The following is a 113,734-nucleotide window of genomic DNA, read 5'->3' as shown; positions in this document are numbered from 1 at the left end:
AGCGCGGCCACGTACATCGCGAACTGGCTGAGGAGCTGGGCGTCGGTCAGCTCGGTCGCCTCGTCGGTGCCGGTGTGGAACGCCAGGCCCGCGGCGTCCAGCCAGGCGCGGACGCCGGCCGCCTCCTCCTCGGTCACCCGGCTCATCTCCGCGACGAGCGCGCTCTGCGACAGCCGCTCCTTGTAGATGCCCATCGGGTTGAGCAGTTCGTCGTCGAAGATCGCGTTGTACATGCCCGTGCAGCCCTCGTCGAAGACGCCGATGACGGCCTTCTCCGTGACCAGTTGCCGGGCCAGCGCCGTGCCGAGCTCGGTCTCGGGGCTCGCGGGCAGTGAGGTCAGCGCGGGCAGGTCCCGCACATGGCTGGTGTCGTGGGTCAGCCGGCCGGTGTCGAGCCAGGTCTTGAGGCCCTGCAGCGCCCAGTCGTCGGTGAAGTCCTCGCTCCACAGGACGGAGTAGGGCGTGCCGGCCTTGGTCATGCTGCCGGCCAGGTTGAGCAGGCCCACCAGGCCGGGGAACTCCCCGCTCCAGTTGGCCACCACCAGGATCGGGCCGCGGTGGCTGCGCAGGCCGGCGAGCACGTGGTGGCTGTACTGCCAGACCGCTTCGACGACGATCAGCGGCGCGTCCGGCGGCAGCCGCCTTGAAGACCTCGATGCCGGCCCGCTGGCTGTCGATGAAGCCGTGCCGCTTGACCGGATCGGGCTCGTGGCCGCGGACGACCTTCCAGCCGAGCGAGCCGACCGCGGCGGCGACCGCCGCCTCCAGCCGCTGCTGCACCGGCCAGCAGGTCACGTTGGCGCTCGGCCGCAGGTCGCCGCTGGCGATGGTGTGGACGACGCCGGGCTCGGCGGCCGGCGGCTGTATGGGCGTCGGCAGGGAATAGGTCATGCCGTGGGGCTCCTTCGCGGAGGCTGGGGGCGGGGGTTCCGAAGGTCAGCGGTGCTGCCGGGCCGCGAGCGCGTGGACGACGCCTGCCGACGCCGGGTACAGCTCGCGGTAGAGCGCGTACAGCTCGTCGTAGCGGGCGGTGGCGGCCGGGTCAGGTTCGACCGTCTCGGCGACCGGGTTCCAGTCGTCGATCCGGGCGTCGCCGACCAGTTGTGCGGCGAGCAGCGCGCCCCCGTAGCTCGCGCCGATCGTGGTGGCCCGCAGTTCCTGCGGGCGGCCGGTGACGTCGGAGACGATCCGCGTCCACAGCGCGCCCTGGGTCCCGCCGCCGACCGCCACGACCCGGCGGATGTCGCCGCCGGCCGCCTCGATCGCCTCGATGTTGTGCCGTACGCCGTGGGCCGTGCCTTCGAGGGCCGCCCGGTACAGGTCGCCGCGGGTGTGGGACAGGGAGAGCCCGGCGACCACCCCGCGGGCCAGCGGGTCCATCAGCGGGGTCCGCTCCCCGGCGAAGTACGGGAGCATCAGCAGGCCGTTCGCTCCGGGCCCCGACTCCTCGGCAAGCCGCAGCAGTTCGCCGTAGCCGGCCGAGCCGAACAGCTCGCGCAGCCAGGACGTGACCGCGCCGGACGTGGCCATGCCGCCGGCCAGGTTGCGGGTCCCGGGCAGCGCGCCGACGGTGCTCCACAGCGCGGGGCTGGTCAGGAGCGCGGCGTCGGGCACGGTGTGGACGAGGAACATCGTGGTGCCGTACATCAGCATCAGGTCGCCCGGGCCCTGCGCGCCCACGCTCACCGCCTCGGCCCAGGCGTCGATGGTGCCGGTCGTCACGGGGATGCCCGCGGGCAGTCCGGTCGCGGCCGCGGCGGCCGGGGTCAGCGTGCCGGCCGCCTCACCGGACCAGCGCAGCGGTGGCAGTTCGAGCCCCGGCGCGATGCGTCCGGCCCACGGGCCGTACCAGTTCAGGGCGTTGGTGTCGTAGAGCGGGGTGCACTGGCTGGCCGAGTGGTGGTCCAGGACGTACGCCCCGGTGAGTTGGCGCACCAGCCACGAACTCGGCATGTACAGCCGGCGGGCGCGGGCGAAGACTGCCGGCTCCTCGTCGGCCACCCACGCGATCTTCGCGCCGGCCGCCTGGGAGGACAGCGCCGAGCCGCACCGGCGCACGATCTCGTCCGCGCCCAACTCGTCGTTCAGCCGGTCGATCTGGGCGGTCGCCCGGGTGTCGACGCCGTAGAGGACGGCGGGGCGCAGCGGTGTGTCGCCGTCGTCGGTGAGCAGCACGCACGGTCCCATGCCGCTGATGCCCACGGCGGCGACGGCGCGGTCGGGGCCGAGGCCGGCGGTCAGTTCACGGGCGAGCCCGGTGAACTCCTCCCACCACACCCCGGCCTCCATCTCGAAGCGGCCGGGGCCGGGCCGGTCGACCGCGTGCTCGCGCACCGCCGAACGGAGCACGGCACCGCTGCCGGCGTCGACCAGGACGCCTTTGCTGCTCGACGTGCCGATGTCCACGCCGACGACTGCGTTACGGGGCATGCACGGCATGGTGCCTGAAATCGATTTCACACACAAGGGCATCCGGCGTCCTGCCATCCGGACGGAGGCATTGACCGGCCTGCCCGTGTCTTCGTAGGGTCGCTGGGGGGTCGGCTGAAATCGATTGCCCCGGGCTGGGTCGCGGGCAGTCTCCCTGTCCGCTCGCCCGGCCGCCTGCCTGTCCACCGGGCTGCCTCACCGTCCGCTCCCCGTTCGCCGTTCGCCGTTCGCTCACCGACCGCCGCCCGTCCCGCCGTTCATCGCCTCCGCTCCGGCCGAAGGGATCACCCATGACCCGCATCGTGCGTTTCGCCGCACCCGACGGATCCGTGCGCACCGGTGTCGCCGACGGGACAGGGGCCGTCCACGCCCTCGGCGAGCACCGGATCGCGGAGCTGCTCCGGCTGACGGCGGCGGAACTGCGGGGCAGGGTCGAGGCCGCGCTGGCCGGGCCCGCCTCCCACGACGAGGCGGAGCTGATCCTGCTGCCGCCGCTGGACGGGCGGATGGAACTGTGGGCGGCGGGCGTCACCTACGAGCGGTCCCGCGAGGCGCGGGTGGCCGAGAGCACCGAACAGACCGTCTACGAACGGGTCTACGACGCGGAACGCCCGGAGCTGTTCTTCAAGGCCGTGCCCTGGCGCGTGGTCACCGACGGCGAGCCCGTCGCCGTCCGCCCCGACTCGGAACTCGACGTTCCCGAACCGGAGTTGGGCCTGATGGTCAACCGCCATGGCGAGACGGTGGGTTACCTGGTCGTCGACGACGTGAGCTCCCGCTCGATCGAGGGCGACAACCCGCTGTACCTCCCGCAGGCCAAGGTCTACGCGGGCAGTTGCGCGGTGTCGGCCGGCTTCGTACCCGCCTGGGAGGTCGGCGCGCCCGACGCCCTCGCGATCCGGATGACGGTGTGGCGGGACGGCACGGCCGCCTTCGAGGGCACGACCTCCACGGCGGCGTTCCGGCGGGCGCCGCGGGAGCTGGTCGGCCACCTGCTGGCCGGCCAGCCGTTCCCGGACGGCGTGGCCCTCTCCACCGGCACCGGCATCGTGCCGGGCCTGGACTTCACGCTCGGCGAGGGCGACGTGGTGGAGATCGCGATCGACGGCGTCGGCACGCTCACCAACCACGTCGTGGGGGATCCCGCTCGCCTCGGCTGGCTGGCCGAGGCCGAGGACCGGCCGGAGATCCGCCCGCGCCACCGGAGGGGCACGGCGGCCCGGGCGCGGTGATGGACCGGGAATACGGCCGGGGGCGGCGGTTCGGGGGCGGCGGTCGGGGCAGCGGTCGGGGCAGCGGCGTTCGGCGGTCGGTCGGGCGAAGGGGTTCTGCGCCGCCGCCGGTTAGCGGGCTTCAGGGCGCCCCCGAGGGCGCGGAGTCGGGCAGCACGGGGGCGCTCTCGCGAGCCTGGAGGGCGAGCCAGAGGTCCACGCGGTCCTCGATGCGGTCCATGCGGCGGCCGGTGAGCTGGGCGATCCGCTCGATCCGGCTCTGCACGGTGTGCCGGTGCACACCGAGCAGCTTCGACGTCTCGGCCCAGGAGCCGTTGGTCTCCAGCCACACCCGCAGGGTCTCGCCGAGCGCGGCCGCGGGATCCTGGGCGTCCAGAGGCGCGAGGACGGTGTCGGCGAACGCCGACAGCAGTGCGGGACTGCCCAGTCGGAGCAGCAGCCGGACCGAACCGGCCTCGGCGGTCGTCACCGGACGGCCGAGTTCCGTGCTGGTGGGCAGCAGCGCGTGGGCCTGGCGCAGCGAGAGCGCGGCGTGCTGCGGGGCCACCGCGGGGCCGATGCCCGCCGGGCGGCCCGGCGCGAACCGCCGCAGGATCTCCTCGACGTCCACCCCGTCGCCGACGACCAGTTCGACGCATCCGCCGGCCACCCGGGCGAGTCCGCCGGGCGCGGCCATCGCGAGATCGGCGGCGAGTTCGTCGGGCTGTTCACCGGGCCGCTCACCGGTTCCCACCGCCACCGCGCGGATCGCGGTGCTGCGCACTCCGGCCGCGGTGAGCAGCGAGCGCGCCCGGGCGGGCGGCAGTTCGGGGGTGAAGAGCTGGGCGAGCAGCTGGGCCCGGCGCCGGCGCTGCGGTTCGTCGGCGAGATGGCGGCGTTCCAGTTCCACCGACAGCAGGGACACCAGCACGCTGCCCAGCAGCCGGGACTCGGCGTTGCCCGCGCCGAGCAGCAGCACGAACCCGCGGAGCCGGGACGCTCCGAGCGGCTGCACCTGGACCCGGCCCGAGGGGAGGTCGCCGTCGGCGCTGCCGCGCAGTCCGCGCAGGGCCACCGCGTCGAGGATTCCCGCGGCCTCGGCGAGCGCGGCCGTTCCCTCGGCGCCGGCGGCGCCGAGCAGCCGGCCGAGCACGTCGCAGACGACGACCGCGGTGCCGGTGGCCTGCTGCCAGGCCCGCAGCAGGGCGTCGAGTCCGTCGCCGGAGGCGGTCGCGGCGGTCAGCCGGCGCTGGGTGCGCAACGTCCGCTCCAGCAGCCGCCGTTCCTCGGCCGCCCGGGCGCCGAACACCGCTTTGGTGACGGCCACGAAAGGCGTGCGCTCGGGCGCGGTGAGCAGCGGCAGTCCCAACGTCTCGGCCGCCTCGGCGAGCGCGGACGGCACGTCCTGGAGGGGCAGCAGCCGGCCGAGCCCCAGGACGAGGGCCGCCGCTCCCCCGTGCGCGACGTCCGCCGCGTACTGCGCCCACGCGTCGCGGTCGTCCTGGGCGGCCAGGAGCAGGCCCGTCGTCATGACGACCTCGGCGCCCTCCAGCCACGCCGCGGGCCGCAGCATCTCCGAGGCGTGCGCCGCCTCGACCACGTTGCCCAGCCCGGCACGCCCCGCCGCCAGCTCCAGCCGCAGCGACGGGATCGCCAGCAGATCGCGCACGGTGAGAGGCATGCGCGCATGCTCCACCAATTTCCCGGCGGTGTCGACGCGATGACATCACGGCGAACGCCGCCACTCGCCGCAAACCGCCCCGCCTCACCTTCCTCACCAGCATCCGCCGTGCGGCCCGCGGGAGCAGGAGACGGCCGGCGCGGAGGCCGGGGTCAGCCTGCGCGAAGGCCAGGGTCAGCCGCTGCGCGGGACGCCGTCAGCCGGTGCGCGGGACGCCGTCAGCCGGTGCGGAGGAACCCGTCAGCCGGTGCGGAGAACGCGGAAGCGGTCGGGCTCGGCCGGGTCGCGGTCGGCGATCTGGACCGGCGTCCCGTCCCACTGCCACACGCTGACGCCCGGCGTGCGTGCGAACCGGATCCGCCCGCGGGTGCCCTCGACGTCGACGTCCGGCCAGGACGCGGCGATGCGTGCCCGGTCCACGCCGTGGGACCGCAGCACCTCGGCGAGGACGGTGACGGCGTCGTACCCCTCCAGCGCGACGAACGACGGCGGCGCCCCCAACTGCTCGCGGAGATCGGCCTCGACGCGTGCGCCGAGCGGGCCCAGGCGTGCGGGCAGGTAGCGCAGGAACGGGATCGCGGCGCCGTCCTCGCCCAGCAGTGTGGCCCAGGAGGGGAACTCCGGCTGTCCGGCCGGGGCGCCGAGCAGGACGCCGGCGAGGCGCCGGTCGCGGCGGACAGCCTGCACGATCGGGACGGCGGGGTCCGGGTGGCCGGTGAGGAGCAGCAGGACCGTCGCGCCGTCGGCGGCGAGGGCGTCGCACAGCGCCCCGGGATCGAGTGCGCGGGCGTCGAACTCGGTGACCGTGCCGCCGTGTGCGGCGAGGTGGTCCCGCAGGATGCCGGTCCCCGCGGCCCAGTAGACGCTGGGCTCGGCTGCCACGGCGACGCGGCGGTGTCCGGCGCCGAGCAGGAAGTCGGCGTAGAGCCGCCAGCCGCGGGACTGCGGCGGGGCGAGGCGCGCGACCTGGTCCGTGGGCTGCTCGGTGAGTGCGTCGAGCACCGCGGACGAGCAGAGGAACGGCAGGCCGAGGGCGTCGGCCCGGGCCGCGGCCGCACGGGCGACGACGCTGTGGTACTCCCCCACGACGGCGGCCACGCCCAGCCCGGCCAGTTCGCCGACGGCCGCCGCGGCCCGTTGCGGGTCGGCCGCGGTGTCCCGCACCACCAGCTCCAGCACTCCGGCTCCGTCGCCCTCGCCGACGCCGCCCGCGTCGTTGACGTCCCGAACGGCCGACGCGAGCCCGGCCAGGAGGTGCCGGCCCGCCTCGGTCCAGCCGGGCCGGCTGAGCGGGACGAGCGCGCCGACGAGGACGGGCGCGTGGCCGGCCGGCCGGGCCACCGTCTCAGCCCGCGATCGCGGCCGGGGTCCACACCCCGAACCACTGCTCGCTGCCCCACTCCTCGAACCGGTCCACCTCGGTGAACCCGAGCCGCGCCGCGAGGCGCATCGAGCGGGCGTTGGCCGTCTGGGTGGTGAGCACGACCGGCTCGCCGGGGAGCGCCTCGGCGAACCACGCGAGTGCGGCGGCGCACGCCTCGGCGGCGTAGCCCTGACCCCATGCCCGCGGCAGGAACATGTAGCCGAGCTCGGCCTCCCCGCCCTCCGGACGGACATGGCCCAAACGCTCCGCGTCGCGCCGGTCGAGCAGCTGGACGTAGCCGATCATCGCCCCGTCGAGCTCCGCCACGAAGAACCCGGGGCGCTGCCCGGGTACGTCGGGCACCGAGCGCTCGAGTTCGTCGCGCGGCCGCGCGCCGCCGACATACGTGCCGACCTCCGGCGAGGCGGACAGCTCGATGCACGCCGCGCGGTCCCGGGCCTCCGACGCACGCAGCACGAGCCGCTCGGTCGTGATGGGGGCGGGCGGCCAGGCGACGTGTCCGGGTTCGGTCATGCCGCCCAACCTATGCGGCGCTCCCGCCGACGATCAAGACTCTCCTCGGCGCCCGCCGCCCCGGCCCGTCCGCCACCGCCGCACCCTGGACAACGCCGCCCCGGGGGCACCCGCCCGTCAGTGGGGTGGGCCGCATGTCGTCCACCTCGCTGGTCCGGGTCAGCCTCGTCGACGCGGGCAGCGGGCGGGAGTTCGCCCGTGCGCGGCTGCTCGGCACCTCCGAGGTCGCGCAGGGCGTCGGGTTGGGGTGAGGCTCAGCCCTTGACGGCTCCGGCGGTCAGGCCGGCCGCGAGGTGGCGCTGGACGATCATGAAGAAGACCACGACGGGCGCGGAGACGATGACCGAACCGGCCATCAGCGCGCCGTAGTCCGTGCCCTCGCTGGTGACGAAGTGGGTCAGCCACAGCGGGACGGTGTACTTGTCGGGGCTTGCCAGGATGAAGTACGCGAACAGGTACTCGTTCCAGGCCAGGATCATCGCGTAGACCGAGGTGGCGATGAGCCCGGGCAGCGTCAGCGGCAGGATGATCCGCCGGAAGGCGCCCATCCTGGTGCAGCCGTCGGTCATCGCGGCCTCCTCCAGGTCCTTGGGGATCGAGGCGACGAAGCCGCGCAGCGTCCAGACCGCGAACGGCAGGATGAACGCCAGGTAGGTGACGACGAGTCCGGGCACGGAGTCGGACAGGCCCACGTCGCTGAGGGTGAGGAAGACCGGGACGACGAGCGCGACGTGCGGCACCATCTGGACGAGCATCACCGCGGCCAGGTACGTCCCGCGGCCGCGGAACCGGAACCGGGCGATCGCCAGTGCCGACGCGAAGGCGACCAGCACCGCCACCGGCACCGTGATCCCGGTGACGAGCGCGCTGTTGCGCACCGCGTCCCAGAACAGCGGGTCGTGCACCACCTTGCGGAAGTGCACCAGCGTGGGCGCGTGCGGCCACAGTTGGGGGGGATCGGCGGCCATCGCCGGCCCCGACTTGAAGGCCGTGGTGGCCATCCAGTAGACGGGGAAGACCCAGACGGCGATGACCAGCACGCCGAGCGCCGTCCAGAGCACGCGGAGGCCCGACGGGGCGGTGCCGGTCGCGCGGCGTTCCGGGCGGCGCTCCCGGCGGCCCTCCTGACGGCGGGACCTGGCGAGGGCGGGCATCACGACAGTTCTCCGATCTTCGCGATCTGCCGCAGGTAGACGACCATCACGCCGAGCAGCGCGACGACGGTGAGCACCGCGGTCGCCGAGGCGAGGCCGTAGTCGTGCCCGGCGTAGGCCTTGACGTAGGCGTAGATGCCCAGGGTGTAGTAGTCCGACGAGGGCGCGCCGTTGCGCAGGATCCAGATCTGGTTGAAGACCTGGAAGTCCCAGATCACCGAGAGGGTGGTGAGCATGGCCAGCAGCGAGCGCAGCACCGGCACGGTGATGTGGCGGAACACCCCCCACGTGCCGGCGCCGTCCATCCGCGCGGCCTCGACGAGTTCGGCGGGTATCTGCATCAGTCCGGCATAGAGGGTGATCGCGATCAGCGGCACCGCACCCCACACCACGACCGCGGTGGCCACCGCCAGGCCCTGGGTGGCGTCGGTGTACCAGTTGTGCGGCTGCATGCCCAGCGCCCAGTTGGCGACGCCGGAGTTGTACTCGGTGATCCAGTGGAACACCTCGGTGGAGATGAACGTCGGCACCGACCAGGCCATGACCAGCGCGAAGGTCATCCCGCGGCGGCACCAGGCGGGCACCTGCCGCATGAGCAGCGCGATCCCGAACCCGAGGCCCATGGACAGGCCGACCATCGCGACGGTGAGCACGACCGTGCGGACCAGCACCGTCCAGAAGTCCGGATCGCTCAGCAGCGTCTTGTAGTTGTCGAATCCGACGAAGGACGGGGCGGCCGACGCGCTGAAGATCTGCGCCACGCCCCACTTCTGGGTGGAGAGGATCACCACCTTCACCAGCGGGTACGCCAGCACGCCGAGCAGGACGACGAGCGACGGCGCGATCAGCACATAGGGGGTGCGGTCGGTGCGCCGGCGGGACGGCGCCGGGTCGTCCGCGGGGGCCGCGGATCTCCGGAGTGGGGCCAGGGAGGTCATGAGGGCGGGTCCGTCCGTGCGGGGGCCGCGGGTGCGGCGCCGGCACGGCCGGCGCCGGACCTGCGGCCGATCGGTCAGGAGGCGTTGAGGATGTCCTCCATCTTCTTCCCGTACGTGGCGGTGGCGTCCTCGACGCTCATCTTCCCGGTGGCGATGTCGGCCAGCATCTGCTTGATCGTCAGGTCCTTCTCCACCTGCGCCCAGTTCTTGGCCGCGGGGACGTTCCAGCTCTGCTCCAGGCCGACGAAGTAGCCCGCCCGCCCGGGGTCGCTGGAGGTCAGGTCGAGGGTGTTGGCGAGGAAGCCGCCGGCCAGGAACTCCTTCTCGCGCGCCGTGGAGGTGAAGTCCCGCACCCACTCCTCGGCCCAGGTCTGCTGCTTGCTCTTGGCGGTCACCGCGAGCACCGAACCGCCCATGTACGGGGGCGCGTACTGGCCCTCCTTGGTGGGGCTGGGCATCGGGAACGAGCCGACCTTGCCCTTGAGCTTGGGGTCGCCCTTGTCGGTGCTGTAGACCTGCACGAGCTGGCCGTTGGTGGAGAAGCTCATGGCGGCCTTGCCCGCCACCAGGGCGGGTACCGCGCCGAGGTCGTCACCGGTGCGGTCGCCGCGCATGCCGGCGTCGATGAGCGACTTCCACGTCTTCAGGCCCTGGACGGCGGCCGGCGTGGCGAGTTCGGACTTCCACTTGCCGTCGGAGCCCTGGGAGGCGATCTCGCCGCCGTTGTCGTAGACGAACGGCAGCGCGCCGTACGGGTGCTGGCCGGGCATGAAGAAGGCGGAGAAGCCCTTGTCGCCCTTGTGCTTGTTCATCAGCGTCTGCACGTCGGCCATCAGCTGCTTCCAGGTGGTCGGCGGCTGGGTGATGCCGGCGGCCTGGAAGAGGTCCTTGCGGTACACCACGGCACGCGTGCCGCCGTAGTAGGGCACGCAGTACAGCTTGCCGCCATTGGTGCAGGCGTCGACCAGGCCCTTCTGCCACTTGTCGCTGCCGTCGAAGGTGGTCCGCTTCGACGTCAGGTCGACGAAGGCGCCGGCCTGGACGTACTGCGCGGTCTCGGAGTTGCCGAGCTCGATGACGTCGGGGACCTTGTTGGCCTGGGCGGAGGCGTCGAACTTGGTGAGGTGGTCGGCCCACGCCTGGTACTGCACCGAGACCTTCACCTTCGGGTACTTCTGGTTGAACGCGGCCGTCGCGGCGGCCACCGACTTCGGCCACAGGCTCTGGGCGTCCACCTGGAGCCAGACGGTCAGGGTGCCGGAGGCCGACGTGCCCTGGTCCTTCTGCCCGGAGTCGCCGCCGCCGGAGTCGCAGGCGGCGGCCCCGGCGAGGAGCAGCGCGGCCAGGGCGGCGGTGGTACGGAGTTGGCGTCGCATGGGCGGGTACCTGCTCTCTGTACTGGGCGTGGCCGTGAGCCGTGCCGTAGGGGTGCGATGACGATCCGCGGCGGTTCTCCCCCGGGAGCGGTCGCAGGCTGACAGCCGTCCGGTGGTGGCGGCAATCACGCAGGTCAAAATTCACTGACGCTGAACACGCCGCGCCGCGAGGCCCGTTGCCCGGGATGGCGTCCACTGCCGGTGAACTCCGGCCGCCCCGATCGCTTTCGCCGCCGGGCCGCTCCTACTGTCGGCGCACGGCGACGAGTTCGGAGGGCGACGGTGACGGTGCCGAGGGTGATCAGCGGGAGGTCGCGGCACCCTGTCGGCGGGGCTGCCGGCGGGGCGTTCCGCGTACCCTCCTTCACCACCCGTCACCCGGGTCCCGCGCACGCCGCCACCCCGCGTGGCCTGGCCGTTCGCGCCGCGGGGCGCGGCGGTGACGTGCCGCACGGCCGTGCCGCCGGGACCCTGCTCATCCCGGGCGCGGCGGTGCACAATCCCCTCGTGATCGAGGAGTGGACGGGTGCCCGGCAAGGGGCGCGGGCCGTGCCGGCGGCGTCGCGGGCGCGGCGAACACCCGCAGCGCGGCATGGGCGACGGGCGCGGCGAGTGCGGCGGGTCCCGCGATGAGCGCTGTCCCGGACCCGGTCGCGGCCGACGGCGCGCCGCGCGCCCCCCGTGCCGGGCTGCGGGCCGCACTGCACCGCTGGGCGGACGAACACGCCTTCACCGCCGGGGTGTTCGACGGCACACGGTGGCAGGAAGGCGCGCTGCGGCTCGCGTCGCCGCGGGACCGGGCGCCGTACGACGACCCGTTCGGGCACGGCTGCCTGGACTGGGAGTTCGGCCGCTGGACCTCGCCGTGGGTGCGGCTGCCCTTCCCGGCGACCGACATCATCCCGTCGTGGACGGCCGACGCCCCGGACGGCGCACGGCTGGACGTGCGACTGCAGGTCCGCGACGGCTCCGGCGGCACGGGGGGCTGGTACGTGCTGGCCCACTGGTGCTCGGGCGACGCGGTCGTGCACCGGGCGACGGTGCCGGGACAGAGCGACGGCGGCGGGCGCGTGGAGGCGGACACCTTCCTCGCCGGCCCGCCGGGTGTGTCGGCCTACCGGATCTCGGTGGTCCTGGCCCGGCGGCCCGGCGGCCCGGCGGAACCGGCGCTGTCCCGCCTCCAGGCCGCGGCGTCCCTGGCCACGCACGCCGGGCCGGTCCCGGTCAGCGGGCCGGGCGGCGCCTGGGGGACCGTCCTCGACGTGCCGGGCCGCTCCCAGGGCGTGCACACCGGGCACTGCCCGCAGTGGGACGGCGGGGGCGAGGCGTGGGCGGGTCCGGCGTGCACGGCCATGCTGACGGAGTTCTTCGGCCTGGGCCCGGCCGCGGACGACCTCGCGTGGCTGGACCCCGACGACCCCGCGCCGCAGGTCGACTTCGCGGCCCGCCAGGTCTACGACTACGGCTACCGGGGCTGCGGCAACTGGGCGTTCAACGTGGCCTACGCGGCGCGGTTCGGCCTGGAGGGCGCGGTGCTGCGGCTGACCTCGCTCACCGACGTGGAGCGCCTCGTGGCCGCCGGGCTGCCCGTCGCCACACCGCTCGGCGTACGCAGCGGCGAACTGTCGGGCACCGGCCCGGACGGCCCGGGCGCGTACTCCTACGACACCGCGGGCAACATCCTGGTCGTCCGCGGGTTCACGGTCGCCGGGGACGTCGTCGTCAACGACCCCCTCTCGGCGTCCGACGACGCCACGCACCGCGTCTATCCGCGGGCCGCGTTCGAGCGGGTCTGGCTGACGGGGGGCGCCGCGGGCGCGGCCTATGTCCTCCATCCGCCGGGCCACCGGCTGCCGCCGGCCGTGCCGGGCGAGGCCCCGCGCTGGTGAACCGCCGCCCGGCGGCGGGTGCCGCCGGGCGCCGCCGGGCACAGGACGAAACGTCCACCGGGCGGCGCGAGGTGTCGACAGCGCGTCCATCGTCCGACCGCGACCGGCTGACTACCGTGGGCACCCATGACATGCTCCCGCCACGGCCGGCGGGGCGCCTGCCCGCGGCGGATCGGGTCAGGCGACCGGCGGGCCCGCCACCTGCAGCAGGAAGCGTGTGCCGGGAGCCAGCGCGGTGAGCCGGTGCGGGAGCGCGCTGTCGTAGTGCAGCGAGGCGCCCTGGACCAGATCGAAGGGCTCGCCGTCGACCTCCGCGAGCAGCCGCCCGACCAGGACGTGGCACAGTTCCTCGCCGGGATGTCCGGTGACGAAGGCGTGGTGGGCGGGCGTGCCCTCGGCCAGCACCGTCTCGAACCGGCGGGCGCCGGGCGCGGTCAGCGGGTAGGTGCGGCCCTCGCCGTCGGCCCACTCGCGGCCGTCCCGCGCGGGCCGGTACGTGGTGCTGAGCGCGAGCGCCGGCTGCGGCCGGCCGCCGGGCGCGCCCGGACCGCCGAGCAGCACCGACAGCGGGGTCTCGACGGCCTCGGCGATTCGGTGCAGCGAGTCGAGGGTCGGGTTCGCCAGCCCCGCCTCCAACTGGCTGAGGAAGCTCTTCGACAGGCCCGTCCGGTCGCTGACCGCTTCCTGGGTCAGCCCGAGTCGCCGGCGGGACGTCCGCAGGCGGGCGCCGAGCCGCGCGGCCGCCGCGTCACTGTCCCGCCTCGGGCGGCGCCCCTGCCCCGGGAGTTCCCTCGTCCCCAGCCGATCCCCCATGTTTCACGACCCCCTGACGCCTCATCGGCTCCGCCTCTACGCGATTGGCCCACTGCTTATCACGGTGAACACCGCTATGGGAGGGTAAGGCGGACATAGAGAGGACATCGTTGGACATCGCCGAAGACCCCGGCCGTCACCCGCTGGAGGACTGACCGTGTGCCCGCACGCATCGACCTGGTCCGACCCGCTCGCGATGCTGTCCGACGCCGCCCGAGAGCTCGGCGCGGGCGAACAGGCCCTGTACGAGGTCCTGTCGGCGGGCTACCCGCACGCCGTCCTGCAGCGCCACGAGGTCCTGCTGGAACGCAGCGGCGCGACCCGGCGCGATCTGCACCGCCTGCTGACCACGGCCGGGTTCCGCGACCTGGCCGAGCTGCAGGCCCGGGTGACCGACAAGCTCAACGGTGAACTGCGCACGCCCGCAGCCCGGTTCGAGATGCGGCTCGGTCCGGCCGCGCGCGCCGGACTGCTGCCCCGCATGACGCTGCTGGAGTCGGACAACGTGGCCACCACGCTCAGCGAGCTCGACGACAACGGCGCGCTGAGCCTGGCCGTGGACGCCCTGCTCGGCGCCCGGCGCCGCTGGGTCACCGGCGCGTGCCGCAGCCATGCCTTCGCCCATCTACTGGCCACCGATCTGTCCGCGGTCCTCGGGCAGGTGGCTCTGACCGGCGGCCCCGCCGGGCGGGAGATCGAGGCGCTCACCGACGCCGGACCGCAGGACGTCCTCGTCGCGTTCGCCCTGCGCCGCTACGACGCCTCGACCCTGCGGCTGGCCGCCGCGTTCGCCGACACCGGCGCGACGGTGGTCGCGGTCACCGACGACCCGGCCGGCCCGCTGGCCGCGCACGCCGGGATCTGCCTGACCGCCGCCACCGCCAGCGCCTCGTTCTCCGACTCGCCCACGGCGGTGGCCGCCGTCGCGCACGCGCTCGCCACCCTCACCGCGGCCCGCTCCAAGGCCGCGGGCCGGCGTCTGGCCCGCCGCGAGGAGGCCGTGCGACGGCTGGGCGTCTACGCCGAGGACTGACCCGGGCGGGGAAGCGGGTGACCGTACGGAGCCGGCGCCGGCCGGCAAGGGTGGCGGGAGGCGGCTCAGGCCCCGGGACCCGACGTGGAGTCCCGCACCTGCAGCGCGGTGCGCAGCACGACCGTCTGCAGCGGCCGGTCCTTGCCGGACATCCGGTCCTGCAGCAGTGAGGCGGCCGTCCAGCCGAGGTCGTAGGAGGGCAGCTGGACCGTGGTCAGGCTCGGGCTGACCATCGGCGCCCAGGGCACCTCGCCGAACGAGAGGATCCCGAACTCCGGTGCGTTCAGTCCGGCTTCGCGCAGGGCCCGCAGGGCACCCACCGCCATCAGGTTGTTGGCGACGAAGACCGCGTCGGGCCGCTCCGGACGCGCGAGCAGGTCGGCCATCGCCTTGTGGCCCCCCTCGACCTTGAAGTCCGCGAAGCGCGTCCACTCGGTGACCGGGTCGACCGGGTACTCCCCGGCCCGGTCCGGGTGTGCACGCAGGAAGTCCCCGATCGCGGTGCGGTAACCGGCCAGCCGCTCCTCGGAGGTCGAGGCGCCCTGCGGTCCGGTGATGCAGGCGATCCGCCGGTAGCCGCGGGCGAGCATATGGGCGGTGGCGTCCTCGCTGCCGTGGGCGTTGTCGACCAGCACCACGTCCACGTTGCTGCCGCGCGGCCGGCGGTCGACGGCCACCACGGGCATGCCGCGCGCCTCCAGCAGCGACAGGTCGGTGCGCTCCCGGGACGCGGCGGCCACGATGACGCCCGCCATCTGCTCGGCGAGGGCCACCTCGAGGTAGCGGCGCTCCTTGTCCACGTCCTCGTCGGTGTTGCAGAGCACCACCGACAGGTTGGTCTGCTGGGCCGCGTCCTCGACGCCGCGGGCCATGGCGGTGAAGAACGGGTTCTCGATGTCGGGGATGAGCAGGCCGATCACGCTGGCGCGCTGGGTGCGCAGAGAGCGGGCCACCCGGTTGGGCGCGAAGCCGAGTTCGGCCGCGGCCCGGCGCACCCGCTCGGCCCGCTCGGCGGTCACGCGCCCGCCGTTGAAGACGCGCGACACGGTGGCGGCCGACACCCCGGCCGCCTTGGCCACGTCCTGGATCGTGCTCGCCATCGGCCGTCCCGCCCCTTTCCGGCATCCGCCCGCCGAGCGCCCGCGCCGCGGTCCGCTCCCACCGGCGGTCTCGTCCCAACCCTTGACAGCCCCGTACCTGAACCCTAATTTCGCGTGAAATGGATTTCAAGACGACTGAGATCCAGGTCCTTCTTCCTGGGGCGCCATCCAGCCCATTTCCCCGGTTGTACGTAGCCGAACTCCGGGCACCCTGGCATGAAATCGATTTCACTGCGGAAGGTGCATCGTGATCTATTCCGGCTTGGACGGCCTGGCCCGCAGGACCGGTGGGGTGAGCCGTTCCGTCAGTGCGGAGAACCCTACCGGCGCCAAGGGCCAGGGCGGGACGGCCACCGAGGGGACCGGTGCGGTGGCGGCCGGGCAGCGCGGCCGCGGCTGGAAGATCTCCCCCAGCATCGAGATCGCCCCCGGCGAGACGGCCGTCCTCGCCGACATCGCGGGGCCGGGCACGATCCGCCATGCGCTTTCCGGGGCGGGACGTGCTGTTCGGCGCGATCTTCGCCACGCTGCTGGTCACGGCGCCGGTCGCGCTCATCCCGCTGTTCCTGGCGGCCCGTCAGCTGCACCTGCTGGACAGCTACGCGGGACTGATCGTCCCGGCGATCTTCAACGCCTTCGGGATCTTCCTGCTGCGGCGGTTCTACCTGGGCCTGCCGCGTGAGCTGGAGGAGGCGGCGATCGTCGACGGCTGCGGCTACTGGCGGGTGTACTGGCATGTGGTGCTGCCGCTGTCCCGGCCGATCCTCTCGGCGCTGGCGGTGTTCTTCTTCCTGGCCAACTGGAACGCCTTCGTGTGGCCGCTGGTCGCCACCAACAACCCGGATCTGACCGTGGCGCACCTGGGCATCGCGGCGTTCCAGAGCCAGTACACGTCGAACTGGAACTACATCCTGGCCGCGGCGACGGTCGCCGCGCTCCCGATGCTGCTGCTGTTCTTCACCTTCCAGCGGCAGATCGTGGAGTCCATCAAGACCTCGGGCCTGAAGTAGCCGCGGCGGCCCCCGTGACCGGGCCGGTGCCCGGTCCGGACACGGGGGCCGACCGAGCCCGGCCGCGCGTCAGCAGAAGGGCACGACGCCGACATTGCGCACGTAGCGGGCGGCGACCCAGCCGGAACGGCTGTACAGGTCGTACCAGACGTCGTTCCCGCCGACGTTCTGCCCGTGCACCTTGCAGGAGAGCTTCACGACGGTGTTGGGGGCGAGGCTGCCGAGGTCGGCCGCGTTCGTGGCGGCGCGACTGCGGATGCGCAGCGCCACCGCGGAGACCACCTTGCCGTTGACGTACGAGGCCGCCTTGGCGGTGGTCGGGGCGGTGGCGGGCGCGGCGGCCGCCGGGGCCGTCGTGACCGTCGTCGCCCTGGTGGCCGTGTTTCCGTTGTCGTGCCCGGGCGCCAGGGCGCCGGCGGTGGCCGGCGTCAGCAGACCGACGGCCAGCGTTCCGGTGACGAGTGCGGCGATGGTGGTCTTCCTCGATGCGAGCCCGGTCATGGCAACCTTTTCGTCTCAGGTCCTCCCCGTCTCCGAGGGCGGACGCGGGTGTTCTCCGCGATCTTGCGCGTCCCGCGACCGGCGCCGGCCCAGCCGCTCCGGCGGCCTCCCCCTATCGGCCCACGCCGCCCACCGGCCCGGAGGACCGCCGCTCCCCCGCCCGCAGCAGCGCCCTCAGCAGGCCGGACAGGGTGAGGAGCCAGACGGACGCGGCCACCCGCAGCAGCGCCGATCCGGGGGTGTGCAGTCCCGCGAGTTGGGCGGCGGTGGCGGTGGACAGGGCCGCGACGGCGGTCATGCCGAGGGGGAAGACGGTCGACCAGCGGCGGATGTCGTAGTGCGGGCGGGGGCGGGCGATCTCACAGACGGCCAGGACCGCGTACCCGGCGAAGTCCAGGCACAGCAGGACCAGGGTCAGCGTCCGCAGCGTCGTGTGGCCGCCGCCGGAGAAGACCGGGGAGGCCGTCAGCTTGGAACCGGCGAGCGCAGAGATGGCCAGCGCGCCCGCCGCGATCCACTGGTCCCCGGCCTCGTGCACCGCAGCCGCGACCCCCGCGAGCTGCCCGGTCCGCCGCCGCGCCGCGGCTGGGAGGGCATCGAGTCCTGACCGGCGTCAGCCGGGGGTGCCGTATCCGCCGCCGCCCGGCGTCTCGACCACCAGGACGTCCCCGGCGCCGAGGTCGGCGCTGTCGCTGGCCCGGAGCGGCCGCACCGTGCCGTCCGCGCGCTCCACCCGCGCCGAGCCGAGCGCGCCCGGGGAACCGCCGGCCATGCCGTACGGCGGCACCCGCCGGTGACCGGCGAGCGTGCTGACCGTCATCGGCTCCAGGAAGCGGATGCGGCGCACCGCGCCGTCGCCGCCGCGCCGGCGGCCCGCACCGCCGCTGCCGTGCCGCACCGCGAACTCCTCGACGCGCACCGGGTGCCGCCACTCCAGGACCTCGGGGTCGGTCAGCCGGGAGTTCGTCATGTGGGTCTGCACCACCGGGGCCCCGTCGAAGTCCGGTCCGGCCCCCGAGCCGGACGCCACCGTCTCGTAGTACTGGTGGCGATCGTTGCCGAACGACACGTTGTTCATCGTCCCGGAGCCCTCCGCCTGCACGCCCATCGCCCCGTACAGCGCGCCGACCACCGCCTGCGAGGTCTCGACGTTGCCCGCGACGACGGCGGCCGGCGGGCGCGGGTTGAGCATCGAGCCCTCGGGCACCACGATGCGCAGCGGCCGCAGGCTGCCGTCGTTGAGCGGGATGTCGTCGTCCACCAGCGTCCGGAAGACGTACAGCACGGCGGCCGTCGTCACCGAGGCGGGGGCGTTGTAGTTGGTGCCGAGCTGCGGGGAGCTGCCGGTGAAGTCGAGGGTGGCGCTGCGGCGCGCGCGGTCCACGGTGACGGCGACCGCGATCGTCGCGCCGGAGTCCGTCTCGTAGCGGTACGCGCCGTCGTGGAGCGCGTCGATCACCCGGCGCACGGCCTCCTCGGCGTTGTCCTGCACGTGCCGCATGTACGCCTGGACCACGTCGAGGCCGAAGTGCCCGATCATCCGGCCGACTTCGTCGACGCCCTTGCGGTTGGCGGCGATCTGGGCCCGCAGGTCGGCGAGGTTGGTCTCCGGGTTCCGGGAGGGGTGGGGACCGGAGGTGAGCAGCCGCCGGGTCTCCTCCTCGCGGAACCGGCCGTGTTCGACCAGCGGCCAGTTGTCGAAGAGCACGCCCTCCTCCTCGATGCGGCGGCTGGCGGCCGGCATCGAGCCGGGGCTGAGGCCGCCGATCTCCGCGTGGTGGCCGCGGGAGGCGACGAAGAACAGGATCGCCGGGTCCGGGTCGCCGCCTCCGGTGCCGCCGGGTCCTGGCGATCCGAACACCGGGGTGATGACGGTGATGTCGGGCAGATGGGTGCCGCCGTGGTAGGGGTCGTTGACCGCGTAGCTGTCGCCGGGCGCCATCGTCCCCGCCCGCCGGCGGATCACCTCCTTCACCGCCGTGCCCATCGACCCCAGATGGACCGGGATGTGCGGGGCGTTGGCGACGAGGTTCCCTTCGGGGTCGAAGAGGGCGCAGGAGAAGTCCAGCCGCTCCTTGATGTTGACGGACTGGGCGGTCGACTCCAGCCGGGCGCCCATCTGTTCGGCGATCGACATGAAGAGGTTGTTGAAGATCTCCAGCATCACCGGGTCGGCCTCGGTGCCGACCGCGCTGTCCTCCGGCGCCGCCACCCGCCGCATCAGCAGATGCCCGCCGGGTTCCGCGCCGGCCTGCCAGCCGGGGTCGACCACGGTGGTCGCGTTGGCCTCGGTGATGACGGCGGGACCGGTCACGGAGGTGCCGGGCCGCAGCGCCTCGCGCCGCCACAGCGGCACCTGACGCCGGCGGCCGCCGGTGAACATCGTGCCCGTCCCGTCCGGGGACACCTGCGCGGCGCCTCCGGACCCGGCAGCCCGCACGCCGGGGCCGCCGGTACCGCCGGCCCCGGCGTCGGCGAACTCCCCCCCGGCTTCCGTGAGTTCGGGCTGCTCGGTGACGCCGACCGCCTCGGCCGACAGCGCCTCGACGACGATCGGGCGGTCCATCACGAACGAGTAGCGGGCCCGGTGCGCCGACGCGAAGGCGTCCCTCATCGCCTCGGCCCCGTCCAGCGCGACGGAGACCGTGGTGTCCGTGCCCTCGTACCGCAGGTGGGCGCTGGTGGTGCAGCGGACGGTCCCGGGCGGCACACCCTCGTCCAGCAGTTCGGCGCGCGCCGCGGACTCCACCTGCCCGGCGACCTCGCGGATCCGCGGCATCGCCGCCGGCTCCAGCACGGCCTCCACGGACTGCTCCCGCATCGCGGTGGTGTCGGCGAGCCCCATGCCCAGGGCGGACAGCACCCCGGCCATCGGCGGCACCAGGACGGTACGGACGCCCAGCGAGTCGGCGACCGCGCACGCGTGCTGGCCGCCGGCGCCGCCGAAGGTGGTCAGCGCGTACCGGGTGATGTCGTGGCCCTTCTGCACGGAGATGCGCTTGACGGCGTTCGCGATGCCGACCACGGCGATCCGCAGGAAGCCCTCGGCGACCTCCTCGGGCGACCGCTCGTCCCCGGTGGCCTCGCGGATGCGCTCCGCGAGCCGGGCGAACTGCTCGCGTACCGTCCCGGCGTCCAGCGGCCGGTCCCCGTCCGGGCCGAACACCGCGGGGAACCGGGAGGGTTGGATGCGGCCGAGCATCACGTTCGCGTCGGTGACGGTGAGCGGGCCGCCGGCGCCGTAGCAGGCGGGGCCCGGATCGGCGCCGGCGGAGCCGGGTCCGACCCGGTAACGGCTGCCGTCGAAGTGCAGGACCGAGCCGCCGCCGGCGGCGACCGTGTGGATCTCCAGCATCGGCGCCCGCAGCCGCACCCCGGCGACCTGGGTGTCGAAGACCCGCTCGTAGGCCCCGGCGTAGTGCGAGACGTCGGTGGACGTGCCGCCCATGTCGAAGCCGATCACCCGCTCGAAGCCTGCCGCCCGCGAGACGCGGGCCATGCCGACGATGCCGCCGGCCGGCCCGGACAGCACGGCGTCCTTGCCACGGAAGTGTCCGGCCTCGGCCAGGCCGCCGTTGGACTGCATGAACATCAGCCGGACGCCGCGCACCTGGTCGGCGACCTGGCGCACATAGCGGCGCAGCACCGGCGAGAGGTACGCGTCGACGACGGCGGTGTCGCCCCGCGGCACGACCTTCATCAGCGGGCTGACCTCGCTGGACAGCGACACCTGGGTGAACCCGAGGCGTTCGGCCAGTTCGCCGGCGGCCCGCTCGTGCGCGGGGTGCAGATGGCTGTGCAGCAGCACCACCGCGAGCGCGCGCAGACCGTCGTCGTACGCGGCCCGCAGCTCGGCCTCCAGGCGGTGCAGATCGGGCGCCCGCAGCACCGTCCCGTCGGCCGCCGTCCGCTCGTCGACCTCGATCACCCGCTCGTAGAGCTGCTCGGGCAGCACGATCTCGCGGTCGAAGATCCGCGGCCGGTTCTGGTAGCCGATGCGCAGGGCGTCACGGAAGCCGCGGGTGACGAGCAGGGCGACGGGTTCGCCCGTGCGTTCCAGCAGCGCGTTGGTGGCCACGGTGGTGCCCATGCGCACGGCCTCGACACGATCGGCGGGCACCGGCTCGTCCTCGCTCAGGCCGAGCAGCTGCCGGATGCCCGCCACCGCGGCGTCGCGGTAGCGGGCGGGGTTGTCGGAGAGCAGCTTGTGCGTCACCAGGCGCCCGTCGGGCCGGCGGGCGACCACGTCGGTGAAGGTGCCGCCGCGATCGACCCAGAACTGCCACCGCCGGCCCGTCATGGGCTCAGTATCCGGCCGCCCCGGGACCGGGGCAAACCCTCACATCCGTCACCGGCTGGTGCTGGGCTGTGCCGCGTCGCCGGTGGGCTCGGCGGGCACCGCCGCCGGGGTGTGCGCCCGGCGGCCCGGGATGGCCAGGGTGGTCAGCGCGGCCAGCAGGGCGCCGCCGCCGGCGATGACGAAGCCGGTGCGGAAGGCGTTCTGGGTGGGGATGGCGACCGGGCCCATCCGGGTCGTCATGTGGGCCAGCACCACCCCGGTCACCGCGCTCGACGTGGAGGTGCCGATGGAGCGCATCAGGGTGTTCAGCCCGTTGGCCGCGGCCGTGTCGGCCACCGGGACGGCGCCCATGATGAGCGCGGGCATGGCGGCGTAGGCGAGGCCGATCCCGGCGCTGATGACGGCGGCGAAGGCCAGGACGCCCCAGGTGCTGCCCATCAGCGCGAGCGCCAGAGCGTAGCCGGCGCTGATCACCAGGGCGCCGGCGAACAGCGAGGTCCTCGGTCCGCGGGCGGCCGACAGCCGGGCGCCGAGCGGCGACACCGCCATCATCGCCAGGCCGGAGGGCACCAGCAGCAGACCGGTCTGGGTCATGGACTGGCCCAGACCGTAGCCGGTGGCCTTCGGCAGCTCCAGCAGCTGCGGAGCGATCAGCGACATGGCGTACATCGAGAACCCGATGACGACGGAGGCCAGGTTGGTCATGAGCACCTGCCGGCGCGCGGTGGTCCGCAGGTCCACCAGCGGCGAGGCGATGCGCAGCTCCCACCGTCCCCAGACGGCGAGCACCACCGCGGCGGCGGCGAAGAGCAGCAGCGTGCGGGAGTCCGCCCAGCCCCAGTCGCCGCCCTTGGAGATCGGCAGCAGCAGGCAGACCAGACCCGCGCCGAGACCGACGGCGCCGACGGAGTCGAACCGCCCGGTCGCGGTGGGCGCCGGGGCGGGGACGAAGAGGAGCAGCAGCACGGTGACGAGCGCGCCGACGCCGGCCGAGCACCAGAACAGCACGTGCCAGTCGGCGTGCTGGGCGATGACCGCGGCCAGCGGCAGGCCGAAGGCACCGCCGACGCCGAGCGAGGAACTCATCAGCGCCACCGCCGAGCCGAGCTTCTGCGGGGGCAGCACGTCGCGCATGATGCTGATGCCGAGCGGGATCACCCCGGCCCCGACGCCCTGCAGCGTGCGGCCGATCACCATCGGCGCGAGCGAGCTGGTCAGTGCGCACACCAGCGAGCCCACGACCAGCAGCAGCGTGCTGGCGACCAGCACATGGCGCTTGCCGTAGAGGTCGCCGAGGCGCCCGGCGACCGGGGTGGCCACGGCCGCGGCGAGCAGGGTCGCCGTGATGACCCAGGAGGCGTTGGCGGCGTCGGTGTGCAGCAGGTGGGGGAGGTCCGGGATCAGCGGGATGACGAGCGTCTGCATCAGGGAGACGGTGATGCCGGCGCCGGCCAGCACGCCGACCACGGCCCCGCTGTGCGCCGGGGCTGCCGCAGTGGTCACAAGGTGCTCCAGTCAGGCGTGGGTTCGGTTGACGGCCCGCGAAGAAATATGGGCCATACATATGATGTGCAGGATACACATCACCAGGGCCGGCGGTACGGTGGTGGCTGATGAGCGACACGCACGAACACCAGGCGGCACGGCCGGAGATCGCCGGGCTGGAGCAGGAACTGATGCTGGTGGGACGGCACAGCGCGCTGCGGAGCCCGCACGGCGCGGCACCCGGGCCCGAGGCCCGTCTCGACCGCTCCGCGTACATCCTGCTCAGCCGGATCGAGATCGACGGCCCGCTGTCCATCGGGCAACTCGCGGACGCCTTCGGCCTGGACACCTCGACCGTCAACCGGCAGACGGCCGCCATGCTCCGCGGCGGCCTCGCCGAGCGCATCGCCGACCCGGACGGCGGCATGGCCCGCAAGCTGCGGATCACCCCGGAGGGTGAACGCCGGATGCACGCCTACCGGGCGTGGGTCGTCACCGGGCTCGCGGACCTGCTCGACGACTGGACCGAGCAGGACGTGACGGCGTTCGGCGGCTACCTCGCCCGGTTCAACGAGGCCATCGAGCGCAAGGAGGGCCGTCCCTGGCCCCGGACGGGCGGCTGACGCCGCCCGCGAGCTCTTCCCGGCGGCCCGGCGGGGCGGCGCGCCCGGAGCCCGCCCGGATCCGCCGGGTGGCGGGCTCCGGCGCGGGCACCGGATACTGACGGCACGGCCGGCCCGCCCGCACGCACCGCCCCGACGTGGAGGCACGCACTCATGTCCGTCCAGCTCAACGACCCCGCCGTCGCCGCCTTCGTCGCCGCCGTCAACGCCGGTGACAAGGACGCCTTCTTCGCCACGCTGACCGACGACGCCACGATGTCGGACGACGGTTCCGAGCGCGACCTGGCCGCGTGGACCGAGAAGGAGATCTTCTCCGCGGCCGGCCGCATGGAGGTCGACCGCGTGAGCCCCGACGGCCACACCCTGGAGGTCACCTACACCAACTCCACCTGGGGTGCCATGCACACCAGGTGGACCTTCACCGTCCGCGACGGCAAGGTGAGCCGGTTCGAGACCGGCCAGGCCTGACCGTCCGGACCGGCGGAGCGGCGTCGCCGCTGTTGTCGGGCCCTCCGGGTAGCTTGGCGGCACAGGATGGCGGCGCCGGCGCCCGTACCGGCGGACGAGGAGGTTCCGGTCGTGTCCCGAGTGCGAGTCCACAACTTCGCCGTCTCCCTGGACGGTTACGGCACCGGTGAGGGCCAGACCCTGGAGGCGCCGTTCGGGCACGCGGGCCAGCGGCTGCACGGCTGGTTCTTCGGGACGGGGGCGTTCCGCGAGATGCAGGGCAAGTCCGGGGGCGAGGCGGGCGCCGACGACGCGTTCGCCCGCCGGTGGGAGCCGGGCATCGGCGCGGAGATCATGGGCCGCAACAAGTTCGGCCCCCAGCGCGGCCCGTGGCAGGACGAGGAGTGGAAGGGCTGGTGGGGCGACAACCCGCCGTTCCACACCCCGGTGTTCGTGCTCACCCACCACCCGCGCCCGTCCCTGGAGATGGAGGGCGGCACCACCTTCCACTTCATCGACGCGACGCCGCAGGAGGCGCTGCGCCAGGCCCGGGAGGCGGCCGGCGGCCTCGACGTGCGGATCGGCGGCGGCCCGGAGACGGTCCGCCAGTTCCTGGCCGCGGACCTGGTCGACCATCTGCACGTCGTCCTCGTGCCCATCGTGCTCGGCCGCGGCGAGCGGCTGTGGGACGGCCTGGAGGAGCTCGAGAGCCGCTTCCCGACGGTCGAGTCGGTGACGACGCCGAGCGGCGTCACCCACCTCACGTTCACCCGGCCCTGAGCCGGACCGGACCAAGGATCCCGTCCGCCGCACCGCTCCCCGGGTCTCCCTCCGCTGCCGGAAATCGCGTTGAGCACGCGGCGGGCACCACCGACACTGGCCCGATGCTCTCGGACGCCGACGCCGCCGCCCTGTACGACACCTTCAACCCCTGGGACCCGGAGGCGAATCCGGGCGACCGCTTCTGCCACGAACGCGTCATGGCCGCGGACAGCGTGCTGGACGTCGGCTGCGGCACCGGCGCGATGCTGCACCGGGCCCGCGCCGACGGCCACCGCGGACGGCTGGTCGGGCTGGACCCGGACACCGCCGCCCTGGACCGCGCCCGGCGGCGCGCCGACATCACGTGGATCGAGGCAAGGGCGGCCGGGGCGGCCGCCGCCGGCGGGGACTTCGCACTGGCGACGATGACGGGCCACGCCTTCCAGTTCCTCGTGGACGACGACGAGTTGCGGGCGTCGCTGGCGGCCGTCCGGGACGTGCCGCGGGACGGCGGCAGGTTCGTCTTCGAGACCCGCCACCCGCAGGCCCGCGCCTGGGAGGACTGGAATCCGTCCCACGCGTCCGACGCCCTCGACGGCGCGGGCCGGCCCGTGAGGGTGTGGCACGAGGTCGACTCGGTGCGGGACGGCGTCGTCGCCTTCCACGGCACGACGGCCGCGGCCGACGGCTCGGTGCTGCGCGTCGAACACACCCGGCTGCGCTTCCTGGAGACCGGGCAGCTCGACACCTTCCTCGCCGAGGCCGGCCTGACCGTCGAGGCCCGCTACGGCGACTGGCACCACGGCCCCCTGAGGGACACCAGCCGGGAGATCGTCACCGTCGCCCGGCGGTAGTCACCCGCCGCCGGCCGTCCGGCACGCGCGGCGCTCCGGACGCCGGGCGGCGCCGGCCGGGGTCACCTCGGCGCGGGCCGCGGTGCCACGCAGGCACGTTCGCCGCCCGGCTCGGGCGACAGGGGCAGCGGGACGCATGGCCAGGCCACGGCGAAGGCGGGGGTTCGGCTGCCGGCCGCCAGCAGGTAGGCGGCGGCCTCGCGCCGGGCCAGGGCGGCGAGGCCGGCGGCGTCGACGCTGCGGTCCGGACCGCCGGTCTGCCGCGAGGCGCATCCGCTGTAGTAGGCGATGGGCACGGCGTTGTCACCGGAGAGCACGCACGGCGGCCGCACGCCGTGCGAGTGCAGCCGCGCCGCCACCGCCGCGTACTTCCCGCTCAGCACGCGGTTGTTGCGGGTCACCCCGTGCAGGACACCGAGCTGGACGGCCAGATGACCGCACAGCGCCAGCGCCACCAGCGCGGTCGGCAGCGGACGCCACCGTCCGCCCGGTGCCATGACCAGCCACCGCAGGCACTCCGCTACCGGCAGCGCGAGCAACGCGTACGCGGGCAGCAGGAAGCGCGGCGCCGCGTACCCGACGGTCAGCAGATAGGGCGCCGCCACGAACACCGCGGTGACGGCGGGCACCACGACGGCCGCCCGGCGGCCGCGGGGCGCCACTGCCGCGCCCGCCGCGGCGGCGAACGGCAGCAGCAGCCACCAGGCCGCCGTGACCCGGTGCCGCCACGGCACGTCGCACGGCCGGCACAGGGTGCGGCCGTCCAGCGCCCGCAGCTGGTCACCGAACGCGACGTGCCAGCCGAGGCCGCCCTGGATCGCGCTCGCCCGGTGCAGCCGCTCGGACAGCCCGCCGTAGCTCGCGTACGCCTCCACCACCCACTCCGCGCAGCCCAGCACCAGCCCCGCGGCCAGCGCGGCGAACACCGGGACCCGCCACCCGCGCGCCAGGACGGCGGCCGCGCACCCGAGCCCCGCCGCCAGCCACACCGCGTCGGGCGGCCGCATCAGCCCCGCCACCGCGACTCCCGCGGCCAGCCCGGCGAGCGCGAACCCCGCTGCGCGACCCAGCCCCCCGAACCCGAGCCCCGCCGCCACCCGCCCCGGATGCCCCGTCCCCGGTACGGCGCCCGGCACCCCCGGCAGGAACCCGGGCCCCGCGGCCTCCGCGGCGGCACCCCGCGCCGGGCCACCGAGCCCCGGCTCCCCGGCCGCCGGCCCCGGCGCTTCCCGTCCGGACTCGGCGTCCCCGTACTCCGTCTCCGGACCGGAACCCCGCACACCACCTCCAGGCCACCGCCGCTCCCCCGCGACGCGTCCCGGCCCCGGCGCCCGCCCCCGCGTGGCGAACCCCATCAGGCACCCCGTGGCGCCGAGGGCGCCGTACGCGCTCCAGAGGTTGGGCATGACCTGCGGGCCGTAGAAGAGGGTGATCCACAGACCGGCGAAGAGGCCGGCGGCGAGCGCCAGGACGCGCGGCGGCAGCAGCCGGCGCCAGGGCCAGAAGGCCGCGAACAGCCCGGCACCGGAGAGCAGGGCCATCCAGAGCCGCAGCACCGCGGTGGACGCGGTCAGCGCGGCGACCGGCGCGGCGAGGAAGGTGACGCCCCGGGCCCGGGGCGCGCTGAAGAACGCGGCCGGGACGTGCCCGCTGACCTGGCTGGTGTAGACGGTCTCGTCCCAGCCGAGCCCCGACCCCCGTACGGTCAGGGCCAGTTGGGCCGCGACGAAGACGGCGCACACCGCCGCCACCGGCCAGGGCGCCGCGAGTGCGAGGACGGCACCACGGCGCCGGACCGGGCGCGCCGGGGCGGACAGCCGATCGGTCATCGTCGGCCTCGTTGCGTCATCGTCGGCTTCCGCTCCGGTTCAGGCGAGTTGGTTGACGGCTGCGGTGAACAGGGCGGGGAAGCGCGCGGCGGCCGGCACGATGCGCGGCGCCAGCCCCGGCCGGCCGCGAGCCCACAACAGCGCGCCGGTCAGGGCGCGGTGGCGGCGGGACGCCCGGCGCCAGGCCTCGCCGTAGTCCTCGGGACGGTCGTCCCGGACACACCGCACGAGATGGGCCGCCGCGGCCAGCGCGGTCGAGATACCCTCGCCGGTGAGCGCGTCGATGTAGCCGGCGGCGTCACCGACCAGCAGGGTGCGGCCGGACACCGGGGTGCGCACCCGCTGGCGCAGCGGTCCCGCACCGCGCGTCGCGGTCGCCGCGGCGGCCGGCAGCCGGGCGGCCAGGCGCGGGAACCGGGCGAGCTGGGCCTCGTAGGGCGCCCGGTCCGCGGTGAGCACGGCGACCCCGACCAGCCCGGGGCCGACCGGTGTCACGTACGCCTCGGCGTTCGCGGACCAGTGCACCTCGACGCAGTCCGACCACGGCGCGACGGCGAAGTGGCGGCGCAGCCCGTAGCGCCGGCCGCCGGTGCCGGGTGGCAGGTCGAGGCCCAGGCTGCGCCGGATCGGCGAGTGCAGGCCGTCGGCCGCGGCGAGGTAGCGGGCGGTGATGCCCGCGGCGGTGACGCTGCCCCGGTCCTGCCGCAGGGTGCGGCCGTCGACCCGCAACGGCAGGACGGGCACGCCGAGTTCGGCGGCCCGGCGGGCCAGCGCCTCGTGCAGGGCGGTGCGCCGCAGGCCCAGCCCGGTGCCGTCCCGGAAGTGCGCCTCGGCCTCCATCTGTCCGTCGAGATAGCGGATGCCGCGGAAGGGACGGCCCTCGACGGTGATCCCGAGGGTGGCCAGCGCCCGGACGCCGCCAGGCATCACGCCCTCTCCGCACGCCTTGTCGACCGGACCGCGGCGCGGCTCGGCGACGACCACGTCGAGCCCGGACCGTGCGGCGTGGATCGCGGTGGCGAGTCCGGCGGGCCCGCCGCCGGCCACCAGCAGGTCGATCACGGCGCGACGGCCGCCGCCGCGGCCCGGGGTGCGGCGCTCGTGTCCAGCGCCGCGTTCTCGCAGCGCAGCCGTACCGCGAGCAGCGGCAGGTTGACGGCCGCGAAGCCGATCGCGGTGATCCACGCGCCGTGCACGAGCGGCAGGGCGGCGCCCTCGACGACGACCGCGACGTAGTTGGGGTGGCGCATCAGCCGGTACGGCCCGGCGGTGACCAGCGGCAGCCCGGGCACGACGATCACCCGGGTGTTCCAGCGCGGTCCGAGGGTGGTGATGCACCACCAGCGCAGGGCCTGGGCGGCGAGCACCAGGACGGCCATGGTCCAGCCCAGCGCCGGCGCGAACGGCCGCCCCGAGGCGTACGCCTCGGCGAGGCAGCCGGCCAGCAGACCGGTGTGCAGGACGACCATCACCGGGTAGTGGCCGCGCCCGTACTCCACGCCGCCGCGGCGCGCGCTCCACGCGGCGTTGCGCCGGGCGACGGCGAGTTCGGCCAGCCGTTCGGCGGCGACCAGCAGGACGAGGACGGTGTACGCGGTCATACGGGCCTACCAGCGGAGCAGGACGAGTTCGGTGCAGAAGCCCGGACCCATCGCGAGCAGCAGCCCGGTGGATCCGGGCAGCGGCGGGGCCAGGTCGAGGGTGTCGCGCAGGATGTGCAGCACGGACGCGGACGAGAGGTTGCCGACCTCGGCGAGCGAACGCCACGTCAGCTCCAGCGCGCGGGCCGGGAGGTCGAGCGACTCGCGGACCGCGTCCAGCACCTTGGGGCCGCCGGGGTGGCAGATCCAGGCGGCGACGTCCTGCGGCTTCAGGTCGTGGTCGGCCAGGAACGCCCGGACCTCGGGGCCGAGGTGGCGCCGTACCAGGTCGGGCAGGTCGGCGCCGAGGACGATACGGAAGCCGCCGTCGCCGATGTCCCAGCCGAGCAGGTGCTCGGTGCCGGGGTAGAGGTGGCTGCGGGTGGCGACGACCGCCGGTGCCAGGTCCTGTGCGCCGGCCGCCGGGTGCCGGGGTCCGACGGCCACGAGTGCGGCCGCGCCGTCGCCGAACAGCGAACCGGCCACCAGGTTGGCGGCCGAGGCGTCGTGCCGCTGCAGCGTCAGCGAGCACAGTTCGACCGACAGCAGCAGCGCGACGCCGTCGGGCCGGCCGGCGAGATAGTCGTGCAGGCGCGCGATGCCCGCCGCCCCGGCCACGCAGCCGAGCCCGAAGATCGGCACCCGGACGACGTCCGGCCGCAGGCCCAGCCGGCCCGCGAGCCGCGCCTCGATGGAGGGGGCGGCGATGCCGGTGACCGAGGTGGAGACCACCAGGTCGACGTCGCCCGGGCGCAGGCCCGCCTCGTCCAGGGCGCCGCGCACCGCCTGTTCGCCCAGTTCCAGGGCGGTGGTGATGAAGCTGTCGTTGGCCTCACCGAAGCCGCTCAGGGCGGCGTAGCGCTCCAGGGGCAGGGCGAGTCCGCGGGTCCTGACCCCCGCGGTGCCGGAGAGCCGGTTGCGGACGCCGCGCTCGCCCGCGGACTCCGTCCCCATCGTCGCGAGGGCGTCCGCGATCTCGTGCTGCTCGTACCGGTGCGGTGGCAGCACTCCGTGCACACCGGCAATTCGCGTCATTCGCGCAGTATATGAAGAGTTGCGACGGATACCCGGGTCATCCGGTTCCGCCGCCCGTCGTGGCGGCCGGTCGCGGATCCGGCGGCGGCCTACGATCGATCCGTGCCGAGCGCCGGAACGGAAGCCGCGGACGCCGGGGACGGCCTGGACACCGGGGACGGCCTGGAGCCCGGGCACACCGGGGACGCCCGCCGGGCGCAACCGCCCGGTGCCGCGGCCGCGGCCGGGCTGCCCGGGCTGGTCGCCGGGCTGGTGCGCGCGTGCCACCCCGAGCCGGTCGTCGCCGTGACCGCGCTGATCACCGCGCTGGCCGCCGCCTCGGGGCGGAGCCCGGGCGGCTGTCTGCTCGTCGCCTGCGCGGTGTTCACCGGGCAGTTGTCGGTGGGGTGGAGCAACGACCGGGTGGACGCGCGCCGGGACAGGGCCGCCGGGCGGCAGGACAAGCCGCTGGTGTCGGGGGCGGTCGGCGCCGGGACGGTCGCGGCGGCCGCGGTGGGCGCGCTCGCGCTGTGCGTGCCGCTGTCCGTGGCGAACGGCGTGTCCGCCGGGGCCGCGCATCTGGCCGGTGTCGCGGCTGCCTGGGGCTACAACCTGGGCGTCAAGCGCACGGTGCTGTCCTGGCTCCCCTACGCCGTCGGCTTCGGACTGCTCCCGGCCTTCGTCACGCTGGGCCTGCCCGGGCGGCCCTGGCCGCCCGGGTGGTCCGTGGCGGCCGGTGCGCTGCTGGGCGTCGGCGCGCACGTCACCAATGTGCTGCCGGACATCGACGCCGATCTGGCCGCCGGGGTGCGGGGGCTGCCCCAGCGCCTGGGCCGCCGCCGGTCGCGGGCACTGGCGCCGGTGCCGCTCTTCGCGGCCTGCGCGGTGCTGGTGTTCGGGCCGCCGGGCCCGGCCGGCGTCGCGGGCTGGGCGGCGCTGGCCGTGACGGGTGCGCTGGCGGTCGTCACGGCCGTGCCGGCGGGCGCGGGCTCGTCGAGCCGTCTGCCGTTCCTCGCCACGCTGGTGACGGCGGCGACCGCGGTCGCGCTGCTGGTCCTGCACGGCGGCTCCCTGGTCAGGAGACCGTGAGCGTCCCCTTCATGAAGGGGTGGATGGTGCAGATGTAGGGGTAACTCCCGGCCGTCCTGGGCGCGGTGAAGACCACGGTGTGCCCGGGGGCGATGGTGCCGGTGTCGAACGGCTTGGATCCGGTCGCCGTCACGGTGTGCGCGGTGCTGTCGGCGTTGACGACGGTCACCGGTGCGCCGGGCTTCACGGTCAGCGCGGCGGGGTGGAACGCGAAATTCTGGATCGTCAGCCGCCCGGGCGCGTTGGACGCCGGTGCGGAGCCGGACGGTGTGGCGCCGGTGGTGCTGCTCGATCCACCACCGGACGATCTCGAACAGCCCGTCAGCGCCAGCAGCAGGCCGACGGCGCTCACGACGGCCGCCACGCGCGTCCCCCGGCGCCCGGCCGCCCGCTTGCCGGTTGTCATCCGCCGCACCCCGTCTCCACGTCCGGGCCCATGCCGACGGCCCCATCGTCCGGCGCCCCCTGCCCCGGCACCGGCACGCACCGCCGCTGACGGCCCCGGCTTCACGCCAATGGGCGCGGCGCGCCCTCGCCGCCGAGACTCACCCGGGTCCACGCGGGACAAGGCCCACACCCGCGGGGACGGACTCGGGTCCCGATCGGACGGGCCCACGCCCACGAGACGCGCCCCGGGTCGCCCACGACACCGGGCCCACGCCCCACGAACGACGCGCTCGGGTCGCGGCCGACCGGGCTCGGGCCCGGAGGGAACGGGCTCAGGTCGCGGTGGGCCTCAGCCCCCCTGGGGGTGATCCCCGGGTCGCCCCTGGACGGGCTCGGCCCCTGCGGACCAGGCGCTCAGGCCGTGCAGGAGCCGGACCCCGAGCCCCACGGGCGGTCGGGCCCGGGCCTCGACGGCACCGGGCCCGCGCCCCTGCGAGAGGCAGCCCGACCGCTTCGCCGAGGGTCAGCTCAGGGCGTGGCCGGGGCGGGTTCGGGGGCGGTGCCGGGGTGGCCCGCGGCCGCGGCGGCGCGGGCGGCCGGGACCAGGGTGGCCTGGAGACGGCGGGCGGCGTCCAGATGGTCGCCGGTCCAGATGATCCGCACCGCGGTCGCGGTGGCCTGGCCCTGGGCGTCGCGCAGGTCGCGCCGCACGGCCTCGACCAGCCGGGCGTCGGCCTCGCGGTCGTGCCGCAGCGGCTCGGGCACCGGCCGGACGCCGTCGAGTCCGCCGGCGAGCGCGTGGTACCAGCGCGAGACGTGGCCGGCGCCGGCCAGCAGTTCGGCGCGGGCCGCGGCCCGTTCCCGTTCGGTGTGCGCGTCGCCGGCCCGGCGCCACATGCCGAGCACGGCGTCGGCCGCCAACCGCAGGCCGACCACTCCGGTGACGAGCGTCGTCATCTCGGCCAGCGGAACGTGCTTGGCGCCGCGTTCGGCCAGGTAGTTGCGGAAGGCGTCGTCGAGGCGGCGGGCGGACGCGGCCGCCTGGCGGCCCTCGCTCAGCGGGACGGCGGCCGGCTCGGGGCCCGCCGTGCAGCAGCCGACCGCGTACTCCACCGCGCCGGCCAGGTAGTCGGCGCTGTCGGAGTACGCCTCGGCCAGCGCCCTGCCGACCGCGGCCCCGGCGCCGCGCGGCCAGAAGAACACCCCGACCACCACGCTCACCACGCAGCCGATCGCGATGTCCTCGATCCGCAGCAGCCCCACCTTCCAGCCGGGGCTCTGGCCGATGTTGAACAGGATCACCAGGGTCACGGTGAACGCCGCCTGGCCCGCCGCGAACGAGATCGCCGCGGGCGCGATGCCCGCGCACAGCACCGCGAGCGGCAGCAGGAACCACAGCACCGTGTCGTTGTGGCCCATCAGCACCAGCAGACCGCCGCCGATGACCGAGCCGACGAGCGTGCCGCCGAGGCCCCGCAGCGCGTTCTGCCCGGTGTTGAGGGCGCTGGAGCGCAGCACCGACAGCGCGCCGAGCACCACCCAGAAGGAGTGCTGGACGCTGGTGAGGTCGGCGGCGAGGACCGCCAGGCCGAGGCCGACCGCGCCGCGCACGCTGTTGTGGAGCCACACCGAGTGCCGGTCGAGGTGGGCCGCGGCCCGCTCGCGGGCGGAGGCCAGCGGGCCGGTCAGGCCGCCGGGTTCGCGGCCGAGCAGCCGCTCCAGCCAGCTGCGGCTCTCCGCGGCCGCGAACAGGTCGACGTTCCCGGCGATCTGCGCGACGGCGTAGCTCAGTTCCTGGGCGCGGAAGGACACGTCGAGCGAGGTGAGGAACTCGCCCTCGTCCCCGGCCGGTTCGCCGGGGGCTCCCGGCGGGTGGACGGGGAGGCGGCTGGTGGCGTCCTTCTCCATCACGTCGACGGCCCGGACCAGCGCGTCCATCGCCGCTCGGAGCGCCCCGGGGTCGGAGCGGGGTGCGGCGAGCAGTTCGGCCGAGCGGTCCAGGGCGTCGGCGGCGGCCCGCCGGACGGCGCACGGAGCGGCGACGGGCTCCGGCGCCAGGGAGCCGGACGGCGGTCCGCCGTGCGCCACGATGGCGGTGAGCCAGGTGAGTTCGTCGACCAGGCGGACGAGCGCGCGGGCGCCGGTGGACAGTCCGGTGGGCCGGTACGGGGTGGCGTCGAACGCGCCGCGGAGCGCGGCGGCGGCCTCGTCCGCGCGGGTCGCGGCGGCCCGGCACGCGGCCCGGCCGTCACCGCCGGGGTCCTGGAGGAAGGCCGCGTCGGTGCGCAGCCGATCGGCGACCGCCCGGCACACGCGTGCCGCGGGAGCGCTCAGCGGGTCGCCCGCGGGCCGCGGCCACAGGACGACGATGGCGATCAGCGAGGCGCCGGCGGCCAGTCCGGCGCCGCCGAGCCGGGCGGGCAGCGCCGAGACGGGGGCGGACAGCGACACGGGCAGGATGAACCCGAGCAGCAGCGCGGTCGTCGCCCCGGCCAGCACCGAACTGACGATGCCGCAGAAGATCACCACGAAACCGACGACCACCATGGTGACCACGCCCAGCCAGGTCACCGAGGACACCAGCGTGCCCAGCGACAGCAGCGCCATCCAGGCGACGGTGAACGCCACCTGGGCGCGCACCCGCTGGGACATCGGGCCGGTGAACTCCACGAGCAGCAGCATGGAGAACGCGCCGAAGGCCGCGTAGGTCGCCATCTCCGGCGACTTGATGACCTTGCTGCACAGCGCGAACATCGCCGGCATGACGACCGCCGCGCGGCCGGCCCTGCGGGTGGCCGCCAGCCACGGGTCGCGGGCCCGGAGCCGGGCTATGGGCCCGTGCGGCGGGTGCGCGGCGTGCGCCTGCGCGGGCACGGCTGTGGCCATGGGTGGACGCTCCTCCCGTCGGTGGAGCGAACATCCCGGCGGCGCCGGTCACCCCTGCCCCGCAGTATGCCGTGCCCGCGGCGCGTGGACCCGCAGGAGACGATCACGGGACAGGGGCGGTCGTCCGGGCGGAAACGGGTGCCGCCGTCAGAACAGCCGGTTCCGCAGGGCGTTGACCCGGCCCGGGGCGGCGGAGAAGCCGGTCGCGTCCAGCGCACCGTTCCGCGGGCCGGGGAGGGCCGGCGGGGTGCTGTTCGCCGGAGGGCCCGGGGCGTGTCCAGGGTCGCGCACGGCGTGCCTCCTGGTTCGCTGAACGGCCGGACGGCGGGTGCGCGGCGGTGTGCGGGACCGCCGGGCACCCGCCGGGGGTGACCCTGGGTGCGGGTCGGGGACGCGGGGGCTCAGCCGTTGGCGAGCGCCTGCACGCGGCTGAAGTCGCCGTTGAACGCGTCCTGGTCGCCGGGGAAGACGCCGCTGTCGGAGTACTGCCAGATGGTCTGGTAGGGCCAGTTGTACGGCATGGTGCCGGGGCTGCCGTTGTAGTTGGCGAGCATCAGCGGGTTGGTCGACGAGAAGTCTCCGGTGTTGCCGGTGCACTGGCTCCACCAGCTCGTGGCGGTGTAGATGACCACCCAGCGGCCGGTCTTGGCGTGGTACTCGTTGCTGAAGGACAGGATCCAGTTGACCATCCCGGAGGCGGACAGCCCGTAGCAGGTGGCGCCGTAGGGGTTCCACTCCATGTCCAGCATGCCCGGCAGCGTCTTGCCGTCCTTGGACCAGCCGCCGCCGTGCGCCACGAAGTAGTCGGCCTGGGTGGCGCCGGAGGAGGTGTCCGGCGTGGCGAAGTGGTAGGCGCCGCGGATCAGTCCGGCGTTGTAGGAGCCGTTGTACTGCTGGGTGAAGTAGGGGTTGGTGTACGTGGTGCTCTCGGTCGCCTTGACGTACGCGAACCTGCCGCCGTTGGCCGCGACGGACGACCAGTTGACGTTGCCCTGGTAGCCGCTGACGTCCAGTCCGGGCGTGCCGGCGACCATGGGCGTGACGGCCACGTGGCTCGACGAGCCGCTCTGGTGCTTGGCGATCTGCGAGCCGGCCCAGTCCAGTTCGGGGTGGGTGATGTGGTTCTTCGGCACGCTGGGCGCGGCGGCCGCGGCCGGGACGGCGGTGGCGCCGAGAGCGGCGCAGGCGAGGGCCGCCGCGGCGATCAGACCGCGCCGGCCACGTCGGCCACGCCGTTCAGCTTTGACAGGTGCATGCCAATTCCACATGAGTCCTCCGGGAGGGAAGCAAGGTGCGGGTGGGGGGTGCAGGCGTGCACGCCCAGAGTGGAGGAAACTTTCCCGCCGCACAAGGCGTGTGAAAAAAAGCACGATGCGCCGCCCGGTGACCGGCGACTCGCCGCGTCAGCCCGCCAGTTCCTGGGTCAGCGGGACCGCCCGCGCCAGGTACAGGATGCCGAAGAGGATGACCGCGACCGCGCCCAGCTCGGGAAGGATCCACCACCCGGTGCGGATGTGCTCGGCGAAGACTGTGACGCCCAGCAGGAGGCTCACCACCGCGTCGCCCAGGGTGAGCGCCGGCTGGGAGGCCGTGATGGACCCCGCCTGCAGGGCGTTCTCCAGCAGGAAGACCGCCCCGAGGCCGCACACGGCGAAGGCGTAGGTCTGCCAGGCGGCGAGGAACGCGCCGAAGCCCTCGTCGGAGAAGGTGTTGGCGGACGACTTCAGCAGCGCGGCGGTCAGGGCGTTGGCGACGGCCGCGGCGGTGCCCAGCAGCGCGGCCCGGCGGGCGCCGGACGGCCGGTGGAGGGCGAGCACCACGGTCGCGGCGACGACGCCGGCGCACACCGTGCAGGCCGGGATCCAGCGGGCCAGCGACGCCTGCGGCCGGCCGCTGTCCGGCGCGGCGCAGGCCAGCGCGGTGGCCAGTCCGAGCACGATGCAGCCGACCGCGAACCAGCCGGACCGCGGCAGCGTGCGGTGCAGCACCGGCAGCGAGATCAGCAGCGCGAACGGCAGTTCCAGGATGAACAGCGGCTGCGCCAGCGCGAGCGGTCCCGCCACCAGGGCCAGCGCCTGGAAGAGCGCCGCGCCGACCACTCCCAGGATCCCGAGCAGGAAGACGGACTGGCGGGCCATGTCCAGCAGCAGCCGGGGGTGCAGGGCGTGCTCCGGGGGCACCGCGAGGGCGGCCTTGCGCTGCAGCACCGTCCCCGTCGCGTTGCTGGCCGCGCCGAGCAACGCGAAGAACACGCACAGGACCAGCAGAGTCGGCCTCCCCTGTGACGGGTTCTCCGGGACCGCGCCGCCGCGCGCCCGGTCCGGACGGTGTCCGCCCCAGCATCCGCGGAACGGGGCCGCGCGGCCAACGACCGGCCCGCCGCGCGCTCCGCGGGTCACCCGATCGCCGGGACCCTCACCGTCCGCGGGCAGCCGTTGGCCGTCCCGCGGGACGGCGAGTACGGTCGAATTACCGGTCAGGCTTCGACGAGGGAGAGGCCCATGCGGGTACACAAAGGCGATGTTCTGCGGTTCACCGGACGCACGGTGGGCACCCCGGAGCATCGGGCGAAGGTTCTGGAGGTCCTCGGCCGCGAGGGCGACCCGCCCTACCGCATCCGGTTCGAGGACGGCCGCGAGGCCGAGGTGGTCCCCGGTTCGGACTGCGTGGTCGAGTCGGGCGCACCCCGGCCCATGTGAGCGGCGGCGCGACCGCCGCCGGCAGGCGCCGCCCCGCGGACCACTTCCGCGGGGCGACGGTTTATCACAAGTGATCGGCAGGTGCGGGGCACACAGGCAATTGATCGGCAGACTGGCACGCATTCTTCCTGCGGAGTTCTCCTGCCTAGTAAGCTTCCAGCGGGATCGGGCACTCACGAGCGCCCTCTCAGGCCGCGTCGGGCTCTGGTTGCCTCCGGAACGCCCGGCGCGGTCTCTCGAAAGACGGGAAAAGATGGAGAAGGGTGTACCCCTTTTAGCACTCGGCGGCCGGTTTGGCCACACGTGAGGGGCATATGCGGGGACTTCGCCGAGCGTCGCGGTTGACGGGGCGGGGGTCCGCTCAGGACCGGGGGCTCACGGCAGACGCCGGGTGCCGCTCCCGGCGATCAGGTCGTCGGCGATCTCGTGCAGATAGAAGCCCAGCGTGCGGGCGTCCACGGCGCGGCTGATCCGCACCACGCCCTGCCGGTCCATGCCGACGAGAAAGACCTCGCCGGCCGTTCCTCTGGTACTGCTGCGCTGCGGTTTTCTGCGGTGCGTTCTCCTGCGTTCCATCATGACGGCTCTTCTCCGAAATGCGCCTCAGCAGAAAAGGACCCGATCCGTCGATCCGGGTCCGGGTCCGGGTAAAGGGGCGCCGTGCCCCGGCCGCGGCCGGGGCACGTGCGCTCCGGCGGGTGACGCACCGCCGGGCTAGCGCCCCATCATGGGCAGCAGCGTGCCCTGCAGCATGAGTCCCCGCTCCATCTGGATGGCCGAGCGGCACAGCGCCCGTCCCTCCACCAGGAAGGTCGGCTCGATCTCCGCGCCCGAACCCGGCGTCTGCACGACGAGCGAGAACCCCACGAACGGGTACACCATCATGATGTCCCCGGACGTCGAGACGAACTGCCCGCTGCGGTACCGCGTGTCGGCGACGAAGCCGACGACCATCGGCTGGATGTGCGGCTCCGGCACCTCCTCGCTGAGGAGCGCGAGGACGTCGACGGCCGACACCGTGCCGTCGAGTGCCTGCTGGGCGGTGATCCGCAGCCGGCCGAGCAGTTGCGCCTGGTGCGTCAGGGTCGCCGACATCTCCACGGTGGCCGCCAGCTCCCGGCTGGTGACGTTCGCGGCGTGCCCGAGCATCTCCACCCTGCGGCGCAGTTCGGCGGACATCTGGGACGCCTCGGCCTGGGTGCCGCGCCATCGCGCGTCCCAGGCCGTCCGTTCGGATTCGTGGGCCTCGGCGATCTTCTCGGCGGCCGCTTCGGGGTCTTTTTCCCCTTGGATGGCCCCCACGGCCAGTTTGTAGAACGCATCCGTCCGCGGTCGCGGGCGCACCTGCGCGTCGTCAATGGCAGTCATCGGTTTGCCTCCGGAATCTGACTTGGCGTGACGATAGCCCACATTTCATGATCGTTCGCCGCCTTCGCGAAGAATACGCAGGAGGAAGCACGGGGATAATCATGAAAAGGTCGGCGGATTCCTCGGGACGCCGTCGTCGGCGCAGGTGACGCCGATTTCTCGCATGCCTGAGCGAACACCGGCCGGGGGTACCGGCCGGTTACGGGTGACATGAATGAGATACCGAGAGGCCAGTGTTATTGGCTGGATAATCGGCCGATCGGGAAACCGGCCGATTCATCAGCGGTGGAGCATTGCGGTCCGTCAGCCCTTCTCGTACTCGTCGTTCGCGGCGGCCTCGGTCGTCCCCGCACGCAACAGCTGCTTTCCCAGATCCAGCAGAGCGCGCCCGGCCGCGTACTCGTCCCCGATCTCGGGGACCGGCTGGTCGTGCGGGTTGCGGTGCGCGCTGGTGTCGGTGGTCAGGGTCTTGCCGCCGGTGTCGAGGGCCGCGTGGACCGTGGTGACGTCCTCGTCCTCTTCGACGAGGTCGAGACGCAGGGTCCAGGTCTTCGTACGTGCCGCAGTCTTCGCTTGCGTCATCGGGCTGTCCCTTCTGCTCGGCCACCCCCTCCCTTCCAGGATCGCTCGCCCGCGCCCGGGCTTCAGCCGCGGGAGCCGATCTCGCAGCTCTCCCGCGTCCAGGCGCGGGCCTGATCGGTGAGCGTGATGCCGAGTCCGGGCCGGTCGGACAGGTGCATCCGGCCGTCGCGGATCTCCAGGCGCTCGTGGAAGAGCGGCTCCAGCCACTCGAAGTGCTCGACCCACGGTTCGTGCGGATAGGCGGCCGCCAGGTGCAGGTGGATCTCCATCGCGAAGTGCGGGGCGAGCTGCAGTTTCCGGTGGTCGGCGAGTGCCGCCAGCTTGAGGAACTGGGTGACGCCGCCGATCCGCGGGGCGTCCGGCTGGATGATGTCGCAGGCCCGGGCGTCGATCAGGGCGACGTGCTCGGCGACGCCGGCCAGCATCTCGCCGGTGGCGACCGGCGTGTCCAGGGCCTCCGCCAGGGCGGCGTGCCCCTCGGCGTCGTAGGCGTCCAGCGGTTCCTCGATCCAGGTCAGCCCGAACTCCTCCAGCGCCCGGCCCAGACGCAGGGCGGTGGGCCGGTCCCACTGCTGGTTGGCGTCGACCATGAGCGGCACACCGTCGCCTATGCGGGTGCGCACCGCCTCCAGGCGCTTGAGGTCCGCGGCGCCGTCCGGCTGGCCGACCTTGATCTTGATGCCGCCCAGGCCGCGCTCCAGCGACGCGGTCGCGTTCTCCAGCACCTCCTCGACCGGGGCGTGCAGGAAGCCGCCCGAGGTGTTGTAGCAGCGCACCGAGTCCCGGTGGGCGCCCAGCAGTTTGGCCAGCGGCAGGCCCGCGCGCCGCGCCTTCATGTCCCACAGGGCGATGTCGAGCGCGGCGATCGCCTGGGTGGCCAGACCGCTGCGGCCGACGGAGGCGCCGGCCCAGACCAGCTTGTTCCACAGGCGCGCGATGTCGTTCGGGTCCTCGCCGATCAGGGCGGGGGCCACCTCGCGGGCGTGGGCGTACTGGCCGGGGCCGCCGGCCCGCTTGGCGTAGCTGAAGCCGATGCCCTCGTGGCCCTGCGCGGTGGACATCTCGGCGAAGAGCAGGGCGACCTCGGTCATCGGCGCCTGCACCCCCGTCAGCACCTTGGCGTCGCTGATCGGGGTGGTCAGCGGGAGGAGGACGGACGAGAGCCGGATGCGGCTGATGCGGTCGGCTGCGGGGGCCGCGGGCGTCATGGACGTCTCCATTCGGTCATGGATGTGAACACTGAACGCACTTCTGAATGCAGCCTACCCGTCGGCGGCGTGGCGGTTCAGCGGGCGCGCTCCGGCACCCCGGACACGTGCGGGCGCCGGAGACTGTGGGGCGTCCCACACGCGAGCGGTGACCAGCAATCTTTTCAAGAGCATCACAAGGGGCACGCAAGGTCTCCTGTTGCTGCTGTTAGCGTTTGCGGCTGCCCCATCGCGGGCGAACGTGAACATGCCACGGCCTCCCTCAGCTGCGCTGCCAGCACAGAAAGACCGCGAATGGACTACTGCTACTCATGCCGCCGGACCCTCAACGGGGCTCTGGTGTGCCCGGGGTGCGGCGCCTACGCGCCGGACATAGCCCCGCCCGCCGGCGCCTACCAGGGCGACGGCACCACGAACGCGGCCTGGGAGTCGTACGGCCTGGCGCCCGCGGGGCACCCCGGCGGTTCCGCCGGTCCGCTCCCGGACGGCCTGCTGCCGGGACACCCGGCCCCCTTCGGGGGCTGGACCACTCCTGACGAGCACGCCTACGCCGCCCACCCCGGGTACCACGGGGGCGCGCCCGCCCCGGCGGGCGCCCACGGGTACCCCGGCCGCACCGAGTCCTCCCGGCCGCGCCTGGCCGCGCTGATCGACGCGGAGACCGCGGGGCCGGACGGTGGCGAAGAGCCGGAGACCGGGACCCCGTCGGTCCTCGGCCCGGCCTCGCTGGCCCCCACGCTGCACCGCGGCCGCGCCGCCCGGCGCCGCCAGATGGAGCGCTGGAAGAAGAACCGGCGGCGCGCCGGGGTCGCCACCGCCGTCGCCCTGTTCGGCGGCGGTGTCACGGTGGCCTCGATGCAGGGTCACTCCGGCAGGAGCGGTGCGACCACCGCCTCGGCCGCCGACCCGCAGGCGCCCACCGCCCTGCAGACGGACAACACGGCGGTGAGCCTGCCGAACGGCGGGACCGCTCCCTCCGCCGCCCCGTCGCACGTCGCGACGCAGCAGCACAGCTCGGCCACGCGGCCCGCGCCGCGGACCACGCACGCCGGACCGGACAGCATCACCTCGATCCCGGCCAGCGTGATCCCGTCGGGCCAACCGGTGTCGTACTCCTCGGCCACCAAGCCGCGGCCGAGCACGGGTGCCACCACGGCGCCGGTCGCTCCCACGGACAACGGCTCGGGTTCGACGACGGCGAACAGCGGATCCGGGTCGACGACGTCGACTCCCCCGGCCACGCCTCCGCCGTCCAGCGCGCCGCCGGCCACCACCGCGCCGTCGACGCCGCCCCCTCAGCAGCTCTGCCTGCTCATCGTCTGCCTCGGCTGACCTCGGGGAACGCACGGTGCCCCCGCCCGGATCCGGGCGGGGGCACCGTGCGTTTTGCTATGTGGAGGTTCCTCCGCTTACTATCGAGATAAGCGGAGGAACCTCCACTTCCATCCAGGGGCGCCGCTGCGCTCCCGTCCCCCGAAAAGACAGCCATGTCGATATCTGCGACGGCGTCGGCCTCCCCGGCGCCCGCCCGCGTCCGCCGCGCCTCACCCGCCACCCTGCTGGTGCTGGCGGCGGCCGTCTCCGCGTACGCCCTGCTCCAGTCGCTCGTGGTGCCGGTGCTCGCCACCGTGCAGCAGGCGATGCACACCGACCAGACCGCGGCGACCTGGGTGCTCACCGCCTACCTGCTGTCGGCCTCCATCTTCACACCGATCATCGGCCGCATCGGCGACGCCGTGGGCAAGAAGAAGATGCTCGTGGTGACCCTGGGCGCGCTCGCCGCCGGCCTGCTGCTGGCCGCCCTGGCGAGCAGCATCACCGTCCTGATCGCGGCCCGCGTGCTGCAGGGCGTCGGCGGCGGCGTGCTGCCGCTGGCCTTCGGGATCACCCGTGACGAGTTCCCGCCGCACCGCGCCCCCGCGACCGTCGGCCTGCTCGCCGCGCTGACCGCCGTCGGCGGCGGCCTGGGCATCGTCCTGGCCGGCCCGATCATCAACGTCCTCGACTTCCACTGGCTGTTCTGGCTGCCGCTGGTCGCCGTGGTGCTGACCGGCATCGCGGCCCAGGTCGTGCTGCCCAGGTCGCCCGCGCACGCCGGCGGCCGGATCAGCGTGACGCCCGCGGTGCTGCTCTCCGCCTGGCTGGTCGCGCTGCTGCTCGCCCTGAGCCAGGGCTCGGTGTGGGGCTGGACCTCCGGGCGCGTGCTCGCCCTGCTCGGCGCCGCGGTGGTGCTGGCCGCCGGCTGGATCCTGTCCGAGCAGCGGGCATCGACGCCGCTGGTCGACCTGCGCATGATGCGCCGGCCCGCGGTGTGGACCTCCAACCTGGTGGCCCTGCTCGTCGGCGTGGGGATGTACGCGACCTTCGGCTTCCTGCCGCAGTTCCTGCAGACGCCGTCGCAGGCCGGCTACGGGTTCGGCGCCAGCGTCACCATGTCCGGCCTGATCATGCTCCCCTGGCCCGTGACCATGTTCGCCGTCGGCACCGCCTCCGGCCGGCTCGCGGCCCGCTTCGGCGCGAAGGCCCTGGTGGTGGCGGGCAGTCTGATCGCCGTGCCGCCGTTCCTGCTGATGGCGTTCGCACACGACCACGTGTGGGAGCTGTGCGTGGCCACCGGCGTGCTGGGGGTGGGCTTCGGCCTCGCCTTCGCCGCGATGTCCAGCCTGGTCGTGCAGGCCGTGCCGGCCCACCAGACCGGTGTGGCCAGCGGCATGAACGCCAACATCCGCACCATCGGCGGCGCCGTCGGCGCGGCGCTGATGGCCGGCATCGTGACCGCGCGCACCGGCCCCGGCGGGCTGCCCGCCGAGTCCGGGTACGCCTGGGGCTTCGCTGCCCTGGCCGGCGCGACCGTGCTGGCGTTCCTGGCCGCGCTGCTCATCCCCTCCCGCACCGAGGCCCTGCCCGAGCCCGTCCGCGGTGACGAAACGCCGGCCGCGGGACCCGCGGAGGGTCCGGCGGCCGTGCAGGAGAGCGTCGTGGTCACGAGCGCGACGCCCCGCGAAAGCTGAGCGGGAACGTCCTGGAAGGGTCCGCGGTCCGCGAGGACCGCGGACCCTTCCGCACGGCGCGCCGCGCGGCCGGATCCCCGGTGTGCCGGGCCGGGCCCGACTCCGGTTGTGGGCCACCAGGGTGACGCTGATGATGAAGGGGTCCCATCGATGACCCTTTCGGCCCCCGAGCGGCCGGCGGACACCTGAGCCACCGGAACCCGCGACCGCCTCCGCCCGCCGCGAAGGGCAGCACCAGGGAGTGAACCATGGGCGATCACGTGTACCTCGCTTACGACTATCCCGTGCTCGGCGCCTTCTGGACGGCCATGTGGGTCTTCCTGTGGGTGCTGTGGATCTTCCTGCTGTTCCGCGTGGTCCTGGACATCTTCCGCGACGACTCGATGAGCGGCGGAGCCAAGACCGGATGGCTGGTGTTCGTCGTCCTGCTGCCCTTCCTCGGCGTCTTCGTCTACGTCGTCGCACGGGGCACGGGCATGGGCCGCCGCGAGCAGCGTCATGCGGAGAGCCAGCAGAAGGCGTTCGACGACTACATCCGCAAGACCGCCGGCGCCTCGGACGGCGGCGGCCACGCCGACCAGCTCGCCCGTCTCGCCCAACTGCGGGCGGACGGCACGCTGTCCGAGGAGGAGTTCCAGAAGGCCAAGGAGAGGGTGCTGTCCTGACGGACGGCCGGACCGGGCGCTGCTGCTGCCCTGCACCCTGACGAGCCGGGCGGCACCCTGATCCGGCGGTCCCCCGGGCGGGACGGTGGCCCGCCCGGGGCACGCCCCCGTCAGGGAGTCCGGGGCGCGGCGAGGGGGCTGCGGACGAACAGCACGGCCTCCACGTCGCCGTGGGGCGCGCTGTACAGGTGAGGGCCGTCCGCCGTCCAGTGCGCGTGCGCGCCGGGCCCCGCGGTGACCGGCGCCGCCGGGTCGCCGACGACCGCGGTCCCGGTGAGCACGACCAGGTGCTCCTGGGTACCGGGGATGTGCGCCGCGGACTCCTGGACGGCGCCGCCGCGGATGCGGATCCGGAAGACGTCCGTGACGGCGGCACCGTCCTCGAACCGCTCGGTGAGCACCGCGGTGACCGCCTGTCCGGAGATGCCGGCCGGGCCCCCGCCCGGCGCGCCGCCCGCCCCGGGCGACGTTCCCGGGGCCGGGGTTCCGTACGGGGTGCCGCCGCTGTCGGTGAGGGCCGCGCTGAGCGGGACGCCGAGCGCGGTGGTCAGCGCGTACAGGGTCTCCAGCGTGGGGTTGCGGCGCCCGGCCTCGAGTTCGGAGAGCGTGGCCTTGCCGGTGCCGGACCGCCGGGCCAGCGCGGACAGGCTCAGGCCGCGTTCCTCGCGCAACTGCCGCAGGCGCAGGCCCACCTGTTCGTTCAGCTCCACTGCCGCTCCCAGCTCCCGTGCTCCGGGCTCCGTGCTCCGGATCCCGTGCTCCGGATCCCGTGCTCCGGATCCCGTGCTCAGCTTCCCGGACTCCATACCGCAATGCCCCGCCGGACCTGGGCCGTTGACGGGCGTCCGGGGGTCAGCCTAGTGTTCCGCACACGGAACGTTCCGTAAACGGAACGGTCGTCACGGTACCCCGGCCGCCCCTGGAGGGCTGATGAAGGTCCTCGCGTCCCTGCGCTCCGCGGCTCCCGCGCCCGCCGTCACCGCCGGCCTGATCACCGTCCTGGTCGGCGTCACCAGCTCCGCCGCCGTGGTGTTCAGCGCCGCCAGGGCGGCCGGCGCCGACGCCGCGGAACTGGCCTCCTGGATGGTGGCGCTCGGGCTGGGCCTCGGCGTGACCTGCGTCGGCCTGTCGCTGCGCTACCGCACCCCGGTCGTGACGGCCTGGTCGACGCCGGGCGCGGCCCTGCTGGCGACGGGCCTCGTGGGGGTGCCGATGGCCCAGGCGGTGGGGGCGTTCCTGCTTTCCGCGGTGCTGATCCTCGTCAGCGGCGTCACCGGCTGGTTCGCCCGGGTGATGGACGCGATCCCGGTCCCGCTGACGGCCGCTCTGCTCGCCGGGGTGCTGCTGCAGTTCGGCACCGGCCTGTTCACCGCGATGCACGGCCGGTTCGCGGTCGCGTTCCCGATGTTCGCCGCCTACCTCCTGGCACGGCGGCTGCTGCCGCGGTACGCGGTTCTGGTGGCGCTCGCCACCGGCGTGGCCGCCACCACGCTGACCGGCGGCTGGCACACCGGCGGCGTGCGGCTGTCCGCCCCGGTACCGGTGTTCACCGCCCCGGACTTCGACTGGCGCGTCCTCCTCAGCGTGGGCCTGCCGCTGTACGTGGTGACGATGACGGGCCAGAACCTGCCCGGCGTGGCGGTGCTGCGCAACTCCGGCTACGACGTGCCGGTGTCGCCGCTGCTGGGCTGGACCGGCGCGGTCAACGCCGTGCTGGCGCCCTTCGGCGCGTTCGGGCTCAACCTGGCGGCGATCACCGCGGCGATCTGCACCGGCGAGCAGGCCCACCCCGACCGCTCCCGCCGCTACGTGGCAGCGGTCTGGGCGGGGGTGTTCTATCTGTGCGTCGCCGCGCTGGGCGGGACGATCGGCGCGCTGCTGACCGCGATGCCGCGGGAACTGGTGCTGGGCATCGCCGGGATCGGACTGCTCGGCACGATCGGCGGCTCGCTGCACACCGCCCTCGGCGACGAACGTCACCGCGAGGCCGCGGTCGTGACCTTCCTCGCGACGGCGTCGGGCATGACCCTGCTCGGCATCGGCTCGGCGTTCTGGGGACTGCTGGCGGGGGTCTGCACCCTGCTGGCCGGCCGCCTCCCCGTCCCCGGGCGCGGGCCGGACCGCTCCGGCCCGGCGCCGGCTCCGGCTCCGGCGCCAGAGCCCGCTGCCGCGCCCGCGGCCGGCTCACCCGGAAGGTGAGCGACCGCCCGGGACCACCAGCCCGTGCTCGTACGCGAACACGATCGCCTGCGCCCGGTCGCGCGCGCCCAGCTTGCCCAGCACCCGGCTGACATGGGTCTTGACCGTCTCCGCGCTGACCACCAGCCGTTCGGCGATCTCGGCGTTCGTCAGGCCCTCGGCCACCAGCCGCAGCGTCTCGGTCTCCCGCGGGGTCAGCGCGGCGAGGACGGCCTCCGAGGCGGCGGCGTGCGGGCGCAGCCGGACGAACTGGCCGATCAGCCGCCGGGTCACGGTCGGCGCGAGCAGCGCCTCGCCCGACGCGACGATCCGCACCGCGTCGAAGAGCCGTTCCGCCGCCATGTCCTTCAGCAGGAAGCCGCTGGCCCCGGCGGCCAGTGCGTCGTAGACGTGCTCGTCGAGGTCGAAGGTGGTGAGCATGATGATGCGCGGCGGCGCGTCCGGCCGCCGGGTGATGAGCCGGGTGGCCTCGATGCCGTCGAGCACCGGCATCCGCACGTCCATCAGCACGATGTGGGGCCGGACCGCGTCGCAGAGCCGGACGGCGGCGGCGCCGTCCGCCGCGCTGCCGACCACCTCGAAGTCGGGCTGGCTGCCGAGCAGCGCGGCGAATCCCGCGCGGACCACGTCCTGGTCGTCGACCACCAGAATGCGCACCGGCCCGGCAACCGAACGTCCAGCCGCCCCCGGCCCGGCAACCGCACCCCCGGCCGCGTCTGACCCGGCGTCCGCACCACCAGCCGCGGGCGGCACGGCATCCGCACCACCGGCCGGTGGCGACCCGGCATCCACACGTGCAGCACCCGGCGGCGACCCGGCGTCCGCACCCTCGTCCCGCCGCCCCCAAGCGCCCGCACCACCGGCCGGTGGCGACCCGGCATCCACACGCGCACCCGGCGGCGACCCGGCATCCACACCACCAGCCGCGGGCGGCACGGCATCCGCAGCACCGGCCGCGCGCGACCCGGCGTCCGCACGCGCACCCGGCGGCGACCCGGCGTCCGTGCTGGCGTCCCGGCGCCGCCAAGCGTCCGCACCACCGGCCGCGGGCGGCCCGCTCATGCCGCCCACCGGGCGCTGGGCGGGGCGAGCGGCAGCCGGGCCTGCACGACGAAACCGGTGACCGGGCCGGGGCCGGCCGACAGGGTGCCGCCCGCCATCGCGGTGCGTTCCCGCATGCCGATCAGCCCGTGGCCGCCGGGCCCGGGCACCCCGCCCGGCCCGCTGTCCCGGACGGTCAGCCGCAACTGGTCGTCGCCGTAATCGAGTTCGACGTCGACCGCGCAACCCGGGGCATGGCGGCGGGCGTTGGTCAGCGCCTCCTGGGCGATGCGGTAGGCGGCCAGTTCGACGCCCGGGTCCAGCGGCCGGAGCGCGCCGCGCACGGTCAGGCGGACGACGTTGCCGGTTGTGTCGCGAGCCTGGTCGACCAGAGCCAGCAGTTGGTCGACGCCCGGCTGCGGGCGGCGTTGCGGGCGGGACCGCGCCGGGCGGCCCGCGGCCCGGTCGCGGCCGCTGTCGCGGCCCGTCCGGCGGCCGGCGCCCCCGCCGTCCCGTCCGCCGTCGCCGGCCCCCGCGTCCCCGTCGTCCCCGTCGTCCCGGAGCACGCCGAGCAGCCGGCGCATCTCGGTGAGGGCCTCGCGTGCCGTCTCCCCGATCGCCAGCAGCTTCGCGGCGCCCTCGGGCGGCAGGCCGGGGGTGGTGAGCCTGGCGGTCTCGGCCTGGATCGACAGGGCGCTGATGTGGTGGGCGACGATGTCGTGCAACTCGCGTGCTATCCGGGCGCGTTCGCCGCGGGCCGCGTACTCCAGCAGGGTGTCCGCGTAGGCCCAGTCCGCCTCCGCCCGGGCCGCGGCGGCGCGGCGCGACGTGCGGAGGACGCCCAGCGCGGGTGCGAGGGCGGCGCCCGCGAGCATCCCCACCGCCAGCGGTTTGCCGCCCGGCTGCCCGGATCCGGCGCCCACCGCGTACGCCACGAACGGCACGGTGAACAGCGCGGCCACCGCCGGGGGGCAGCGCAGGCCCACCAGGTACAGGGCCGCGGCGAGCGCCACCAGCCCGGCCACGGCGGGCAGCCGGCCGCCGAGCGGGGTGAGGAGCACGGCGGCGGCGATCGCGGCGGCGGCCGGCACGAGGTGGGTGCGGACGAACGCCAACGGGACCGTGGAGCCGAGGGCCGGCAACAGGGCTCCCGCCAGCACCGTGGAACCGCCCCGGGCGTCGCCCTCACCGCTCGCCGACGCGGCCGCTTGCGCCAGCGCCAGGGTGCCCAGGGTCGCGGCGGCGACGAGCGGGAGGTCCGGGGCGCGGACCGCCCGGCGCAGTCCCTCCGCGCAGCGCCCCGCCCGTGCTGTCGACGACGTCATCGGGCCATTATCCGTACCGCTTCCCGCAGGTCGCGTCCCCCGTGCGGGGGATGACCGGGCCGTGCGGAACTCCCCGCGCGCGGGACGCCGCCGCAGCCGGCCGTCACTAGCGTCGTCGCCATGACGGAGTGGACGATCGCGGTGAGCGGTCTGAGCAAGAGGTACGGGGGGACGGTGGCGGTCGACGCGCTGTCCTTCACGGTGCGGCCGGGCAGCGTCACCGGCTTCGTCGGCCCGAACGGCGCCGGCAAGTCGACGACGTTGCGGATGCTGCTGGGCCTGGACGCGCCCGACAGCGGCAGCGCCCTGATCGGCGGCCGGCCCTACCGGGCGCTGCACGACCCGCTGCGCGCGGTCGGCGCGCTGCTGGACGCCGAGGCGGTCCATCCCGGCCGCCGGGCGCGCGCCCATCTGCTGTGGCAGGCCCGGTACAACGGCCTGCCCGCCCGGCGGGTGGACGAGGTGCTGGAGCTGGTCGGGCTGGAGCCGGCGGCGCGCAAGCGGGCCGGCGGCTTCTCGCTGGGGATGCGCCAGCGGCTGGGGATCGCCGGGGCCCTGCTCGGCGACCCGCGAGTGCTGATCCTCGACGAACCGGTCAACGGCCTGGACCCGGAGGGCATCCGGTGGATCCGCGGGCTGCTCAGGTCCCTGGCCGCGGAGGGACGGACGGTTCTGGTGTCGAGCCATCTGATGAGCGAACTGCAGGACACCGCCGACCATGTGATCGTCATCGGCCGCGGCCGGCTGCTCGCCGACAGGGCGGTGGCCGAGCTGCTCGCGGCGGCGTCCGGCGACCGCGTGGTGCTGCACACCTCGCACCGGGCCGAGGCGATGACGGTGCTGGCCGCCGCGGGCGGCACCGTGTCGGTGCTGGGCGCCGACGCGCTGACGGTCTCGGGACTGCCCGTGGAGCGGGTGGCGGCCGAACTCAGCGGCGGCGCCGTGCCGTTCTCGGCGCTGGCACCGCACCGCGCCTCGCTGGAGGAGGCGTATCTGGACCTGACCCGGGACGCGGCGGAGTTCCGGGCGCACGGACGCGACACCGAGGAGCCGCGGGTATGAGCACACCGGCCCTGTCCCTGCTGCGCGCCGTCCGCGCCGAGTGGGCCAAGCTCCGCTCGGTGCGCAGCACGGCTGCCGCGCTGCTGGCCACCGTGGCGCTGGTGGTGCTGATCGGGGTGCTCACCGCGGAGGGCGGGCACACCAGTTACGGCGGCCCGGCCCGGCTGGACGCCTTCGCGTTCGTGCACCGGCCGGCCACCGGGGACGTCAGCGTCACCGCCGAGGTCACCGCGCAGGCGGACAGCGCTCCGTGGGCGAAGGCCGGGCTGATGCTCAAGTCCGGGACCGGCGGAGGCTCGCCGTCGGTGTCGCTGATGCTGACCCCGGACCACGGCGTGCGCCTGCAGGCCCGCGGGACCACCGAGCTCACCGGCAGCGGGCGCGCGACGGCGCCGTACTGGCTGCGGCTCACCCGTTCGGGACACCGGGTCACCGGCTGGGAGTCGGCCGACGGCCGTACCTGGCGGGCGGTCGGCACCGTGGCGGACACCGGGCTGCCGGCCACGGCCGAGGCCGGGATGTTCGTCGCCTCGCCACCCGTCGGCACCTCCCACTGGGCGGGGCCGGGCAAGGTGGTGGGCCGCACCCACGCCACCACCGGGCGTGCCGTGTTCGACCATGTCACCGCGGGCGCGTCCGGCGGCGGCGCCTGGCGGCTGACCGATGTGACGCAGCCGCCCGGGCCGCCGGGACCCCAGCCGGAGGCCGCCGTGCCGGGCGGGCTGCGGCAGGACGGCGGGGTGTTCACCGTGACCGGCGGCGGCGACCTCGGCAGTCCGGGCGTCGGCGGCATCGGCCAGGACGGGCAGGACGACACGGTCGCCTCGACGCTCGGCGGTGTGCAGATCGGGCTGTTCGCGGTCGTCGCGCTGGGCGTGCTGGCGATGACGTCGGAGTACCGCACCCGCACCATCCGCACGACGTTCACCGTCAGCCCGCACCGCGGCCGGGTGCTGGCCGCCAAGGCGCTGGTGGTGGCCGGCGGGGTCTTCGCGGCCGGGCTGGCGGCCTGCACGGTCTCCTTCCTCGTGGCCCGGCCGATCCAGCGCCGGAACGGCTACGGGCCGCCGATCTTCCCCCAGCACTCCCTGACCGACCCGCCGGTGCTGCGGGCGGTGATCGGCACCGCCGCGTTCCTCGCGCTGGTGGCCCTGCTGAGCCTGGCCGTCGGGGTGATCGTGCGCCGGACGGCCGCCGCGGTGATCCTGCTCTTCACCGTGCTGGTGGTGATCCCGCTGGTGGCCCAGGTGACCTCGGTGGGGGCGGGGCTGTGGGTCGGCCGGGCGACGCCCATCGCGGGGGCGGCGATCCGGCAGACGCAGCCGCTGTTCGAGGACGCGACCGGTCCGTGGCAGGGCTTCGCGGTCATGGCGGCGTACACCGCGGCGGCGCTGGGCGCGGCGTTCTGGCTGCAGCGGCGGCGTGACGCATGAGGCGGGCGCTGCACGCCGAGTGGACCAAACTCGTCACCGTGCCCGCGCAGCTGTGGACGCTGGTCGCGGTCGCCGCGGTGCTGGCCGGCGGCGGGGCGCTGGTGGCCGCGACGCAGCGGCCGCCGGTCTGCCCGCCGGGGCCGGGCTGCGCGCCGCCCGACACCACCGCGCTGGTGCTGTCGGGGGTGTACGCGGCCCAACTCGCCGCGCTGGCGGTCGCGGTGACGCTGGTGGCCGCCGAGTACCACCCGCGGCTGATCGTGCTGACGCTCGCCGCGCAGCCCGGACGCGGCGTGGTGCTCGCCGCGAAGGCGGTGGTGGCGACGGGCGCGGTCCTGGGCACCGCCCTGGTGGGCGTGGCCGGCGCGCTGACGGCCGGGCGCGCGGTGCTGCTCACCCGGGGCTTCACCGGGCGCGGCGGTCGGGGCCTGGTCACCCCGTCCGACCCGGCGGTGCTGCGGGCGGGCGCGGGCACGGTCCTCTATCTGGTGCTGGTGGCGGTGCTCGCGCTGGGCGCCGGCTGGATCCTGCGTCAGCAGGCCGCGGCCGCCGGGTCGGTCGCGGCGCTGCTGTACGGCCCTTTCCTGGTCACCAGGATCGTGCCGATGCCCGACCGGGTGCTGCACGCGGTGCAGGACGCCTCCCCGATGCCGGCGGGCCTGGCCGTGCAGTCCCTGGTACCGGGCGCGGGCACCGCGCCGCTCGGCCCCTGGGCCGGTCTCGCGGTCCTCGCCGGCTGGGCGGTGGCGGCCCTGGCGGCCGGCTGGCTGCTGCTGCTCCGCCGCGACGGCTGACGGGACGCCGCCGGCGGACACCGCCCGGGGCGGTGGACGGGCCGGTGACCCCCGCGGTCACCGGCCCGGCGCGGCACGCGGCACCGGGAGCGCCATGATGAGCCGGTCCTCGCCGGGGCCGAGGTAGTCCTCGCGGGTCACCACCGGCACGAACCCCAGTGAGCGGTAGAGCTGCACGGCGGCGTCGTTGCCCGGCTCCACGCTCAGCCGGATCTCCCGCAGGTCGCGGTCGGCCATGTCGCGTACGCACTGGGAGAGCAGCCGCCGCCCGTACCCCTTCTGCCGCCAGGGCTCCTCCACGCCCAGACTGAGGATCCAGGCGGTGTCCCAGCCGCGGGCGGTGGCCAGCAGCACGTAGCCGCGCAGGCCGGTCGGGGTGTCGAGGGCGAGCATGTGGTGACCGTGCACGTCGAAGAGCTGCCGCACCACGAAGGCCGGATAGGCGGCCTCGCCGAAGACCGCCCGGTCGACGCGTTCGATGTCGGCGAGATCGGCCTCGGTGACGGGACGTATGACGGCTTCGCCGGGATGCCGGCCGACGGCTTCGTGCTCCGGACGCGGTGCGTTGGACAGGAAGTTCACGCTGCTCCCTGGAATGATGGATACCGGTTCCGCACGGCACGTGATTTTCGTACACCTTCACTGCTGGTGTACTTGCGGTATGGACAGTCTGTCCAGGGCGCATCCGCCCCAACCGGCCCCGACCGGCACCGAACCGGGACAACCGATCACGCTTCTGGCCGGATAGCGCGTTCGCACAGGAGATCGTGGCCGGAATTCGCGTCCGCCGCACGAGGACCGTGCCCGGTTGGCGCTAGTCTTGGCCATATGGATCCCGCTTCTGACCCATCGTCGGCTCAGCTCAACCGCGAAGCTCCCTGGGACGCCTTCGACTCCGACGCTTACAGTGAGCACAACTACCGCGCACTGCGCCCCGATGACCACCAGATCATCGAAATCGTGCGCGATCACTTCGCCGCCCATTTCCACGGCCGCCGGCCGGAGCGGCCGGTGACCGGGGTGGACGTCGGCGCGGGCGCCAACCTCTATCCGGCACTCGCGATGCTGCCCTGGTGCCGGGAGATCACGATGTTCGAGCGGTCGGCGGCCAACGTCGCCTGGCTGCGTTCCCAGGTGGCCGGCTACGCCCCGAACTGGGACGAGTTCTGGGAGGTGCTGCTGCACGGGGACGGCTACGCCGAGGTGCCCGACCCGCGGGCGGCGCTGCGCGCGGCGGCCACCGTGCAGCCGGGAGACCTCTTCCGGCTGCCGTCACGCCGGTGGGGCATGGGGACCATGTTCTTCGTCGCCGAGTCGCTGTCGACCTCGCACGCGGAATTCCGCAAGGCGGTGAATTCTTTTGCGGAGGCGCTGGAGCCGGGATCACCGTTCGCCGCCGCGTTCATGGAGAATTCCGAGGGATATCAGGTCGGCGATCACTGGTTCCCCGCGTGTGCCGTGACCGAGCACGACGTGGAGGCAACCTTGGCACCGTACAGCGAGGACATGGAGATCGTCCGCATCGCTCTTCCGGGGGAGCAGGCGGCGCTTCGCGAGGGATACACGGGGATGATCGTCGCCTGCGGCAGACGCGGCGCGGTGTGACCCTCGGCGTTGGGGTTCCGGGGACGGTTTGAGGCGCGACCAGGGCGAGGGGTTCGGGGATGCAGATTCAACCACGGCAGCAACTGCTGGAGATCTGGCAGGCCATCGGCCGCCATTCCTTCCCCGGCGGGGAATGGGAATGGGGCGACGAGGGCAGGCAGAGCAGCGTCGCCGACTCCGAGCGCCTGCTGTGCCTGCTGTATCCGGCGACGGAGATCCCCGAGTTCCGGCTCGACGACCCGGACACCACCGACGCCGACGTGCTCGCCGCGCTGCGCACCGTCGGCAGCCGCAGTGACATCCCGGTACGGCTGCTGGAAGTCCTCCGCGACTACATGCGGACCCACACCGACGAGAAGAAGACCCCGACGTTCGCCGGCGGGCACTACTTCGGCTCGGCGGTGGAGAAGAAGGAACTGACGGCGGAGCAGCTGGCCGTCGGCGTCGTCGACTCGTACTCGATGTCGGTGACGCTGTGCCTGGCCACGCTGGGCTTCCTGAAGGTCTTCACCGGCAAACCGCGGCGCTCGGAGGTCAAGGACCTCGCCGAGGAGCTGCGGGTCGCCACCTCGTTACGTCTGACCGCGGCCATGGTGAGCCTGCTGCGCTCGTTCACCGTGAGCGTCTTCGACTCCGAGTCATCCCAGGGCGAGGCGCTGGTCGGCCTGGTCGGGCAGGGCCGGCTCCCGGACCGGCTGGTCGTCCAGCAGCTCCAGCGCCGGCTGAAGCCGCTGCGGGCCACCATCCGCGACCGGTTCACCATCGGCGTCGACATCGTCGGCGACCTCGACGACGAGAACCAGCTCTTCGAGTGCGGCTGGTCGTGGAGCGTGGTGGACACCGCTCCCCCGGTCGACACCACCAGCCCGATCGGGCAGCAGCCGCAGGGCGTGGCCCAGCCGGTGCCCTACCTGTACTTCACCGTCTCCGCGCTCGACGGCATCGTCGACCTGTTCTCCGAGCGCACCCTGACCCTGGGCCTGCTCTCGCCGGAGCAGCAGGGGCTGGCCGAGGCGCTGCGGCTGCGCTGGGAGATCACCCAGCGGTACTGGTCCCTGCTGGCCCGGTTCGGCGAGGGCCGCTGGCCGCTGGAGGACATCCCCTGGCGCACCACCGGCCAGCGGCTGGAGTCGGAGTACTTCACCCTCCTGGTCACCGCGATCCTGGCGCAGGACCACCAGCGCCGCCGCGGTTCCGAGGACGACCTCAACCGGATGGCCAGCATCCTGGAACGGCTGGCGGAACGCGGCCGGATCACCGGCCGGATGACGGGCAGGGACGGCGCGGTGGCGCTGCACAGCCCGGGCGTCCAGCTCCCGCTGCACGGATCCGACCGCATCGGCCCGCCGATGCGGTGGACGATGCGCGACTTCTCCGCGCAGCTCCTCAAGCGCACCATCCAGCTCGGCACGCTGTCGCGCACCATCCCCACCCGGGACCGGATGCTGCGGCTGGGCGAGCAGTCGCTGGAGCACCTGTGGTTGCGGCGGCTGCGGTCCGGCCGGGGGTCCAAGCTGTGGGACGACGTCAGCGGTGTCTTCCCCGAGGCGCCGCTGCCGCCGGAGTCCGTGGTGTCGTGGAGCGCCACCGAGCGTCTGGTCGAGTGCATGGTGGCGGCCCGGACGCTCTACCAGGAGCCCCCGCTGCGCAGCGCCGAGCTGACCCAGCACGCCAACTCTCTGATCAGCGAGGCGAGTCACCTGTTCGGCAAGGAGCTGCTGGTGCCCTCGTCGTCCGCCGACGGCACCCGGGCCATAGCGCTGAAGTCGATCGAGGTGGCGCTGCGCAGGGCGCGCGAGGTGGTGGACGAACGGCCCAGCACCGCGTGTGCACTGGCCCTGCAGGTGCTCGTCGAGCTGGACGCCATGATCATGGGCCGCCGCGCCGCGTCCCGGGGGGTGTGAGACGGTGCTGGTCTTCGCGGCCTCCGACAAGGGCGGCACCGGACGTTCGGTGACCAGCTCCAATGTCGCCTACCGCCGTGCGCTGGCAGGCGACGACGTCTGCTATCTCGACTTCGACTTCGGCTCGCCGACCGCCGCGGCGGTCTTCGACGTCCCCGGCGCGAGCCGGGGTGTGGCGAGCGCCGGTCTCCACTCCCACCTGCAGGGCCGGCACACCGAACCGCACCGCATCGACGTGTGGGCGGAGTCCGAACACGACGAACTGCGGTACCGGCCCACCGGCTCGGGGCGGCTGGTGCTGCTGCCCGGCGACCGGGACGGCGGCGAGTTCGCCATCGGCAAGGACACCGTCCGGCGCTGCGTGAACCTCTTCCTCCAGTTGGAGTCGGAGTTCGACGTCGTGGTCGTGGACCTCAGCGCGGGCCGTTCGTACGCGGTGGACATGGTGCTGGAGGCCACCGCGCAGCCCGAACTGCAGGGCGTGCTCAGCCGCTGGCTGGTGTTCCACCGCTGGACGCACCAGCACGTCATCGCCGCCCACGGACTGGTCTTCGGGGAGCGCGGGATCGTGGCGGGCGGTGTCGAGCGCGGCCACGACAAGGGCGCGCTGCGCGACTCGATCCGCTTCGTGCGGGCCGCGGTGCCCGACCCGGAGTCCCCGCTGTGGTCGCACGTCCCGCTCGCCCAGTCGGAGTGGATGCGCAAGTGCGACCGGGACCTGACCGAGCTGGCCGCCGAACTCGAGCTGGGCTACGCCCGGTTGCTCGGCAAGATCCCGCTGGAACCGGTCCTGCAGTGGCGTGAGCAGCTGATCACCGACGAGGACGTGCTGGCGAGCAAGGTGGCAGGCATGGCCACCCGCCAGGCGCTGGAGGAGCTGGCCGCGGCTCTGGTGGACGACGAGGCGTGGGAGCGGCAGTGACCGAGCAGATCTTCCGCGAGACCACCGCGGAGCCGCGCACGCAGTCCCTGCCTCTTGCCCATGTCTCGCTGGAACTGGGCCACTTGTACATGGAGGACTTCGAGGAGGGCCCCGACCGGCTGCGCGAGCACTTCGCCCGGGTCAAGCCGTGGGCGGACGCGGCACGGCAGGCGGCGGTGGTGATGTCCGGCAACGGCCGGGCCCGAGTGAGCACCTGCTTCCTCGTCGACGACTACTTCACGCAGTTCTCGTCGCCCAGGGAACTGGTGCCGCTGCTGCTCGGCGAGGCGAAGGCGGCCGGCCTGGAGATCGACTACCTGGCCCGGGAGTCCGCGTGCGCGCAGGCCGACGGGGTGGCGCTCGCCGCGTCGGTGGAGAGCCGGCTGGTGGAGAGCCCGCCCGAGGGCAGCGACGGATCGCGGCCGGGCGTGCGCGAGGTGGGGTGGCTGTCCAACGGGCAGCGCACCCCGTCGTCGTCCACCGCCGAGGCGATGGGACGGGTGGTCCCGTGGACGCCGCCGTCGGAGGCGGGCGCCCGGCGGCACTCGATCTTCGTCGACGTGGAGCTGTGGAACGAGGATCCCCGCAGGACCTGGTCCTGCCCGTTCCTGGCGGCCGTGTGGCAGCTCGCCCGGCTCGGGCTGCTGCGGCACCGCGGCAGCCCGGTCCTGGAACCGCGGGCACTGCGCCCCGACCAGACCCTGCCGGAGACCTGGAGCGCGTTACCCCCGCTGCTGCGGCTCAACGACGCGGCGGCGCCGTTCGCCGCCTACCGCACGACCTCGGTGCTCCCCTCGCGCTTCCTGCCGATCGAGCATGCGGTGCGGGTGATCCTCAGCCAGGTGGAGGCCGACGCGGCGGCCCTGCGGCAGGTCGCGGAGCGGGCCGCGGCGGAGGGCACGCAGGTGCCGGAGGAGATCGCCGACCGTGCCGCCTACGTCTTCTACCCGGGGCCCTGACCGATGGCGCCCCCGGACCGCGATCGCCGGCCGATCCTGTGCGGCGAGGTGCGGACCAGTGTGCTGCGCACCTCGGAGGCGCTGACCGCCCGCACCGCGGCCCAGTTGCTGAACCTGCGGCCCGACGAGCACGTGCTGCTGTCGGAGCGGCCCAACCTGCGGGTGGCCTCACCGCAGTTGCTCACCGGCGTGGACTGCCGGCTGCCCTCCCTCAACGGGAGCCGCCCGCGGGCGGTGGGCACCGTCGCGGCCCGCGCGGTGCTCACCGAGGGGCGCGTGCTGCAGGCCTCGGCGTTCGCCCGGCTGGTTCCGGGCGGGGGCGACCACCGCAAGCCGTGGGGCCACTACCTGCTGCGGCCCGGCGTGGTGGAGCCGCTGGGCCGCCACCAGGACGGGGAGTTCACCGAGGGGTTCCTGGCCGCCGCGCCGCTGCCCGGCGGGGTGCTCAACCCGGGCGCGGTGGCCGAGCGGCTGCTGGACGAGGTGCTGCGGCACCGGCTGCTCGACCAGCGCGCCCCGTTCAAGTCCGGCCGTACCCGGCTGCGCTGGGTCGCGCTGCCGGCCGCCGGCGACGGGGTGACGTCCATCGAGCGATTCACCGTCGCCGCGGACGGCCTGCGCACCGTGGCCCTGCGGGTCGCGCCCGCTGACCCGTCGGCCGTCGCCGCGCTCTGCGAGGACCTCGCGCTGCACGACTGGCTGCTGACGACGCTCGTCGCGCTCGTCGAACGCAGCCGCCTCGGCTCGGGCGACCGGGAGGCGGTGCTGACCGCGCTGCGCCCGGTCGTCGATCACCTGCTGCACCTCTGGATGCCGGGGGCACGCGTCCCGGACGTCCTGTCGGGTGTGTGGGAGACCCTGGAACGCCGGCCCGGGTTCTCCCGGCAGTGGCAGGCCCTGGTCCAGCGCATCCGCGACCAGGTCGCCCTGCAGACCGTCTCGCTGCCGCGGCCCGTCCTGGCCGACTCCTGAGACGCCGCCAACGGACCACCAACAGGGGGGAAGATGGACCAAGCGCAAGGCATACCCACCGTCGTGTGGAAGATCATCGTCACCAGTGCCATCGGTGCGCTCGCCTACTTCATCACCAACGTCACCAACCAGCCGGAGATCTGGCGGCTGACGGTGTCGGTGTTCATCGGCGGGGCGACGCTGATCGTGCAGTACCTCATCGACTTCGAACGCCGGCTGGAGACGGTGGAGAGCGCCTTCCAGCAGCACGCCACCGACATGCGCGCGGTGGTGGTGAACGGCTTCGAGCAGATCAACGAGGCGACCCGGTTCTTCGGCCAGGTCGAGCGGTCCCCGGTGCCGACCCGCGCGGTCACCGAACTGGTCCACCACGTCACGCAGTTGGAGAGCGACAACCAGGACATCATCCACGCCTTCGCGGAGGCGGAGATCTCCCGGCTCGCGGTGCTGCTCAAGGACCTCAAGGCCGACCAGGTGGAGTACGAGGGCGAGGACCACGACTGGATCGTGACGCTCACGCACTGCGCCACCGCCTCCATCGACGCGACCAGCACGTCGGTGGACAGCGGGCTGTGGACCTCCGAACTGGGCCGGCGCTATCTCGCCGCGCAGCGCGCCGCGATCGACCGCGGGGTGCACGTGCGACGGCTGTTCATCGTCGACCGCCCCGAGCAGATCGACGACGAGATCAAGGAACTGCGGCGCAGCCACGAGGTCCTGGGCGTGGAGGCGCGGGTGGTGGCCATCTCCGCGGTGCCGCTGCCGGTGCGGCTCGACCCCACCAACGACTTCATCATCTACGACCACGCGGTGAGTTACGAGGTGAGCCCGGACGTGGTCTCCTCGGAACAGCAGCTCATCGCCAGCACCCGGCTGGTCCTGCGCGGCGAGCGCGTGGCCCGCCGCACCCGCAGGTTCAACGACCTGTGGGCGGTCGGCAGCTGACCGCCCGCGCGCCCCGGCCCGTGGCCGGCGCTCAGGCCCCGGGGGGGACGGCGCTGACGCGGGCCCGGGCGCGGGACGCCTCGATCTCGGCGTAGGCGGCGTCCCGCCCGTCCCAGTGCGAGCCCTCGACGGACTTGCCGGGCTCGAGGTCCTTGTACACCTCGAAGAAGTGCGTGATCTCCAGCAGGTCGAAGCTGGGCACGTCCCCGACGTCCTGGAACGGCGCGTAGCGCGGGTCGTGCGCGGGGACGCACAGCACCTTGTCGTCGGGCCCCTTCTCGTCGGTCATGACGAACATCCCGATCGCCCGGCAGGTGATCGCGCAGCCAGGGAAGGTCCGCTCCCCCACCAGCACCAGGGCGTCCAGCGGGTCGCCGTCGCGTCCCAGCGTGCCGTCGACGAAGCCGTAGTCGGAGGGATAGCGCGTCGAGGTGAAGAGCATCCGGTCCAGCCGGATCCGGTGCATCGCGTGGTCCATCTCGTACTTGTTCCGGGAGCCCTGCGGGATCTCCACGATGACCTCGAACTCCACCTGTGCCTCCTCGCCGCCGGCCTCGTCGCCCGCATGTCCAGTGTGCGCCCGCTCGCGGCGGGACGCGCGCAGACCGGCCGGACGCGACGGCCCGGACAGGCCGCGGTTGCGGGCGCCGGCCGGCAGGAGTTGCCGTGTGCCCCCCTTCGGAGAGGGAATGGAAAGAGCGAAGGGAGTGCGGCGATGCGTACCACCGTGAGGTTCTGGCGCTGGCGCCGCAACGCGCTGAAGCGCTGCAGTGACTGTGTGGAAGCGTGGATCGTGCTCGTCGCCGGTGTTCTGCTGTGGCTCGGCGCCCCGCTCGCGGGGGTGGCGGCCGGATGGACACTGAGCGCGCACGCGCCACGGCCGGGAGCGGACTGGCACCGGGTGACCGCGGTCGCCGTGCAGAGCGCCTCCCCGGTGCCCGCGACCGGATGGTCGGCGGTGGGCACCGACACCGGCCATGTCCAGACGCTCGTGCGGTTCACCCCGCCCGGCGGCACGCCGCACACCGCCGAGGCCCCGGTCCCGGTGGGCACCCTGGCCGGCGCGCACGTGCCGGTGTGGGTCGACGGGCACGGCGCGCTGCACGACAACCCCAGCGACCCGGCGCAGATCCAGGCCCGGGCCGTGGTCTTCGGTCTGATGGCCTCCACGGTGCTGGTGCTGGTGGTGCTGGGCACGCGGGGCACGGTGCTGCTGGTGATCAACCGCCGGCGCGCCACCGCGCTGGAACGGGAGTGGGCGAAGGTCGGCCCGCGGTGGGGTCACCACCCGGCCTGACGACGTGGCGGACGGCGGCGCGTGCGGCGCCGCCGTCCGCGGTGCGGGGGTTGAGGGTGCGTCAGCCCGCGGAAAGGGTCACAGGCCGGCCGGCGGGCCGGCCCGCGGGGGTCACGAGCAGGTCAGCTGGGCGTCGGCCCAGTCGGCGTGGTCGCTGTTGTTGCCGTCGCCGCCGTCGGTGACGATCAGCTGGACGTTCTTCGCCCCGGTGACGTCGGCCTGCAGCGGCTTGCCGCCCATCGGGTTGGTGACCACCCCGCTGTCGGCGACCTGCTTGCCGTCGGCGGAGACGATGAACTCGACAGAGCCCGCGCCGTTCTTCTCGTCGTCCACGCCCACGGTGGCGGTCACGCTGGAGCACTTCCCGTCGAGGAAGTAGGTGACGGTGCTGGGCGCGTGGACGCCGAGGCCCTTGGCGTAGACGGTCCCGCCGAGGCTGATCGGGTGGCCGTCGCCGGCCGCGGTCTCGCCGTTGGACTCGTCGCGCTCGACCGGTCCCCAGCCGTTGGTGGCGGACGTCCAGTCGAGGTCGCTGAGGTAGTGCGTGCCGGACGGCGGCGGGATCAGCACCGAGACGTCGCCGCTGAGCGGGACGGTCACCCGGCGCCCGTCGACCGGGTTGCGGTAGATGACGGAGCCCGTCAGCCCGTACACGCCGGCCCGGGTGCCGGCGGGCACGCCGACGGTCCACGGCGTGCTGAACGTGTGGCCCTTGGGCAGCGCGTCGGTGGTGGTGGCGCCGGCCGCGGTCACCGTCCACCCGCTGGGAGCGTTCAGCCGGACCGAGACGTCGGTGGCCGGGACGGTGCCGAGGTCGGTGGCGTCCGCCGAGACCGTGCCCGTGGTGCCGGGCTCGATGTGGTCGGGCGCGTGCGTCACTCCGGTGTCCAGCAGCGGCGGGTTGCTCAGCGACCCGCCCGGGTCGGACGCGCTGACCCGCAGCAGCACGGTGGCGTGCGCGGGCACGGTGGCGGACAGGGCGCCCGCGCTCTCGTAGTCGGCGTGCTGCCACAGGTCGCGGACGGCGTAGGTGCCGCGCTTCGGCAGCCCGGCGGCGGTGGCGGTGGTGCTGATGTGCTGCGCCTGGTCGCCGGCGTTGAAGAACGCCACCGCGCGGTCGCCGTCGGCGAGCTGCTTGGTGAGCACGTACCGGTCGCCGTCGGAGGAGAGCACCGTGGCCTGCTTGCCCAGCGGGTCCTGGTCGAGGGCGATGACGTCCCGGTTGCCGAGGATGGCCAGCGTCTCCGGGGTGGCCTTGCGCAGGTCGGTGCCGATCAGCAGCGGCGAGTCCATCATCGACCACAGGCTGAAGTGGGAGCGGTACTCGGCGTCGGTCATGCCGCCGTTGCCGACCTCCAGCATGTCCGGGTCGTTCCAGTGGCCGGGGCCGGCCGCCGCGGCGAGCGGCAGGTTGGCCTTGGTGATGGACAGCATGCTGGACCAGTTGTCGCTGATGTCGCCGGTGGTGCGCCAGGAGTTGCCGATGTCGCCGGCCCACTCCCAGGGGTTGTTCACGCCCCACTCGCACAGCGAGTAGAGGATCGGCCGGCCGGTGGCGAGCAGCGCGTCCCGCATAGCGGTGTACCGGTTGACGTAGTCCTGCCGGGTGCCGTCGCTCTTGTTGTTGCAGTTGTCGTACTTGAGGTAGTCCACGCCCCAGTCGGCGAAGGTCTGCGCGTCGGTCTTCTCGTGGCCCAGGCTGCCGGGGTAGCCGGCGCACGTCGCGGTGCCGGCGTCCTCGTAGATGCCGAGCTTCAGTCCCTTGGAGTGCACGTAGTCGGCGGTGCCCTTGATGCCGTCGGGGAACTTCGCCGGGTCCGGCACCAGCCGGCCCTGCGCGTCCCGGGTGTGCGTCATCCAGCAGTCGTCGATGTTGACGTACGTGTAGCCGGCCGCCTTCAGCCCGGAGGTGACGAAGTAGTCGGCGGTCTGCTCGATCAACTGCTCGCTGACGTTGCAGCCGAAGGCGTTCCAGTCGTTGAAGCCCATCGGGGGTACGGCGGCGAGGCCGTTGTCGAGCGCCGCCGCGGGCGAGGCCGTGGCGACGACCGCGGTGGTCACGGCCGCCGCGCCCAGGGCGCCGGTCCACAACGCTCCGGCGGCCGCGCAGGCCAGCAGTCTGTGGGCGAGTCTTGGCATGGAGGTTCCTCTGCTCCCGGTCGGAGGTCGGGCCCCTTCGGGCCCGCGGACGTCCACAGCCACGCCGAAGAATGTGGGGAACAGCGCGATTGCACACGTTTTAAATCAACGGAACACAACAGAGTCGCTCATATCTGTTCAGGACGACACGCTAGGAGCCCCGGCTCGGCGTTGACAAGGCCCGTGCACACAGAATCCATCAACTCCCCCTGCCCTACCGGCCGGTCACCGCCGACGCCCGGGGTACGCTGTGCCGCCCCGCCCGACTGCGAAAGGAACCGGCGTGCCCCGCGTGCAACGATTCGCCTCGATCATCCGGTTGCGTCCGGAGAAGGAAGCCGAGTACCGCGAACTGCACGCCGCCGCCTGGCCCGGCGTGCTGGACATGCTCGCCACGGCGAACATCGGGAACTACTCGATCTACCTGCGCGACGGGCTGCTGTTCAGCTACCTCGAGTACCGCGGCGAGGACTACGCCGCCGACACCGCGGCGATCGCCGCCGACCCGGTCACCCGGGAGTGGTGGGCGCGCACCGACCCCTGCCAGCAGCCGGTCGAGAGCGCCGCCGAGGGCGAGTGGTGGGCCCCGATGGAAGAGGTCTTCCACCTGGACTGACGGGGGCGTCCGGGCGGTGAACGGCGCCGGTCCTCGCCAGAAGACGTGACGCACAGTCAACTCTCGTGTCACAGTGGTGTGTTATGACGCAGGAGGACGCAGGCGACCGCCAGATACACATCCGTCTCGAAGGCGGCGGCGCTCGCGATCTCGGGGCGCTGCACCGCTGGCTGAGCCGCGAGGACTGGTTCGCCCAGGCCCAACGGGAGCACGGACTGCGGGTCGCCTACCGCGAGGAGAACGGCACCGAGCGGCCGGCCGGTCCGGACGGCCCGCCGATGGGCGGCCTGATCACCGAACTGGTGCTGGTGGTGGCGAGTTCGGCCATGACGCCGGTGTTCGAGGACCTCTACACCCGGGCCAAGGCGGCGGTGCGGGCCTGGGCGGACAACAGCGGGGCGCGCAGGCCGCGGGTCGCCGCCACGAACACCGATCCCGCCGCCGGCGCGGCCGGCCGCACGGCCGACGACGACGCGGCTGATCCCTCGGACGACGGCACGGACGACGGCGAGGCCGGAAGGATCCGGTAGCGGTCGTGCCAGATCCCGACTTCGACCCCAGGGGCAGGGCCAACCGGGCCCTGCTCGTGGCGGTCGACCACTACCGTCACGCCGAGGACCTGCGCGGCGTCCGGCACAACCTCAGCGAGCTGCTGGACACCCTGCTCAACGGCGGGCTGTTCGGCATCCCCGAGATCGACCCGGTCACCCCCGTCAAGAGCAGCGAGTTCTGGACCCGGCTGGACAGGGCCGCGGACGAGGCCCGCGGGCTGCTGCTGGTGTACTTCGCCGGGCACGGCCGGCTCTCGCACGACGGCTCGGAGCTGTTCCTCACCTTCGGCGACTCGCTGCGCCTGCCGGGCGACGAGCCGCACTACAGCGAGTCGGTCTCCTGGAACGACGTGCTGCAGAAGCTCCGCGCCACCGCGCACCGCGGGCGGGTCGGCCGCATCGTGGTGATCCTCGACTGCTGCTACGCCGGCAACGCGCTGCAGAGTTTCCGTCCCGGCGCCGTGGAGACCGGCCGGGACCGGATCTCGGTGCTGACCGCGGTGCAGATCAACCGCCGCATCCGCGCGGGCGACGGGACGGTGACCACGCCCTACACGGGTCATCTGGTGGAATTGCTGCGCAACGGCGTCGGCGCCGAGGACGGCCTGGTCCGGCTGGCGCCGCTGGCCGCCGCCCTGCAGAAGGCGCTGCGCGACCGGACCACCGAGGACGGCGACCCCTGGGAGCCGCGCCACCACCTGGCCGAGGGCGGCGTCGACGTCATCGTGGGCGTCACCGGCCTTCGCCGCCCGCACGCCGAGCCCCCCGTCGCGACCCGGGTGGCCAGGGCGCTCAAGGCGGCGGCAGCAGCGACCGCGGCCGCCCTGAGAGGCGCGGGCCGCCGGCTGCGCGACGCCTTCCGCGATGCCCCCCGGCTGCCCGCCACGGTGCTGACCGCCCTCGCCACGGCGCTGGCCGTGCTGCTGGCGGCCGGCGGCTACGGCGTCTACCGCTGGGTGGACGGCGGCCGGGCGTGCGCCCCGCCGGTACAGCTCCGGCTGCTGACCGATCCGGACGCCGAGCCCACGGTCAGCCGGGCCGTCGACGCCTTCGCCGGCTCGTCCGCCAACCACGACGGGAACGGCTGCCGCCGCGCGGGCATCAGCGTCGACGCCCCCAAGGCCGAGGACGCGGTCACCGGTTTCCAGCGCGCCGCCGAGTGGCAGAGCCCGCGGTCGACCGGCTCGTTCCAGCCGCAGCGGGACATCGGCGCGCAGCCGGACGTCTGGATACCCGGCTCCGGCGTCAGCGTGAAGCGGGCGCTGACGGCAGGCCCCGAGAACGGCGCCGCCACCCTGGATCCGCTGGGCCCGCTGGCCTACACACCGCTGGTCCTGGCCGTGCCCCGGAATCTGAGCGTCCAGGCGGCCGACCTGACCGGGGCGCCGCTGGAGAACCTGGTCACCAAGGTGCTGGCGGACAACAAGCCCTCGGCGGTGCTGCGCGCCGACCCGGAGTACACCGACGCGGCGCAACTCGCCACGGTCGGGGTGTACAGCACCAACGAGGGCGCGGCCCCTGCCGATACGGACACGGTCAGATCCTTCGAACAGCAGGCGGCGCAGCTCAGTCCGGCGCCCCGCAGTTCGTACGAGCTGATGTGCGAGCTGGCGTCCAGCCCGTCGAGCCTGGAGGACAACGCCGCGGTGATCGTGCCGGAACAGGTGATGGCGCAGTTCAACGACGCCACCGGACCGCACGACGAGACCGGCTGCGACACCGGCACCCTCAGCAGGCGCCTGCCCGAGTACCCCGCCGACGTGGGCATGCTCGACCTGCCGTTCGTCCATGTCACCTGGCGCGACGGCGACCGGGACGCCGCGGCCCGGGACGCCGCCGTCCACGCCCTGTACTCCTGGCTCACCGGGAAGGACGGCCAGCGGGTGTTCACCGACGCCGGATACCGCGGCCGGTCCGATCACGACGGGGACGCCTCGCCGCCGCCCACCGGCTCCTGGCTCACCGGCGACGGGCACGCGGTCGGCAACCTGCAGTCCTCCGGGTACGACGTCTCCGGCGACTCGGTCGACACGGCGCTGAAGGAGTTCCGCGACGCCCGCGGCGCCGGGCAGGTGCTCTACCTGCTGGACTCCTCGACCTCGATGGGCGACGACGGCAACAAGGTCTGGTCGGGGCCAGGGCGGGCCAAGGACCTCATCACGCAGTCCCTCGACGCCTTCGGGCCGGGCGACGAGTACGGGGTGTGGGCGGTCTCGGGCAGGAAACCGCCCGCCACGCCGCTGGTCCCGTTCACGTCCCACACCTCCGCCGGCGAGCCCGCCAAGCTGCTGGCCGCCGCGACGACCGGCGGCGAGGCCCACCCGGGTGACGCGCTGATCGCCGCCCTGGCCGAGCTGAAGAACCACGCCGGGAACGGGCAGCCGCAGCTCGTCGTGGTGCTCACCGACGACGAGGACGACACCTGGGTGACCGGCCGTCAGCTGGCCGAGCTGACCAAGGCCGCCCGCGACCAGCACGTCCCGGTGGACTGGGTGTCGCTCACCAGCGGCGGCTGCACGGCCGGGAACGGGCACCGGGGCCCGCAGATCGCGGCGGCCACCGGCGGCCGGTGTCTGGACCCGTCGGGCAACCAGGCGGCCGGGCTGCACGACGAGGTGGACCGGGTGGGAACGGGGGACACACCGTGAGGGCACGCGGCCGGCTCAGGGTGCTCGGCGCGGGTGCCGTCCTCGGCCTGCTGGCCGCCTGCTCCGGCGGCGGCTCCGGCGCGGCGCCGCGGCCGACGAGCAGCGGGGACGGCGAGATCATCGTGGCCAGCGGCCTCGACGTGACCGGCAGCGACGGCGTCCGGCAGCAGCTGATACACGCCTGGAACCTGACGGCGGAGGGACGCAAGCACCCCGCGCGGCTGCTGGAACTGCCCGGCGGCGCCGACGAGCAGCGCAGCCAGCTGCTGGGCGCCCTGCAGTCCGGCAGTTCGCAGTACGACGTGGTGAACCTGGACGGCACCTGGATCCCGGAGTTCGCCGAGGCGGGCCTGATCACCCCGCTCGACCCCCAGGTGAAGGCCGACCCGGACGTCATCCCCTCGGTCGCGGCCACCGCGCGGTGGAAGGGGCACACCTACGCACTGCCCTTCAACAGCGACGTCGGCCTGCTCTACTACCGCCCCGACTACCTGAAGGCGGCGGGCTTCGACCCCGACAGCTATCCGGCGGCCGGCATGAAGTGGAGCGGGTTGCAGACCATGATCAGGCAGCTGGACACCGTGCACGCCGAGGGCGCGCTGCCCGGCTACCAGCGCGGCTGGACCAGCCAGCTGGCCGCCTACGAAGGGCTGACGGTCAACACGATCGAGGCGTTCGCGAGCGCGGGTGTGCACCTCACCGACCCCGACGGCCACTACACGGCGGACCCGGCACAGCTGAAGACCGGGCTGGACGAGCTCCGCGACCGGGCGGGCAGCGAGTACACGTTGCGTGGCGCCCTGTCGTCCTACGAGGCGCAGTCGCTGAGCGACTTCACGGCCGGGCGCACCGCCTTCCTGCGGCACTGGCCGTACGCCTACCGGCTGCTGCCGCAGTCGCTGGGCGCGGGCCAGTGGGCGGTGGCGCCGCTGCCGGGGGACGCGGTGCTGGGCGGCCAGGACCTGGCGGTGTCCGCGGCCTCGCCCCGCGCCGCCTACGCGCTGGAACTGGCGAAATTCCTCACCGACCCGAAGAGCGAGAGCTGTCTGCTCCAGGCGGGCTTCGCCGCGACCCGCGACTCCGCCTACCGGACCCCGCCCCCGGCCTGCCCCTACGTGAGCCCTCCGGCGGGCTCCTCGCCCAGTGCCTCGCCCTCGGCGTCCTCCGGCGAGACCAGCACGATGCCCAGGGACGGGCAGAACCGTCCCCTGTACGCGTCCGGCACGCTGCGGACCGCGCTGACCTCCGCCGTCCAGCGGCCCCGGACGCCGTACTACGGCGCGTTCACGCAGGCGCTGCAGTCGGTGGTGCACGGCTGGCTGGCCGACCCCGATCCGCCGGACACCGACCAGGTGGCGCGCCGGCTGGACACCGCATTGCGCAGGGCACTGGCCGGCAGGTGACCGGCCGCTCAGCCGATCGGGTGACTTCCGGGGTGCCATCCGCCCCCTGTATCGCACAGGCGTTCGAACCTGTGCCAGAATCCCCCTCATGCCCCACCACTCCTTCCCCGACGATCTCGTCCAGGCGCAGCGCGACTGGTACGCCACGTATCGCGAACTGGCCGCGATCGGCGGCAGCGGCACGCACACCACGGTGCTGCGCCGGCGGCTCGTCCGGCTGTCGGTGCGGATCACCGCGCACCCGTTCTGGGCGACGCTCCCCGGGTCGGCGCCCGCCGCCCGGATGGAGCTCAAGGAGATGACGTGGGCCGACACGCCGGTCCCCGAGCCCCGCTCGGGCGGGGAGCCCAGGCCGGGGCCCGTGGGGTGACGGCGGACCGGTGAGCGCGCCCGCGGCGTGACGGGGGCGCGGCACGACGGGGATCCCGCGGGCAGGACCGTGCGCCCGGCCCGTCATGCGACGGGCCGGGCACCGCGTCAGGCGGCGGACGCCGGCGGCGCGCTCACGGCGGATACGGGCGGCGCGCTCACTCGGCGCCGGAGCGGGCGCGGGCGGCGAGCCTGCGGGCGCGCTCGGCGTTGTAGTGGGCTCCGAGCAGCAGCGCCAGATTGGTGAACCACAGCCACACCAGGAAGGCGACCGCGCCCGCCAGCGGCCCGTAGAGCCAGGCGTAGGTGTGCGCGCGGGCGGTGTAGACCACGAATCCGGCCGAGGTCAGCAGCCAGAGCCCGACCGCCACACCGCCGCCCGGCGCGTTCGCCCGCACACCGCGCACCTCGCGCGGTCCCGAGTGGAAGAGGATCTGCACGGTGACCGCGGCCACCGCCACCAGCACCGGCCAGCGCAGGGCGCGCCACGCCGAGACCACCGGGCCGCTCAGGTGCAGCACCGCGCCGGTCCTGCGGGCCAGCTCGCCGCTGACGACCACGCAGATGGTGCTGCAGACCAGCAGGACCAGCAGCATGACCGCCGTGAGCAGCACCCGCGGCGCGGCACGCCACGCGGGCCGGTGGTTCTCGACGCCGTGGATGTGGTGCAGCGCCCGCCGGAAGACCGCGGCGTAGCTGCACGCCGCCCAGGCGGCCCCCGCACCGCTGAAGGCGGCCAGCGAGGTGGTGGCCGATGCGTTCTCGGCCATGTGCCGCAGCGTGCCGGCGACCAGGGGGCGCGACTGACCGGGCATCAGCACCTCGAGCCCGCCCGGGACTCCGCTTCCGTCCGGACTGCCCGTCAGACCCACGAGGGAGAGCGTCAGCAGCACCGCCGGGCAGAGTGCCAGCACCGCGTAGTAGGTGAGCGCCGCGGCGCGTTCCGTCGCGTCCTTGTCCCAGGCCGCGGCCAAGGCCCGGGCCAGCGTGCGGAGTACGCCGAACACGGCGATCACCGGGTGCCGCCGCTGCCGTGCGGCGCCTCCCGCGCCCTCGGTCCTGCTGTCCTCTCCCCCGGCCCTGGCCCGTCCGCCGGCGGCCCTCCCGGTTCCGTTTCCGGTGCCCTTTCGCGTTCCGTTTCGGGTGCCGCTTCCGCTTCGGGTGCCGCTTCCGGCGTCCGTGGCCACACCGCGAGCGTCCTCGGTGGACGGCCCGGCCGCGCGCGGCTCAGCCGGCCGCCCGGCGCCCCGCACCCCGGCCGGCCACCGGGCCTTTCTCGTTCTGCCGGACCGTCCGGCGGAGGGCACGCCCTCACCAGTCGCCACCGCCACCCCTCCAGCCCGTACCGCGCGACACCCGGCCAACGCGGGACTTCTGCCCGCGCGGCGCGGCTTCATGGCCGCGTGCGGCCTCCGCTTCACAGATGGCCGGTTCGGTGCGCTCCCGGACCGCCCCCGCACCATTTCCGCGCGTTCCGGGGGCAGACGGACCCCGAGGAGGTATGTCATGGACGCACAGAACACGGTGACCCGGACCCCCTGGTGGGCCCGCATCGCCGTCGGCCTGGCCGGGCTGCTGGTGCTCTTGCTGCTGCTCGGCAGATTCCATCTGCTGCCGGGCCTTCCGGACCCGTTCGCCGAACGGACCGAGGACCGCAGCGGGCCGGTCCTGCTGAAGTCCATCCAGGACATGAACCGTTTCGAGGGGGCGAGCGGCAACTTCGAGGTCGTCGTCGACCTGCAGAAGGACGCCAAGTACCTGCCGGACATCGTGCACGGGGAGCGGACCCTGTACGTGGGCGCGGGCAGCGTCAACGCGTACGTGGACCTCGGCTCGGTGGGCTCCGACGCGGTGAAGGTCTCCGACGACCGCAAGACGGCCACCATCCGGCTGCCGCACGCCGCGCTGGAGCGGCCGTCGCTGGACCCCGAGCACTCCTACATCGTGTCCCAGCAACGCGGCTTCTTCGACCGCGTCGGCGACTTCTTCGGCAGCGACACCGGCAACGCCCAGCAGCTCAGCATCCTGGCCTCCCAGAAGATCCAGGACGCCGCGCGCAAGACCGAGCTGACCACCCGCGCGGAGGCCAACACCCGCACCATGCTGGAACACATGCTCACCTCGCTCGGATTCAGCCAGGTGAACGTCACCTTCGGACCGGCCACACAGCCGTCTCCGTCTCCCACCCACTCGGCGTCCGCCTCCCCCTCGACGTCCGCGACCTCGTGACGGCCGCAACCCCCTGACGACCGTGCCTTCGTGACGGCCGCCCGGGCGAGCGCCCGTGGAGTCGCCCATGCGGCTCTCCGGCGTCGCCCGGGCGACCACGTTCACGCCTCCGGCGCATGCCCGTGCGCCCCATGGCCCTCACCCGCACCGCAGACCTCCCCCGGGCTGCAGGCTTCTGAGAGCGCTCTCGCCCCGGCTTGACAGCCGACCGGCGGACCCCGCAGGGTACCTCTCCAAGAGAGCGCTCTCAGGCCGCGCTCCCCGCCCAACTCCCGTGCGTCCTCCGGCCACTGGCCATCCGTGTGTGAAGGTGGGTCGTCCCCCATGTCGTCTTTCGGTGCCACGGCTGTGGTCACGCCCGCGCGGGTGACCGGTGCCGCGCCGCCCGCGGGCCCGCACACCGTCCGCCGTCCGCCGCTCGTCCGGCCCGCGCCGCCCGAGCCCGACTTCGGGCCGCACGTCCGGGTGTTCGGCCCCGGCGACCCGGCCGCCGAGATCCAGGCGGCGTTCGACGCCGCGGGACCGGGGCCGGCCGCCTCCGCGTCCGGCGCTCCCGCCTCCGCCGGCCATCCCCGCGCCTTCCTGTTCAAGCCGGGCACCTACCGCCTGGACGCCGAACTCGGGCCGCACACCTCGGCGGTGGGCCTGGGCCCGGCGCCGGAGGCCGTGACCGTCCACGGGACCCTGCGCGCGGCGGACCCGACGGCCGCGGACGCCGCCGGGTCCGTGGCCGCCGGGCTGCGGCGCAGCACCGAGAACCTCAACCTCGTTCCGGCGGAGAGCGGTTCGGCGGGCGGCAGTCCGGCGGGCAGCTCGGAGAAGCCGTTCCTGTACGTCGACGGCACCGGCGCCTACCGGGTGTTCCTGCCGGCGCTGCGGCACGGTGGGGCCGGGACGGCCGGGGGACGGGCCGCGTACGGCTGGTCGGTGCCGATCGACCGCTTCTTCGTCGCCCGGCCCGGCGACTCGGTGCGCGCCCTCAACAGGGCGCTGGCGCAGGGCCGTCACCTGCTGCTGACGCCCGGCCTGTACCGGCTGACCGACACCGTCCGGGTCAAGTGGGCGGGCACGGTGGTGCTCGGGCTCGGGTCCGTCACCCTGGCCCCGGTCGGCGCGACGGTGCCGATGACGGTCGCCGACGCGCGCGGAGTGCGGATCGCGGGCCTGATGTTCGACGCGGGGCCGGCCACGCCGCCGGTGCTCCTCGAGGTCGGCCGGAGCGGCGGCGGGCGCTGCGACCCTCGGGAACCGGCGTCGGTGCAGGACGTGTTCTTCCGTCTCGGCGGCGCGGAGGACGGCCGCGCCCTGGTGGCCCACAGCGACCATGTGCTGCTGGAGGGCGTCTGGGCGTGGCGCGCGGGCCGGGCGGTGAGCGTCGGCGCCGCCGGATGCGTCGCCAGTGGTGCCGGCGGGGACGTGTCGGGGGTCCCGGAACACCCCGGGGTGAGGTTCCACGACCTGCCGGCCCTGCCGTGCGGCGAGGCAGGCGTGCGGGACCACGCGGTCGACGGCGGCGGTGCGGCTCAGGGCACCGGCGCGGTACCCCGCTGATCGCATGTCATGGGGTGAGGGGGGCCGTCGTCCCGGTACGGCGGTCCCCCTCACGAACGCGGGACCGCGAGGAACGCCCGCGGGCGGGACCCGGGCCACCGTCGTGCGCTGAGTCCGGCAGCCGCGGCCATCGTGCGCTCCTCCGGAACGGGGTGGACGTCGGCCCTTGGCCTGTCCTTCGCCGCGATCGTGGACGCCGCCGCGCCGCTGCTGCCGGAGGACGGTCAGCCGCCGGTCCGGACGCCGACTGGTCGACGTGTTCCCCGAGGACGCGGCGCGCGTGCGCGGCCACGCAAGATGCCTGCGCGGGCACGCCGTCCGCTGACGCCGCCCCGTCCCGCCCCGCACCGCCCGCCGCACGGCCGCTGACCCACCCTGCCCCGGCGCGACCCCGCCTACATGTGCACCCGCGGCAGGATCCGGTCGAGGCGGCGGGGGAACCACCAGTTGGCACGGCCCATCAGGAACATGGTGGAGGGGACGAGGATCAGCCGGACGACGGTGGCGTCCAGGATGACGCTGACGGCCAGGCCCACCGCGAGCATCTTGATGACGACCGTCGGCGAGGCGACGAAGGACAGGAACACCGCGGTCATGATGAGCGCCGCGCTGGAGATCACCCGTCCGGTCGCGGACAGCCCGGCGCCCACCGAGCGGGTGTTGTCGCCGGTGTCGTACCAGGCCTCGGCGATGCGGGAGATGAGGAAGATCTCGTAGTCCATGGACAGGCCGAAGACGATGGCGAACATCATCATCGGCACGTAGGACTCGATCGGCACGGACGAGGGCAGTCCGAGCACACCGGTCGCCCAGCCCCACTGGAACGCGGCGACCAGCACCCCGTACGAGGCGCCGGTCGTGAGCAGGTTGAGCAGCACTGCCTTGACCGGGATGACCAGGCTGCGGAAGACCGTCATCAGCAGCAGGAACGCGGCGACCAGCACGATGCCGATGATGATCGGCAGCCGGTCCTTGACGGTGTTGCGGAAGTCGTACTGGCTGGCGGTGGTGCCGGTGACGTAGCTGGTGGCGCCGGTGCCCTGCAGCGCGTCGGGCAGCGTACTGCCGGTGAGACGGTTGATCACCCCGCCGGTGCTGGCGGACTGCGGCACGCCGACGGGCGTGACGGTGGAGACCAGCAGCTTGCCGTCGGGGGTGGGCTGGACGGGGGTGAAGCGGGCGATGTCCCCGGTGTCCTGCAGCGCCTCGGTCACGTCGGTGCTGACCTGGCTGACGGGGACGGTGGCGTGCTGGACGTCGACGACGACCGTCAGCGGGTCGTTGGCGCCCGGCCCGAAGCCGGGGCCGGGGGCGTCGGAGATCCAGTCGAACGCCGTGCGGCTGGTGGTGCCGGACTTGTTGACGCCGCTGTCGACATGGCCGAGGCGCATCGAGAACAGCGGGACGGCGAGCACCACGAGCAGGGTTGTGCCGGCGGTGAGAAAGACCGCCGGATGCCGGGAGACGAAGATCGCGTAGCGGTGCCAGGCGTCGCTGTCGCCCGCGGTCTCGGCCACCGGCCTGCGCACATGCGCCTTGTCGATGTGCCGGCCGACCAGGCACAGCGCGGCGGGCACGAGGGTGAGCGAGGCGGTGGCGGCGATGACGACCGCGATGGTCGCGGCGAGACCGAGCTTGCCGATGAAGGTGAGCCCGCACGCGTAGAGCGAGAGCATGGCCACGGAGACGGTCGTGGCGGCGACGAGCACCGCGTGCCCGGTCACCGCGGTGGTCCTGGCGATGGCCCGTTCCACGCTGTGACCGTCCATCAGGTCCTGACGGAAGCGGGTGGTGAGGAAGAGGGCGTAGTCGATGCCGACGCCGAGCCCGATCATGGTGGACAGCGTCGGCGCGGCGGTGGCGAAGGTGATGACGCCGGCCACGATGCCGACGACCCCGATGCCCACGCCCACCGCGATGAGCGCGCACACGAGCGGCAGGACGGCGGCGAGGAGACTGCCGAAGACCAGCAGCAGGATGATCAGGGCCACGCCGACGCCGACGAGTTCGCTGGCCAGGTCGTTGGCGGGCGTGGTGGTGATCTGGTCGAAGCCGCCGCCGTAGGCCACTCCGAGGCCGTCGGCGCGGGCGGGCGCGGTCGCGGTGTCGAGCTGGTCGGTGTAGTCGTTGCCGAGCGCCTTCAGTTGCTCGTCGAAGGTGACGGTGGTGTACGCGGTCCGCCCGTCGCTGCTGGTCACCAGGGGCGAGGCGCCGGTGGCGTGCGGCATCTTCGCCAGGTTGCCGAGCGTGGTGCCGATCGCGGACTGGTGGTCGGCGACGGCGCCGGAGCCGGTGTGGAAGACCACCAGGCCGCTCGGCGCGGCGGCCGCGGGGTCGGAGGCGCTGAGCAGGTCGCTGCCCTTGGCGGACTGGCTGCCGGACAGGGTGATCTGGTCGTTGAAGGTCGGTCCCACGATGGCCCGGCCGGCGAGCGCGGCCACCAGCAGCACGATCCAGCAGGCGATGACCCCCACCGCGTGCCGCCCGCAGAAGGCCCCGAGCCGCGCCAGGCGTCCCGTGGGGGCGTCGGGTGCGGGGTCGGGAAGGTAGGACGGCACGTCGCCTCCTGGAGCGCGGGTCTGGCTCGACCATGGCAGAAAGTGGCAGGTGTGCCAATTGACACGGCCGACACCGCGATTAGGCTGCCGGTGTGAATGGCGAGTCCACCCGCGGGGCAACCGCCCCGGGCACCGGCCGGGTGCCCCGGCAGAACGAGCGCGGCACCGGGCTGCGGGAACGCAAGAAGGCGCAGACCCGGCGCGAGCTGCGGGCCGGCGCCGCCCGGCTCTTCGCCGACCAGGGCTTCGCGGGCACCACCGTCGCGGACATCGCGGCCGCCGCGAACGTCTCCGAGCGGACCTTCTTCCGGTACTTCGACAGCAAGGAGGCGCTGCTGCTGCCGGACGGGGAGGAGCTGTTCGCCCGGATCGGGGCGGAGCTGGCCGCGCGCCCGCCGCGGGAGGAGCCGGTGGAGGCGGTGTGCGCGGCACTGCTGGCCGCCGCCGGTCCGCTCGCCGGCGGCAGTGCGGCCGCCGCCGCACCGGCTCCGCCCGTCCCGAAGGTGCCCGCCCAGCCCGTGCCGCGGTCCGGCCGGGCGGCCCCGGCCGCAGTGCCCTCAGCGCCCCCAGTGCCCGCGGCTTCGGCGGAGCCGGAGACAGCGGTGTCCGCGAGGGCGGGCGTGGCGGTGGACCGCCTGCTGCACGCCTTCGACGGTTTCGAGGAGCGGCTGACGGACCTGGTCGCCGCGCGGCTGCCGGAGCGGACACCCGACCGCGACCTGCACGCCGCGGTGCTCGCCTGCACGTGCCTGTCCACGGTGCGGGCGATCCTGCGCACCCGGTCCGCCCGGCGTGCGGCGGGTGCCGCCGTGGCGGAGCCGGCGGACATGCTTGCGGCCGCACTCGGGGTCCTGTCCGGGATCGGGAGCGGGGCCGGCGGCCGGTGAGCAACCCGTTGACGCGGCTGCGCCGCACTCCCCTGATCGTCGCCGTCGTGGTGACGGCCGCCGCCGTCCTGCTGGCGTGGGTGGGCGACGTGCTCCTGGAACGTACCGCCCGCCACCGGATCGCGAGCGCGGCCGCCTGCCGGCTGCGGCCGAGCGGGCCGGTGTCCGCGGACCTGACAGGCACGCTGCCAGGGCTGCGGCTGCTCACCGGCCGGGTCGGCACGGTCCGCATCGCCGCCGAGGACGTCCGGCGCGACGGCACCAGCCTGTCGGTCGCCGCCGAGCTGCACGGGGTGACCACGGGCGGTGCCATCGGCGGGGGCAGCGCGACCGCGACCCTCCCCTACGGCGAGCTGGACGGCAGGCTGGGCAGCGCCGCGGCGGGGCTGCGGCCCGGCGGCGACGGGCACGGCGGCCTGGTGCTGACCGGGACGCTCGCCGGCCTCCCGCTGCCGCTGACCGTGCACGCCCGGCTGAGCACGGACGCGGGCCGGGTGACGGTGACGCCCACCGGCGTCTCACTGTTCGGGCAGGACATTCCGGTGGCCTCCCTGAAGGCGGACCCGCGTACCGCGCCGCTGGCCGGAAAACTCGCCCCGCGTTCCGTGACGCTGCCTCAACTCCCGTCCGGGGTGAGCCTGGTGAGTGTCGTGACCGACCAGGACGGGCTGCGGATGAACCTGCGGCTCACCTCGCGGGCGACGTCGGGCGCATCTCATGGATGTGCCCGGTAACGACCTTGCCAGGTGTCTCGACCCGTGGATCAACCCTCCCTAGGATGAGGGCACTTCCGCAATCGCCGGACTACTCAGAGTCGAGACGTCAAGAGGGGCCCTATGGAACACGGGGACACACCGCTGACCGACAAGATCGACGTGACGGTGCCGAGTGTGGCCCGCATGTACGACTACCTCCTGGACGGAAAGGACAACTATCCGGCCGACCGCACCGCCACCGACCAGCTGCTGCTGCAGGTGCCGAGCATGAAGGTGCTCGCCCTGAACAACCGTCAGTTCCTGCGTCGTGTGGTCCGGGTGCTCGCCGAGGACTACGGCATCAGGCAGTTCGTCGACCACGGTTCCGGTCTGCCCACCGCGGACAACGTGCACGAGATCGTGCAGCGCATCGACCCTGACGCCCGTGTGGTGTACACCGACGTCGACCCGATCGTGCTCGCCCACGGGCGCGCGCTGCTGGAGCAGAACGACAACACGGCCGTCATCACCGCCGACTTCCGCGACACCGAGAGCATCTGGGAGAGCGACGAGGTCAAGCGGCTGATCAAGATGGACGAGCCGATCGCGGCGCTGTTCGTCTCAGTACTGCACTGCATCCCGGACAAGGACGACCCGGCCGGCGTCGTCGCCCGGGTCCGCGAGAAGCTGCCGCCGGGCAGCTTCCTGGTGGTGTGCCAGCTCGTCAGCGAGGACGAGGAGACCCGCCGCGGGGTCACCGAGTTCATGGACCTGTCGACCGGCGGCCACTGGGGCCGGGTCCGCGAACCGTCCGACGTCGCCCACTACCTGGAGGGCCTGGAGCTGCTGGAGCCGGGCCTGGTGGAGGTCTCCACCTGGCGGGCCGACAACGACCTGGCGCCCAAGCAGGCCAGCCACGAGTGGATCGAGTTCGGCGGCGTCGCCCGGATCTGACCTCCGGTCCGAGGCCGGGTGAGCGAGCCGTACACGAGACGAGGCCCCGCACCCTCCGGTGCGGGGCCTCGTCTCGTGTACGGCTCGCTCGGCGGGCCGGACGTTCCGGCTACGTGTAGTGCTCCAGTGCCGCTTCCAGCATCGCCCGGCTGGCGGCCGGGGTCGCGGCCAGCGCACTCAACTCGTCGAGTGCGGCACGGTACTTGTCGAGGTCCTCCAGGCGGTCCAGGTACACCGCGCTGGTCATGTGCTCCAGGTAGACGACGTCCGGCAGGAAGCCCTGCGCGAACCGCAGATAGGTCACCGCCGCACCGGGCGTGGCCGCGGCGCTGGCCTCGTAGGAGGCGATCTGCAGACGGATGCCGGGCTGGCGCAGCGCCTCCAGCAGATAGCTGAGCTGGTCGCGCATCACCTTGCGTCCGCCGACCGGGCGGTAGAGCACGCCCTCGTCGATCAGCGCCCACAGCACCGGGGCGCCGGGCTCCGACATCCGGCGCTGGCGCTCCAGCCGCAGGTCGACGCGCTTGCGGACCTCCTCGGGCGGAGCGAGCCGGTGGCCGCTGACCACGACGGCCTCGGCGTAGGCCGGCGTCTGCAGCAGACCCGGCACGAACTGCGTCTCGTAGGTACGGATGATGTGGGCGTCACGTTCCAGACCGATGAGCTGCTGGAGCCAGTCGGGGACGACCTCCCCGTACGGCTGCCACCAGTCGGGCTGGGCGGAGCGCTGCACCAGCCGGGTGATCTCGGCCCGTTCGTCGGCACTCACCCCGTACAGGGCGAGAAGATCGTCGACGTCACGGATCTTCAGCGACACGTGGGCGGTCTCCATGCGGCTGATCTTGGAGGCGTGCGCCCTGATGTGGTGCCCGGCGGCGGCCGGGCTCATGCCCCGGCTCTCGCGCAGGGCACGCAGGTAGTTCCCGAGCACGCGCGCCATGGCCTTGGCACCCATGTCGGGGCGGCGTTCAAGGAGTTGTATCGGCGAGACGGGCTGCGGCACTGCGGGCATGCGGGCTCCCAACGAATACTGGACAGGCCAGTATTGCACCCGGGAGCCCGCTTTCGCCGCCTAACGGCGGTGTCGATCAAGCCACTTCAGGTGGTGAAGGTGTCGAAGTCACCGTCCTTGGCCCCTTCGACGAACGCGGTGATCTCCGCACGCGTGTAGACGAGGGCGGGACCGTCGGGATGGCGCGAGTTGCGCATCGCGACGCTGCCGTCGGGCAGTTCGGCCACCTCGACGCAATTGCCGCTCTGGTTGCTGCGCCCGCTCTTGATCCAGCGGGCTCCGGCCAGCGAACTGGCCTGAACGCCGTTGTCGAACTGCTGCACCTGGCATCACTCCTTCGTGGGTTAGCCACCCCGCGGGTCTGCTCACGCATCACCCACCACGATAGGTACATGCGTACCCGCCGCGCACTTGCGGATGCAATTCCGGATGCAATTGCATCAGATCCTGGGACGCAGCGGTACTGTGAGTGCCACAGTGATCTCGTTGTGTGCTCGAACTCTGCGTTCCGAGGGGTGAAACCGCATGACCGCCCAGTCCTCCGGCACCGAGAGCGGCCCTCCGGGCGGGCATCAACGGGCGGTGAGGGACCGGGAGCCGGGCCCGCTCGACGCGTTCCTGCACACCGAGCCGCGCGTGTGGGGCGGTGCCCCCGGCACCGGTGAACACGGCTTCGCGGCACTGCGATTCGACGCGACCCCGGGCAGCGTCACCCGCACCCGCAGCTTCCTGCGCAGCACCCTGACGGGGTGGCAGCTGCCGGAGCTGGTCGACGACGCGACCACCATCGCGGCCGAACTCGTCGCGAACGCGGTCACCCACGCGCTCGGCCCCGGGGCCGCCGGGCCGCTGCCGCCCCGCCCCTCCGCGTGGATCGCGCTGGTCCGCACCGACCGGGCGGTGGTCTGCGCGGTGGCCGACCCGAGCCCCGCGCTGCCGGCGATGGCCGACCCCGAGCCGTTCGCCGAGTCCGGCCGCGGACTGCGCATCGTGGCCGAACTCAGCGAGACCTGGGGGCACTCCCAGCCGGAGGCCGCGGGCAAGACCGTGTGGGCCCGGCTCGCCAGCCCGGAGGGCTGACGCTCGAGCTTACGCAGTGGCCGGCCGAGGAAGGAGGCCGTCCGCGGAGGTGGGGCACCTCCCGGCCGAAGGCTCGGGGCGAGGAGGAAGACCGACCGGCCGGCCGACCGAATCCGCCGCCGATCAGGACGCCCGGCGCACCTCGAACAGCAGCGCCTGCTCGGGGTTGAGCTGGGGCAGCGGCAGTCCGGCCTCGGCCAGCACCGCGCCCGGCAGCGCCACCCAGCCCTCCAGCGCCCGGGTCAGCCACGCCGGGCCGCCCGTCTGGTGCAGCGAGGGCAGGCCCAGGTCGGTGCGGACCCGCACCTCGTACCGCGCGTCGGCGGCCAGCCCCGGCAGCCGCACCCGGCCGGACTGGGCGGCGCGCGAAGTGGCCAGCCGCGCCCAGCAGTAGACCGCCGCGGAACCGTCCTGCGCCACCACGCCGTGCAGCAGCGTCGCCTCGTCCTCCAGGTCGGCCCGGACCGTCACTCCGCCGTGCAGCAGGGGACGCAGCTCCCGGTGGAGCGCGGTCCACGCGGTGATCCGCGCCAGCTCCTCGTCGTCGCACGCCGTGATGTCCTGCTCGATGCCCGCGTGGCCGAACAGGGCCGTGGCCAGCCGGAAGGTGTCGGAGCTGACCCGCGCGGTGGTGTGGCTCGGCGCGGGCCCGAAGTGGGCGCCGACCAGCTCGGGCGGCAGCAGCTGCCCGGTCCAGCGCTGGATGGACTGGCGCTCCAGCGGGTCGTTGCAGTCCGAGGCCCAGACCCGGTCGGTCCTGGACAGGATGCCGAGGTCGATCCGGCCGCCGCCGCTGGCGCAGCTCTCGATCTCCAAACCCGGGTGACGCTCCTTCAGGGCGTCGATCAGCCGGTACAGCGCCACCACCTGGGCGTGCGAGGCGGGCCGGTCGCCGGGGCCGTGCACGGCCTCGTCCAGCTCCCGGTTGTGGTCCCACTTCAGGTAGGCGATGCCGTAGGTGCCGACGAGTCCGTCGAGGCACTGCAGCAGGTACGTCCAGGCGTCCGGGTTCGCCAGGTCCAGTACGTGCTGGTGGCGGGCCGAGGGGCCGGGGCCCGCGGCGGGGCCGAGCACCCAGTCGGGGTGCTCGCGGGCCAGGTCCGAGTCGAGGTTGACCATCTCCGGCTCGACCCAGAGGCCGAACTCCATGCCGAGGGCCCGCACGTGGTCGGCGAGCGGGGTCAGCCCGTCCGGCCACACCGTGGGGTCGACGCTCCAGTCGCCGAGCCCGGCCCGGTCGGAGCGGCGGCCGGAGAACCAGCCGTCGTCGAGGACGAAGCGCTCCACGCCGACCTGGGCGGCCCGGTCGGCCAGCCGCAGCAGCCGGTCCAGGTCGTGGTCGAAGTAGACGGCCTCCCAGCTGTTGAGGATGACCGGGCGCGGGGTCCGGGGGTGCGTCGCGCGGCCGCGCAGCAGGGTGTGGAAGCGGGCGGCGAGCCCGTCCAGGCCGTCGCGTGACCAGGCGAAGTGGCACACGGGCGCGTCGTAGGTGTCGCCGGGCGCGAGCCGGATCTCGCCGGCCCGCAGGAGCTCGCCGCCGCCCAGCACCGCCGCGTGGGCGCCGGCGCCCTCGGGCAGCTGCTCCACCAGGTAGCGCTGGTCGCCGCTCCACGCGACGTGCACGGCCCACACCTCGCCGTGGCGGAAGCCGAAGCCGGGCTCGCCGACGGTGACCAGGTAGGGGCTGTCCAGGCCGGGCTTGCCGCGGCGGACCTCGCGAGCGTACGTGCCGTGCCCGAGCCGGCGGCGCTGCGGCGACCGCTCGCGGCTCCACTTGCCGGTGAAGTCCAGGATCTCGCCGGCCCGGCGGGGCAGCGGCAGCAGCGTGGTGACCTGGGAGAGGTCGTAGGGCTCGGGGGCGGCGTCCGGCGTCGCGCGGCGGGTCACCGAGGAGGCGACGGCCAGCACGCCGGAGGGGTCGAGGGTGTAGGTGAGGGTGATGTCGAGGCCGGCCGCGGGTTCGTCGAGCCGGAGCACCAGTTCGCCGCCGCCGTCAGGGTCCTCACGGCACTCGGCGTCCGTGAGGGCCGGGCGCGGCGCGCCCGCCGTGCCGGCGAGGTGGCCGTGGTGGCCGGGGGTCCCGTGCCAGCCCTCGGCCTCGGTGGGCCACACGGTGAAGCGGCGCGGGATGTCCAGGGCGTTGTTGAGGATCGCGGCGTCCGCGGTCAGGACGAGCGCCTCGCCGTCGGCGGCGGTCAGCTCGCCGAGGTCGGCGCCCCAGTGCAGGACTCTGGGCACCGGCTCGCTGAGTTCCACGACGAGGCAGGTGCCTGCCGCGCGCAGGGAGACGATCCGCGCGGGAGTGCTGGGCATACAGAGTCCTTTCCGTTCGTCGGGACGGCGGACGGGCCCCGCCCGGGGGCCCGTCCGCCGTCCCGACACCAGTTGCTTGCGGGGTTCAGCTCTTCGCGAGCAGCGACTTGGTCGTGTTCTGCATGTCGGCGAAGACGCTGTCGTTCTTCTGGCCGGCGAAGTATGCCTCGAACAGGGGCTCGATCGCGTCCTGGATGGCGGCGCCGTTGCCGTACACCGGTGACGGGTAGAGGACCTTGTCCTTCAGCATGTCGGTGAAGACCGACAGGTCGATGCCCTGCGACTTCAGGGCCTGCGCGGAGGCGTCCATGGAGGCGGGGATGGACGGGAAGAAGGTGCCGGTGGTGGAGGCCTTGGACTGGCAGGCCTCGGAGCCCATGTAGGAGACCCACTTCCAGGCCAGGTCCGGGTTCTTGGTGCCGGCCCAGATGTTGTTGCCGTTGGAGTTGCTCAGCACCGAGCGGTTGCCGTCGGGACCCTTGACCGTGGGGGCGATGCCCACCTTGAGGTTGGGGATCTTGGCGAACGTCGAAGCCTCCCACGAACCACCGGTCTCCAGCGCCACCTTGCCCGACGACAGCAGGTCCACGTCGCTGACGCTGGTGGTGAACTGCCCGATCTTCGGAGCGTAGCCCTTGTTCTCCAGCGAACGCACCCAGTCCATGGTCTTCACGAACCGCGGGTCGTCGTAGTTGAAGACGGTCGGCCAGTTGGACCTGTCGCCGAGCCGCCAGCCGGTGGTGGAGACGAAGGAGCTCCAGGTGGTCTGGCCGATGAAGTCCTTGGCCGCGATCTCGCCGAACCCGTAGGTCTTCACGTGGTTCTTGTCGAACCCGGCCTGGTCGCCCCGGCGTCCCTTGTCGTCCAGGGTGAGGTGGGCGATCATCTTGCCGAAGGTGCCGCCGTCGTCGGGGTTCCAGGTCAGGTTGTCGACGTCGTTGGCGGTGTAACCGGCCTTGGCCAGCATGTCGCTGTTGTAGTAGGTGCCGGTGGCGGCCCAGTCGAGCGGCAGGGCGTACTGCTTGCCGTCGGTGAACTTCCAGGCGTCGACGCCCACCGAGAAGCGCGACAGGTCGAACTTGTCCTTGCCGATGTAGCTGTCGAGCGGCAGGAGCTGGTGCTGCGAGGCGTAGGCCTGGAAGAACTGCACGCTGTTCTGGAAGGCGTCGGGCGCGTTGCCGGCCACGAAGCCGGCGGTGAGCTTGGTGAAGTAGTCGGCGACGTTGTACTGCGAGATCTTCACCGTCACACCGGGGTTGGCCTTCTCGAAGTCGGTCGCGCACACCTGGTAGGCGGCGGCCTGCTTGTCGTCCCACGTCCACCAGTTGACCGTCTTGGAGCCGGAGCCGCCGCCGGAGCCGGAGGAGCAGGCGGAGACCACCGCGGCCAGTGTGAGCGTGGCACCCAGCGCGACGACCTTGCGAACTCTCATGATTCCTTCTTTCGGGGTGTGCCTGCAGGGGTGCGCCCTGCGTCTCGGGTCATGCGTGGGACGACGTCTTGAGGAGCGCCCCGAAGGCGCTCAGGGCGATCGCGAGGTCCTCGGAGCCGCCGGCGTCGTGGCCGTTGAACTCCCACACCCGCATCTGCCGGGGCCCGGCGTAGGCGTGGTAGGCCGCGAGCGCGGTGGACGGCGGGCAGACCTCGTCGCGCAGCCCGGCCGAGAACCAGGCCGGGGCGGTGGCGCGCCGGGCGAAGGCGAGCCCGTCGAAGTAGCCGAGGGTCGCGAAGGTCTGCTCCACCAGGTCGCGGCGGGCCGCGAGATAACCGATGAGCTCGGCGTACGGCGCCTCGCCGGTGAGCCGGGTGGCGTGCCGGATGTCGCACAGGAACGGCGACTGGACGTGCAGCGCCCGCAGGCCGGGGACCAGCCCGGCGACGGCGAGCGCGATGCCGCCGCCCTGGCTGGCGCCGGTCACCGCGATCCGCTCGGGGTCGGCCAGCGGGCAGGCGCGGACCGCCTCGACCGCGCGCACGGCGTCGGTGAACACCCGCCGGTAGACGTAGGTGTCCCGGTCCTCGATGCCGCGGGTGAGGAACCCGGGGTGCGACGGGCCGCTGCCGACCGGGTCGCCCGTCGCGCCGCCGCCGGCCCACGCGCCGCCCTGGCCGCGGGTGTCGACGAGCAGGTGCGCGTACCCGGCGGACGCCCACAGCAGGTCGTCGACGGGGGCGCCGCGCCCGCTGCCGTAGCCGTGGAACTGCACCACTGCCGGCAGCGGCCCGCTGCGCTCGCGGGGCAGCCGCAGCCAGGCGCGTACCGGGTGCCCGTCGAAGCCGGGGAAGACGGCGTCGTGGACCTCCACGGTCTCCAGGCCGGTCTCCACCGGTTCGAGCCGGAGACGGGCCGGCCGGGCGCGGGCCTCGTCGAGGGTGGTCTTCCAGAAGGCGTCGAAGTCCGCCGGCTCCCGGTAGGCGCTGCGGTACGCCCACAGGTCGGGCAGGTCGCGTTCGGTCAGCATGCGCCGGCCTCCTGCCCCGCGCGGACCGGACGCAGCCGGCCGTCGAGGACGAACGCGGTGCCGGGCTCGACGGTGACCTCGGCGGTGCGGTCGCCGCAGCGGACGCGCACCGGCTCGGCGGGGTCGCCGGCGATCCGGCGCAGGGTGACGCCGGTGAGGACGCCGGCGTCCCAGGCCAGGTCCACGGAGAGTCCGCCGCGGCAGCGCAGGTCGCGGGCGTCTCCCTCGGACCACTGCGCGGGCAGCGCGGGCAGCAGATGGACGGTGCCGGTGTGGCTCTGCAGGACCATCTCGGTGATCGCGGCCATGAAGCCGTAGCTGCCGTCGATCTGGAACGGCGGGTGGGTGGAGAACAGGTTGGGCAGCAGTCCGCCCCACCGGGAGCCGTCGACGGGGGCGTCGGTGCCGGCGTCCCCGTCCAGCGGGCGGGCGGCCTCCAGCAGCAGTTCGCGGGCGCCCACCGCGTCGCGGAGCCAGGCGCGCTGACTCATCTTCCAGGCCCAGGACCAGCCCATGGCGCCCGGCCCGCGGCGGTCCAGCAGCCGCCGGGCGGCCAGGGCGAACTCGGGCGCGGTGTCCGGGTCCACCAGGCCGAGCGGGTGGAGGCCGACCAGCGGGGAGAGATGACGGTGCGCGGGGTCCTGCTCCGGCAGGTCGTCGGCCCACTCCTGGAGCAGTCCGACCGGGGAGATCCGCGGCAGCGGCAGCCGGGGCAGCGCGGCCTGGATCTCGTCGGTCAGCGGGTCCTGGAGTCCGAGCAGGGCGGCCGCGCGCAGGGTGCGCTCGAAGGCCGCGCGGATCAGCCAGAGGTCCATGGCCGAGGAGTGGGTCAGTGACTCGGGCCTGCCCTGTTCGGACAGGAAGAGGTTCTCCGGGGAGGTGGACGGCAGGGTCCGCAGGTACCCGTGGCCGTCCGAACCCTCGTCGGAGCCGCCGACGTCGCTGCTGCTGCCGCCGCCGTCGTCGGAGCCGCCGCCCGGGCGGTCCTCGTCGACCAGCCAGTCGAGCAGGAAGGCCGAGCAGCCGCGGAGCAGCGGCCAGGCCCGCTCGCGCAGGAACGCGGTGTCGCGGGTGAAGTCGTAGTGGTCCCACAGGTGCTGGGACAGCCAGGCGCCGCCCATCATCCAGATCGCCCAGGACGGGTTGCCGTGGCCCATGCCGACCGGCAGCGCCCAGCCCCACATGTCGGTGTTGTGGTGCGCGACCCAGCCGCGCGCCCCGTACAGTTCCCGCGCCACGTCGGTGCCGTGGGCGGCCACCCGGTCCAGCAGGTCGAACAGCGGCTCGTGGCAGGCCGGGAGGCCGGCCGCCTCGGCGCCCCAGTAGTTCATCTGGGTGTTGATGTTGACCGTGTAGTTGGAGGACCAGGCGGGCCGCAGGTCGGCGTTCCAGATGCCCTGGAGGTTGGCGGGCGGTCCGGTGCGCGGGCGGGAGGCGGCGGCGAGCAGATACCGGCCGAACTGGAAGAGCACGGTGGCGGTGAGCAGTTCGTCGCGGCCGCTGAGGATGTCGGCGGACACGTCGTACGTTCCGGACCGGCGGGGGCCGACGCGCAGGGCGCTGCCGCCGAGCAGCCCCCGCAGGTCGCCCTCGTGCTGTGCGAGCAGCGCTTCGGCACCGAGCGCGGCGGCGCGGCCCGCGGCGCCGGCCGCGGCGTCCAGGTGCACCTCACGGCTGCCGGGGCCGGGCCGGCCGCTCCAGTGGGCGTGGGCGCGGGTCGAGGAGGCGACGGTGACCAGCAGCCGGGTCGCGCCGGTGATCCGCAGGCTGCCGTCGGTGATGGCCACGGTGACCTCGCCATCGGTGGCCAGCCGGACGGCGAGCGCGCCGAACGGGTCGTAGCCGCCGACGGGTCCCGTGGCGTAGCGCAGGGGTTCGGCGACGGCGGGCTCGTGCGCGGGGGCGCCGTCCACCGGGATCTCGACGCCGAGGGTGATGCCGCGCTGGTCGGCGGCGCGCTGCACCTCCCGCAGCGGGGTGGTGAGTTCCAGCCGAAGGCCCACGGTCCCGCCGACCGCGGTGAGGTCGGTGCACAGCGTGCCCGAGACGGCGTCGGCCCAGGTGCGGCGGCTCACCGCGGTCCCGCCGAGGGTGAACTCCTCGGCGGCGACACCGCTGTCCAGGTTGAGGGTCCGGCCGTGGTGAACCGCGCGTTCGCCGCCGTCCACGGTCAGCCACAGGTCGGCGTAGGGCAGGTACTCCTGGCTGTAGGGGCCCTCGAACGTCATCAGCAGCGACTCTGCGGTGCGGCGGTCGCCGTCCCGCAGGGCCGCCCGCACCTCGGCCAGCCGCCGGGGTCCCGCCCCGCCCGCCACGACGTCGGCCAGGGCGGCGGCGGGACCGTCCGGTGTTCCCGACCAGACGGTGGAGTCGTTGATCTGGATGCGGCCGCGGTGGGCGCCGCCGAAGACCATGGCGCCCAGCCGGCCGTTGCCGACGGGCGCGGCCTCGTGCCAGTCGGCGGCCGGCGCCGGCCACGACAGCAGCAGGTCGGCGGGGTCAGGGGTGGTGTGCACGTACGGGTTCCCGTCGTTCGAGGGGCGGCCGGCCCGCGGCGTGGGCGTGCCGCGGGCGGGCCGGGGAGCGGCAGGACCGGCTACTTGATGCCGGAGAAGCCGATGGAGTTCACGACGCGCTTGCCGAAGGCGATGAAGAGCAGCAGCATCGGCAGCGCCGCGATGAGGGCGGCGGCCATCAGGCCGGCCCAGTCGGGAGCGGCCTGCGGCGAGGACTGCTTGAACACGCCGAGGGCGAGCGTCAGCGGTTCGGTGCCGGAGGAGTTGGTGACCAGCAGCGGCCACATGTAGTCGTTCCAGGCGTTGACGAACATCAGCAGCGAGACGGTCGCCAGCGGTGCGGCCGACATCGGCAGGATGACCCGCACGAAGATCCGCAGCGGCCCGGCGCCGTCGATGATCGCCGCCTCCTCGATCTCGCTGCTCAGGCTCAGCATGAACTGCCGCAGGAAGAACAGCGTGAAGGCCTGGAAGAGACCGCCCGGCAGGATCAGCCCGGCGAACGTGTTGTTCAGGCCGGCGTCCTTGATGAACACGAAGTTCGGCAGCAGCGTGAAGACGCCGGGCACCATCAGGGCGCTGATCAGCACGCCGAACACCAGGTTGCGCCCGCGCCAGTGCAGGCGGGAGAAGGCGTACGCGGCGGCGGCGGAGAACACCACGATCAGGACGGTCTGCACCGAGGCGTAGATCAGCGAGTTGCGCAGGTAGAGCGGGATGTCGAGGGAGGCGCCGGAGCCGCCCTGGGCCTGCGCCTGCGCGGTGGTCGCGATGCCCAGGGCGCGTTCGAAGGCGCCCCAGGTGAAGCCGACCGGCAGCGGCGAGGACGGGTCGGTGGCCAGCTTGTAGTTGTTGGACAGCGCGGTGCGCAGGATCCAGTAGAACGGGAAGAGCGTGACCAGGACGACCACGCCCAGGTACGTCCACGCCGCGATCCGTCCGGCGGACAGCCGCCGCGGGCCGCGCGCGGCGTTGCGGGGACGCCCCGCGGTGGCGGTGCCGGGTGCGAGGGTGACAGCCACGGGGGCCTCCTTCAGTTCAGGTCGGACTCGTTGGCGCGGGCGAGCCGCAGCTGGGTGAAGGTGACCGCGATGAGCAGCGTGAACAGGGCGAGCGACATGGTCGCGGCGTAGCCGAAGTCGAACTGCCGGAAGGCTTTGCGGTAGATGTACATCTGCAGCACGTTCGAGGCGTTGGCCGGGCCGCCCTCGGTGGTGACCTGCACGATGTCGAAGACCTGGAAGGCGTTGATCACCGTCAGGACGACGACCATCGCCAGGATCGGCCGCAGCAGCGGAACGGTCAGCCGGCGGAACATCTGGACCTCGCTCGCCCCGTCGACCCGCCCGGCCTCGTAGATGGTCGGCGGGATGGTCTGCAGGCCGGCGAAGATCAGCAGGGCGTAGTAGCCCATCCACTTCCACACGCTGATCGCCGCGAGCGAGGGGATCGCCCATCCCCCGCTGCCGAAGAACATGATCGAGTGGCCGGTCAGGTGCTTCAGCGCGATGTCGATGATGCCGAGTTGGGGGTCGAGCATCCACTGCCAGACCAGCGCCGCGATGACGTTGGAGATCAGGAACGGCAGCAGGACCACGCCGCGCAGCACCGTGGAGCGGGTCGTCCGGTGCAGCACCACCGCCGTCACCAGGGAGACCAGCGTGCCGAAGGCGACGGACAGCACCACGAAGTAGGCGGTCACCCACAGCGAGTGCCAGAAGACCCCGTCGTGGACCAGTTCCCGGAAGTTGGCCAGGCCCGTCCAGGTGGGCGGGGTGAGCACGTGGAAGTCGGTGAAGCTCAGATAGACGCCGCGGAACGTCGGGTACGCGTAGAAGATCGCGAAGCCGGCGACGGCGGGGAGGATGAGCAGCAGGGCGAACGGCAGGTCCAGGCGGCGGGCCGCCCGGGACCGGGTGGGCAGGGCGCGCCCGCTCCTGCGGGCGGTGCGCCGGCCGGCGGAGCGCTGGGAAGGGGCGGCCGTGGCGGCCACCGCGCCGGCGGCGCCGGACGACGGTGTCACCGGCGTCGTGTGGTTGTCCTGCGAGGTGACCACCACGGCACTCTCCTTTGCGTTGGGTGGTACGGGATCCGGGCTCGCGGGGGATCCGGGAGGTGCCCGGGTCGGCACGGGCGGGGATCACGAGCGCGGACCGGGCCGCGGACAAGGTGCGGCCCGGTCCGCGGGTCAGACGGTGATCCGGTCGATGTCGGACACGTAGTCCGACGGGTTGCCGAACGCGATGCTGTTGGCCCCGGCCTTGAGCGGGACCGGCACGATCAGCGACTGCGGTGTCCCCCAGTCGTTGTCGTTGCTGCCGGGCAGCGGCACCTGGATCGCGGTGCCGTTGACGGTGACGACCACGGTGCGGCCGGAGGAGCCGTCCACGTAGTCCAGCTTCATCAGGTAGGTGCCGTCCTTCGGCGCGCTGACGCCGTTGACGGTCACCGAGGAGCTGCCGCCGAGGTTGCCGACCTTCTTGCCCCCCGAGCAGGCAGAGCAGTCGTTGACGCTGGCACTGCCGGCCAGGGTGTTGCCCGGGGCCTCGGCCTCGTAGGCGGTGGGACCGCCGGCGGCCGGGGTGGTCACCGCAACGGCCTTGCTGGGCGCGGACGTCCGGCCCTTGGCGTCGTGGGCGACGACGGTGAGGGAGTAGCCGGTGGCCGGGGAGAGCCCGGTCACGGTCACCGCGCTGCCGGTGGTGCCCGCGACGCGGGTGCCGTTGGCGTAGACGTCGTAACCGGTGGTGGCCGTACCGGAGTTCACCGGCAACCAGGACAGCGAGACGCTGCCCGCGGTGTCGCCGGTGGCGTGCACGTTCAGCGGAACGCCCGGGCCGCTCGTCTTGTTGGGGGTGATCCGCAGGAGCTGGGAGCCGTGCGGCGCGAGGCTGGCGCCGAAGCTGCCGCTGACCGAGCCGAGGCTCTTGTGGGTCCACAGGTCGCGCACCGACGCCTTGCCGGTGATGCCCAGGTCGGAGAAGTCCGCGGTGACGTCGTTGTAGCCCGCGCCCATGTTGAACAGCGCGACGGTGTAACTGCCGTCGGTGTTGCGGGCGTACCAGACCTGCTGGTCGGTGGCCTGGCTGACCGGGCGCGCCGGGTTGCCGGCCTGGTCGACGGCGATGACCTCGTCGTTGGTGAGCAGCGACAGGCCGTACTTGTCCAGCTTGGTCAGGTCGTCACCGGCGTACAGCGGCGCGGCCTCGATCGCCCAGAACGTGGCGTAGCTCTGGCGCTCGGCGTCGGTCAGGCCGTCCATCGGGCCGACGCCGACGTCCAGCGAGTCGAGGTTGTTCCAGTGGCCGGGGCCGGCGTCGTCGATCCACGGAACGACGTCGTTCCAGCGCTCCTTGACCGAGTTGTTCCAGGTCGCCAGCGTGCTGCAGTAGCACTCGACGTCGGTGTCGACGCGCCAGCCGTTGGAGTTGGCCTTCCAGACGTCGGCCTTGTTGTGGCTGAGCGACCAGGACAGCACGAACTGGATCGGGCGGCCGGTGTTCTGCAGCGCGGTGTGCCAGGTCTTGATGTCCTGGGTGTTGTCGTGCGCCGCGTCACCCTGGTTGGAGCCCGGGCCGACACCGTCGATCTTGAGGAAGTCCACACCCCAGGAGGCGAGTTCGTCCGCCTCGGACTGGATGTACTTGGTGGTGCACGGGCTGGCGAAGTCCAGCTGGTAGGAGACGTCGTCCCAGCCGCTGGTCTTGCGCAGGTCGGGGTAGACGATGTCCTTGGTGGTGCAGCCCGGGGCGTTCCAGATCGGCGTCCTGCCGTCGTTGTAGTAGTCCTGGTAGAGGCCGACGGCCAGGTAGACGCCGAACTTCAGCCCCTTGGCGTGCAGTTGGTCGCCCAGGTACTTCATGCCGTGCGGGAACTTCTTGAGGTCCGCGGTCGGCCGGGCGTAGGCGTCGGACACGTTGTGGCCGTTGTCGACGTTCCAGCCGGCGTCGACGTTGACGTAGTCGTAGCCGTGGGACTTCAGCTTCGACGCGACCACGTCCGCCTGCTGGAGCACGTGGTCCTCGGTGAGCCAGTTCTCGCCGCCGTAGCCGGGGAAGTTGGTCGACTCCAGACTCCAACTGCTCCAGCCCATGTACGGCTTGTCGGCCAGGGCGGGGGCCGCCTGCGAAGGCGCGGACGCCGTGGGCGTCTTCGCCGCCGGAGCGGCCGACGCCGCCGCGGCGGGCACGGCGAGCGCGGCCGCGAGCGCCGTCACGGCGAGGACGGGCACCGCGCGGGCGCCACGCCCACCGGACAGCGGGTTTCTGCGTCGTACGGATCCTGCGGGTCGTGCCGGACGAGCCATGGGTGTTCTCCATCTCGGCGCGGAGCAGTGCGGCCGGACCTGTCGGGCCCGGCGGCGTCCGCGCACGGTCAGCCGCCTGAGGAATGAAGAGGGCTCCCTCGGTGGTGGTCGTCCCGGAGCACCACCGAGGGGAGGTCACCGCGGCCGGCGGGAGGGTCCGGCCGGGTCCCACAGGGGGAGCCGGTCCTTCCGCCCGACGCGGAGTGCGGCGAATGTAGCCAGGGTTTCCTTCCAGCGTCAACATAGTCAGCGGGAAAAATCCGATGTCTGATGCACTGAAACTCGGTATGAATCCCCCATGTCGCGTCAATCGCCGCAGATACATGGGATCCTCACACGTGATGGCGACGCCCTCTACGCCTTCCTTACTTTCTCTTGGAAATGTAGGGTGCCCGCATGACGCTCGCCGACCAGCCACCCGCCGCCGCCCTGGTCTTCCAGACCCTGCTCTCCCAGGGCCCGTTGACCCGCGCCGAGGTGGGACGGCGGACCGGCCTGTCGGCGGGCGCGGTCACCAAGGTGGCCACTCCCCTGCTGGCCGACGGCTGGATCACCGAGCTCGGCCGGCCGGCCGGCGAGCGCCTCAACGGCCGCCCCGCCACGCTGGTGGCGGTGCGGCCGGAGCGGGCGTGCTTCGCGGGCGTCAAGGTCACCGGTGACGAGCTCATCGGCTGCCTCGCCGACCTCACCGCGCAGCCGCTGGCGACCCGCAGGGCCGCCCTCGGCACCCGGGACGTCGGCACCGTCGTACAGGCCATCGCCCGGCTGGTGGCCGAACTGTGCGCGGAGGCGGGCCGCACCGAGCACGGTCCCGTCCACAGCATCGGGGTGACCATCTCAGGCGACGTCGACGGCGCGACCGGCACCGTGCAGTACACGCCGTTCCTCAACTGGCGGCGGGTCCCGCTCGCCCAGCTCGTGGAGGCCGCGACCGGCACCCCGACGGTCATCGAGAACGACGTGCGGGCGCTGACCGTCGCCGAGCAGTGGTTCGGGGCGGGGGTGGGTCTGTCGTCGTTCGCCCTGGTCACCGTCGGCGCCGGCATCGGCGCGGGGCTGTCCATCGGCGGCCGGGTGGTGTCCGGCGCGCACGGCGTGGCCGGCGAGGTCGGGCATCTGCCGGTCGGCGGCAGCGACCGGGTGTGCACCTGCGGCAACACCGGCTGTGTCGAGGCGGTCGCCTCGACACCCGCGATCACCGAGCAGGCCCGGCAGGCGGCCGGCGACCCCGGGCTCACGACCGAGGAGGCGGTCCGCCTCGCGCACGGCGGCCACCCCGAGGTGCGGGCGGTGTTCTCCCGGGCCGGCCACGCGCTGGGCCTCGCCCTGGCCTCGGTGGCGAACCTGATCGGCCCGGAGCGGATCGTCATCTCCGGGGAGGGGGTGGCCTCCTACGACCTGTTCGCCGACCAGATCCGGCAGACCTTCGCCGCCCAGGCGTTCGGCGCCGCCGCGGACTGCGACATCGTGGTGCGGCCGCTGCCGTTCGAGGCCTGGGCCCGCGGCGGCGCGGCCGTCGCCGCCCAGCGGCTGTTCGCCCCCGCGTAATTCCCGTGCTCCGTTCCCGGGGACGGTGCAGACTCGCCCCATGGCGGACATGCGCGCGTTCCGGGACGAGATCACCGCCTGGGCGGCCGGCGGCTCCGGCGGGACGGCGAGTGAACTGGCCGGTGAGCTCGGGGTGCGCACAGCCGTGCTGCTGGAGGGGCCGAGCGACCTGGCGGCCGTCGAGGCGCTGACCGCCGGACGGGACCGGGACCTGGCCGCCGAGGGCGTGTGCGTCCTCGCGATGGGCGGCGCCATGAGCGTCGGGCGCTACGCCGGGATCCTCGGGCCCGCCGGCCTGGGGCTGCGGCTGGCGGGACTGTGCGACGAGCGCGAGCAGCGCTTCTACGACCGCGGCCTGGCCGGCGCGCGGGTGGCCGGGCCCGGCGTCTTCGTCTGCGTGTCCGACCTGGAGGACGAGCTCATCCGCGCGCTGGGCCCCGACCGGGTCGAGGAGATCATCCGCGCCGAGGGCGACATCCGCGCGTGGGAGACCTTCGTCCAGCAGCCCGCCCAGCACGGGCGGCTCCGGCAGCAGCAGTTGCGGCGGTTCCTCGGCACGAAGAAGGGCCGCAAGATCCGTTACGGACGGCTGCTGGTGGAGGCCCTGGCCCCCGGGCGGACCCCGGCTCCGCTCGAGGGGCTGCTGGCGAGCGTCTGACCCCGAGAAGCGGGGGGGGCGGGCGGCGGCGGGCGAGGGCGTCCCGGTCCAGCGAGGTCGTCCGCAGGGGTCGACGTTCCGGCGTGGTGCGCCTTCAATGGGACATCAGTGAGCACCCGGGCCCGCCCGCCCGGGTCGCGGCCGCACGAGGCGTGCGTCGAACGACGACGAAGTCGGGATGACCATGGCAGAGAAGGGTGCGCTCCGGGAGCGCAGGACGGCGCTGGAGCACGAGTGGGCACGCCGGGTGCCGCAGTTGCTGGCGGCCGCCGACCGCACCGCTCCCGCCGGCCAGGCTGTCCGCTCGGAGGTCAGCGAGTCCTGGGCCCGGTCGGTGGCCACCGTCGACCCGCGGGTGCGCAGTGCGCCGCCCGGCGCCGCCGACGCCCGCTGGGAGGGCTCCCCGCTGCGCGGCCCGGTGACGAGGATGGCCGCCGAGCTGCGCGACATCGCCGAGGACGCCGGCTTCGTGGCCGCCGTGACCGACGAGACCGGCACCATCCTGTGGACCTGCGGCGGCCAGGTGATGCGCCGCCGCGCGGAACGGGTCAACTTCGCGCCCGGCGGCCGCTGGGACGAGGGCGCCATGGGCACGAACGCGCTGTCGCTGGCCCTGCGCACCGGCCGGCCCAGCACCGTGTTCTCCGCCGAGCACCTGGTCGCGGCGCTGCACGGCTGGGTCTGCTACTGCGCCCCGATCCACGGCCCCGACGGCCGGGTGCTCGGCGTGCTGGACCTGTCCACCACCTGGGACCGCTCGCACCCGCTGGCGCTGCCGACCGTACGCGGGCTGACCTCGGCGATCGAGGCGGGACTGCGGGACACCCTGCCCGAGCGGCGGCAGGACGCCGCGCCGGACGGGGTGACGCTGTCCTGCCTGGGGTCGTCCCTGGTCGGCAGCGGCGGTCAGCCGCTGCACCTGCCGCCGCGCCAGGTGGAGATCCTGACCCTGCTGGCGCTGGAGCCCGGGGGGTTCAGCCCCGAGCGGCTGCGGGACCTGCTGTACGGCGACCGGCCCGTGTCGGCGTCCACGTTCAAGGCCGAACTCTCCCACCTGCGGCGGGCCCTGGACGGCGCGGTCACCACCCGCCGGTACGCGCTGACGGTGCCGGTGGAGTGCGACGCGGTCCGGGTGCTGCGGGCCCTGGAGCGCGGTGACACGGCGGCCGCGGTCGAGGAGTACCGCGGTCCGCTGCTGCCGCTGTCGGAGGCGCCGGGCGTGGTCGCCTGGCGCGCCCACCTGGAGGTGGTGGTCCGCGAGGCGGTGCTGGCCGCGACCAGGCCCGAACACGCCCTGCGCTACGGCGAACGCGCGCCGTTCGACGCGGAGGTGCACGAGCACGCGCTGCGGCTGATGGGGCCGCGCGACGCCCGCCGCGGCATCGCCGCGAGCCGCCTGCGGGCGGCCCTGCGCGGCTGATCCGGGCGCCCGGCCGCGCCGGGGTTCCGGCCGCGCCAACCTTTCGCCAACCTTCGGCGGCCAGAGTGAGCCGCGTCCCGCCGTCCCGCTCCCCCGATCCGATCCGCTTCCCGCGTCTTCCCAGGAGCTCCGCCATGGTCTACGCGCAGCCAGGCACCGAAGGCAGCATCGTCAACTACGCCGCCCGCTACGACAACTTCATCGGGGGCGAATGGGTCGCGCCCGCCGAGGGCCGCTACTTCGAGAACCCGTCGCCGGTGACCGGCCGCACGTTCTGCGAGGTCGCCCGGTCGACCGCGCCCGACGTCGAACTGGCGCTGGACGCCGCGCACGCCGCGGCCGGCGCCTGGGGCCGCACCTCCCCCACCGAGCGCGCGCTGGTGCTCAACCGCATCGCCGACCGCATCGAGGAGAACCTCGAGAAGCTCGCGGTGGCCGAGACGTGGGAGAACGGCAAACCGGTCCGCGAGACGCTGGCCGCCGATCTGCCGCTGGCCGTCGACCACTTCCGGTACTTCGCCGGGGCGATCCGCGCGCAGGAGGGCAGCATCGCGGAGATCGACCCGGACACCGTGGCGTACCACTTCCACGAGCCGCTGGGCGTCGTCGGGCAGATCATCCCGTGGAACTTCCCGATCCTGATGGCCACCTGGAAGCTGGCGCCCGCGCTGGCCGCGGGGAACTGCGTGGTCATCAAACCGGCCGAGCAGACCCCGGCGAGCATCCTGATGGTCATGGAGCTGATCGCGGACCTGCTGCCGCCGGGCGTGGTCAACGTCGTCAACGGTTTCGGCGTCGAGGCGGGAAAGCCGCTCGCGTCCAGCTCCCGGGTGGCGAAGGTGGCCTTCACCGGGGAGACGACGACCGGACGGCTGATCATGCAGTACGCCAGCCAGAACATCATCCCGGTGACGCTGGAACTCGGCGGCAAGAGCCCCAACATCTTCCTGCCCGACGTGATGGCCGCGGACGACGACTTCCTGGACAAGGCGGTCGAGGGCTTCGTGATGTTCGCCCTCAACCAGGGCGAGGTCTGCACCTGTCCCTCGCGCGCGCTGATCCACTCGGGCATCTACGACGCCTTCATGGAGCGCTGCGTCGAGCGGACCCGGGCGATCACCGGCGGCAACCCGCTGGACCCGGCCACCATGCTGGGCGCCCAGGCCAGCAACGACCAGTACGAGAAGATCCTGTCGTACATCGACATCGGCAAGCAGGAAGGGGCCGAGGTCCTCACCGGGGGCGGCGCCCGCACGGTGCCCGGCCTGGAGGACGGCTACTACATCGAGCCCACGATCTTCCGCGGCACCAACGACATGCGGGTCTTCCAGGAGGAGATCTTCGGCCCGGTCGTCTCGGTCACCACCTTCGACTCCGTCGACGAGGCCCTGAAGATCGCCAACGACACGCTGTACGGCCTGGGCGCGGGCGTGTGGACCCGCGACGGCAGCGCCGCCTACCGCCTGGGACGGGAGATCAAAGCGGGCCGGGTGTGGACCAACTGCTACCACGCGTACCCCGCGCACGCTGCGTTCGGCGGCTACAAGAACTCCGGCATCGGCCGCGAGAACCACAAGATGATGCTGGAGCACTACCAGCAGACCAAGAACCTGCTGGTCAGCTACTCCCCCAAGAAGCTCGGGTTCTTCTGATGACCACCCCCGGCGGCACGCCAGGACCACTGCCCCGCGTCGGTCTCTCCCCGGCCGCGGAGACCCTGCTGGGCCGGCTCGCCGACCGGCACGGCCCGCTGATGTTCCATCAGTCGGGCGGCTGCTGCGACGGCAGCTCACCGATGTGCTACCCGCGCGGCGAGTTCCGCGTCGGCGGCGCGGACGTGCTGCTCGGCCGGGTCGCCGGGGACGTCCCGTTCTGGATGAGCGCCAACCAGTACACCTACTGGCGCCACACGTACCTGACCGTCGACGTCGTGCCGGGCCGTGGCAGCGGCTTCTCGCTGGAGGCGCCCGAGGGGGTGCGGTTCCTGCTGCGCTCCCGGCTGTTCACGGACGCCGAACTGGCGCTGCTGGACGCCGAACCGCCCCCGCCGACCGGCGAAAACCTGGCGGAGGAGGGATGACCGGCACGGTAGCGTGCGGGGCGTGACACGATCATCGGACCGATCCGCCGACACGCCCGCCGCCACCGTGCCCAGCCCCGACGACGGACCCGGCAGTGTGCCCGGAACCGTGCCCGGGACCTTGCCCGGCGGCGAACCCGGGACCGTGCCAGGACCCGTCACCGCCGACGACGTCGACCTCGCCGTCCAGTCCTGCCTCACCATGCTGCGCGCGGCGCCGGACGACGCCTGGGACCGCACGGCCGGTCCGCTGGAGTGGACGTGCTGGGAGACGGCCGAGCACCTGGCCGACGACCTGTTCGCCTACGCCGCGCAGATCGGCCCGCGCCGACCGCCGCAGACCCGGGAGGTGCCGTTCGTCTGGCGGCGCGCGACCGACGGCGGCCCGGCGAACGTCGTGTTCGCGGAACGGGACGCCGGCCCGGCCGGACTGCTCCAGGTGCTGGACGCGTGCGGCGCGCTGCTCGTCGCCATGGTGCGCACCTCCTCCCCCGAGGTGCGGGCCCACCACGGGTTCGGCGTCTCGGACCCCGAGGGGTTCGGCGCGATGGGTGTGGTGGAGACGCTGGTCCACGCCTCCGACCTGGCGCTCGGCCTGGGTCTGGCCTGGGAGCCGCCGGCCGGTCCGTGCGCCCGCGCCCTGGCCCGGCTGTTCCCGGACGCGCTGGAGGGTGCGGAGCCGTGGCCGACGCTGCTGTGGGCGACCGGGCGCGGTGAACTGCCGGGCCGTCCGCGGCAGACCACCTGGCGCTGGCACGGAGAGCCCCGCTGACAATTCGGACATATGGTGCTGGTGTCGTTCACCCCTGAGCGCACCTCACGAGGAGGCAGCCTCCATGTCCGAACTCATCGTCATCGGCTACAACGACCCCAAGGTCGCCGAGGACGCCTACGCCACGGTCCAGGACCTGCAGAAGGACTACGTGGTCAACCTCAACGGGCTGGCCATCGTGTCCGTCGACGCCGACGGCAAGCAGCACGTGGACACCCCCAGCAAGATCGTCGGCGTGTCGGCGGCGTCCGGCGCCCTGTGGGGCACGGTCTTCGGCCTGCTCTTCCTGGTGCCGGGGCTCGGCCTGCTCGCGGGCGCGGCGATGGGCGGGCTGCTCGGCAAGCTGGGCAAGTCCGGGATCGACGACCAGTTCCGCAACCAGGTGCAGGAACTACTGAAGCCGGGCTCGTCGGCTGTGGTGATCATGGCCTCGAAGATCACCGAGGACAAGTTCGCCGACGCGATGCAGCCCTACGGCGGCACGCTGCTGAAGACCTCGCTCAACGACGAGGACGAGAAGGAGCTGGCCGAGCACCTCGCCGGCGCGCAGAGCTGACCGGTGTGATCACCCCGGCAGGGTCCCCGCGTTGCCGGGATCGAGCAGCCCGGCCATCAGGTCGCCGTCCGCGGCGACCCGGCCGGGCACGTCGTCGATGGTGAAGGTGAGCTGCTCGGGGCGCCGGACCGCCGCCACCTCGCGCCACGACACGGGCGCGGAGACGGTCGGCGTCTCCCGCGCCCGGACGGTGTAGGGCGCGGCGGTGGTCTTGCGCGCGGCGTTCTGCGACCAGTCGATGAAGACCCGGCCGGTACGGTCCGCCCGGGTCATCCGGGAGATGACGGTCGTGGGATGACGGCTCTCCAGTTCCCGGGCGACGGCCCGGGCGTAGTCGCTCGCGGCCCGCGGGCTCGCCCCGCGCACCCCGGCGAGCAGGTGCAGGCCCTTGGAGCCGCTGGTCTTGGCCCAGCTCGTGATGCCGTCCTCGGCGAGCCGGTCGCGCAGCAGCAGCGCGACCTCGCAGCAGTCCACGACGGTGCGGCCCGGGCCCGGGTCGAGGTCCAGCACCAGCCGGTCGGCGGTGCCGGGCGCGTCCGCGAGCCACTGGTGGGTGTGGATCTCCACGCACGAGAGGTTGCCCGCCCAGATCAGCGTGGCCAGGTCGTTGACCTGCACCTGTTCCATGGTCTCGCCGCTGTTGCGGACGGTCTCGACCACCGTCACCCACTCGGGCGTACCGGCCGGTGGGCGCTTCTGGAAGAACCGCTGGCCCTCCACCCCGTCGGGGGTGCGGACGAAGCTGACCTGGCGTCCGCGGGTGTGTGGCAGCAGCACGGCACCCACGGTCGCGTAGTAGTGGAGCATCTCCGCCTTGGTCGTGCCCGTCAGCGGCCACAGCACGCGATCGAGGTGGGTGATCTTGAACCGGTGGCCCTCGACCTCGGTGATCGGCATAGGATAAAGGTCCCATAAGCTGACACAAAGGACACTCCTATGCGCAGCGTCTGGTCGGGGAACCTGGCCTTCGGCCTGGTCTCCATCCCCGTGAAGCTCGGATCCGCGGTCTCCAGCCACAAGATCAGCTTCCGGCAGGTCCACGACGCCGACCAGGGACGCGTCCGCTACCAGAAGACCTGCGAGCTGGACGACGAGGTGCTGCAGTCCGAGGACATCGGCCGTGCCTTCGAGACCCCGGACGACGAGCTGGTGGAGGTCACCGACGCCGACCTCAAGGCGCTGCCGCTGCCCACCGCCAAGACCATCGAGATCAGCGGGTTCCTGGACCTGGCGGCGATCGACGCGGTCCAGCTCGACACCCCCTACTTCCTGGCGCCGGGCTCCCCCGCGGCGGACAAGCCGTACGTGCTGATGCGCGAGGCGCTGGTGCGCTCCGGCAAGGCGGCCGTGGGCAAGTTCGCCATGCGCAACTCCGAGCACCTGGCGCTGATCCGGCCGCGCGACGACGTCCTGGTGCTGCAGACGCTGCGCTGGCCGGACGAGCTCAACTCCCCCGCCGACGCGGCCCCCAAGGGCCGGGTGAGCATCAGCGACAACGAGCTGAGGCTCGCGGACACCCTCATCGACGCCCTCGGCGAGGCGGACCTGGACAGCTACCACGACGAGTACGCGGAGGCGGTCCAGGCGCTGGTGACGGCGAAGCTGGAGGGAGCGGAACTGCCCGCTCCCGGCGGCGAGGACCGCGGCGGCAAGGTCGTCGACCTGATGGCCGCGCTCCAGGCGTCGGTGGAGCAGGCCACGGGCGGCGGGGGCGGCGGCCGGGGCGGCGAGGAGGCGGCAGGCGGCGACGCCGCCGGTGGGGAGACCGCCGGCGGGGAGGCCACCGTCACCGAGCTGACCGCGAAGTCGCGGAAGAAGGCACCGGCGGGGAAGGCGGCCGCGAAGAAGGGCGCCGCGAAGACCGCGGCGAAGGGCGCGGCGAAGGGCGCGGCGAAGACCTCCGGGCGTTCCGCGACCGCCAAGAAGACCGCCGCGAAGCAGCCCGCCAAGAAGACGGCGCGTCGCAGGACCGGCTGACCTGCGGTGGGGCGCTGGGACGCGGTCCGGAGCGGAAACGGGCAGCCGGGGCGGAAGCGGCGGCGGAGGGCGGGAATGGCCGGGGGCGCCGCCGGGTTCGCTCCTGTGGTGGTCCGCATCGCGGCGGACCGGCGCGCGAACGGAGATGCAGCCCCCCATGCCGATCAGTGACCAGCCCCACGACCCGGCGGCGGCCGCCCACCCGCTCGACAACGCGACGTGGGCGGCCCTGTCCGGCCCGCACCGGCACCTCGCCGAGGTCGTCGGCATGGCCGCCCGCTACCGCGCGGACGTGGCCCCGTTCGTGGCGCTGGCGGACCCCGCCGACCCGCAGGCCTGGGCGGACGCGGCGAAGCTGATCGGCCCGGGCGGCGGCTTCACGCTGGCCGGGGTGTTCCCGCCCCCGGACGGCTGGGCGGCGCGGGAGCCGCTGCCGGGCGTGCAGATGGTGGCGACGGCGGCCCTCCAGGACCTGGAGGACTCCGAGGTGCGGCGGCTCGGCCCGGCCGACGTGCCGGAGATGCTCGACCTGGTCGCCCGTACGCGGCCCGGCCCCTTCCTGCCGCGCACCGTCGAGATGGGCGCGTACTACGGCGTGCGCGACGGCGGCGACGGCGGCCGCCTGGTGGCCATGGCCGGCGAGCGCATCCGCCTGCCCGGCTGGACCGAGATCAGCGCGGTGTGCACCGACGAGGGGTACCGCGGCCGGGGTCTGGCCGGACGGCTGGTGCGCCACGTCGCGACGGGCGTCAGGGCCCGCGGCGCGACCCCGTTCCTGCACGCGGCCGCCGTCAACACCGGCGCGATCCGGCTCTACGAGGCGCTGGGATTCACCCTGCGCCGCACCACGCTGTTCCAGGGCCTGCGTGTCCCCGGGACGGCACAGGCCGGCCTGGGATGATCGGCCTGCCCGGCCGCGCCCCGGCCGGCACGCGGTCGCACACCGCTTCACGAGCAAGGACCGAGCGCAAGGACTCAGCGATGCCCCGTGCTTATGTGTTCAACCGGTTCGGCGGACCGGAGACCGAGTCGTTCGCCGACCTCCCCCGCCCGGTGCCCGGTCCCGGGCAGTTGCTGGTCGCCGTACGGGCCGCGGGCGTCAACCCCGCCGACTGGAAGCGGCGGGAGGGCCTGCGTCCCCCCACCGAGCCGGAACCCGAGTTCCCGGCGGTGTTCGGCCGCGAGGCCGCGGGCGTGGTCGCGGAGGTGGGCGAGGGCGTGACCGCCTTCGCGCCCGGGGACGAGGTGTTCGGGCATCCGGTGCGCGGCTCCTACGCGGAGTTCGCCGTACTGCCCGAGGGGGCGGCGGCCCGCAAACCGGCCGGGGTCTCCTTCGCGGACGCGGCGACCCTGCCGGTGGCCGTCGGCACCGCCTGGGACGGCATCCGCCAGCTCGGCCTGCCGCGGGGCGCCACGCTGCTCGTCAACGGCGCCGGTGGCGGCGTGGGCTCGGCGGCCGTGCAGATCGCCGTGCACGAGGGCCTGCGGGTGGTCGGCACGGCGAGCGCGGGCAAGCGGGAGTTCGTCGAGTCGCTCGGCGCGGTGCACGTGGCCTCCGGGCCGGACGTCGCCGACCGGGTGCGGGCCGTGGCGCCCGGCGGTGTCGACGCCGTGTACGACCTGGTCGGCGGCGAACCGCTGCGCGCGGTGGCCCTGTTGGCCGGCGACGCCGCCCGGGTGATCAGCGTCGCGGACCGGACGGCGGTCGTGGCGCTGGGCGGCAGCGCCGTCGTCCGCGAGCGCACCACCCGCGCCCTCGACGCGGTCGTCCGCCTGGTCGCCGAAGGCGCCGTCGACCCCTTCGTCACCGCCACCTTCCCCCTCGACCAGGCGGACCGCGCCCTGCGCGCGGTGGAGGACGGCCACACCCGCGGCAAGGTGGTGATCGAGGTCAGCGGGTAGCTTGCCGCGGCCAAGGGGAGCCATTACGCTGAGCTGCGCTTGATCACGCCGAGTGGGGGGACGGTGTCTGAAGCCTGGCCTGCCGGCCGTCCTGCCCGCGCCGTGACGATACTCGCCCCGTCCCGGGTCCACTTCGGACTCCTGCAGCTCTCCCGCGCCCATCCGACCATCAACATGGGCCTCGGCGCCGCCCTCTCGTTCCCCCGCTGGATGTTGAGGGCGAGCAGGGCCGAGCGCCACCATCTGGTGTTCGGCGACTCCTCGCTCGGCGTCACCGCCGACGTCCGGTTCGCGGCACGGGAGTTCCTGACCCGGATCGGCCGGAAGACCGAGGTCCGCGGCATCCGGATCGATGTCCTGGAGAGCGTGCCTTCCCACGTCGGGCTGGGATCGAAGACATCGCTGCTCTGCGGGATCGCGGCAGCTGTGGCCGAGTTGACCGCGTCCGCCGCGTCCGGCGGTACGTGGATCGGCTACCGCAGGCACACCCTTCGCGGAGGCGCGTCGGGCATCGGCATCAACACCGCGGTACGCGGCGGCGTGGTCATGGACAGCGGCCACCAGGAGGGCACGGACGCACCGGATTTCGGTTCGTCCCGGCACCGGGGCGGACGGACCGTCCCCCGGATCGCCGCGCGCTGGGAGTTGCGCGGCCGCCCCCTGCTCCTGGCGCTCGCCGAGGGGGTGACCGGTCCGAGCGGCGATGCGGAACAGGCGATCTTCGACGCCGCGACGCCCTTGCCGTCCCGCGAGGCGGACCGTCTGGCCTCGCTCGTGCTCTACCGGCTGATCCCCGCCCTTGCCACGGGGAGCTGGGACCTGCTGGCCGACGGCCTCAACCGTATGCAGGAACTGGGCCTCAAGGCGCGCGAGTGGCAGGCCCAGCCACCCCGTGTACACGCTCTGCGACAGGCGCTGCTCGACGCCGGTGCCGACTGCGTCGTCCTGTCGAGCATGGGTCCCGCGCTTCTCGCACTGAGCAGCGACCCCCTGAGATTGCAGCAGCGGCTGCGCCACGACCGGTCGGTGCAGCTCAGGCTGATATCCGTCCGGAACACCGGAGTGCGCGTCTGGACGTGAAGGCAGGTTACAGCGGTGAAGGGGAGGACGCGTGGCCACTGCGCCAGGTGAGCGTGCGATCGATGTGATCACGACCATCGGGCCCGCCAGTTGGGACCGCGATGTGCTGTCCGCGCTGGTCCGCGAGGGCGTGCACACCGTGCGCTTCCCCCTGTCGAAGGAGACCCCGGAAGTCCACCTGGACAACGCGCGCCGGCTGGCGGAGATCGCCGCGGACTGCGGACGGACGGTACGGACCATGGCCGATGTCCCGGGCGGCAAGCCGCGGTTGTCCAACGAGCAGCCGCTGGACGTCACTGCCGGAACGCCGTTCGCCATCGGCCTCGGCGGCCGCGCCCCGGACACGGACCTGTGGCTGGATCCCCCGCTGCTCGCGCGGGCGGCGGAACTCGCCGGGACAGACGTCCTGGTGGGTGACGGCGAGCAGTCCTTCCATGTGGAACGCCATGAGGGCGACGTCGTCCACGGTCACTTCACCGAGTCCGCGCGCGTTGAACGGCGCAGGGCGTTCACCCTTCCGGGCACCGCCGGCGAGGTGGAGTGCTTCACCGCGGCCGACAGGAAGCTGTGCGCCTCGATCCGCGACTCCTTCGATCTCGTCGCGCTGTCGTTCGTCCGGACGGCGGACGATGTCGACCGGGCCCGGCGCTGGATGGCCGGGGAACTCGGCTGGCGACCGGGCGTGGTCGCCAAGATCGAGACCTGGAACGGCGCGGTCAACGCCCGTGAGATCGCGGAGGTCTCGGACGCGGTGATGGTCGCGCGCGGCGACCTCGCGCTGCACGTCGGGTTCGAGAATCTCTGGGAGACCGAGAAGCGCGTCCTCGCCGCCTGCCGTGCCGCCGGTACCCGGTCCATCGTGGCCACCGGGCTCCTCGACTCGCTGATCTCGTCCAGGACGCCCACACGTTCCGAGGCGGTGGACGTCGCCGGTGCGGTCGAGGCCGGCGCGGACGCGCTGTTGCTCAGCGCGGAGACGACGGTCGGTATCGACCCGCTGCACGCTGTCCGCGTGCTGCGGCGTCTGACGACGAAGGGGTTCCGAGCCGGATGAACGAGGTGTCCACCACGGACGGTGTGGGGGCGGAGGACGATCTCGCCCCCGGCTTCGGAAGCCTGGTGATCGTCGGTTATCCCGGAAGCGGTAAATCGACACTGGGATCGCTGATGGGCCGGTTCACGGGACATCGGGTCGTGGAGATGGGCGACGTGGTGCGGTCGGCGGCCGCCAGCCAGTCCCCGCCCATGCCGCCCATGGAGTACGCCGACTTGGTCTTCACCGAGAAGGACCGACCGCTGCACTTCGCCGAGAAACTCATCGCGGGCCTTCGTGATCACGACGATCCGCTCATCGTGGTCGGCCCCCGGCGCACGGAGGAACTCGCCGTACTGCGTGACGTCCTGGCGCCCGTGCTCGTCGTCGGGCTGCGCGTCGACACCGCGATCCGCCGCCGGCGGCAGCGCGCCAGGCTCCGCAGGGCCTTCAGGCCCGCCATGCTGACGGAGTGGGAGGAACGCGACGAGGTCGAGCGCGGCTGGGGACTCGACACCACCCTGGCGTTCGCGGATCACGTCTTCGACAGCGGCGTACCGGTCGAGGAACTCGCACAGAACGTTCTCCGGGTATGGACGGAATCTACCGGGTCTGTCTAATCTGACCGTCCGGCTCGACAGGGGGGACGGATATGCGTCTGGAACGGACCGCTGTATACGTACTGTCCAGCGTCGTGGTGATGCTCGTCGGACTGGTGGTCCTGGTGACCGCGGGGAACGGCACGATAGGCATGGCCATCAGCACTTCGCTGATCGCCAGTGGGATCACCAGTCTCGCGTTCGTCGCGATCCGGTACTTCGACGACGCCGACGCCACAACGACCATGCAGCACAGTGAGCGCCTCTTCACCGCCGTGGACCGCCGGCTGGACGCGCTGGACCGGTCGTCGGCGGCGCTGCGCCACGTGATCGCGAGCAATGACGCGAGCGGGCGCTGGCGGGTGTTCGACCGGCACCCCAAGGAGGAGGTCGGGCAGGAGATCAACGCGGCGAACGGCCATCTCGTCGTCGATGTCGCCGGATTGACCCTCCGTCCCTTCTGCCGCGACTGGCTGCGCCACCTGGTGGAGCGCGGCAACGCCACCGTGCGCCTTCTCGTCCAGGACCCGACCGGAACCTCCTTCGCGCAGGTCTGCCATCAGGAGTCGCGCGAGACCCAGACCATGCTCGACGACGCCCACTGGGTGACCCGGACCGCCCTGCTCCTCGCGGCCGGTGAGGACGTGACGTACTGGGACATGCCGCCCGCGGGCCAGGGCCTGCAGGTGGAGGTCCGCTGGTTCACCGGGTTCCCGACGATCACCCTGACCTCGGTCGGGGACGTGGTCTACGCCCGGGCCCGCTTCCTGCGGGAGGGCGCCAGCCAGACCCGCACCTTCTTCGAACGCTACTCCCTCGCGGACGGGGCGCTGTTCGACGTCTACCGCTCCTATTTCCAGGTGGCCTGGGAATCGGCACGCGTACCGACGCTGGACGACTGCTCACCCGTCCCGCAGTAGGGGCATCCCTCGGGCAGGGCCGGCCCCTGTGGCGGGGGCCGGCCGTTTCGTGCTCCGCGGACAGCCCGTCACCGGGCGCCCGACAGGGCGATGCCGAGGTGGCCCGCGCGGCTGTCGACGACGTCGAAGATCCGGTTCGCGGGACGGGGCAGCCCGTAGTGCTCGCGCAGCGTGGTTCCGGTGTACTCGGTCCTGAACAGGCCGCGCTCCTGCAGGATCGGCACCACCCGGTCGACGAACAGCTCCAGCCCGGACGGCAGCACCGCGGGCATGATGTTGAAGCCGTCGGCGGCGCCCGCGTCGTACCAGTGCTCGATGGTGTCGGCGACCTGCTCGGCCGTGCCGGCGAAGGTGCGGTGGCCGCGCCCGCCGCCGAGCCGGCCGATGAGCTGACGTACCGTCAGCCGCTCGCGCCGGGCGAGGTCGACGATCAGCGTGTAGCGGCTCTTGGCGCCCTCGATCTCGTCCTCGCCGGGGATCTCCCCGGGCAGCTCGGCGTCGAGGTCGAGGGCGTCCGGATCGATCCGCAGCGTCCTGGCGAGCTGGCGCTTGGCGTACTCGGGCCGGATCAGCCGGTCGAGTTCGGCGTCCAGTTCCCGCGCCTGGGCCCCGGTGTCGCCGATCACCGGCACGATGCCCGGCAGGATCTTGATGCCGCCGGGGTCGCGGCCGAGGCCCGCGGCCCGCTCCTTGACGTCCTTGGAGAAGGCGATGGCCTCCTCCAGGGTCTGCTGGGCGGTGAACACGGCCTCGGCGTAGCGGGCGGCGAAGTCCTTGCCGTCCTCGCTGGATCCGGCCTGCACCAGCAGGGGGTAACCCTGCGGCGACCGCTGGACGTTGAGCGGGCCGTCGACGCGGAAGTACGTGCCCCGGTGGTCGATGGGACGCACCCGCTCGGCCCGGGCGTGCACTCCGAGCTCCTTGTCGGCGAGCACCGCGTCGTCGGCCCAGCTGTCCCAGAGCTTGGTGGCGACCTCGACGAACTCCGCGGCGCGCAGGTAGCGGTCGCGGTGCAGCGGGGTGTCGTCCAGGCCGAAGTTGCGGGCGGCGTCGGCGCCCGCGGTGGTGACGATGTTCCAGCCGGCGCGCCCGCCGGAGACGTGGTCGACGGAGGCGAACCGGCGGGCGAGGTTGTAGGGCTCGTTGTAGCTGGTGGACGCGGTGGCGATGAGGCCGATCCGGCTGGTCACCGCGGCAAGGGCGGTGAGCAGCACGGTGGGCTCCAGCTTGCTGCCGGGACGCCGGCCGGGGTCGCCCATGAGCACCGGGCTGTCGGCGAGGAACAGCGAGTCCAGTTTGCCGCGTTCGGCGATCCGGGCGAGTTCGGCGTAGTGCGCCAGGTCCGTGCCGCCGGAGGCCGGGCTCTCCGGCAGCCGCCACGCCGCCTCGTGGTGACCGACGGACATCAGGAACGCGTTGAGGTGCAGGGGGGTGCGGTCAGTCCTGCGGGTCATGGGAGTCCTTCTCCTGGTCGGGGCGCACGGCGCGCCGCGGCGGGTGGACGGGGTCGCCGAAGAGGTCCGGGGCGGGGTGCGGGGGGTGAACGGTGTCCGGGGTCGGAAGGGCGTCCGCGCCGGCGTACGGGCGCGCTGCCACGCCGGGCGCTTGGCCGTCGGACTCGAGGTCGTCGGGTTCGGGGTCGTCGGGTTCGGCGACGCCGAGCGCGGCCAGCAGGGTGTCGCGGTACTCCTGGAACCGCGGGTCGCGGCGGCTTCGGCGGGCCGGCAGGCGGACGGCCAGGTCCACGGCGATCCGGCCCTCCTCCAGAACGAGTACCCGGTCGGCGAGTTCGACCGCTTCGTCGACGTCATGGGTGACGAGCAGCACGGCCGGCCGGTGCCGTTCGTACAACTCCCGCAGCAGGCCGTGCATCTTGATCCGGGTCAGCGCGTCCAGGGCGCCGAACGGCTCGTCGGACAGCAGCAGTTCGGGGTCGCGCACCAGCGCTCTGGCGAGCGCGGCGCGCTGCTGCTCGCCGCCGGACAGTTCGTGCGGCCAGGACCGTTCGCGGCCCGCCAGTCCGACCTCGGCCAGGGCCGTCTCGCCGCGTTCGCGGGCCCGGGGCCCCCGGATGCCGAGGACCACGTTGTCCAGGACGCGCAGCCACGGCAGCAGCCTGGAGTCCTGGAACGACAGCGAGACCCGGTCGGGGACGGTCAGTCCGCCGGAGCCGGCCACGCCGTGGTCGAGCCGGGCGATGGCCCGCAGCAGGGTGGACTTCCCCGACCCGCTGCGGCCGAGCAGCGCGGTGAACTCGCCCCGGGCGATGGTCAGATCGAGCTCCCGGAGCACCTGCCGGCCGCCGAAGGCGCGGACCAGGCGGTCGGTGCGCACGGCAGGTCCGGTGCCCGGCCCGGTGCCGGCGGGGCTGTCCGCCGTGGGGCTGCCGGCGGGGAGTCCGGCGGCGGGGCTGCCGCCGGCCGGCTTCGCGCCGGGGCGGCGGGCGGTCAGCCCGCCAGTGTGCGGCGCCATGACAGCACCCTCCTCTCGACCGCCCGGACCGCCGCGTCGGAGGCGAACCCGAAGATCCCGTAGGCCACCAGGCCGACGATGATCACGTCGGACTGGGCGTACTGCTGCGCCTGGAACATCATGTAGCCGATGCCGCTGGTGGAGTTGATCTGCTCGACGACGATCAGCCCGAGCCAGGACGCGGTCACGCCGAGCCGCAGGCCCACGAAGAACCCGGGCAGCGAACCGGGGACGACCACCCGGCGCAGGAACTGGAGGCGGCTCAGATCCAGGCTCTCGGCGAGCTCCACGTACCGGCTGTCGATGCCGGTCAGCGAGGCGTAGGTGTTGATGTAGACGGTGACGGCGACGCCGAGGGCGATCACGGTGACCTTCATCTGCTCGCCGATGCCCAGCCACAGGATGAGCAGCGGCAGCATCGCCAGCGACGGGATCGCCCGTTTGACCTGCAGGGTGCCGTCCAGCAGGTACTCGCCGAAGCGGCTGAGTCCGGCGGCGAGCGCGAGCACCACGCCCGCCAGGACGCCGAACAGCAGGCCCAGTCCCGCCCGCTGCAGCGAGACCAGCACGTTGTCCTGGAGCCGTCCGTCACGGATCAGGTCGGCCGCGGTGGCGGCCACCGAGCCCGGCCCGGACAGGATCCGCGGGTCCAGGTAGTGCAGCGCGGAGGCCGCCCACCACACCGCCACCAGGAGCAGCGGCCCGAGCAGCCGGCCGAACGGCACGGCCCTGCCGGGCCCCAGCCTGCGGCGGGTGCCGCGCGCGGCCGCGGGAACGGGGGCGGCCGGGACGACGTCGGGGCCGGCGGGGACGAGGTCGGGGCCGGCGGGGACGAGGTCGGGCGCGGTGGTTCCGGTGCCCGCGGCCCCGGACCCGACCCGGGGCCGCTCCACCTCAGGGACTCGGGACAGCGTCTCGGTACGGACGCGGGACAGCGCCTCGGTCATGACGCCACCCGGTACTTCCGCGGGACCGACCGCGCCGCCAGGCCCTCGAACCGCCGGTCGAACAGCGACTCCACCCCGACCTTGGGCACGAAGCCGCCCTCGGCCATCAGGTCCGCCGTCTGCTGCTCCCACGCGATCGCCTTGTCCCAGCTCAGCGGGAACTGCGGCTGGTCCAGCGAGGCGACGATGCGCCGGCCGTCGTCGGCGCTGACGCCCTGGTCCTTGACGTAGTACGTCTGGATCCACTGCTCCGGGTGCTCCCAGGCCCACACCACGCCCTGCGCCCACAGCGGGACGAAGCTGCGGATCGCGGCCGCCTTGGCGTCGTCCTCCAGCACCTCGACGGGGGCCCACAGGACGGCCAGCAGGTCCACCACGTCAGTGTGGACGCCGCGGGCGCCGTCCTTGCCGTACTGGGCGAGGTACTTGGTCAGCACCGGCTCGGCGAGCGGCGCGACGTCCACCTGCCCGGCCTGGAGCGCGGTGAGGAACTGCGTGCTGGGCAGCGCGACGAGCGTGACGTCGGAGTTCTTCAGTCCCACCTCCTTCAGGGCGCGCAGCACCACGACACCCTGCGCCTGCCCCTGGGAGAAGGCGATCTTCTTGCCGCGGAAGTCCTGGGCGGAGGCGATGCCGCTGCCGGGCGCGGTGGCGAAGGTGTAGATGGGGTGGTTGCGGGACTGCACGGCGACGATGCGGGCGCCGACGCCGATGGCCTGCGCCTGGATCGGCGGGATTCCGGCGTTGCTGGCCAGGTCGACGCTGTGGGCGCGGAATCCCTGGATGACGTCCGGCCCGGCGCTGAGGTTGGGCCAGCCGGACACGTGGAAGGGCAGTTGCGCGTCCAGCCCGGAGTACGCGAGCTGGAGCTGGGCGGTGTGGATGGCGATGGAGAGCCTGGTGCCGGGCGGTGGCGCGCCCGAGGGGAGCGCGCGCGTCGGCAGGGAGGCGTCTGCCGCCGTCGTGGTGCGGGCGCATCCGGCGAGGCCGAGGGCCGCGCCGGCGGTCAGGGCGAGGAAGGAGCGGCGGTGGACGAGGGGGTGCGGGCTGCTGGTGGGCATCGTGGATTCCTGATGAGTGCGGAAAGGACTACGGCAAGGACTGCGGAAGGGCCGCGGAAGGGCCGCGGTCAGCGGGAGTTCAGCGAGTGGTAGGCGCCGTCGTGGAAGAGCAGCGGGCCGCGGCCCTCGTCGAGCCAGCAGTCCTCGACCCTGGCGACGACGATGCGGTGGTCACCGGCCGGGACGACCTGTTCGATGCCGACCCGCAGCCAGCCGCCGACGCCGTCGAGGACGGGCTCGCCGCCCGGCAGCCGGCGCCAGCGGGTGGGCGCGGCGAACCGGTCGATGCCGCTGGTGGCGAACCGCCGTGCCACGTCCTCCTGTTCGGCGCCGAGGAAGTTCACGACGGCGCCGGCGGCGCGCTCGACGTGCGGCCAGGACGACGCGGTGACGCCGATACCGAACGAGACCAGCGGAGGGGTGAGGGACAGCGAGGTGAGTGAGGTCGCGGTGAAGCCCGCGGGGCCGCGGCCGGCGTCCACGGTGACGACGACCACCCCCGCGGGGTGGTTGCGGAAGACCCGCTTGAACCGCTCCGGGCCGATGCCCGGAGCCTGAAGTGAGGACACGGTGACGGTCAACATCTCCCCCTGGCGCAGAGAAATGGGCGTGACGGATCACGCGAAGGAAGCAATCCGGAAGACGGAAAGAAGGAATGCACGGAAAGCACAAGGGATTTCGACGGCACGGTGGACCGGCGGCGGCCCACCGCGAGCCGCTGCCGCCGCGCGAACAGCGGCGGTGCGAAATGAAGGCGAGGCGGGAATCCGTTACGGCGAGCGGCGGTTCAGGCCGCCCGGTGCGATCCGCGACAGGAAAGGCGCGTGCGACGACACGCACGACGGGTGCGACAACACGGGCGCAGGGCGGACTCACGCGCCGGATCCGCGGGCGCGCGGAAGGGACGTCCCGGCATCCGCCGGCCTTCCCCGATCCGCTGCTCGCTGGTCATGTTTCCATTGTCCTGTCGGGAATCCGGGGCGGTCAACAATGCAACTCGGTGAATTAAAGGGCGTTTTCGCGGCTCTTCACGGGAACGCCGTCAGGACACCGCGGGCAGCGCCGCCCACGGGCCCAGCGGGTCCGCGTACAGCGCGCCGAGCGCCACCGAACAACCGGCGACCGGCAGCACGGAACCGGTGAAACTGCTGGGCAGGACGGCCTGTTCGGGGTCGTCGCAGACCACCGAGCGGGCGGCGACCTCGGCGCGCAGGTCGGCCAGGCACTCGGGGAGCCGGCCGGTGCCCGGTTCGACCACCACCAGGACGCCGGGGTCGAACATGTCGAGCAGCAGGGCGGCCACCCTGCCGACCAGCCGGGCCCGGCGCCGGAACAGCGTGACCGCCGTGGGGTCGCCGGCCCGCGCCAGGTCGAGCAGGTCGCCGAAGGCGCCGACGTGCAGGCCGCGCGCCGCCGCCTGACGCAGCAGCGAGGGTTCGGCGACCTCGGACTGCAGGCACCGCGGCGTCCCGCAGGTACAGGGCTCCGGCGGGACGCCCGCCTCCTCCTCCCCCGGCGCGAGCGGGAGATGGGCCACGCTGCCGGCGCCGGAGCGCGGCCCGCGGTGGACCGCGCCCGCCGTCGCGAACGCCGCGTCGACGACCGCGCCGACGAACAGCAGCACGCTGCTGTCCCGGGCCGCGACCGTGCCGAGCAACTGCTCGGCGCGGGCCAGCGCGCGGGAGTGGCTGTCCACGTGGACCGGCAGTCCCGTGGCAGCCGTCAGCAGGTCACGCACCGGCACGTCGTGCCATCCCAGCCACGGGTGGTCGACGACGACGCCGGCGCCGGGATCCACCCAGGAGCCGGTGGCGGCCCCCAGCGCGAGCACGGTGCGGCCGGCCCCGTGCGCGGCGGTGAGGGCCGCCAGCCGCGCCGGGACGCCGTCGAGCACGTCGCGCGGCGAGGGCCGGTGGTGCGGCCGGCGGTCCCGCGCGACGATGCGGCCGCGCAGATCCATCAGCGCCACCGTGGAGTTGGTGACCGCGATGTGCACGCCGGCCACCAGGTGGGCGCCGGTCTCGATCTCCAGCGGGATGTGCGGGCGGCCGAGGCCGCGCGGCCCGGTGGTCTCGGGCCGTTCGCGCACCAGTCCACGGGCGAGCAGCCGGGCGCTGTGCCCGGTGACCGCCGCCGGCGACAGGCCGGTGAGCCGGGCCACGGTGCTGCGGGCCACGGGCCCGTGGTCCAGGACGGCGCCGAGCACCGCGCCGGCGGCGGACCCGCGGCGCTGCCCCGGCGGAGGCCCGACGTCGGCCCGGCGCAAGGGAGTCGGGAGTGCCGTGCGGGAGCGGCGGTCGTTCTGCGGGGTCACCACGGATGCCTTCCGGGTCGGGGCGGCGGGAGGCACGGCGGGCGGCCGGTCGCGGACCGGCGGCGGGCACTCCCGAGGGCGCTCCTGTGCGGAGCCGTTCGCTCAGGCCCGGTGACACGCGGCAGAGCACACACGCTTGAGGTCGACATGACCCCGCGTCGTCAGGTGTGTGGTGCGCTGCATGCCGCGCAACGTATCCGCCCGCGCGGAAACCGGTCAAACGGCTGACCGCATCGTGGACATGCGTGCGCTTACCACGCCGTGGCCGGACGCGGGTGGTGTTGGGCGGAACCCGCCGGTCCTGTTGTGTCCCGGGGCTAGCGTGACTGTCCGCCCGACGGGGGATTCACCCGAAGCGAGAGGGACGGCCGATGTTCGACGACGCGGGTCCCGGTGCGGTGCCGCCACGTCCCGGCAGTGCCGGGGAGCACGGTCTGCAGGACGAGTTGGGGACGCGGCAGCGCGCGGACCGCTTCTACGCCGACCAGGTGCTGGACCATCTCAACGCGCGCATGCGGGAGTTCGCGGCGGAGCAGGAGATGTTCTTCGTCGCCACCTCGGACGGGCGCGGCGAGTGCGACGCCGCGTTCCGGGCAGGCCCGGCGGGGGTGCTGCACGTGCTGGACGCCAAGACGCTCTGCTATCCCGAGTACCGGGGCAACGGTGTGATGGCCTCGCTCGGCAACATCCGGGAGAACCCGCACATCGGCCTCCTGCTGCTGGACTTCTCCCGCGACCGGATCGGGCTGCACATCAACGGGCGGGCCCGGGTGGTCACCGACGGCGAGATGCGCGAGCTGCACCCGGGCCTGCCCGCGGACCCGGCGCGCGGCCGGCGTCCGGCGGTGTGGGTGGAGACGGAGGTGGAGGAGGCCTACATCCAGTGCTCCAAGCACGTACCGCGGCTGGTACGGGCGCCGCTGCGCCGGCTGCGGGCCTGGGGCAGCGACAGCCCGCGCCGCAAGGGCGGCGACTACTTCGGCGTCCTGGCCGGCCGGCGCGCTACGCGCTGACGCCCGCCGCGTCCAGCAGCGCCGACGCCGTGGCGACCGCGAGGCCGTCGTCGAGCCGGTCGGCGCCGATGCCCGCCCGGGCGCTCGCCCCGTCGTAGACCACCATCAGCTGCCGCGCCAGCCGGCCGGGCCGGTCGGCCCCGGCGCGTTCCGCCTCGGCCCGGAAGAAGTCCGCGAGGTGCCGCTTGTTCGCGGCGGCCACCACGCTGGCCGGGTGTCCGGGGTCCTTCAGCTCCACCTGCGCCGCCAGGAACGGGCATCCGCGGTAGGTCTCCGCCGCCGCGGCCTCCTCCAGCCGGCCGAAGACGTACAGGATCCGGTCCCGCGGCCCGGCCGGCTCGTCAGGCGCCGGGAGCAGCTTCGCCTCCAGGCCAGGCGCCTGGCGTTCCAGGGCGGCGGCGAGCACCGCGTCCTTACTGTCGAAGAGCTGGTACATCGAGCGCTTGGAGACCCCGGCGGCCCTGCACAGGGCGTCGATGCCGGTGCCGGTGCCCTCGCGGTAGAACAGCGCGGCCGCGGCGTCGAGCAGCCGGTCGCGCGGAGCGGCCTTCGGCGTGGTGGTGGTCATGGAGCCAGATTACCGCTGCGACTCGACATCGGAAACAGATCGGTTTACAGTCGGTGGAAACCGATCTGTTTCCTCTGTTCGGCTTCTCCCCCCACTCCCCCCCAGTCCCCCACCCCCCCTCCGTTCCCTCCTCTCCCGGCAAGGACGTCCCCATGAAGATCAACGGCTCGATCGCACGCGTCAGA

The 113,734-nt window shown here is 73.7% G+C and carries 103 protein-coding genes (1 of these 103 cut by a window edge); 51 read left to right on the top strand and 52 right to left on the bottom strand.

All coding sequences use genetic code 11. The features are described 5' to 3' along the window. Positions 1-581, bottom strand: the beginning of a protein-coding gene (locus K7862_RS15730; RefSeq protein WP_262413200.1) for a fucose isomerase. 754 nt of this gene lie to the left of the window's left edge; 581 of the gene's 1,335 nt are visible here — the first part of the coding sequence; it begins with the start codon at positions 579-581; the stop codon falls past the left edge of the window. A gap of 62 nt (positions 582-643) precedes the next feature. Here K7862_RS15730 and K7862_RS37595 point away from each other — a divergent pair, with 62 nt between their 5' ends. Continuing rightward, the gene (locus tag K7862_RS37595; protein ID WP_262413199.1) at positions 644-886 is read left to right on the top strand and encodes a hypothetical protein; all 243 of its coding nucleotides are present in this window, start codon (positions 644-646) and stop codon (positions 884-886) included. Between the two features lie 50 nt (positions 887-936). Here K7862_RS37595 and K7862_RS15725 read toward each other — a convergent pair whose 3' ends face one another. Beyond that, positions 937-2,430 (bottom strand): FGGY-family carbohydrate kinase, encoded by a 1,494-nt coding sequence (locus tag K7862_RS15725; protein ID WP_222963210.1) that lies wholly within the window; start codon positions 2,428-2,430, stop codon positions 937-939. A gap of 290 nt (positions 2,431-2,720) precedes the next feature. Here K7862_RS15725 and K7862_RS15720 point away from each other — a divergent pair, with 290 nt between their 5' ends. Next, complete coding sequence (locus K7862_RS15720; RefSeq protein ID WP_222963209.1) at positions 2,721-3,662, top strand: fumarylacetoacetate hydrolase family protein; 942 nt, start codon at positions 2,721-2,723, stop codon at positions 3,660-3,662. 121 nt (positions 3,663-3,783) lie between these two features. On the opposite strand, the gene K7862_RS15715 is transcribed toward K7862_RS15720, so the two are convergent. The 6 genes from K7862_RS15715 to K7862_RS15690 form a co-directional block, all read right to left on the bottom strand. Then, positions 3,784-5,322: a PucR family transcriptional regulator gene (locus tag K7862_RS15715; protein WP_222963208.1), complete on the bottom strand. Its 1,539-nt coding sequence runs from the start codon at positions 5,320-5,322 to the stop codon at positions 3,784-3,786. A gap of 240 nt (positions 5,323-5,562) precedes the next feature. After that, a complete protein-coding gene (locus K7862_RS15710) occupies positions 5,563-6,663 on the bottom strand; it encodes an ABC transporter substrate-binding protein (RefSeq protein WP_222963207.1) in 1,101 nt (366 codons plus the stop codon). Positions 6,664-6,667: 4 nt separating this feature from the next. Then, positions 6,668-7,219, bottom strand: a complete 552-nt coding sequence (locus tag K7862_RS15705) for a GNAT family N-acetyltransferase (protein ID WP_222963206.1) — start codon at positions 7,217-7,219, stop codon at positions 6,668-6,670. Positions 7,220-7,473: 254 nt separating this feature from the next. Then, positions 7,474-8,373 carry a carbohydrate ABC transporter permease gene (locus K7862_RS15700; protein WP_222963205.1) on the bottom strand — a complete coding sequence of 300 codons (900 nt, stop codon included), beginning with the start codon at positions 8,371-8,373 and terminating at the stop codon, positions 7,474-7,476. Beyond that, the gene (locus K7862_RS15695) at positions 8,373-9,311 is read right to left on the bottom strand and encodes a carbohydrate ABC transporter permease (protein WP_222963204.1); all 939 of its coding nucleotides are present in this window, start codon (positions 9,309-9,311) and stop codon (positions 8,373-8,375) included. Before K7862_RS15695 ends, K7862_RS15700 begins: the two co-directional genes overlap by 1 nt. A gap of 74 nt (positions 9,312-9,385) precedes the next feature. Further along, complete coding sequence (locus K7862_RS15690) at positions 9,386-10,687, bottom strand: extracellular solute-binding protein (RefSeq protein WP_222963203.1); 1,302 nt, start codon at positions 10,685-10,687, stop codon at positions 9,386-9,388. A gap of 629 nt (positions 10,688-11,316) precedes the next feature. Between K7862_RS15690 and K7862_RS15685 the strand changes: the two genes are divergently transcribed. Next, positions 11,317-12,576 carry a C39 family peptidase gene (locus tag K7862_RS15685; protein ID WP_222963202.1) on the top strand — a complete coding sequence of 420 codons (1,260 nt, stop codon included), beginning with the start codon at positions 11,317-11,319 and terminating at the stop codon, positions 12,574-12,576. 177 nt (positions 12,577-12,753) lie between these two features. On the opposite strand, the gene K7862_RS15680 is transcribed toward K7862_RS15685, so the two are convergent. Continuing rightward, entirely contained in the window at positions 12,754-13,389 is a 636-nt protein-coding gene (locus K7862_RS15680) for a helix-turn-helix domain-containing protein (protein WP_222963201.1), read from the bottom strand. A 157-nt stretch (positions 13,390-13,546) separates the two neighbouring features. Between K7862_RS15680 and K7862_RS38240 the strand changes: the two genes are divergently transcribed. Next, complete coding sequence (locus tag K7862_RS38240) at positions 13,547-14,422, top strand: MurR/RpiR family transcriptional regulator (protein ID WP_222963200.1); 876 nt, start codon at positions 13,547-13,549, stop codon at positions 14,420-14,422. Between the two features lie 65 nt (positions 14,423-14,487). Here the strand turns inward: K7862_RS38240 and K7862_RS15670 are convergent, their stop codons facing one another. Next, positions 14,488-15,522 carry a LacI family DNA-binding transcriptional regulator gene (locus K7862_RS15670; RefSeq protein WP_222963199.1) on the bottom strand — a complete coding sequence of 345 codons (1,035 nt, stop codon included), beginning with the start codon at positions 15,520-15,522 and terminating at the stop codon, positions 14,488-14,490. Between the two features lie 479 nt (positions 15,523-16,001). On the opposite strand from K7862_RS15670, the gene K7862_RS15665 reads away from it, so the two are divergent. Further along, entirely contained in the window at positions 16,002-16,532 is a 531-nt protein-coding gene (locus tag K7862_RS15665; RefSeq protein ID WP_262413198.1) for a carbohydrate ABC transporter permease, read from the top strand. Between the two features lie 69 nt (positions 16,533-16,601). Here K7862_RS15665 and K7862_RS15660 read toward each other — a convergent pair whose 3' ends face one another. The 4 genes from K7862_RS15660 to K7862_RS15645 all read right to left on the bottom strand — a co-directional run bounded on the left by K7862_RS15660 (position 16,602) and on the right by K7862_RS15645 (position 22,758). Beyond that, a complete protein-coding gene (locus tag K7862_RS15660) occupies positions 16,602-17,033 on the bottom strand; it encodes an SH3 domain-containing protein (protein WP_222963198.1) in 432 nt (143 codons plus the stop codon). Between the two features lie 112 nt (positions 17,034-17,145). Next, the gene (locus K7862_RS15655; RefSeq protein WP_222963197.1) at positions 17,146-17,571 is read right to left on the bottom strand and encodes an SLAC1 family transporter; all 426 of its coding nucleotides are present in this window, start codon (positions 17,569-17,571) and stop codon (positions 17,146-17,148) included. Between the two features lie 75 nt (positions 17,572-17,646). Next, positions 17,647-21,333, bottom strand: coding sequence for a hydantoinase B/oxoprolinase family protein (locus tag K7862_RS15650; protein WP_222963196.1), 3,687 nt, complete (start codon positions 21,331-21,333; stop codon positions 17,647-17,649). Positions 21,334-21,381: 48 nt separating this feature from the next. After that, complete coding sequence (locus K7862_RS15645; protein ID WP_222963235.1) at positions 21,382-22,758, bottom strand: MFS transporter; 1,377 nt, start codon at positions 22,756-22,758, stop codon at positions 21,382-21,384. Positions 22,759-22,946: 188 nt separating this feature from the next. Between K7862_RS15645 and K7862_RS15640 the strand changes: the two genes are divergently transcribed. The 4 genes from K7862_RS15640 to K7862_RS15625 all read left to right on the top strand — a co-directional run bounded on the left by K7862_RS15640 (position 22,947) and on the right by K7862_RS15625 (position 25,504). Beyond that, complete coding sequence (locus K7862_RS15640) at positions 22,947-23,441, top strand: MarR family winged helix-turn-helix transcriptional regulator (RefSeq protein ID WP_222963195.1); 495 nt, start codon at positions 22,947-22,949, stop codon at positions 23,439-23,441. A gap of 153 nt (positions 23,442-23,594) precedes the next feature. Beyond that, entirely contained in the window at positions 23,595-23,909 is a 315-nt protein-coding gene (locus K7862_RS15635; RefSeq protein ID WP_222963194.1) for a nuclear transport factor 2 family protein, read from the top strand. A gap of 111 nt (positions 23,910-24,020) precedes the next feature. Beyond that, the gene (locus K7862_RS15630) at positions 24,021-24,668 is read left to right on the top strand and encodes a dihydrofolate reductase family protein (protein WP_222963193.1); all 648 of its coding nucleotides are present in this window, start codon (positions 24,021-24,023) and stop codon (positions 24,666-24,668) included. Between the two features lie 104 nt (positions 24,669-24,772). Continuing rightward, complete coding sequence (locus tag K7862_RS15625) at positions 24,773-25,504, top strand: methyltransferase domain-containing protein (RefSeq protein WP_222963192.1); 732 nt, start codon at positions 24,773-24,775, stop codon at positions 25,502-25,504. 62 nt (positions 25,505-25,566) lie between these two features. Here K7862_RS15625 and K7862_RS15620 read toward each other — a convergent pair whose 3' ends face one another. Genes K7862_RS15620 through K7862_RS15605 form a run of 4 tightly spaced genes read right to left on the bottom strand, consistent with a single transcriptional unit; the run spans position 25,567 to position 30,008 of the window. Continuing rightward, positions 25,567-27,333, bottom strand: a complete 1,767-nt coding sequence (locus tag K7862_RS15620) for a hypothetical protein (protein WP_222963191.1) — start codon at positions 27,331-27,333, stop codon at positions 25,567-25,569. A gap of 39 nt (positions 27,334-27,372) precedes the next feature. Beyond that, entirely contained in the window at positions 27,373-28,395 is a 1,023-nt protein-coding gene (locus K7862_RS15615) for an NAD(P)/FAD-dependent oxidoreductase (protein ID WP_222963190.1), read from the bottom strand. Continuing rightward, positions 28,392-28,934: an isoprenylcysteine carboxyl methyltransferase family protein gene (locus K7862_RS15610; RefSeq protein WP_222963189.1), complete on the bottom strand. Its 543-nt coding sequence runs from the start codon at positions 28,932-28,934 to the stop codon at positions 28,392-28,394. Before K7862_RS15610 ends, K7862_RS15615 begins: the two co-directional genes overlap by 4 nt. Positions 28,935-28,940: 6 nt before the next feature. Then, a complete protein-coding gene (locus K7862_RS15605; protein ID WP_222963188.1) occupies positions 28,941-30,008 on the bottom strand; it encodes a type III polyketide synthase in 1,068 nt (355 codons plus the stop codon). A 102-nt stretch (positions 30,009-30,110) separates the two neighbouring features. Between K7862_RS15605 and K7862_RS15600 the strand changes: the two genes are divergently transcribed. Further along, a complete protein-coding gene (locus tag K7862_RS15600; protein WP_308012006.1) occupies positions 30,111-31,076 on the top strand; it encodes a UbiA family prenyltransferase in 966 nt (321 codons plus the stop codon). Here the strand turns inward: K7862_RS15600 and K7862_RS15595 are convergent. The 5 genes from K7862_RS15595 to K7862_RS15575 form a co-directional block, all read right to left on the bottom strand. After that, positions 31,063-31,482 carry a cupredoxin domain-containing protein gene (locus K7862_RS15595; protein ID WP_222963187.1) on the bottom strand — a complete coding sequence of 140 codons (420 nt, stop codon included), beginning with the start codon at positions 31,480-31,482 and terminating at the stop codon, positions 31,063-31,065. The genes K7862_RS15600 and K7862_RS15595 overlap by 14 nt on opposite strands. Before the next feature lie 509 nt (positions 31,483-31,991). Then, positions 31,992-34,349, bottom strand: coding sequence for an FUSC family protein (locus K7862_RS15590; protein WP_222963186.1), 2,358 nt, complete (start codon positions 34,347-34,349; stop codon positions 31,992-31,994). Between the two features lie 147 nt (positions 34,350-34,496). Continuing rightward, positions 34,497-34,640 (bottom strand): hypothetical protein, encoded by a 144-nt coding sequence (locus tag K7862_RS15585; RefSeq protein ID WP_222963185.1) that lies wholly within the window; start codon positions 34,638-34,640, stop codon positions 34,497-34,499. A 110-nt stretch (positions 34,641-34,750) separates the two neighbouring features. After that, the gene (locus K7862_RS15580) at positions 34,751-35,617 is read right to left on the bottom strand and encodes a lysozyme (RefSeq protein ID WP_222963184.1); all 867 of its coding nucleotides are present in this window, start codon (positions 35,615-35,617) and stop codon (positions 34,751-34,753) included. Positions 35,618-35,752: 135 nt separating this feature from the next. Further along, positions 35,753-36,616 carry a DMT family transporter gene (locus tag K7862_RS15575; protein WP_222963233.1) on the bottom strand — a complete coding sequence of 288 codons (864 nt, stop codon included), beginning with the start codon at positions 36,614-36,616 and terminating at the stop codon, positions 35,753-35,755. Positions 36,617-36,850: 234 nt separating this feature from the next. Between K7862_RS15575 and K7862_RS15570 the strand changes: the two genes are divergently transcribed. Continuing rightward, complete coding sequence (locus K7862_RS15570) at positions 36,851-37,048, top strand: DUF1918 domain-containing protein (RefSeq protein WP_069462468.1); 198 nt, start codon at positions 36,851-36,853, stop codon at positions 37,046-37,048. A 375-nt stretch (positions 37,049-37,423) separates the two neighbouring features. Here K7862_RS15570 and K7862_RS15565 read toward each other — a convergent pair whose 3' ends face one another. The 4 genes from K7862_RS15565 to K7862_RS15550 form a co-directional block, all read right to left on the bottom strand. Beyond that, positions 37,424-37,627, bottom strand: coding sequence for a hypothetical protein (locus K7862_RS15565; RefSeq protein ID WP_222963183.1), 204 nt, complete (start codon positions 37,625-37,627; stop codon positions 37,424-37,426). Positions 37,628-37,762: 135 nt separating this feature from the next. Then, the gene (locus K7862_RS15560; protein WP_222963182.1) at positions 37,763-38,416 is read right to left on the bottom strand and encodes a hypothetical protein; all 654 of its coding nucleotides are present in this window, start codon (positions 38,414-38,416) and stop codon (positions 37,763-37,765) included. Positions 38,417-38,719: 303 nt separating this feature from the next. Further along, the gene (locus K7862_RS15555) at positions 38,720-38,998 is read right to left on the bottom strand and encodes a dsRBD fold-containing protein (RefSeq protein ID WP_222963181.1); all 279 of its coding nucleotides are present in this window, start codon (positions 38,996-38,998) and stop codon (positions 38,720-38,722) included. A 62-nt stretch (positions 38,999-39,060) separates the two neighbouring features. After that, on the bottom strand, positions 39,061-40,206 hold the full coding sequence (locus tag K7862_RS15550) for an L-talarate/galactarate dehydratase (RefSeq protein WP_262413196.1): 1,146 nt from the start codon (positions 40,204-40,206) through the stop codon (positions 39,061-39,063). A gap of 294 nt (positions 40,207-40,500) precedes the next feature. Here K7862_RS15550 and K7862_RS15545 point away from each other — a divergent pair, with 294 nt between their 5' ends. From K7862_RS15545 to K7862_RS15535, 3 genes are all read left to right on the top strand, one after another. Beyond that, complete coding sequence (locus K7862_RS15545) at positions 40,501-41,538, top strand: SCO2400 family protein (protein WP_222963179.1); 1,038 nt, start codon at positions 40,501-40,503, stop codon at positions 41,536-41,538. 155 nt (positions 41,539-41,693) lie between these two features. Next, entirely contained in the window at positions 41,694-43,217 is a 1,524-nt protein-coding gene (locus K7862_RS15540; protein ID WP_222963178.1) for an MFS transporter, read from the top strand. A gap of 248 nt (positions 43,218-43,465) precedes the next feature. After that, on the top strand, positions 43,466-43,882 hold the full coding sequence (locus K7862_RS15535; protein ID WP_222963177.1) for an SHOCT domain-containing protein: 417 nt from the start codon (positions 43,466-43,468) through the stop codon (positions 43,880-43,882). A gap of 110 nt (positions 43,883-43,992) precedes the next feature. Here K7862_RS15535 and K7862_RS15530 read toward each other — a convergent pair whose 3' ends face one another. Continuing rightward, on the bottom strand, positions 43,993-44,592 hold the full coding sequence (locus K7862_RS15530; protein ID WP_222963176.1) for a helix-turn-helix domain-containing protein: 600 nt from the start codon (positions 44,590-44,592) through the stop codon (positions 43,993-43,995). Positions 44,593-44,812: 220 nt separating this feature from the next. Here K7862_RS15530 and K7862_RS15525 point away from each other — a divergent pair, with 220 nt between their 5' ends. After that, positions 44,813-46,081, top strand: a complete 1,269-nt coding sequence (locus K7862_RS15525; protein ID WP_222963175.1) for a benzoate/H(+) symporter BenE family transporter — start codon at positions 44,813-44,815, stop codon at positions 46,079-46,081. Here K7862_RS15525 and K7862_RS37585 read toward each other — a convergent pair. Both K7862_RS37585 and K7862_RS15515 read right to left on the bottom strand, forming a co-directional pair. Next, positions 46,067-46,738, bottom strand: a complete 672-nt coding sequence (locus K7862_RS37585; RefSeq protein ID WP_308012005.1) for a response regulator — start codon at positions 46,736-46,738, stop codon at positions 46,067-46,069. The two genes, K7862_RS15525 and K7862_RS37585, sit on opposite strands and share 15 nt — an antisense overlap. 401 nt (positions 46,739-47,139) lie before the next feature. Beyond that, positions 47,140-48,447 (bottom strand): sensor histidine kinase, encoded by a 1,308-nt coding sequence (locus tag K7862_RS15515; protein WP_222963173.1) that lies wholly within the window; start codon positions 48,445-48,447, stop codon positions 47,140-47,142. Between the two features lie 120 nt (positions 48,448-48,567). Between K7862_RS15515 and K7862_RS15510 the strand changes: the two genes are divergently transcribed. The 3 genes from K7862_RS15510 to K7862_RS15500 are packed head-to-tail and all read left to right on the top strand — an operon-like array spanning position 48,568 to position 51,736. Continuing rightward, on the top strand, positions 48,568-49,509 hold the full coding sequence (locus K7862_RS15510; RefSeq protein ID WP_222963172.1) for an ABC transporter ATP-binding protein: 942 nt from the start codon (positions 48,568-48,570) through the stop codon (positions 49,507-49,509). Then, a complete protein-coding gene (locus K7862_RS15505; RefSeq protein WP_262413195.1) occupies positions 49,506-50,942 on the top strand; it encodes a DUF1349 domain-containing protein in 1,437 nt (478 codons plus the stop codon). Before K7862_RS15510 ends, K7862_RS15505 begins: the two co-directional genes overlap by 4 nt. Next, the gene (locus K7862_RS15500) at positions 50,939-51,736 is read left to right on the top strand and encodes a hypothetical protein (protein WP_222963171.1); all 798 of its coding nucleotides are present in this window, start codon (positions 50,939-50,941) and stop codon (positions 51,734-51,736) included. The genes K7862_RS15505 and K7862_RS15500 overlap by 4 nt, the downstream gene beginning before the upstream one ends. Before the next feature lie 57 nt (positions 51,737-51,793). Here the strand turns inward: K7862_RS15500 and K7862_RS15495 are convergent, their stop codons facing one another. Then, positions 51,794-52,318 (bottom strand): GNAT family N-acetyltransferase, encoded by a 525-nt coding sequence (locus K7862_RS15495; protein ID WP_222963170.1) that lies wholly within the window; start codon positions 52,316-52,318, stop codon positions 51,794-51,796. Positions 52,319-52,564: 246 nt separating this feature from the next. On the opposite strand from K7862_RS15495, the gene K7862_RS15490 reads away from it, so the two are divergent. From K7862_RS15490 to K7862_RS15465, 6 genes are read left to right on the top strand one after another with little or no spacing between them, the layout of a single operon-like run. Beyond that, a complete protein-coding gene (locus K7862_RS15490) occupies positions 52,565-53,341 on the top strand; it encodes an SCO2525 family SAM-dependent methyltransferase (protein ID WP_222963169.1) in 777 nt (258 codons plus the stop codon). 59 nt (positions 53,342-53,400) lie between these two features. Continuing rightward, entirely contained in the window at positions 53,401-55,245 is a 1,845-nt protein-coding gene (locus tag K7862_RS15485; protein WP_222963168.1) for an SCO2524 family protein, read from the top strand. 4 nt (positions 55,246-55,249) lie between these two features. After that, positions 55,250-56,167: an SCO2523 family variant P-loop protein gene (locus tag K7862_RS15480; protein ID WP_222963167.1), complete on the top strand. Its 918-nt coding sequence runs from the start codon at positions 55,250-55,252 to the stop codon at positions 56,165-56,167. After that, the gene (locus K7862_RS15475; RefSeq protein WP_222963166.1) at positions 56,164-57,126 is read left to right on the top strand and encodes an SCO2522 family protein; all 963 of its coding nucleotides are present in this window, start codon (positions 56,164-56,166) and stop codon (positions 57,124-57,126) included. The genes K7862_RS15480 and K7862_RS15475 overlap by 4 nt, the downstream gene beginning before the upstream one ends. Before the next feature lie 3 nt (positions 57,127-57,129). After that, positions 57,130-58,098 (top strand): SCO2521 family protein, encoded by a 969-nt coding sequence (locus K7862_RS15470; RefSeq protein WP_222963165.1) that lies wholly within the window; start codon positions 57,130-57,132, stop codon positions 58,096-58,098. 33 nt (positions 58,099-58,131) lie between these two features. Next, complete coding sequence (locus K7862_RS15465; protein WP_222963164.1) at positions 58,132-59,043, top strand: hypothetical protein; 912 nt, start codon at positions 58,132-58,134, stop codon at positions 59,041-59,043. Between the two features lie 31 nt (positions 59,044-59,074). Here the strand turns inward: K7862_RS15465 and K7862_RS15460 are convergent, their stop codons facing one another. Beyond that, the gene (locus K7862_RS15460; RefSeq protein WP_222963163.1) at positions 59,075-59,575 is read right to left on the bottom strand and encodes an inorganic diphosphatase; all 501 of its coding nucleotides are present in this window, start codon (positions 59,573-59,575) and stop codon (positions 59,075-59,077) included. 183 nt (positions 59,576-59,758) lie between these two features. Here K7862_RS15460 and K7862_RS15455 point away from each other — a divergent pair, with 183 nt between their 5' ends. After that, a complete protein-coding gene (locus K7862_RS15455) occupies positions 59,759-60,340 on the top strand; it encodes an Rv1733c family protein (protein ID WP_222963162.1) in 582 nt (193 codons plus the stop codon). Positions 60,341-60,451: 111 nt separating this feature from the next. On the opposite strand, the gene K7862_RS15450 is transcribed toward K7862_RS15455, so the two are convergent. Further along, a complete protein-coding gene (locus K7862_RS15450) occupies positions 60,452-62,479 on the bottom strand; it encodes an NPCBM/NEW2 domain-containing protein (protein ID WP_222963161.1) in 2,028 nt (675 codons plus the stop codon). Positions 62,480-62,771: 292 nt separating this feature from the next. On the opposite strand from K7862_RS15450, the gene K7862_RS15445 reads away from it, so the two are divergent. From K7862_RS15445 to K7862_RS15425, 5 genes are all read left to right on the top strand, one after another. After that, a complete protein-coding gene (locus K7862_RS15445) occupies positions 62,772-63,095 on the top strand; it encodes an L-rhamnose mutarotase (RefSeq protein ID WP_222963231.1) in 324 nt (107 codons plus the stop codon). A gap of 83 nt (positions 63,096-63,178) precedes the next feature. Continuing rightward, positions 63,179-63,625, top strand: coding sequence for a hypothetical protein (locus K7862_RS15440; RefSeq protein WP_222963160.1), 447 nt, complete (start codon positions 63,179-63,181; stop codon positions 63,623-63,625). Between the two features lie 5 nt (positions 63,626-63,630). Then, a complete protein-coding gene (locus K7862_RS15435; RefSeq protein WP_222963159.1) occupies positions 63,631-66,294 on the top strand; it encodes a vWA domain-containing protein in 2,664 nt (887 codons plus the stop codon). Next, positions 66,291-67,697, top strand: a complete 1,407-nt coding sequence (locus tag K7862_RS15430) for an extracellular solute-binding protein (protein ID WP_308012004.1) — start codon at positions 66,291-66,293, stop codon at positions 67,695-67,697. The genes K7862_RS15435 and K7862_RS15430 overlap by 4 nt, the downstream gene beginning before the upstream one ends. An 88-nt stretch (positions 67,698-67,785) precedes the next feature. After that, positions 67,786-68,067 (top strand): DUF8825 domain-containing protein, encoded by a 282-nt coding sequence (locus tag K7862_RS15425; RefSeq protein ID WP_222963158.1) that lies wholly within the window; start codon positions 67,786-67,788, stop codon positions 68,065-68,067. Between the two features lie 157 nt (positions 68,068-68,224). Here K7862_RS15425 and K7862_RS15420 read toward each other — a convergent pair whose 3' ends face one another. Then, positions 68,225-69,073 (bottom strand): YihY/virulence factor BrkB family protein, encoded by an 849-nt coding sequence (locus K7862_RS15420; RefSeq protein ID WP_222963157.1) that lies wholly within the window; start codon positions 69,071-69,073, stop codon positions 68,225-68,227. A 499-nt stretch (positions 69,074-69,572) separates the two neighbouring features. On the opposite strand from K7862_RS15420, the gene K7862_RS15415 reads away from it, so the two are divergent. Both K7862_RS15415 and K7862_RS15410 read left to right on the top strand, forming a co-directional pair. Continuing rightward, positions 69,573-70,295 carry a DUF4230 domain-containing protein gene (locus tag K7862_RS15415; protein WP_222963156.1) on the top strand — a complete coding sequence of 241 codons (723 nt, stop codon included), beginning with the start codon at positions 69,573-69,575 and terminating at the stop codon, positions 70,293-70,295. A 324-nt stretch (positions 70,296-70,619) separates the two neighbouring features. Next, positions 70,620-71,846 (top strand): pectate lyase-like domain-containing protein, encoded by a 1,227-nt coding sequence (locus K7862_RS15410; RefSeq protein ID WP_222963155.1) that lies wholly within the window; start codon positions 70,620-70,622, stop codon positions 71,844-71,846. Between the two features lie 395 nt (positions 71,847-72,241). Here K7862_RS15410 and K7862_RS15405 read toward each other — a convergent pair whose 3' ends face one another. Next, positions 72,242-74,404: an MMPL family transporter gene (locus tag K7862_RS15405; RefSeq protein ID WP_222963154.1), complete on the bottom strand. Its 2,163-nt coding sequence runs from the start codon at positions 74,402-74,404 to the stop codon at positions 72,242-72,244. 92 nt (positions 74,405-74,496) lie between these two features. Between K7862_RS15405 and K7862_RS15400 the strand changes: the two genes are divergently transcribed. From K7862_RS15400 to K7862_RS15390, 3 genes are all read left to right on the top strand, one after another. Continuing rightward, on the top strand, positions 74,497-75,291 hold the full coding sequence (locus tag K7862_RS15400; RefSeq protein ID WP_308012003.1) for a TetR/AcrR family transcriptional regulator: 795 nt from the start codon (positions 74,497-74,499) through the stop codon (positions 75,289-75,291). Then, positions 75,288-76,025, top strand: a complete 738-nt coding sequence (locus K7862_RS15395) for an LmeA family phospholipid-binding protein (RefSeq protein WP_222963153.1) — start codon at positions 75,288-75,290, stop codon at positions 76,023-76,025. The genes K7862_RS15400 and K7862_RS15395 overlap by 4 nt, the downstream gene beginning before the upstream one ends. A gap of 102 nt (positions 76,026-76,127) precedes the next feature. Next, complete coding sequence (locus K7862_RS15390; protein WP_222963152.1) at positions 76,128-76,940, top strand: SAM-dependent methyltransferase; 813 nt, start codon at positions 76,128-76,130, stop codon at positions 76,938-76,940. Positions 76,941-77,049: 109 nt separating this feature from the next. Here the strand turns inward: K7862_RS15390 and K7862_RS15385 are convergent, their stop codons facing one another. Next, positions 77,050-77,952, bottom strand: a complete 903-nt coding sequence (locus K7862_RS15385) for a helix-turn-helix domain-containing protein (protein WP_222963151.1) — start codon at positions 77,950-77,952, stop codon at positions 77,050-77,052. An 86-nt stretch (positions 77,953-78,038) separates the two neighbouring features. Then, positions 78,039-78,275: a DUF397 domain-containing protein gene (locus tag K7862_RS15380; protein ID WP_222963150.1), complete on the bottom strand. Its 237-nt coding sequence runs from the start codon at positions 78,273-78,275 to the stop codon at positions 78,039-78,041. 202 nt (positions 78,276-78,477) lie between these two features. On the opposite strand from K7862_RS15380, the gene K7862_RS15375 reads away from it, so the two are divergent. Continuing rightward, a complete protein-coding gene (locus K7862_RS15375; protein ID WP_222963149.1) occupies positions 78,478-79,032 on the top strand; it encodes an ATP-binding protein in 555 nt (184 codons plus the stop codon). A 123-nt stretch (positions 79,033-79,155) separates the two neighbouring features. Here K7862_RS15375 and K7862_RS15370 read toward each other — a convergent pair whose 3' ends face one another. The 7 genes from K7862_RS15370 to K7862_RS15340 all read right to left on the bottom strand — a co-directional run bounded on the left by K7862_RS15370 (position 79,156) and on the right by K7862_RS15340 (position 90,629). Further along, positions 79,156-81,345, bottom strand: a complete 2,190-nt coding sequence (locus tag K7862_RS15370) for an alpha-galactosidase (RefSeq protein ID WP_222963148.1) — start codon at positions 81,343-81,345, stop codon at positions 79,156-79,158. An 85-nt stretch (positions 81,346-81,430) separates the two neighbouring features. Continuing rightward, positions 81,431-82,777 (bottom strand): ABC transporter substrate-binding protein, encoded by a 1,347-nt coding sequence (locus tag K7862_RS15365; protein ID WP_222963147.1) that lies wholly within the window; start codon positions 82,775-82,777, stop codon positions 81,431-81,433. A gap of 49 nt (positions 82,778-82,826) precedes the next feature. After that, entirely contained in the window at positions 82,827-83,807 is a 981-nt protein-coding gene (locus K7862_RS15360) for an acetylxylan esterase (protein ID WP_222963146.1), read from the bottom strand. Next, a complete protein-coding gene (locus K7862_RS15355; RefSeq protein ID WP_222963145.1) occupies positions 83,801-86,323 on the bottom strand; it encodes a glycosyl hydrolase family 95 catalytic domain-containing protein in 2,523 nt (840 codons plus the stop codon). Before K7862_RS15355 ends, K7862_RS15360 begins: the two co-directional genes overlap by 7 nt. 80 nt (positions 86,324-86,403) lie before the next feature. Beyond that, the gene (locus K7862_RS15350) at positions 86,404-87,345 is read right to left on the bottom strand and encodes a carbohydrate ABC transporter permease (protein ID WP_222963144.1); all 942 of its coding nucleotides are present in this window, start codon (positions 87,343-87,345) and stop codon (positions 86,404-86,406) included. Positions 87,346-87,356: 11 nt separating this feature from the next. Next, positions 87,357-88,382: a carbohydrate ABC transporter permease gene (locus K7862_RS38235; RefSeq protein WP_222963143.1), complete on the bottom strand. Its 1,026-nt coding sequence runs from the start codon at positions 88,380-88,382 to the stop codon at positions 87,357-87,359. Between the two features lie 129 nt (positions 88,383-88,511). After that, a complete protein-coding gene (locus K7862_RS15340) occupies positions 88,512-90,629 on the bottom strand; it encodes a fibronectin type III domain-containing protein (RefSeq protein ID WP_222963142.1) in 2,118 nt (705 codons plus the stop codon). A gap of 396 nt (positions 90,630-91,025) precedes the next feature. Between K7862_RS15340 and K7862_RS15335 the strand changes: the two genes are divergently transcribed. The 7 genes from K7862_RS15335 to K7862_RS15305 all read left to right on the top strand — a co-directional run bounded on the left by K7862_RS15335 (position 91,026) and on the right by K7862_RS15305 (position 97,663). After that, positions 91,026-92,177, top strand: a complete 1,152-nt coding sequence (locus tag K7862_RS15335; protein WP_222963141.1) for an ROK family transcriptional regulator — start codon at positions 91,026-91,028, stop codon at positions 92,175-92,177. A gap of 40 nt (positions 92,178-92,217) precedes the next feature. Next, the gene (locus tag K7862_RS15330) at positions 92,218-92,835 is read left to right on the top strand and encodes a TOPRIM nucleotidyl transferase/hydrolase domain-containing protein (RefSeq protein WP_222963140.1); all 618 of its coding nucleotides are present in this window, start codon (positions 92,218-92,220) and stop codon (positions 92,833-92,835) included. 184 nt (positions 92,836-93,019) lie between these two features. Continuing rightward, complete coding sequence (locus K7862_RS15325) at positions 93,020-94,255, top strand: helix-turn-helix domain-containing protein (RefSeq protein ID WP_222963139.1); 1,236 nt, start codon at positions 93,020-93,022, stop codon at positions 94,253-94,255. 134 nt (positions 94,256-94,389) lie between these two features. Further along, entirely contained in the window at positions 94,390-95,907 is a 1,518-nt protein-coding gene (gene adh, locus K7862_RS15320) for an aldehyde dehydrogenase (RefSeq protein ID WP_222963138.1), read from the top strand. Continuing rightward, positions 95,907-96,335: a DUF779 domain-containing protein gene (locus K7862_RS15315; RefSeq protein ID WP_222963137.1), complete on the top strand. Its 429-nt coding sequence runs from the start codon at positions 95,907-95,909 to the stop codon at positions 96,333-96,335. The genes adh and K7862_RS15315 overlap by 1 nt, the downstream gene beginning before the upstream one ends. 121 nt (positions 96,336-96,456) lie before the next feature. Next, positions 96,457-97,107, top strand: coding sequence for a DinB family protein (locus K7862_RS15310; protein WP_222963228.1), 651 nt, complete (start codon positions 96,457-96,459; stop codon positions 97,105-97,107). Between the two features lie 64 nt (positions 97,108-97,171). Beyond that, positions 97,172-97,663 carry a DUF1269 domain-containing protein gene (locus K7862_RS15305; protein WP_222963136.1) on the top strand — a complete coding sequence of 164 codons (492 nt, stop codon included), beginning with the start codon at positions 97,172-97,174 and terminating at the stop codon, positions 97,661-97,663. Positions 97,664-97,672: 9 nt separating this feature from the next. On the opposite strand, the gene ligD is transcribed toward K7862_RS15305, so the two are convergent. Beyond that, positions 97,673-98,560: a non-homologous end-joining DNA ligase gene (gene ligD, locus K7862_RS15300; protein ID WP_222963135.1), complete on the bottom strand. Its 888-nt coding sequence runs from the start codon at positions 98,558-98,560 to the stop codon at positions 97,673-97,675. 39 nt (positions 98,561-98,599) lie between these two features. Here ligD and ku point away from each other — a divergent pair, with 39 nt between their 5' ends. The 7 genes from ku (at position 98,600) to K7862_RS15265 (ending at position 105,174) form a co-directional block, all read left to right on the top strand. Further along, positions 98,600-99,640, top strand: coding sequence for a non-homologous end joining protein Ku (ku, locus tag K7862_RS15295; RefSeq protein WP_222963134.1), 1,041 nt, complete (start codon positions 98,600-98,602; stop codon positions 99,638-99,640). 157 nt (positions 99,641-99,797) lie between these two features. After that, positions 99,798-100,541 (top strand): GNAT family N-acetyltransferase, encoded by a 744-nt coding sequence (locus tag K7862_RS15290; RefSeq protein WP_262413193.1) that lies wholly within the window; start codon positions 99,798-99,800, stop codon positions 100,539-100,541. An 80-nt stretch (positions 100,542-100,621) separates the two neighbouring features. Beyond that, positions 100,622-101,542: an NADP-dependent oxidoreductase gene (locus tag K7862_RS15285; protein WP_222963132.1), complete on the top strand. Its 921-nt coding sequence runs from the start codon at positions 100,622-100,624 to the stop codon at positions 101,540-101,542. A 102-nt stretch (positions 101,543-101,644) separates the two neighbouring features. After that, the gene (locus K7862_RS15280) at positions 101,645-102,622 is read left to right on the top strand and encodes a beta-ribofuranosylaminobenzene 5'-phosphate synthase family protein (RefSeq protein WP_222963131.1); all 978 of its coding nucleotides are present in this window, start codon (positions 101,645-101,647) and stop codon (positions 102,620-102,622) included. A 31-nt stretch (positions 102,623-102,653) separates the two neighbouring features. Beyond that, a complete protein-coding gene (locus K7862_RS15275) occupies positions 102,654-103,676 on the top strand; it encodes a pyruvate kinase (protein ID WP_222963130.1) in 1,023 nt (340 codons plus the stop codon). Further along, entirely contained in the window at positions 103,673-104,275 is a 603-nt protein-coding gene (locus K7862_RS15270) for an AAA family ATPase (protein WP_222963129.1), read from the top strand. Before K7862_RS15275 ends, K7862_RS15270 begins: the two co-directional genes overlap by 4 nt. A 32-nt stretch (positions 104,276-104,307) precedes the next feature. After that, entirely contained in the window at positions 104,308-105,174 is an 867-nt protein-coding gene (locus K7862_RS15265; protein ID WP_222963128.1) for a hypothetical protein, read from the top strand. A 68-nt stretch (positions 105,175-105,242) separates the two neighbouring features. Here the strand turns inward: K7862_RS15265 and K7862_RS15260 are convergent, their stop codons facing one another. From K7862_RS15260 to K7862_RS15235, 6 genes are all read right to left on the bottom strand, one after another. Further along, positions 105,243-106,628, bottom strand: a complete 1,386-nt coding sequence (locus tag K7862_RS15260; RefSeq protein ID WP_222963127.1) for an LLM class flavin-dependent oxidoreductase — start codon at positions 106,626-106,628, stop codon at positions 105,243-105,245. Continuing rightward, positions 106,612-107,646: an ABC transporter ATP-binding protein gene (locus K7862_RS15255; protein ID WP_262413191.1), complete on the bottom strand. Its 1,035-nt coding sequence runs from the start codon at positions 107,644-107,646 to the stop codon at positions 106,612-106,614. Before K7862_RS15255 ends, K7862_RS15260 begins: the two co-directional genes overlap by 17 nt. Continuing rightward, entirely contained in the window at positions 107,622-108,593 is a 972-nt protein-coding gene (locus K7862_RS15250) for an ABC transporter permease (RefSeq protein WP_262413190.1), read from the bottom strand. Before K7862_RS15250 ends, K7862_RS15255 begins: the two co-directional genes overlap by 25 nt. After that, positions 108,590-109,654 (bottom strand): ABC transporter substrate-binding protein, encoded by a 1,065-nt coding sequence (locus tag K7862_RS15245; RefSeq protein WP_222963126.1) that lies wholly within the window; start codon positions 109,652-109,654, stop codon positions 108,590-108,592. Before K7862_RS15245 ends, K7862_RS15250 begins: the two co-directional genes overlap by 4 nt. A 68-nt stretch (positions 109,655-109,722) precedes the next feature. Then, positions 109,723-110,238: a flavin reductase family protein gene (locus K7862_RS15240; protein ID WP_222963125.1), complete on the bottom strand. Its 516-nt coding sequence runs from the start codon at positions 110,236-110,238 to the stop codon at positions 109,723-109,725. 458 nt (positions 110,239-110,696) lie between these two features. Then, positions 110,697-111,968 (bottom strand): ROK family transcriptional regulator, encoded by a 1,272-nt coding sequence (locus K7862_RS15235; protein ID WP_222963124.1) that lies wholly within the window; start codon positions 111,966-111,968, stop codon positions 110,697-110,699. 371 nt (positions 111,969-112,339) lie between these two features. Between K7862_RS15235 and K7862_RS15230 the strand changes: the two genes are divergently transcribed. Beyond that, the gene (locus K7862_RS15230; RefSeq protein WP_222963123.1) at positions 112,340-112,981 is read left to right on the top strand and encodes a pyridoxamine 5'-phosphate oxidase family protein; all 642 of its coding nucleotides are present in this window, start codon (positions 112,340-112,342) and stop codon (positions 112,979-112,981) included. Here the strand turns inward: K7862_RS15230 and K7862_RS15225 are convergent. Further along, entirely contained in the window at positions 112,971-113,549 is a 579-nt protein-coding gene (locus K7862_RS15225; RefSeq protein ID WP_222963122.1) for a TetR/AcrR family transcriptional regulator, read from the bottom strand. The genes K7862_RS15230 and K7862_RS15225 overlap by 11 nt on opposite strands. Positions 113,550-113,734: the final 185 nt, after the last annotated feature.

The sequence above is a fragment of the Actinacidiphila acidipaludis genome (assembly GCF_019890725.1).
GTDB lineage: Bacteria > Actinomycetota > Actinomycetes > Streptomycetales > Streptomycetaceae > Actinacidiphila > Actinacidiphila acidipaludis.
This window is presented reverse-complemented; position numbering and strand designations above follow the sequence as displayed.

Coding starts and splice junctions, on each gene's coding strand:
- K7862_RS15725 (WP_222963210.1), bottom strand. CDS start 2,430: ATGCCCCGTAACGCAGTCGTCGGCGTGGACATCGGCACGTCGAGCAGC.
- K7862_RS15720 (WP_222963209.1), top strand. CDS start 2,721: ATGACCCGCATCGTGCGTTTCGCCGCACCCGACGGATCCGTGCGCACC.
- K7862_RS15715 (WP_222963208.1), bottom strand. CDS start 5,322: ATGCCTCTCACCGTGCGCGATCTGCTGGCGATCCCGTCGCTGCGGCTG.
- K7862_RS15705 (WP_222963206.1), bottom strand. CDS start 7,219: ATGACCGAACCCGGACACGTCGCCTGGCCGCCCGCCCCCATCACGACC.
- K7862_RS15700 (WP_222963205.1), bottom strand. CDS start 8,373: ATGCCCGCCCTCGCCAGGTCCCGCCGTCAGGAGGGCCGCCGGGAGCGC.
- K7862_RS15695 (WP_222963204.1), bottom strand. CDS start 9,311: ATGACCTCCCTGGCCCCACTCCGGAGATCCGCGGCCCCCGCGGACGAC.
- K7862_RS15690 (WP_222963203.1), bottom strand. CDS start 10,687: ATGCGACGCCAACTCCGTACCACCGCCGCCCTGGCCGCGCTGCTCCTC.
- K7862_RS15685 (WP_222963202.1), top strand. CDS start 11,317: ATGAGCGCTGTCCCGGACCCGGTCGCGGCCGACGGCGCGCCGCGCGCC.
- K7862_RS15680 (WP_222963201.1), bottom strand. CDS start 13,389: ATGGGGGATCGGCTGGGGACGAGGGAACTCCCGGGGCAGGGGCGCCGC.
- K7862_RS15670 (WP_222963199.1), bottom strand. CDS start 15,522: ATGGCGAGCACGATCCAGGACGTGGCCAAGGCGGCCGGGGTGTCGGCC.
- K7862_RS15665 (WP_262413198.1), top strand. CDS start 16,002: ATGCGCTTTCCGGGGCGGGACGTGCTGTTCGGCGCGATCTTCGCCACG.
- K7862_RS15660 (WP_222963198.1), bottom strand. CDS start 17,033: ATGACCGGGCTCGCATCGAGGAAGACCACCATCGCCGCACTCGTCACC.
- K7862_RS15650 (WP_222963196.1), bottom strand. CDS start 21,333: ATGACGGGCCGGCGGTGGCAGTTCTGGGTCGATCGCGGCGGCACCTTC.
- K7862_RS15645 (WP_222963235.1), bottom strand. CDS start 22,758: ATGCAGACGCTCGTCATCCCGCTGATCCCGGACCTCCCCCACCTGCTG.
- K7862_RS15640 (WP_222963195.1), top strand. CDS start 22,947: ATGAGCGACACGCACGAACACCAGGCGGCACGGCCGGAGATCGCCGGG.
- K7862_RS15635 (WP_222963194.1), top strand. CDS start 23,595: ATGTCCGTCCAGCTCAACGACCCCGCCGTCGCCGCCTTCGTCGCCGCC.
- K7862_RS15625 (WP_222963192.1), top strand. CDS start 24,773: ATGCTCTCGGACGCCGACGCCGCCGCCCTGTACGACACCTTCAACCCC.
- K7862_RS15620 (WP_222963191.1), bottom strand. CDS start 27,333: ATGACCGATCGGCTGTCCGCCCCGGCGCGCCCGGTCCGGCGCCGTGGT.
- K7862_RS15610 (WP_222963189.1), bottom strand. CDS start 28,934: ATGACCGCGTACACCGTCCTCGTCCTGCTGGTCGCCGCCGAACGGCTG.
- K7862_RS15605 (WP_222963188.1), bottom strand. CDS start 30,008: ATGACGCGAATTGCCGGTGTGCACGGAGTGCTGCCACCGCACCGGTAC.
- K7862_RS15595 (WP_222963187.1), bottom strand. CDS start 31,482: ATGACAACCGGCAAGCGGGCGGCCGGGCGCCGGGGGACGCGCGTGGCG.
- K7862_RS15590 (WP_222963186.1), bottom strand. CDS start 34,349: ATGGCCACAGCCGTGCCCGCGCAGGCGCACGCCGCGCACCCGCCGCAC.
- K7862_RS15580 (WP_222963184.1), bottom strand. CDS start 35,617: ATGTGGAATTGGCATGCACCTGTCAAAGCTGAACGGCGTGGCCGACGT.
- K7862_RS15570 (WP_069462468.1), top strand. CDS start 36,851: ATGCGGGTACACAAAGGCGATGTTCTGCGGTTCACCGGACGCACGGTG.
- K7862_RS15565 (WP_222963183.1), bottom strand. CDS start 37,627: ATGATGGAACGCAGGAGAACGCACCGCAGAAAACCGCAGCGCAGCAGT.
- K7862_RS15560 (WP_222963182.1), bottom strand. CDS start 38,416: ATGACTGCCATTGACGACGCGCAGGTGCGCCCGCGACCGCGGACGGAT.
- K7862_RS15555 (WP_222963181.1), bottom strand. CDS start 38,998: ATGACGCAAGCGAAGACTGCGGCACGTACGAAGACCTGGACCCTGCGT.
- K7862_RS15550 (WP_262413196.1), bottom strand. CDS start 40,206: ATGACGCCCGCGGCCCCCGCAGCCGACCGCATCAGCCGCATCCGGCTC.
- K7862_RS15545 (WP_222963179.1), top strand. CDS start 40,501: ATGGACTACTGCTACTCATGCCGCCGGACCCTCAACGGGGCTCTGGTG.
- K7862_RS15540 (WP_222963178.1), top strand. CDS start 41,694: ATGTCGATATCTGCGACGGCGTCGGCCTCCCCGGCGCCCGCCCGCGTC.
- K7862_RS15535 (WP_222963177.1), top strand. CDS start 43,466: ATGGGCGATCACGTGTACCTCGCTTACGACTATCCCGTGCTCGGCGCC.
- K7862_RS15525 (WP_222963175.1), top strand. CDS start 44,813: ATGAAGGTCCTCGCGTCCCTGCGCTCCGCGGCTCCCGCGCCCGCCGTC.
- K7862_RS15515 (WP_222963173.1), bottom strand. CDS start 48,447: ATGACGTCGTCGACAGCACGGGCGGGGCGCTGCGCGGAGGGACTGCGC.
- K7862_RS15510 (WP_222963172.1), top strand. CDS start 48,568: ATGACGGAGTGGACGATCGCGGTGAGCGGTCTGAGCAAGAGGTACGGG.
- K7862_RS15505 (WP_262413195.1), top strand. CDS start 49,506: ATGAGCACACCGGCCCTGTCCCTGCTGCGCGCCGTCCGCGCCGAGTGG.
- K7862_RS15500 (WP_222963171.1), top strand. CDS start 50,939: ATGAGGCGGGCGCTGCACGCCGAGTGGACCAAACTCGTCACCGTGCCC.
- K7862_RS15490 (WP_222963169.1), top strand. CDS start 52,565: ATGGATCCCGCTTCTGACCCATCGTCGGCTCAGCTCAACCGCGAAGCT.
- K7862_RS15485 (WP_222963168.1), top strand. CDS start 53,401: ATGCAGATTCAACCACGGCAGCAACTGCTGGAGATCTGGCAGGCCATC.
- K7862_RS15470 (WP_222963165.1), top strand. CDS start 57,130: ATGGCGCCCCCGGACCGCGATCGCCGGCCGATCCTGTGCGGCGAGGTG.
- K7862_RS15465 (WP_222963164.1), top strand. CDS start 58,132: ATGGACCAAGCGCAAGGCATACCCACCGTCGTGTGGAAGATCATCGTC.
- K7862_RS15455 (WP_222963162.1), top strand. CDS start 59,759: ATGCGTACCACCGTGAGGTTCTGGCGCTGGCGCCGCAACGCGCTGAAG.
- K7862_RS15450 (WP_222963161.1), bottom strand. CDS start 62,479: ATGCCAAGACTCGCCCACAGACTGCTGGCCTGCGCGGCCGCCGGAGCG.
- K7862_RS15440 (WP_222963160.1), top strand. CDS start 63,179: ATGACGCAGGAGGACGCAGGCGACCGCCAGATACACATCCGTCTCGAA.
- K7862_RS15425 (WP_222963158.1), top strand. CDS start 67,786: ATGCCCCACCACTCCTTCCCCGACGATCTCGTCCAGGCGCAGCGCGAC.
- K7862_RS15415 (WP_222963156.1), top strand. CDS start 69,573: ATGGACGCACAGAACACGGTGACCCGGACCCCCTGGTGGGCCCGCATC.
- K7862_RS15410 (WP_222963155.1), top strand. CDS start 70,620: ATGTCGTCTTTCGGTGCCACGGCTGTGGTCACGCCCGCGCGGGTGACC.
- K7862_RS15390 (WP_222963152.1), top strand. CDS start 76,128: ATGGAACACGGGGACACACCGCTGACCGACAAGATCGACGTGACGGTG.
- K7862_RS15385 (WP_222963151.1), bottom strand. CDS start 77,952: ATGCCCGCAGTGCCGCAGCCCGTCTCGCCGATACAACTCCTTGAACGC.
- K7862_RS15375 (WP_222963149.1), top strand. CDS start 78,478: ATGACCGCCCAGTCCTCCGGCACCGAGAGCGGCCCTCCGGGCGGGCAT.
- K7862_RS15370 (WP_222963148.1), bottom strand. CDS start 81,345: ATGCCCAGCACTCCCGCGCGGATCGTCTCCCTGCGCGCGGCAGGCACC.
- K7862_RS15365 (WP_222963147.1), bottom strand. CDS start 82,777: ATGAGAGTTCGCAAGGTCGTCGCGCTGGGTGCCACGCTCACACTGGCC.
- K7862_RS15360 (WP_222963146.1), bottom strand. CDS start 83,807: ATGCTGACCGAACGCGACCTGCCCGACCTGTGGGCGTACCGCAGCGCC.
- K7862_RS15340 (WP_222963142.1), bottom strand. CDS start 90,629: ATGGCTCGTCCGGCACGACCCGCAGGATCCGTACGACGCAGAAACCCG.
- K7862_RS15335 (WP_222963141.1), top strand. CDS start 91,026: ATGACGCTCGCCGACCAGCCACCCGCCGCCGCCCTGGTCTTCCAGACC.
- K7862_RS15330 (WP_222963140.1), top strand. CDS start 92,218: ATGGCGGACATGCGCGCGTTCCGGGACGAGATCACCGCCTGGGCGGCC.
- K7862_RS15325 (WP_222963139.1), top strand. CDS start 93,020: ATGGCAGAGAAGGGTGCGCTCCGGGAGCGCAGGACGGCGCTGGAGCAC.
- adh (WP_222963138.1), top strand. CDS start 94,390: ATGGTCTACGCGCAGCCAGGCACCGAAGGCAGCATCGTCAACTACGCC.
- K7862_RS15315 (WP_222963137.1), top strand. CDS start 95,907: ATGACCACCCCCGGCGGCACGCCAGGACCACTGCCCCGCGTCGGTCTC.
- K7862_RS15305 (WP_222963136.1), top strand. CDS start 97,172: ATGTCCGAACTCATCGTCATCGGCTACAACGACCCCAAGGTCGCCGAG.
- ligD (WP_222963135.1), bottom strand. CDS start 98,560: ATGCCGATCACCGAGGTCGAGGGCCACCGGTTCAAGATCACCCACCTC.
- ku (WP_222963134.1), top strand. CDS start 98,600: ATGCGCAGCGTCTGGTCGGGGAACCTGGCCTTCGGCCTGGTCTCCATC.
- K7862_RS15290 (WP_262413193.1), top strand. CDS start 99,798: ATGCCGATCAGTGACCAGCCCCACGACCCGGCGGCGGCCGCCCACCCG.
- K7862_RS15285 (WP_222963132.1), top strand. CDS start 100,622: ATGCCCCGTGCTTATGTGTTCAACCGGTTCGGCGGACCGGAGACCGAG.
- K7862_RS15270 (WP_222963129.1), top strand. CDS start 103,673: ATGAACGAGGTGTCCACCACGGACGGTGTGGGGGCGGAGGACGATCTC.
- K7862_RS15265 (WP_222963128.1), top strand. CDS start 104,308: ATGCGTCTGGAACGGACCGCTGTATACGTACTGTCCAGCGTCGTGGTG.
- K7862_RS15260 (WP_222963127.1), bottom strand. CDS start 106,628: ATGACCCGCAGGACTGACCGCACCCCCCTGCACCTCAACGCGTTCCTG.
- K7862_RS15255 (WP_262413191.1), bottom strand. CDS start 107,646: ATGGCGCCGCACACTGGCGGGCTGACCGCCCGCCGCCCCGGCGCGAAG.
- K7862_RS15250 (WP_262413190.1), bottom strand. CDS start 108,593: ATGACCGAGGCGCTGTCCCGCGTCCGTACCGAGACGCTGTCCCGAGTC.
- K7862_RS15245 (WP_222963126.1), bottom strand. CDS start 109,654: ATGCCCACCAGCAGCCCGCACCCCCTCGTCCACCGCCGCTCCTTCCTC.
- K7862_RS15240 (WP_222963125.1), bottom strand. CDS start 110,238: ATGTTGACCGTCACCGTGTCCTCACTTCAGGCTCCGGGCATCGGCCCG.
- K7862_RS15230 (WP_222963123.1), top strand. CDS start 112,340: ATGTTCGACGACGCGGGTCCCGGTGCGGTGCCGCCACGTCCCGGCAGT.
- K7862_RS15225 (WP_222963122.1), bottom strand. CDS start 113,549: ATGACCACCACCACGCCGAAGGCCGCTCCGCGCGACCGGCTGCTCGAC.